The organism is Actinoplanes subglobosus (assembly GCF_042650585.1).
Classification (GTDB): domain Bacteria; phylum Actinomycetota; class Actinomycetes; order Mycobacteriales; family Micromonosporaceae; genus Actinoplanes; species Actinoplanes subglobosus.
In genome coordinates, this window is sequence record NZ_JBHSBL010000006.1 from 414,655 (window position 1) to 529,564 (window position 114,910).

General features: G+C 71.6%; 101 protein-coding genes and 1 riboswitch (2 of these 102 running past the window's edge). Of the genes, 72 read left to right on the forward strand and 29 right to left on the reverse strand.

Annotated features, from left to right (window positions below; translation table 11 throughout):
* From ACFO0C_RS08100 to ACFO0C_RS08125, 6 genes are all read left to right on the forward strand, one after another.
* Positions 1-227, forward strand: partial view of an acyl-ACP desaturase gene (locus ACFO0C_RS08100; RefSeq protein WP_378065920.1) — the 3' end only. The gene continues 703 nt to the left of window position 1, outside the view; only the last 227 of its 930 coding nucleotides appear in the window; its start codon lies off the left edge, out of view; its stop codon occupies positions 225-227.
* 54 nt (positions 228-281) lie between these two features.
* The gene (locus ACFO0C_RS08105; RefSeq protein ID WP_378065921.1) at positions 282-1,085 is read left to right on the forward strand and encodes a cyanophycinase; all 804 of its coding nucleotides are present in this window, start codon (positions 282-284) and stop codon (positions 1,083-1,085) included.
* Positions 1,082-3,811 (forward strand): cyanophycin synthetase, encoded by a 2,730-nt coding sequence (cphA, locus tag ACFO0C_RS08110; RefSeq protein ID WP_378065922.1) that lies wholly within the window; start codon positions 1,082-1,084, stop codon positions 3,809-3,811. Before ACFO0C_RS08105 ends, cphA begins: the two co-directional genes overlap by 4 nt.
* A gap of 362 nt (positions 3,812-4,173) precedes the next feature.
* Complete coding sequence (locus ACFO0C_RS08115) at positions 4,174-6,150, forward strand: serine/threonine-protein kinase (protein ID WP_378065923.1); 1,977 nt, start codon at positions 4,174-4,176, stop codon at positions 6,148-6,150.
* Between the two features lie 270 nt (positions 6,151-6,420).
* Positions 6,421-6,675, forward strand: a complete 255-nt coding sequence (locus tag ACFO0C_RS08120; protein WP_378065924.1) for a hypothetical protein — start codon at positions 6,421-6,423, stop codon at positions 6,673-6,675.
* Positions 6,676-6,885: 210 nt separating this feature from the next.
* A complete protein-coding gene (locus tag ACFO0C_RS08125) occupies positions 6,886-7,788 on the forward strand; it encodes a sigma-70 family RNA polymerase sigma factor (RefSeq protein WP_378065925.1) in 903 nt (300 codons plus the stop codon).
* 46 nt (positions 7,789-7,834) lie between these two features.
* Here the strand turns inward: ACFO0C_RS08125 and ACFO0C_RS08130 are convergent, their stop codons facing one another.
* The 7 genes from ACFO0C_RS08130 to ACFO0C_RS08160 all read right to left on the reverse strand — a co-directional run bounded on the left by ACFO0C_RS08130 (position 7,835) and on the right by ACFO0C_RS08160 (position 13,085).
* Positions 7,835-8,584: an urease accessory protein UreD gene (locus tag ACFO0C_RS08130; protein WP_378065926.1), complete on the reverse strand. Its 750-nt coding sequence runs from the start codon at positions 8,582-8,584 to the stop codon at positions 7,835-7,837.
* A 1-nt stretch (position 8,585) separates the two neighbouring features.
* Positions 8,586-9,284 (reverse strand): urease accessory protein UreG, encoded by a 699-nt coding sequence (ureG, locus tag ACFO0C_RS08135; RefSeq protein WP_378065927.1) that lies wholly within the window; start codon positions 9,282-9,284, stop codon positions 8,586-8,588.
* 39 nt (positions 9,285-9,323) lie between these two features.
* A complete protein-coding gene (locus tag ACFO0C_RS08140) occupies positions 9,324-9,968 on the reverse strand; it encodes an urease accessory protein UreF (protein ID WP_378065928.1) in 645 nt (214 codons plus the stop codon).
* A gap of 11 nt (positions 9,969-9,979) precedes the next feature.
* Positions 9,980-11,698: an urease subunit alpha gene (locus ACFO0C_RS08145; protein ID WP_378065929.1), complete on the reverse strand. Its 1,719-nt coding sequence runs from the start codon at positions 11,696-11,698 to the stop codon at positions 9,980-9,982.
* Positions 11,695-12,102 (reverse strand): urease subunit beta, encoded by a 408-nt coding sequence (locus ACFO0C_RS08150; RefSeq protein ID WP_449190914.1) that lies wholly within the window; start codon positions 12,100-12,102, stop codon positions 11,695-11,697. Before ACFO0C_RS08150 ends, ACFO0C_RS08145 begins: the two co-directional genes overlap by 4 nt.
* Positions 12,099-12,401, reverse strand: coding sequence for an urease subunit gamma (locus ACFO0C_RS08155; RefSeq protein WP_378065930.1), 303 nt, complete (start codon positions 12,399-12,401; stop codon positions 12,099-12,101). Before ACFO0C_RS08155 ends, ACFO0C_RS08150 begins: the two co-directional genes overlap by 4 nt.
* A gap of 114 nt (positions 12,402-12,515) precedes the next feature.
* A complete protein-coding gene (locus ACFO0C_RS08160; protein WP_378065931.1) occupies positions 12,516-13,085 on the reverse strand; it encodes a TetR family transcriptional regulator in 570 nt (189 codons plus the stop codon).
* Positions 13,086-13,133: 48 nt separating this feature from the next.
* Here ACFO0C_RS08160 and ACFO0C_RS08165 point away from each other — a divergent pair, with 48 nt between their 5' ends.
* A complete protein-coding gene (locus tag ACFO0C_RS08165; RefSeq protein ID WP_378065932.1) occupies positions 13,134-16,277 on the forward strand; it encodes a bifunctional cytochrome P450/NADPH--P450 reductase in 3,144 nt (1,047 codons plus the stop codon).
* A 50-nt stretch (positions 16,278-16,327) separates the two neighbouring features.
* Here ACFO0C_RS08165 and ACFO0C_RS08170 read toward each other — a convergent pair whose 3' ends face one another.
* From ACFO0C_RS08170 to ACFO0C_RS08185, 4 genes are read right to left on the reverse strand one after another with little or no spacing between them, the layout of a single operon-like run.
* Complete coding sequence (locus ACFO0C_RS08170; RefSeq protein WP_378065933.1) at positions 16,328-17,902, reverse strand: serine/threonine-protein kinase; 1,575 nt, start codon at positions 17,900-17,902, stop codon at positions 16,328-16,330.
* 47 nt (positions 17,903-17,949) lie between these two features.
* Positions 17,950-18,330: a RidA family protein gene (locus tag ACFO0C_RS08175; RefSeq protein WP_378065934.1), complete on the reverse strand. Its 381-nt coding sequence runs from the start codon at positions 18,328-18,330 to the stop codon at positions 17,950-17,952.
* A 32-nt stretch (positions 18,331-18,362) separates the two neighbouring features.
* Positions 18,363-19,562, reverse strand: a complete 1,200-nt coding sequence (locus ACFO0C_RS08180; protein WP_378065935.1) for an amidohydrolase family protein — start codon at positions 19,560-19,562, stop codon at positions 18,363-18,365.
* Positions 19,559-20,836, reverse strand: a complete 1,278-nt coding sequence (locus ACFO0C_RS08185) for a MarR family transcriptional regulator (protein ID WP_378065936.1) — start codon at positions 20,834-20,836, stop codon at positions 19,559-19,561. The genes ACFO0C_RS08180 and ACFO0C_RS08185 overlap by 4 nt, the downstream gene beginning before the upstream one ends.
* Positions 20,837-20,931: 95 nt before the next feature.
* Here ACFO0C_RS08185 and ACFO0C_RS08190 point away from each other — a divergent pair, with 95 nt between their 5' ends.
* Positions 20,932-22,329 carry a beta-N-acetylhexosaminidase gene (locus ACFO0C_RS08190; RefSeq protein ID WP_378065937.1) on the forward strand — a complete coding sequence of 466 codons (1,398 nt, stop codon included), beginning with the start codon at positions 20,932-20,934 and terminating at the stop codon, positions 22,327-22,329.
* 14 nt (positions 22,330-22,343) lie between these two features.
* On the opposite strand, the gene ACFO0C_RS08195 is transcribed toward ACFO0C_RS08190, so the two are convergent.
* Positions 22,344-23,264, reverse strand: coding sequence for an aminoglycoside phosphotransferase family protein (locus ACFO0C_RS08195; RefSeq protein WP_378065938.1), 921 nt, complete (start codon positions 23,262-23,264; stop codon positions 22,344-22,346).
* Between the two features lie 29 nt (positions 23,265-23,293).
* Here ACFO0C_RS08195 and ACFO0C_RS08200 point away from each other — a divergent pair, with 29 nt between their 5' ends.
* The 17 genes from ACFO0C_RS08200 (at position 23,294) to ACFO0C_RS08280 (ending at position 45,607) form a co-directional block, all read left to right on the forward strand.
* On the forward strand, positions 23,294-24,469 hold the full coding sequence (locus ACFO0C_RS08200; RefSeq protein WP_378065939.1) for an alanine racemase: 1,176 nt from the start codon (positions 23,294-23,296) through the stop codon (positions 24,467-24,469).
* Positions 24,470-24,656: 187 nt separating this feature from the next.
* A complete protein-coding gene (locus ACFO0C_RS08205) occupies positions 24,657-25,475 on the forward strand; it encodes a hypothetical protein (protein WP_378065940.1) in 819 nt (272 codons plus the stop codon).
* 105 nt (positions 25,476-25,580) lie between these two features.
* A complete protein-coding gene (gene aspS, locus ACFO0C_RS08210) occupies positions 25,581-27,383 on the forward strand; it encodes an aspartate--tRNA ligase (RefSeq protein ID WP_378065941.1) in 1,803 nt (600 codons plus the stop codon).
* 98 nt (positions 27,384-27,481) lie between these two features.
* Positions 27,482-28,069 carry an ArsR/SmtB family transcription factor gene (locus tag ACFO0C_RS08215; RefSeq protein WP_378065942.1) on the forward strand — a complete coding sequence of 196 codons (588 nt, stop codon included), beginning with the start codon at positions 27,482-27,484 and terminating at the stop codon, positions 28,067-28,069.
* Positions 28,066-29,325, forward strand: coding sequence for an MFS transporter (locus tag ACFO0C_RS08220; protein ID WP_378065943.1), 1,260 nt, complete (start codon positions 28,066-28,068; stop codon positions 29,323-29,325). Before ACFO0C_RS08215 ends, ACFO0C_RS08220 begins: the two co-directional genes overlap by 4 nt.
* A gap of 20 nt (positions 29,326-29,345) precedes the next feature.
* A complete protein-coding gene (locus ACFO0C_RS08225) occupies positions 29,346-29,567 on the forward strand; it encodes a hypothetical protein (RefSeq protein ID WP_378065944.1) in 222 nt (73 codons plus the stop codon).
* 162 nt (positions 29,568-29,729) lie between these two features.
* Entirely contained in the window at positions 29,730-31,295 is a 1,566-nt protein-coding gene (locus ACFO0C_RS08230) for a replication-associated recombination protein A (RefSeq protein ID WP_378065945.1), read from the forward strand.
* 899 nt (positions 31,296-32,194) lie between these two features.
* Positions 32,195-36,148, forward strand: a complete 3,954-nt coding sequence (locus ACFO0C_RS08235) for a hypothetical protein (RefSeq protein ID WP_378065946.1) — start codon at positions 32,195-32,197, stop codon at positions 36,146-36,148.
* Positions 36,149-36,227: 79 nt separating this feature from the next.
* Positions 36,228-36,677 (forward strand): DUF948 domain-containing protein, encoded by a 450-nt coding sequence (locus tag ACFO0C_RS08240; protein WP_378065947.1) that lies wholly within the window; start codon positions 36,228-36,230, stop codon positions 36,675-36,677.
* A 31-nt stretch (positions 36,678-36,708) separates the two neighbouring features.
* Complete coding sequence (locus ACFO0C_RS08245) at positions 36,709-36,999, forward strand: hypothetical protein (RefSeq protein ID WP_378065948.1); 291 nt, start codon at positions 36,709-36,711, stop codon at positions 36,997-36,999.
* The gene (gene alaS, locus ACFO0C_RS08250; protein WP_378065949.1) at positions 36,996-39,677 is read left to right on the forward strand and encodes an alanine--tRNA ligase; all 2,682 of its coding nucleotides are present in this window, start codon (positions 36,996-36,998) and stop codon (positions 39,675-39,677) included. Before ACFO0C_RS08245 ends, alaS begins: the two co-directional genes overlap by 4 nt.
* 264 nt (positions 39,678-39,941) lie before the next feature.
* Positions 39,942-40,397 carry a Holliday junction resolvase RuvX gene (gene ruvX, locus ACFO0C_RS08255; RefSeq protein ID WP_378065950.1) on the forward strand — a complete coding sequence of 152 codons (456 nt, stop codon included), beginning with the start codon at positions 39,942-39,944 and terminating at the stop codon, positions 40,395-40,397.
* Between the two features lie 12 nt (positions 40,398-40,409).
* Positions 40,410-41,582: an endolytic transglycosylase MltG gene (mltG, locus tag ACFO0C_RS08260; RefSeq protein ID WP_378065951.1), complete on the forward strand. Its 1,173-nt coding sequence runs from the start codon at positions 40,410-40,412 to the stop codon at positions 41,580-41,582.
* A gap of 164 nt (positions 41,583-41,746) precedes the next feature.
* Positions 41,747-42,928 carry an endolytic transglycosylase MltG gene (gene mltG, locus ACFO0C_RS08265; RefSeq protein WP_378065952.1) on the forward strand — a complete coding sequence of 394 codons (1,182 nt, stop codon included), beginning with the start codon at positions 41,747-41,749 and terminating at the stop codon, positions 42,926-42,928.
* Between the two features lie 31 nt (positions 42,929-42,959).
* A complete protein-coding gene (locus tag ACFO0C_RS08270; RefSeq protein ID WP_378065953.1) occupies positions 42,960-43,844 on the forward strand; it encodes a shikimate dehydrogenase in 885 nt (294 codons plus the stop codon).
* A 78-nt stretch (positions 43,845-43,922) separates the two neighbouring features.
* Complete coding sequence (gene aroC / locus ACFO0C_RS08275; RefSeq protein ID WP_378065954.1) at positions 43,923-45,101, forward strand: chorismate synthase; 1,179 nt, start codon at positions 43,923-43,925, stop codon at positions 45,099-45,101.
* Complete coding sequence (locus ACFO0C_RS08280; RefSeq protein ID WP_378065955.1) at positions 45,101-45,607, forward strand: shikimate kinase; 507 nt, start codon at positions 45,101-45,103, stop codon at positions 45,605-45,607. Before aroC ends, ACFO0C_RS08280 begins: the two co-directional genes overlap by 1 nt.
* On the opposite strand, the gene ACFO0C_RS08285 is transcribed toward ACFO0C_RS08280, so the two are convergent.
* On the reverse strand, positions 45,604-46,413 hold the full coding sequence (locus tag ACFO0C_RS08285) for a polysaccharide deacetylase family protein (RefSeq protein ID WP_378065956.1): 810 nt from the start codon (positions 46,411-46,413) through the stop codon (positions 45,604-45,606). The genes ACFO0C_RS08280 and ACFO0C_RS08285 overlap by 4 nt on opposite strands.
* A 56-nt stretch (positions 46,414-46,469) precedes the next feature.
* Positions 46,470-47,192, reverse strand: coding sequence for a Clp protease N-terminal domain-containing protein (locus ACFO0C_RS08290; protein ID WP_378065957.1), 723 nt, complete (start codon positions 47,190-47,192; stop codon positions 46,470-46,472).
* Between the two features lie 78 nt (positions 47,193-47,270).
* Between ACFO0C_RS08290 and aroB the strand changes: the two genes are divergently transcribed.
* From aroB to nusB, 4 genes are all read left to right on the forward strand, one after another.
* Positions 47,271-48,335 (forward strand): 3-dehydroquinate synthase, encoded by a 1,065-nt coding sequence (gene aroB, locus ACFO0C_RS08295; RefSeq protein WP_378065958.1) that lies wholly within the window; start codon positions 47,271-47,273, stop codon positions 48,333-48,335.
* The gene (gene aroQ / locus ACFO0C_RS08300) at positions 48,332-48,751 is read left to right on the forward strand and encodes a type II 3-dehydroquinate dehydratase (RefSeq protein WP_378065959.1); all 420 of its coding nucleotides are present in this window, start codon (positions 48,332-48,334) and stop codon (positions 48,749-48,751) included. The genes aroB and aroQ overlap by 4 nt, the downstream gene beginning before the upstream one ends.
* A gap of 75 nt (positions 48,752-48,826) precedes the next feature.
* Positions 48,827-49,384, forward strand: a complete 558-nt coding sequence (efp, locus tag ACFO0C_RS08305) for an elongation factor P (RefSeq protein WP_378065960.1) — start codon at positions 48,827-48,829, stop codon at positions 49,382-49,384.
* Complete coding sequence (gene nusB / locus ACFO0C_RS08310) at positions 49,384-49,818, forward strand: transcription antitermination factor NusB (protein ID WP_378065961.1); 435 nt, start codon at positions 49,384-49,386, stop codon at positions 49,816-49,818. The genes efp and nusB overlap by 1 nt, the downstream gene beginning before the upstream one ends.
* A gap of 346 nt (positions 49,819-50,164) precedes the next feature.
* Here the strand turns inward: nusB and bldD are convergent, their stop codons facing one another.
* Positions 50,165-50,653, reverse strand: coding sequence for a transcriptional regulator BldD (gene bldD, locus ACFO0C_RS08315; protein WP_014446326.1), 489 nt, complete (start codon positions 50,651-50,653; stop codon positions 50,165-50,167).
* Positions 50,654-50,961: 308 nt separating this feature from the next.
* Between bldD and pyrR the strand changes: the two genes are divergently transcribed.
* The 18 genes from pyrR to ACFO0C_RS08405 all read left to right on the forward strand — a co-directional run bounded on the left by pyrR (position 50,962) and on the right by ACFO0C_RS08405 (position 71,908).
* On the forward strand, positions 50,962-51,522 hold the full coding sequence (gene pyrR, locus ACFO0C_RS08320) for a bifunctional pyr operon transcriptional regulator/uracil phosphoribosyltransferase PyrR (RefSeq protein WP_378065962.1): 561 nt from the start codon (positions 50,962-50,964) through the stop codon (positions 51,520-51,522).
* Positions 51,519-52,439, forward strand: coding sequence for an aspartate carbamoyltransferase catalytic subunit (locus ACFO0C_RS08325; RefSeq protein WP_378065963.1), 921 nt, complete (start codon positions 51,519-51,521; stop codon positions 52,437-52,439). The genes pyrR and ACFO0C_RS08325 overlap by 4 nt, the downstream gene beginning before the upstream one ends.
* A complete protein-coding gene (locus ACFO0C_RS08330; RefSeq protein WP_378065964.1) occupies positions 52,436-53,701 on the forward strand; it encodes a dihydroorotase in 1,266 nt (421 codons plus the stop codon). The genes ACFO0C_RS08325 and ACFO0C_RS08330 overlap by 4 nt, the downstream gene beginning before the upstream one ends.
* Positions 53,698-54,804: a glutamine-hydrolyzing carbamoyl-phosphate synthase small subunit gene (gene carA / locus ACFO0C_RS08335; RefSeq protein ID WP_378065965.1), complete on the forward strand. Its 1,107-nt coding sequence runs from the start codon at positions 53,698-53,700 to the stop codon at positions 54,802-54,804. Before ACFO0C_RS08330 ends, carA begins: the two co-directional genes overlap by 4 nt.
* Before the next feature lie 5 nt (positions 54,805-54,809).
* On the forward strand, positions 54,810-58,124 hold the full coding sequence (gene carB / locus ACFO0C_RS08340) for a carbamoyl-phosphate synthase large subunit (RefSeq protein WP_378065966.1): 3,315 nt from the start codon (positions 54,810-54,812) through the stop codon (positions 58,122-58,124).
* Positions 58,121-59,149, forward strand: coding sequence for a quinone-dependent dihydroorotate dehydrogenase (locus ACFO0C_RS08345; protein WP_378065967.1), 1,029 nt, complete (start codon positions 58,121-58,123; stop codon positions 59,147-59,149). Before carB ends, ACFO0C_RS08345 begins: the two co-directional genes overlap by 4 nt.
* Positions 59,146-60,480 carry an adenosylmethionine--8-amino-7-oxononanoate transaminase gene (locus ACFO0C_RS08350; protein ID WP_378065968.1) on the forward strand — a complete coding sequence of 445 codons (1,335 nt, stop codon included), beginning with the start codon at positions 59,146-59,148 and terminating at the stop codon, positions 60,478-60,480. Before ACFO0C_RS08345 ends, ACFO0C_RS08350 begins: the two co-directional genes overlap by 4 nt.
* 20 nt (positions 60,481-60,500) lie before the next feature.
* Positions 60,501-61,331: an orotidine-5'-phosphate decarboxylase gene (gene pyrF / locus ACFO0C_RS08355; RefSeq protein ID WP_378065969.1), complete on the forward strand. Its 831-nt coding sequence runs from the start codon at positions 60,501-60,503 to the stop codon at positions 61,329-61,331.
* Positions 61,332-61,514: 183 nt separating this feature from the next.
* Positions 61,515-61,832 carry an integration host factor, actinobacterial type gene (mihF, locus tag ACFO0C_RS08360; protein ID WP_360325203.1) on the forward strand — a complete coding sequence of 106 codons (318 nt, stop codon included), beginning with the start codon at positions 61,515-61,517 and terminating at the stop codon, positions 61,830-61,832.
* A 32-nt stretch (positions 61,833-61,864) separates the two neighbouring features.
* Entirely contained in the window at positions 61,865-62,452 is a 588-nt protein-coding gene (gmk, locus tag ACFO0C_RS08365; RefSeq protein WP_378066083.1) for a guanylate kinase, read from the forward strand.
* Positions 62,453-62,463: 11 nt separating this feature from the next.
* Positions 62,464-62,727, forward strand: a complete 264-nt coding sequence (gene rpoZ / locus ACFO0C_RS08370) for a DNA-directed RNA polymerase subunit omega (RefSeq protein WP_015623990.1) — start codon at positions 62,464-62,466, stop codon at positions 62,725-62,727.
* Positions 62,728-62,814: 87 nt separating this feature from the next.
* Positions 62,815-64,032: a bifunctional phosphopantothenoylcysteine decarboxylase/phosphopantothenate--cysteine ligase CoaBC gene (gene coaBC, locus ACFO0C_RS08375; protein WP_378065970.1), complete on the forward strand. Its 1,218-nt coding sequence runs from the start codon at positions 62,815-62,817 to the stop codon at positions 64,030-64,032.
* Positions 64,033-64,079: 47 nt separating this feature from the next.
* A complete protein-coding gene (metK, locus tag ACFO0C_RS08380) occupies positions 64,080-65,270 on the forward strand; it encodes a methionine adenosyltransferase (protein WP_378065971.1) in 1,191 nt (396 codons plus the stop codon).
* 192 nt (positions 65,271-65,462) lie between these two features.
* A complete protein-coding gene (locus ACFO0C_RS08385; protein WP_378065972.1) occupies positions 65,463-66,029 on the forward strand; it encodes a histidine phosphatase family protein in 567 nt (188 codons plus the stop codon).
* A gap of 267 nt (positions 66,030-66,296) precedes the next feature.
* Entirely contained in the window at positions 66,297-68,777 is a 2,481-nt protein-coding gene (locus ACFO0C_RS08390) for a primosomal protein N' (RefSeq protein WP_378066084.1), read from the forward strand.
* Positions 68,778-68,894: 117 nt separating this feature from the next.
* On the forward strand, positions 68,895-69,467 hold the full coding sequence (gene def, locus ACFO0C_RS08395; protein WP_378065973.1) for a peptide deformylase: 573 nt from the start codon (positions 68,895-68,897) through the stop codon (positions 69,465-69,467).
* A 4-nt stretch (positions 69,468-69,471) separates the two neighbouring features.
* Positions 69,472-70,401: a methionyl-tRNA formyltransferase gene (fmt, locus tag ACFO0C_RS08400; RefSeq protein WP_378065974.1), complete on the forward strand. Its 930-nt coding sequence runs from the start codon at positions 69,472-69,474 to the stop codon at positions 70,399-70,401.
* Positions 70,402-70,438: 37 nt separating this feature from the next.
* On the forward strand, positions 70,439-71,908 hold the full coding sequence (locus ACFO0C_RS08405; RefSeq protein ID WP_378065975.1) for an RsmB/NOP family class I SAM-dependent RNA methyltransferase: 1,470 nt from the start codon (positions 70,439-70,441) through the stop codon (positions 71,906-71,908).
* Positions 71,909-71,956: 48 nt separating this feature from the next.
* Here ACFO0C_RS08405 and ACFO0C_RS08410 read toward each other — a convergent pair whose 3' ends face one another.
* Positions 71,957-73,111 (reverse strand): acyltransferase family protein, encoded by a 1,155-nt coding sequence (locus tag ACFO0C_RS08410; protein WP_378065976.1) that lies wholly within the window; start codon positions 73,109-73,111, stop codon positions 71,957-71,959.
* A 93-nt stretch (positions 73,112-73,204) separates the two neighbouring features.
* Between ACFO0C_RS08410 and rpe the strand changes: the two genes are divergently transcribed.
* The 6 genes from rpe (at position 73,205) to ribH (ending at position 78,729) form a co-directional block, all read left to right on the forward strand.
* Entirely contained in the window at positions 73,205-73,882 is a 678-nt protein-coding gene (rpe, locus tag ACFO0C_RS08415; protein WP_378065977.1) for a ribulose-phosphate 3-epimerase, read from the forward strand.
* 56 nt (positions 73,883-73,938) lie between these two features.
* Complete coding sequence (locus ACFO0C_RS08420; protein WP_378065978.1) at positions 73,939-74,937, forward strand: GGDEF domain-containing response regulator; 999 nt, start codon at positions 73,939-73,941, stop codon at positions 74,935-74,937.
* Positions 74,938-75,040: 103 nt separating this feature from the next.
* Positions 75,041-75,214, forward strand: a riboswitch (FMN riboswitch).
* A 131-nt stretch (positions 75,215-75,345) separates the two neighbouring features.
* Entirely contained in the window at positions 75,346-76,401 is a 1,056-nt protein-coding gene (gene ribD / locus ACFO0C_RS08425; RefSeq protein ID WP_378065979.1) for a bifunctional diaminohydroxyphosphoribosylaminopyrimidine deaminase/5-amino-6-(5-phosphoribosylamino)uracil reductase RibD, read from the forward strand.
* Between the two features lie 6 nt (positions 76,402-76,407).
* Complete coding sequence (locus tag ACFO0C_RS08430; protein WP_378065980.1) at positions 76,408-77,007, forward strand: riboflavin synthase; 600 nt, start codon at positions 76,408-76,410, stop codon at positions 77,005-77,007.
* Positions 77,000-78,208, forward strand: coding sequence for a bifunctional 3,4-dihydroxy-2-butanone-4-phosphate synthase/GTP cyclohydrolase II (locus ACFO0C_RS08435; protein WP_378065981.1), 1,209 nt, complete (start codon positions 77,000-77,002; stop codon positions 78,206-78,208). Before ACFO0C_RS08430 ends, ACFO0C_RS08435 begins: the two co-directional genes overlap by 8 nt.
* 44 nt (positions 78,209-78,252) lie before the next feature.
* On the forward strand, positions 78,253-78,729 hold the full coding sequence (gene ribH, locus ACFO0C_RS08440) for a 6,7-dimethyl-8-ribityllumazine synthase (RefSeq protein ID WP_378065982.1): 477 nt from the start codon (positions 78,253-78,255) through the stop codon (positions 78,727-78,729).
* 4 nt (positions 78,730-78,733) lie between these two features.
* Here the strand turns inward: ribH and ACFO0C_RS08445 are convergent, their stop codons facing one another.
* The 3 genes from ACFO0C_RS08445 to ACFO0C_RS08455 are packed head-to-tail and all read right to left on the reverse strand — an operon-like array spanning position 78,734 to position 81,182.
* On the reverse strand, positions 78,734-79,474 hold the full coding sequence (locus ACFO0C_RS08445) for an amino acid ABC transporter ATP-binding protein (protein ID WP_378065983.1): 741 nt from the start codon (positions 79,472-79,474) through the stop codon (positions 78,734-78,736).
* On the reverse strand, positions 79,474-80,313 hold the full coding sequence (locus tag ACFO0C_RS08450; RefSeq protein WP_378065984.1) for an amino acid ABC transporter permease: 840 nt from the start codon (positions 80,311-80,313) through the stop codon (positions 79,474-79,476). Before ACFO0C_RS08450 ends, ACFO0C_RS08445 begins: the two co-directional genes overlap by 1 nt.
* On the reverse strand, positions 80,310-81,182 hold the full coding sequence (locus tag ACFO0C_RS08455) for an ABC transporter substrate-binding protein (protein ID WP_378065985.1): 873 nt from the start codon (positions 81,180-81,182) through the stop codon (positions 80,310-80,312). The genes ACFO0C_RS08450 and ACFO0C_RS08455 overlap by 4 nt, the downstream gene beginning before the upstream one ends.
* 78 nt (positions 81,183-81,260) lie before the next feature.
* Between ACFO0C_RS08455 and ACFO0C_RS08460 the strand changes: the two genes are divergently transcribed.
* The 9 genes from ACFO0C_RS08460 to pheT all read left to right on the forward strand — a co-directional run bounded on the left by ACFO0C_RS08460 (position 81,261) and on the right by pheT (position 89,147).
* The gene (locus tag ACFO0C_RS08460) at positions 81,261-81,524 is read left to right on the forward strand and encodes a phosphoribosyl-ATP diphosphatase (protein ID WP_043528313.1); all 264 of its coding nucleotides are present in this window, start codon (positions 81,261-81,263) and stop codon (positions 81,522-81,524) included.
* A 42-nt stretch (positions 81,525-81,566) separates the two neighbouring features.
* On the forward strand, positions 81,567-82,409 hold the full coding sequence (gene hisG / locus ACFO0C_RS08465; RefSeq protein WP_378065986.1) for an ATP phosphoribosyltransferase: 843 nt from the start codon (positions 81,567-81,569) through the stop codon (positions 82,407-82,409).
* Entirely contained in the window at positions 82,409-82,852 is a 444-nt protein-coding gene (locus tag ACFO0C_RS08470; protein ID WP_378065987.1) for a PH domain-containing protein, read from the forward strand. Before hisG ends, ACFO0C_RS08470 begins: the two co-directional genes overlap by 1 nt.
* Before the next feature lie 392 nt (positions 82,853-83,244).
* Positions 83,245-83,865: a translation initiation factor IF-3 gene (infC, locus tag ACFO0C_RS08475; RefSeq protein WP_378065988.1), complete on the forward strand. Its 621-nt coding sequence runs from the start codon at positions 83,245-83,247 to the stop codon at positions 83,863-83,865.
* 57 nt (positions 83,866-83,922) lie between these two features.
* Positions 83,923-84,117 carry a 50S ribosomal protein L35 gene (gene rpmI / locus ACFO0C_RS08480; protein WP_282764755.1) on the forward strand — a complete coding sequence of 65 codons (195 nt, stop codon included), beginning with the start codon at positions 83,923-83,925 and terminating at the stop codon, positions 84,115-84,117.
* Positions 84,118-84,157: 40 nt separating this feature from the next.
* The gene (gene rplT, locus ACFO0C_RS08485; RefSeq protein ID WP_378065989.1) at positions 84,158-84,553 is read left to right on the forward strand and encodes a 50S ribosomal protein L20; all 396 of its coding nucleotides are present in this window, start codon (positions 84,158-84,160) and stop codon (positions 84,551-84,553) included.
* A gap of 66 nt (positions 84,554-84,619) precedes the next feature.
* On the forward strand, positions 84,620-85,393 hold the full coding sequence (locus ACFO0C_RS08490) for a TrmH family RNA methyltransferase (protein ID WP_378065990.1): 774 nt from the start codon (positions 84,620-84,622) through the stop codon (positions 85,391-85,393).
* A gap of 207 nt (positions 85,394-85,600) precedes the next feature.
* Positions 85,601-86,662, forward strand: a complete 1,062-nt coding sequence (locus tag ACFO0C_RS08495) for a phenylalanine--tRNA ligase subunit alpha (RefSeq protein WP_378065991.1) — start codon at positions 85,601-85,603, stop codon at positions 86,660-86,662.
* A 4-nt stretch (positions 86,663-86,666) separates the two neighbouring features.
* Positions 86,667-89,147, forward strand: a complete 2,481-nt coding sequence (pheT, locus tag ACFO0C_RS08500; protein WP_378065992.1) for a phenylalanine--tRNA ligase subunit beta — start codon at positions 86,667-86,669, stop codon at positions 89,145-89,147.
* Between the two features lie 53 nt (positions 89,148-89,200).
* On the opposite strand, the gene ACFO0C_RS08505 is transcribed toward pheT, so the two are convergent.
* Complete coding sequence (locus ACFO0C_RS08505; RefSeq protein WP_378065993.1) at positions 89,201-89,494, reverse strand: helix-turn-helix transcriptional regulator; 294 nt, start codon at positions 89,492-89,494, stop codon at positions 89,201-89,203.
* Between the two features lie 67 nt (positions 89,495-89,561).
* Positions 89,562-90,119, reverse strand: coding sequence for a TetR/AcrR family transcriptional regulator (locus ACFO0C_RS08510; RefSeq protein WP_378065994.1), 558 nt, complete (start codon positions 90,117-90,119; stop codon positions 89,562-89,564).
* Positions 90,120-90,227: 108 nt separating this feature from the next.
* Between ACFO0C_RS08510 and ACFO0C_RS08515 the strand changes: the two genes are divergently transcribed.
* Complete coding sequence (locus tag ACFO0C_RS08515) at positions 90,228-91,625, forward strand: FAD-dependent monooxygenase (protein ID WP_378065995.1); 1,398 nt, start codon at positions 90,228-90,230, stop codon at positions 91,623-91,625.
* Here the strand turns inward: ACFO0C_RS08515 and ACFO0C_RS08520 are convergent.
* From ACFO0C_RS08520 to ACFO0C_RS08540, 5 genes are all read right to left on the reverse strand, one after another.
* Positions 91,582-93,003 carry an MFS transporter gene (locus ACFO0C_RS08520; RefSeq protein ID WP_378065996.1) on the reverse strand — a complete coding sequence of 474 codons (1,422 nt, stop codon included), beginning with the start codon at positions 93,001-93,003 and terminating at the stop codon, positions 91,582-91,584. The two genes, ACFO0C_RS08515 and ACFO0C_RS08520, sit on opposite strands and share 44 nt — an antisense overlap.
* Positions 93,000-93,437, reverse strand: a complete 438-nt coding sequence (locus tag ACFO0C_RS08525; protein ID WP_378065997.1) for a MarR family winged helix-turn-helix transcriptional regulator — start codon at positions 93,435-93,437, stop codon at positions 93,000-93,002. The genes ACFO0C_RS08520 and ACFO0C_RS08525 overlap by 4 nt, the downstream gene beginning before the upstream one ends.
* A gap of 136 nt (positions 93,438-93,573) precedes the next feature.
* Complete coding sequence (locus tag ACFO0C_RS08530) at positions 93,574-93,885, reverse strand: hypothetical protein (RefSeq protein WP_378065998.1); 312 nt, start codon at positions 93,883-93,885, stop codon at positions 93,574-93,576.
* On the reverse strand, positions 93,885-94,946 hold the full coding sequence (locus ACFO0C_RS08535; protein ID WP_378065999.1) for a DUF3616 domain-containing protein: 1,062 nt from the start codon (positions 94,944-94,946) through the stop codon (positions 93,885-93,887). The genes ACFO0C_RS08530 and ACFO0C_RS08535 overlap by 1 nt, the downstream gene beginning before the upstream one ends.
* 130 nt (positions 94,947-95,076) lie before the next feature.
* Complete coding sequence (locus ACFO0C_RS08540) at positions 95,077-95,835, reverse strand: GNAT family N-acetyltransferase (protein ID WP_378066000.1); 759 nt, start codon at positions 95,833-95,835, stop codon at positions 95,077-95,079.
* Between the two features lie 414 nt (positions 95,836-96,249).
* Here ACFO0C_RS08540 and ACFO0C_RS08545 point away from each other — a divergent pair, with 414 nt between their 5' ends.
* Genes ACFO0C_RS08545 through ACFO0C_RS08565 form a run of 5 tightly spaced genes read left to right on the forward strand, consistent with a single transcriptional unit; the run spans position 96,250 to position 106,450 of the window.
* Complete coding sequence (locus ACFO0C_RS08545; protein ID WP_378066001.1) at positions 96,250-99,606, forward strand: DUF4132 domain-containing protein; 3,357 nt, start codon at positions 96,250-96,252, stop codon at positions 99,604-99,606.
* Entirely contained in the window at positions 99,603-100,703 is a 1,101-nt protein-coding gene (locus tag ACFO0C_RS08550; protein ID WP_378066002.1) for an ATP-binding protein, read from the forward strand. Before ACFO0C_RS08545 ends, ACFO0C_RS08550 begins: the two co-directional genes overlap by 4 nt.
* Complete coding sequence (locus ACFO0C_RS08555; protein WP_378066003.1) at positions 100,700-103,000, forward strand: DUF5682 family protein; 2,301 nt, start codon at positions 100,700-100,702, stop codon at positions 102,998-103,000. Before ACFO0C_RS08550 ends, ACFO0C_RS08555 begins: the two co-directional genes overlap by 4 nt.
* Positions 102,993-104,108, forward strand: coding sequence for a VWA domain-containing protein (locus ACFO0C_RS08560; RefSeq protein ID WP_378066004.1), 1,116 nt, complete (start codon positions 102,993-102,995; stop codon positions 104,106-104,108). The genes ACFO0C_RS08555 and ACFO0C_RS08560 overlap by 8 nt, the downstream gene beginning before the upstream one ends.
* Positions 104,105-106,450: a hypothetical protein gene (locus ACFO0C_RS08565; protein WP_378066005.1), complete on the forward strand. Its 2,346-nt coding sequence runs from the start codon at positions 104,105-104,107 to the stop codon at positions 106,448-106,450. The genes ACFO0C_RS08560 and ACFO0C_RS08565 overlap by 4 nt, the downstream gene beginning before the upstream one ends.
* Before the next feature lie 264 nt (positions 106,451-106,714).
* Here the strand turns inward: ACFO0C_RS08565 and ACFO0C_RS08570 are convergent, their stop codons facing one another.
* Positions 106,715-107,584 carry a SanA/YdcF family protein gene (locus ACFO0C_RS08570; protein ID WP_378066006.1) on the reverse strand — a complete coding sequence of 290 codons (870 nt, stop codon included), beginning with the start codon at positions 107,582-107,584 and terminating at the stop codon, positions 106,715-106,717.
* A 61-nt stretch (positions 107,585-107,645) separates the two neighbouring features.
* Between ACFO0C_RS08570 and ACFO0C_RS08575 the strand changes: the two genes are divergently transcribed.
* Positions 107,646-108,356 carry a GNAT family N-acetyltransferase gene (locus tag ACFO0C_RS08575; RefSeq protein WP_378066007.1) on the forward strand — a complete coding sequence of 237 codons (711 nt, stop codon included), beginning with the start codon at positions 107,646-107,648 and terminating at the stop codon, positions 108,354-108,356.
* 47 nt (positions 108,357-108,403) lie between these two features.
* On the opposite strand, the gene ACFO0C_RS08580 is transcribed toward ACFO0C_RS08575, so the two are convergent.
* Positions 108,404-109,201 (reverse strand): class I SAM-dependent methyltransferase, encoded by a 798-nt coding sequence (locus ACFO0C_RS08580; RefSeq protein ID WP_378066008.1) that lies wholly within the window; start codon positions 109,199-109,201, stop codon positions 108,404-108,406.
* Between the two features lie 72 nt (positions 109,202-109,273).
* Between ACFO0C_RS08580 and ACFO0C_RS08585 the strand changes: the two genes are divergently transcribed.
* On the forward strand, positions 109,274-109,948 hold the full coding sequence (locus tag ACFO0C_RS08585; RefSeq protein WP_378066009.1) for a winged helix-turn-helix transcriptional regulator: 675 nt from the start codon (positions 109,274-109,276) through the stop codon (positions 109,946-109,948).
* 41 nt (positions 109,949-109,989) lie between these two features.
* Here ACFO0C_RS08585 and ACFO0C_RS08590 read toward each other — a convergent pair whose 3' ends face one another.
* The gene (locus tag ACFO0C_RS08590; protein WP_378066010.1) at positions 109,990-112,305 is read right to left on the reverse strand and encodes an exo-beta-d-1,3/1,6-glucosidase; all 2,316 of its coding nucleotides are present in this window, start codon (positions 112,303-112,305) and stop codon (positions 109,990-109,992) included.
* 203 nt (positions 112,306-112,508) lie between these two features.
* Here ACFO0C_RS08590 and ACFO0C_RS08595 point away from each other — a divergent pair, with 203 nt between their 5' ends.
* Together ACFO0C_RS08595 and egtB are read left to right on the forward strand one after the other, a co-directional pair.
* Complete coding sequence (locus tag ACFO0C_RS08595; RefSeq protein WP_378066011.1) at positions 112,509-113,798, forward strand: glutamate-cysteine ligase family protein; 1,290 nt, start codon at positions 112,509-112,511, stop codon at positions 113,796-113,798.
* On the forward strand, positions 113,795-114,910 hold the 5' portion of the coding sequence (egtB, locus tag ACFO0C_RS08600) for an ergothioneine biosynthesis protein EgtB (protein ID WP_378066012.1). The gene runs 177 nt beyond the window's last position; 1,116 of the gene's 1,293 nt are visible here — the first part of the coding sequence; its start codon is at positions 113,795-113,797; its stop codon lies beyond the right edge, outside the window. The genes ACFO0C_RS08595 and egtB overlap by 4 nt, the downstream gene beginning before the upstream one ends.

The following is a 114,910-nucleotide window of genomic DNA, read 5'->3' on the forward strand; positions in this document are numbered from 1 at the left end:
AGGCGGTGCTGATCGCGCTGGCCGGCATCTACGACCTGCGCCAGCACCGGGACGAGGTGCTCCAGCCGGTCCTGCGCCAGTGGAACGTCTGGGACCGTACCGATCTGCGGGGTGACGGCGAGCGGGCCCGGGAGGAGCTCGCCGCGCGGATGGCCGAGATGGAGACGCAGGCCTCGCGGTTCGAGGAGAAGCGTGCGGCCCGGCGGAGGCGGCACGGCGAAAGCTGAGCCCTATTCGGATTGACCGGATGTTTCGGTTTTGTTCCGATTAACCTCAGCAGTGTGGAGGGGAACAGCCGGCTGTTGATCATGGGCGGGGCTGCCGGTCCCGCCCTGCTGGGCCGGTTCGTCGAGCTGGCCGGGGCGGGCGACGCCCGGATCGTGGTCATCGCGACGGCCAGTGAGGACCCCGCGGCGACCGAGAGGTCGTACGTCGAGAGATTCGAGAGTCTCGGCGCCGGGACGGTCCGCGGCCTGCGCCTGGCCCACCGCGCCGACGCCAACACCCCGGAGGCCGGCGCCGTCCTGCGCGGCGCCACCGGTGTCTTCTTCACCGGCGGCGACCAGGAACGCATCATCACCGCCCTGGGCGGCACCGCCGTCGACACCCTCCTGCACGCGCTGGTCGGCGAGGGACGGGTGGTGCTGGCCGGCACCAGCGCGGGCGCGGCGATGATGTCCGCCACCATGATCACCGGAGGGGACCGCCCCGGGGTGACCGCCGACAGCGTGCGGACCGGCCCCGGGCTGGAGTTCCTGCCGTGCGTGCTGATCGACCAGCACTTCGCCGAGCGGGGCCGGCTCAACCGGCTGCTCAGCGCGGTCGCCCGCTACCCCCACGAACTGGGCGTGGGCATCGACGAGGACACCGCCATCCTGACCGGAGGCGACAGTTTCGAGGTCCTCGGCAGTGGGGCGGTGACGGTGGTCGACGCCGGCGCCGCGACCGACATCCGGGTCCCACCGTCCGGGCCGATCGTGCTCGCCGGGGCCAGGATCCACGTGCTGCCGGCCGGCTGCACCTTTCACCTCACGGGCCGCCGACCCGTCACCGGCCCGTCCCCAGAACGGGAACGAGCCGCATGAAGATCGAGAGCCTCCGCCGCCTGCGCGGTCCCAACGTCTATCTCTCCCGGCCCGCCGTGGTCGCCCGGCTGTGCCTGGGCGACCTGGCCGGCGTGGAGACCGCCGATGTCACCGGTTTCACCGAGCGCCTGCTCCGGGCCGTGCCCGGCCTGACCGAGCACCACTGTGCGGCCGGAACACCCGGGGGCTTCGTCAGCCGCCTGCGCGGCGGGACCTACTTCGGGCACGTCACCGAACACGTGGCCATCGAGCTCTCCCAGCTGATCGGCCGCGACGTCAGCTTCGGCCGGACCGTCGGCGCGGGTGGGACCGGCGAGTACGACGTGATCCTGGAGTGCCCGGTCGACGAGTCGCCAGAATCGCCGGTGCCCGGTGAGCTGTTCCGCGCCGCCATCGACCTGGTCCTCGAGGTGCACGGCGGTGCCGGCCCGTCCGCCGCCGTGCTGTCGCACCGGCTCGCCGGCCTCGCCGAGCTGGCCGAACGGGAGGCCACCGGTCCCAGCACCCGGTCGATCATCGCGGCCGCCCGGCGCCGTGGCATCCCGGTGGAACGGTTCGACGACCTCAGCCTGGTCCGGCTCGGCTGGGGCCACCGGCGCCGGCTCGCGTGGGCCGCGATGACCGACCGGACCAGCGCGGTCGGCGTGGACATCGCCGGGGACAAGCACGTCACCCGGCGGCTGCTCGACGAGGCCGGCGTACCGGTCGCCCCGGGTGGCGCCGCGGCCACCGTCGAGGACGCCCTGCGGCTGCTCGCCGAGCTGGAGGCGCCGGTCGTGGTGAAGCCCCGGCACGGCCGTCAGGGGCGCGACGTGGCCCTGCACCTGAGCACGCCGGACGAGGTGGCCGGGGCGTTCGCCGCGGTGGGTGGCGAGGCGGTGGTGGAACAGCAGCTCGACGGGCGTGACTACCGGGTGCTCGTGGTCTCCGGTGAGGTGGTGGCGGCCGCCGAGCGGGTCGCGGCGCACGTCACCGGTGACGGCGTCGCCACCGTCGCCGAGCTGGTCGAGCGGGTCAACGCCGATCCGCGGCGCGGGCCCGGGCACTCCCGGGTGCTGACCCGGATCGACCTGGACGACACCACCGACCGGGTGCTGCGCCGGGCCGGCCTGACCCGGGAGTCGGTCCCGGACGACGGCGTGCCGGTCCGGCTGCGCGACACCGCGAACCTGTCCACCGGCGGCACCAGCCGGGACGTCACCGACCAGGTGCATCCGGACGTGACCCGGCTGTGCCAGCGGATCGTCGCCCTGACCGGCCTGGACATCGCCGGCATCGACCTGCGGCTGCCGGACATCGGCGCGCCTCTCCAGCCCGGTGGCGAGCCGGTCACCGCCGGCGTGATCGAGGTCAACGCGGTGCCGGGGCTGCGCATGCACCTGGCTCCGGCGCACGGCCGGCCCCGGGACGTGGGCGACGCGATCGTCCGGGCGATGTTCCCCGGCGGCTCGGACGGGCGGATCCCGGCGGTCGCGGTCACCGGCACCAACGGCAAGACCACCGTCACCCGGCTGATCGCCCACCTGCTCACCGGCAGCGGCATGCGGGCCGGCGTGACCAGCAGCGACGGGGTGGTCATCGACGGGCGTACGGTCCAGGTGGCCGACGCGACCGGGCCGCGGTCGGCGCAGATGGTGCTGGGTGACCCGCACGTCGAGGTGGCGGTGCTGGAGACGGCCCGGGGCGGGCTGCTGCGGCGCGGGCTCGGCTACGACTGGTCGGACGTCGGGGTGGTCACCAACATCACCGCCGACCACCTGGGCCAGGACGGGCTGGACTCGATCGAGGACCTGGCGCACGTCAAGGCGGTGGTGGCCGAGCGGGTCCGGGACGGCGGGACGCTCGTGCTCAACGCCGACGACCCGTGGGTGCGCAGCCTGGCCGACCGGCCCCGGGTGCGGGCCGACCGCAAGCGGCTGGTGTGGTTCTCGCTGGACCCCGAGAACCCGGTGCTGACCGAGCACCTGTCCCGGGGCGGGGCGGCCTACGTGCTGCACGACGGCTGGCTGGTCCAGGCGACCGGGGCGCGGCGGATGCCTCTGCTGCGGCTGGCCGAGGTGCCGGGGGCGTACGGGGGAGCGGCCCTGCACGTGGCGGCCAACACCCTGGCCGCGATCGCCGCCGCCCGCGCGCTCGGTGCCCGCCCGGAGAACCTGGCCGACCGGCTGTCCGAGTTCGACCCGGGTGTGGCGAACCCGGGCCGGGGCACGCTGTTCCGTCTCGGCGACGTCGCGGTGTTCGTCGACTATGCGCACAACCCGGCCGCGCTGGCCGCCACCCTGCGCACGCTGCACCGCCTGTGGGGTCCCGAGCGTTGCGTGGCGGCGGTGACCCTGCCCGGTGACCGCCGGGACGATCTGCTCGCCGCGTCGGCGCAGGTGCTGGCCGACGGGCTGACCCGGGTGGTGCTCTACGAGGACACCGATCCGCGGGGCCGCGCGCCCGGCGAGGTGTCCGGCCTGGTCGAGCGCGAGATGCGGGCCCGCCGTCCGCAGCTGACCGCGGTACGGGCGGACGGCTACCGCGATGCCGTGACCGAGGCGCTGCGGCTGGCCGTACCCGGTGAGGTGGTTCTGGTGATCTATGAGAAGTGGGCGCCGATCCGGGCCTGGCTGACCGAGCTGGGCGCGGTGCCGGCCGGGGGTACACCGGTGCGGGCCGGAGTGGCGGCGCTGCCGTCCCGCCATGCGGCCCATCGGCCCACTCCGGCGCCGGTTCGCGGTTGACAGATCATGGACAGAATTGATCTCCCTGCGTAGCTGTCCGTTGACCTTGGGTGAGTGGCTCTGTCCGATGCTCACTCGATTGGTTGAGAATGAAAGTTCTGACGAACCGGGCATTCTGTACCTCGTCGGTCACGCAGCGCTCCCGGTATCACTCTTACGAGGGGATCAACCAGGCCGACGCTCGGTAATGACCCGCAGGTAGATCGCATGGTGGCCGCTCGTACTGACGGCCGATAGGTACTAACATCCACGCCGTCGATGGGGGATGCTCGGAGTCCGATGGTCGGGCCCGACTCGCCCGGCGTCGGACGGCATGGCGGTGCGGTCCGGCGTTTTCCTCAGTAGCGCGCATGTGGGGGCACATGAGCACGGCGGACCTGCCCGGTTCGGGATTGCTCGCCGGTCGGTACCGACTGGTCGAGCGCCTCGGCGCCGGCGGGATGTCAGTGGTTTGGCGTGGGTTCGACGAGGTGCTCGGGCGGCAGGTCGCGGTCAAGGTCCTGCCACCCTCGACGAGCGCCGATCCGTCGTTCCGGCGCAGGCTGCGTGCGGAGGCCCAGGCCGCGGCGCGGCTCACCCACCCGAACATCACGAATGTCTACGACTACGGCGAGGCCACCACGGTCGACGGTGAGCCGGTCCCCTACGTCGTGATGGAGCTGGTCGACGGCGAGTCCCTGGCGGCCGTCCTGGCCCGGGTGCGGACCCTGCCGTGGCCCACCGCGGCGCGGATCAGCGCCGAGGTCGCCGCGGCGCTGGCGTCGGCGCACTCCCGGGGCATCGTGCACCGCGACGTGACCCCGGCCAACGTGATGCTCACCCCGTCCGGCGCCAAGGTCGTCGACTTCGGGATCTCGGCCCTCATCGGGGAGAACGACACCGACCCCGACGGCAGCCTGATGGGCACACCGGCCTACCTGGCCCCCGAGCGGCTGGAGGGCGGCCAGGTCAGCCCGGCCACCGACGTCTACGCGGTCGGTCTGCTGATCTACCGGATGCTGATCGGCCAGCTCCCGTGGGACGTCGGCACCACCACCGCCCTGCTGCGTGCCCATCAGTACGTGGAGCCCGAGCCGCTGCCCCCGGTGGACGGCCTGCCCCAGGTGGTCGACGCGCTGATCGCCCGCTGCCTGGAGAAGCACCCCGGCGACCGGCCGTCCAGCGCCGAGCTGGCCGGTGCGCTGGCCACGATCGCGGCCGGCGCACCGCCGGTCACCTCGGGCTTCGACGCCGACTGGGAGGACGGCGAGGACACCTTCATCCTCCCGTCCGGGTATCCGTACTCCGGCTTCGGCCCGGCGGCCGCCGCGGCGAGTGTGGCGGCCGGTGAGCGGCCCACGGTGGGCGCGGAGCCGCCGACCGGCCCGGAGCCGGTGTACCCGGTGTCCAGCCCCGAGCCGTATGCCGCGCCGGTCTCCCCGCCGTCACCGCCGCTGCGGCACGGTTCGGGTGGCCCGTCGTCGGCGCCGCCGGACGGCCGCCCGCCGCGGCGCGGCACGGTGCGGGCCCGCCGTATCGTCGTGGTCGCCGGCACGGTCGCCCTGCTGAGTGCCCTCACCTACGGCTGGACGGAGCTCGGTCAGCCACGCACCACCTCGCAGGCCGGTGCCATCCCGGGCCCCGCGGTCGTCCCGGTCTCCGGCGAGTGCGTGGTCAGTTACGCGGTCTGGTCGGACACCGGCGGCAAGTTCAAGGCGCAGGTGACGCTGGCCAACCGCGCCGACGTCCCGGTGCCCGCGTGGAACCTGTGGTTCCTGATGAACGGGGACCAGACCCTCTCCGGCAACGGCAAGGTCGCCCTGGCACAGGAGGACCGCGAGATCCGGGTGACCTCGAAGGCCCCGATCAACCCGCAGCGCACCACCACCATGCAGATCACCGGGCGCTACACCGAGAGCAACCTGCCGCCGATGGTCTTCAAGCTCAACGGCAAGACCTGCGAGACGTACGTGTCGGCCGAACCCGGCCAGCCGTCCCTGCCGGTCGAGCACCTGGAGAACGGTGAGGTCCGCTTCGGTGACCCGGTCACGTCGCCGGGTATCTCGATCGGCCCCAGCGGCAGCGTGACCCTGGTGCCGACGCCGTCCACCACCGGCACCGTCAAGCCGAGCACCGGCCCGGGCACGAGCGCCTCGCCGTCGGCCAGTCCGACCGCGGCCCCGTCGTCGAGCCAGCCGTCGATCGCCCCGTCACCGCCACCGCCGCCGCCGTCGGACTCGCCGTCTCCGTCGCCGTCGGAGAACCCGGGTGTCGGCGAGTCGTCGCCGACACCGACCCCTCCGCCCACGGTGAACGACGACTGTGACGCGGATGTCGACGTGTGCCCGACCACGGGGTAGTAGGAACGGCGGTACATCCCGTCCGTTCGGCCCCGAAAAGCCAGCAGACCTCCGGCACGCGAAAACCAGAGGCCGGAGGTCCGGCGATCGCGTTACGGTGAACTCAGACCGACAGGCGCTTCTGCTCCGATCCGGACGTCCGGATTACGGCATTTTGGCACGGCGTGGCTGCCGGCCCGTTTGACACCCGAGCGGATGATGGGCGAGAGCCCGGGTCAGTGGTGTCAGCCGAGTTCAAGCAGGTCGTCGACATCGGGGAGTTCGACAGAAATGATCAGCACAGCAGTGAAGGATCTGGCCGCCGAGGCGTTGTTCGTCTCGTACCTCCAGCCGTCCCAGAGCCCCTCCCGGGTGGCCCTGGAGGAGGCGATCACCGCGATGATCCTCAGGTATGGCAGCGACGGCTGCGCCGCCGGTGTGGCGGAGGAGTTCGGCGATCACCCGGAGATCGCGGTCCGGCGGATGGCCTGGGTGCACGAGGAGCTGGCCGAGGTGGCGGCGCTGCGGACCCCGGTGCTCCGTTGACGTCCCCAGTTTTCTGAACCCGGCCGTGAACTACGGCCGGGTTCCGTGTTTAAACCCGGTTGGTCCGTGGTGGTCCTCCCTGGCCTGAGGTTTTTCATGAAAAAACTCCACAAAAGCAACCGAGTTCGGCCGCCGCTGCACCTTTAGGCGGCCACTGTTCTTCTCGTCAGCCGGTTTTCCCAGCCGGTTAGTACCAGCGAGGAGGACTACGTGACCACCACGACCGAACTCCCCGCCACCATCGGCACGATTCACGACGCGCCGTCCGCGCGCGACATCGAGGACCTGATCCGCGAGAACATGCCGATGGTTGGCCATCTGGTCCGGGAATTGCTCAACCGGGTACCCGGCCATGTCCACGCAGATGACCTTTCGTCAGCCGGTTTCGCGGCGCTGCTCGGCGCGGCCCGCTCGTTCGACGTGACCCGCGGCATCCCCTTCCATCGTTTCGCCGCGGTCCGGATCAGGGGAGCCCTTCTCGACGAACTGCGCGGACAGGACTGGGCCAGCCGATCGGTGCGGGCCCGGGCCCGGCGGGCCGCCGCCGCCCGGCAGGAGCTCACCGCCGCGCTCGGCCGGACACCCAGTGACGCCGAGGTGGCCGAGATACTCGGCATCGGCATCAACGAGCTGGCCAGTGTCGAGGACGACGTGCAGAAGGCCTCCCTGCTCAGCCTCCAGGGATTCCCCACCGGAGCCGCCGAGGAGATGGTGCCGGAGACTTCCGAAGGACCCGAGGACCTGCTGCTCAAGCGGGAACGCCTCGGCTACCTCCACCAGGCGATCCAGGCGCTGCCGGAACGCCTGCGGCAGGTGGTGCAGGAGTCCTTCCTGCAGGAACAGCCGCTCAGCGAGGTGGCGGCCCGGCTCGGCGTCACCGAGTCGCGGATCTCCCAGCTGCGCACCGAGGCCCTGCGGCTGCTGCGGGAGGGCCTGAACAGCTCGCTCGCGCCGGAACTGCTCACGGTCGCGGCCGGTGGCCCGCGGACCAGGAAGGGCTGCCTGCAACGGCGGCGTACCGAGTATTTCGCGAAGGTGGCGCAACAGGGCAGCCTGCACACCAGGCTGGCGCTGACCGACAGCCACGGCGTGCCGATCGCGGTCGCCGCCTGAGATCCGTCCGGAACCGGTGGGCGGCCGGATCACGGCCGTCCACCGTTCACACCATGACGGGCAGCGGGAACCTCGCCTCGCACCACGGGTCGAGCGCCGCCTTGACCCGCCGGATGTCCTCACCCACGGCGGTCGCCAGCACACCGGGCCCGGCCAGCCGCATCGCCGCGGCGTCCGGCCCCAGGACCGTCGCCTCCGGCAGATCCGGGCCGGCCACCACCACCGTGCCGACGGCACGGCCACCACCCAGCACCGCGGCGCCGTCCCAGCCCGGCGCGCCCGGCCCGACGGCCAGCTCATGACGGTATAGAGCGGCTCCGGCGTACCGGATGAGGGTGTCGGCTCTAACCGCTCCCGACGCCTCCCGATGCCGCCCGCAGACCAGATCGTCGCGCCACAGCAGCGTCCCGCCCTCGGCCACGTCCACCCGCGTCACCACGTCGTGGTCGCAGCCCGCCGCGGCGATCAGCGGTTCCGGCAGCCACCGCAGCGTCCCGCCGGCCGCCACCGACGCGGTCACGGTGAGCCGGGACGGCGGCGCCGGCCGGCCCGGCAGGGCCAGGGACGCCGCCACGCTGAGCATCTCCAGACGGGCACCCGGCCCCACCACGACGTCCAGGCGCAGCTCGTCGCCGCGCAGCGGACCGGCCGCGCCGCCGACCAGATGCACCGTCAGCCCGCCGCCGGCCGGCCGCCCGGTGCGGCGCAGCAGCAGCGGCGACTCGCCACGCAGCACGGCGAGCCGGGTCCCGCCGCGCCCGTCGCTCTCGGCGACGACCCTGGCTTCGGCCCGCACCTCAGACCCGGGCCGCGACCAGGCCGCGGATCCAGTCGGCGACCGGGGTGGCCTGCCTGTCCTCGGCCAGCGACAGGAACACCGTGGGCAGCTCGTGCCGCCGGGCCTTCGCGTCCCGGTCCATCACCGACAGATCCGCACCGACCATCGGGGCCAGGTCGGTCTTGTTGATCACGAGCAGGTCGGCGGTCGTCACACCGGGGCCACCCTTGCGGGGCACCTTGTCGCCACCGGACACGTCGACCACGAAGATCTGCTGGTCGATCAGCCCCTTGCTGAACGTGGCGGTCAGGTTGTCGCCGCCGCTCTCCACCAGCACCAGGTCCAGCGGGCCGAGCTTCTCCTCGAGATCCTCGACGGCGTCCAGATTGGCCGAGATGTCGTCGCGGATCGCGGTGTGCGGGCAGCAGCCGGTCTCCACGGCGCGGATCCGCTCGGCCGGCAGGACGCCGTTGCGCAGCAGGAAGTCGGCGTCCTCGGTGGTGTAGATGTCGTTGGTCACGACCGCGAGGCGGATCTCGTCGCCGAGCGCCCGGCACAGCGCCGCGACAAGTGCGGTCTTGCCGGAGCCGACCGGGCCGCCGATGCCGATGCGCAGCGCCCGGGGGCCGTCGCCGAGCGGCGTGTGCGGGTCGACGCCGGGGTCCGGGTGCGTGTGCGGGACCTCGTCGGGGCCGTGTTCGTGCAGTTCCGGATGCATGTGTCTCCTGCCCTTCAGGCTGCGGGTGGCCGGTCCTCCTCATGACGCGAAGAGGCGGACCTCCCAGGTGGCGTGGTGCTCGGCGCCGATGTCGAGCAGGGGGGCGCCCGCGGCCGGGAGTTCGTCGACCGGGTCGCCGGACCGGGCCGCCGCGGCCGCGGCGATGCGGTCACATTCGGGAGCGAGCCGCGCCAGCAGGGCGTGCACCGCGTACGGATCGAGGCCCAGCAGCCGGACCGCCGCACTCGCCGAGCCGGTGGTCGTGCCGTGCGCCGCGGCGACCGCCGCCTCGACCGGTGTCAGACCGGCGGCCGCCGCCAGAGCGCCCAGCGCGACCGGCTGATGGGGCTCCCGGCCGATCACCGGGACCGGCCACATGGCCCGGCCGGCCCGCAGCAGCGCCCGGCCCTGGCCCCGCGACGCCCGGCGCAGGGCCGGGGACGGGGTACGGGCGTCCAGGCCGGCGTCCAGTTCGGCGGCACGCCCGGTGTCGGCGCAGGCCGCGGCCGCGAACGCCGCCGAGACCAGGCCGCTGGTGGCCAGCTTGCCGCGCAGGAAACCGTCCAGGTCACCGACGTTGCGGACCCGCCCGGCGGCGATCTGCGGCTCCAGCCCCCCGGAGTGCGCGTGGCCTCCGGAGGGCAGCCGCCCGTCGGCGAGCAGGAGCAGGGTGGCGAGGCTCATTCAGGGCTCGATCAGAACAGGAAATAGCGCTGCGCCATCGGCAGGACGTCGACCGGCTCCGGCTCGATCACCTGGCCGTCGATGCGCACCTCGAAGGTGTCCGCCTTGACCTCGATGCGGGGCATGGCGTCGTTCAGCGGCATGTCCGCCTTGCCGACCGAGCGGGTGTCGCCGACCGGCACGAGCGCCCGCTTCACCCCGATCCGGTCGCTGAGCAGGGCATCGATGGCGGCCGGCGCGACGAACGCCACCGACGTCTGCGCCGGGACCACGCCGTAGGCGCCGAACATCGGCCGGGGCAGCATCGGCTGCGGCGTGGGGATCGAGGCGTTCGCGTCGCCCATCTGCGCGTAGGCGATCATGCCGCCCTTGAGGACGACCGCCGGCCGTACCCCGAAGAACGCCGGGTCCCACAGGACCAGGTCGGCGAGCTTGCCCGGCTCGACCGAGCCGACCTGGGCGTCCATGCCGTGCGCCCGCGCCGGGCAGATGGTGTACTTCGCGACGTACCGCTTGGCCCGGTTGTTGTCGGCGGCGCCGTCTCCGGCGAGGGCGCCGACCCGGGCCTTCATGACGTGCGCGGTCTGCCAGGTACGGGTGACGACCTCACCCACCCGCCCCATGGCCTGCGAGTCCGACCCGATCATCGAGATGGCGCCCAGGTCGTGCAGGTAGTCCTCGGCGGCCATGGTGGACGGCCGGATCCGGCTCTCGGCGAACGCCAGATCCTCCGGCACCGACGAGTTCAGGTGGTGGCAGACCATCAGCATGTCCAGGTGCTCGCTGAGGGTGTTGCGGGTGTACGGCCGGGTCGGGTTGGTCGACGACGGCAGGATGTTCGGGTGCGACGCGACGGTGATGATGTCCGGTGCGTGGCCGCCGCCCGCGCCCTCGGTGTGGTAGGCGTGGATCGACCGTCCGGCGATGGCCCGCAGCGTCTCCTCGACGAACCCGGCCTCGTTCAGGGTGTCGGTGTGGATCGCCACCTGCACGCCGGACGCGTCGCACACCTTCAGGCAGGCGTCGATCGCGGCGGGCGTGGTGCCCCAGTCCTCGTGCAGCTTGAAACCGCCGGCGCCGCCGCGCAGCTGCTCCCACATCGACTCGGCGGACATCGTGTTGCCCTTGCCGAGCAGCAGCACGTTGATCGGCCAGCTGTCCAGGGACTCCAGCATCCGGGCCAGGTGCCAGGAGTTCGGCGTCACGGTGGTGGCCTTGGTGCCCTCGTCCGGGCCGGTGCCGCCGCCGATGATGGTGGTGATGCCGGCGGCGAGCGCGGTGTCCAGGATGGTCGGGCTGATCAGGTGCACGTGGCTGTCGATCGCGCCGGCCGTGAGGATCTTGCCGTTGCCGGCGAGGATCTGCGTGCCCGGGCCGATGACCAGGTCGGGGTGCACACCGTCCATGGTGTCCGGGTTGCCGGCCTTGCCGATGGCGACGATCCGGCCGTCGCGGATGCCGACGTCGGCCTTGACGATGCCCCAGTGGTCGAGGACGACGACGCCGGTGATGACGGTGTCGGGGGCGCCCTCGGCGCGGGTGGCCCGGCCCTGCCCCATCGATTCGCGGATGACCTTGCCGCCGCCGAAGACGACCTCGTCCCCGGGGACCGGGCCGGAGCTGCGGTCCTCCTCGATCTCGATCAGCAGGTTGGTGTCGGCGAGCCGGATCCGGTCACCCCTGGTGGGCCCGAGGAGGGCCGCGTAGCGACTGCGTTCCAGCGATGTCATCGGGGGCTCCCGTTGTGCTCGCCCTCGCCGGTGTCCTCGTCGAGGGAGCCGGCCGGCTCGATGTCGGTGGGGTCGGGCTCGGGCGCCGCTGGGGGCTGGTCGAGCGGCCCCCCGGCCAGGCCGCGCAGGCCGGGCACGATGCGGTTGCCGGCGAGCGCCACGAGGGTGATGTCGCGGGGGATGCCGGGCTCGAAACGCACCGACGTGCCGGCCGGGATGGCGAGCCGGTGACCCCAGGCCGCGGTCCGGTCGAACTCCAGCGCCGCGTTGGACTCGGCGAAGTGGAAGTGCGAGCCCACCTGGACCGGGCGGTCACCGGTGTTGCGCACGGTCAGGGAGACGGTCGGGCGGCCGGCGTTGATCTCGATGTCGCCGTCGCCGAAGAGGATCTCACCAGGGATCATGAGATCGGCCCGTGCACGGTGACGAGCTTGGTGCCGTCCGGGAAGGTGGCCTCGACCTGCACCTCGGCCAGCATCTCGGGCACACCGTCCAGGACGTCCTCCCGGGTGAGCACCCGTCGCCCGGCGTCCATCAGCTCGGCGACGGTGCGCCCGTCGCGTGCCCCCTCCAACAGGAAGGCGGTGATGATGGCGGTGGCCTCCGGATAGTTGAGCCGCAGGCCGCGGTCCCGGCGTCGCTGGGCGACGTCGGCCGCGACGTGGATGAGCAGGCGTTCCTGCTCGTGCTGGCTGAGGAACAAAGGGAACCTCCTGCTGATCGCGCCCCGGAATGCTCGCAGGTGGAAGTTTCGGACGTGTAACCCCTGAGTGATCAAAACACGGAACGGCCCCGCCACCCCATGGTTCCGGAGCCTTCACACGCGGGCGGCCACGCCGGCGATCAGCAGGTCCACCGCGAGGGCGAAACCGGCGTCGTCGGCGTGGCCGGAACCGATCAGCCGGCGCATGGTGCCGTTGACCTCGGTGTGCAGCAGGCCGCCGACGAGGACGGCCAGGACCGCGCCGGTCCGCTCGACCTCGGGCTCGGGCAGACCGGCGGAGCGCAGCACGGTGCAGAGGGTCCGCCACATCGGGCCGTCGCGCTGGATGAAGTCGTCGCTGGCGAAGGCGTACCGGATCAGGTTGCGGTGGGCGAGGCTGAGCGACCGGAACTCGTACGCCAGGTTTCGCAATTGTTCCTGCCACGTTCCGTCCCCGACCGCGATGTGACGTGCGCCATCGGTGACCAGGCGGGTCAGACCGTCCAGAAGGGCCGCCTTGTTCTCCACGTGGTGGTAGATCGACATGGGATTGACCCCCAGCTGACCTGCGAGTTTCCGCATGCTCAGCGCGTCGACTCCGTCCGCGTCGACGATATTCAGGGCCGCTTGGAGGATTGCGCCCTTTGTTAAACGTTGATCACCCGACTTAACGCCTTCAGCCATACGCCGTATGGTAGTAGACATACACCGTATGGCTGAGGAGGATCCCCCGTGACCGCCGCGATTCCCACCCCCCGCGGACTGCCGATCGTCGGCAACGGCCTGCAGGTTCCGGTGGAGGGCACGCACCGGTTCTTCGCCGATCTGGCCGCGCAGCATCCCGGCGGCATCTACAAGCTCAACCTCGCCGGGCGGCACGTCGTCTTCGTCCACGACCCCGACCTGGTCGCCGAGGTCTGCGACGAGACCCGCTTCTACAAGCCGATCGACCCGCCGCTCGCGCACGTCCGCGACTTCGCCGGCGACGGCCTCTTCACCGCGCGTGAGGAGGAGGAGGTGTGGGGTCAGGCGCACCGTATCCTGCTGCCCGCCTTCAGTCAGCGGTCGATGAAGGCGTACTTCCCGCAGATGCTCGAGATCGCCGGCAACCTCGTCGGCGCGTGGGCCGGCCGGCCCGAGGTCGACGTCTCCGACGACATGACACGGCTCGCCCTCGACACCATCACGCTCGCCGGGTTCGGGCAGCAGTTCAGGTCGTTCGAGCAGGCCGAGCTGCACCCGTTCCTGCAGGCGATGGGCAGCGCGCTGACCGAGGCGATGAACCGGACACGGCAGCTGCCGATGGTCACCGGGCTGAAGAAGCGGGCCGATGCGGCGTACAAATCGGATATCGCGGTAATGCAGGAGACGGTCGACGAGGTGATCCGGGCGCGCCGGGCCTCCGGCGAGAAGGCGAACGACCTGCTCGGCCTCATGCTCGAGGCCTCCGACCCGCTGACCGGAGCCCGCCTGTCCGACGAGAACATCCGCAACCAGGTCCTCACCTTCCTGATCGCCGGTCACGAGACCACCAGCGGCACCCTCTCCTTCGCCCTGCACCACCTGATGCGCAACCCGCACGTGCTGGCCCAGGCCTACGCCGAGGTCGACCGGATCCTGCCCGGCGACACCGTGCCCACCTACGAGCTGATCATGAAGCTCGACGTGATCCCGCGGATCCTCGACGAGACGCTGCGCCTGCACTCGCCGATCACCGCGATCGGCCTGGCCTCCCGCGAGGCGACCACACTCGGCGGCCGCTACGAGATCCCCGCGCACCAGAAGATCGCGGTCGTCCTCAAGCCGCTGCACACCCACCCGTCGGCGTGGTCCGATCCGGAGACGTTCGACATCGACCGGTGGCTGCCCGAGGCCAAGGCGGGGCACCACCCGCACGCCTACAAGCCGTTCGGCAACGGCGAGCGGGCCTGCATCGGCCGCCAGTTCGCCCTCACCGAGGCCCGCCTCGCGCTCGCCATGCTGCTCCAGCGGTTCGCCGTCTCCGACCCGGCCGGGCACCAGCTGCACATCAAGCAGACCCTCACCATCAAGCCCGACGGTTTCCGGTTGCGGGTCCGTCCCCGTCTCGCGCACGAGCGTCTCTCCTTCGACGAGGCGGTCGAGGAGACGTCCGAGACGGCCGAGGTCCATGCTTCGGGGGTACGGCTACGCGTCGCCTACGGGTCCAACCTGGGCACCTCCGAGGACCTCGCGCAGCAGCTGGCCGACCGGGCCCGGCGGTCCGGTTTCGACGTGACCGTGCAGACCCTCGACGAACTGGCGTCCGGCCTGCCCTCCGACGGGCTGCTCGCCGTCGTCACGTCCAGCTACAACGGCAAGGCACCCGACAACGCACAGGCCTTCGACGACCTCGACATCCCGGCCGGTGCGCTGGACTCGGTGCGATTCGCGGTGCTGGGCAACGGCAACACCCAGTGGGCGACCTACCAGGCGTACCCCCGCAGGGTCTTCGGCAAGCTCGCCGCCGCGGGCGCGCAGCCCATCGTCGAGCGCGGTGAGACGGACGCCGCCGGTGACTTCGACGGCATGGCACAGAGCTGGCTGAACGGACTCTGGACCGCGCTGGCCGCCGAGTTCGGTGCCGCGTCACAGGCCGCCGGTGGCCCGCGGTACAGCGTCGAGGTGCTCGGCGAGGACCAGATCCGCCCGGCCGTCGTCTCCACCCAGGCGCACCCGGTCATGGTCATGTCGGTGGAGGAGCTGGTCGGAGACCCGGCCGGCCTGTGGGACTTCAGCCGCGAGGCGCCCCGGCCCGGCGTCAAGGCGATCACCGTCCAGCTGCCCGAGGGTGTCACCTACTCCGCCGGCGACCACCTGGCCGTCTACGCCAAGAACGATCCCGAGCTGGTCGACTGGGCACTGCACACCCTGCGCGTCTCCCGCGACCTGGTGATCCGCCTCGGACAGGACGGGGAGCGACCGACCGGACTGCCGATCGGTGTGCCGGTCACCGCGGGCCTGCTGCTGACCGAGTTCGTCGAGTTGCAGGACCCGGCCACCCGCGGGCAGATCGCCGTCCTCGCCGAGCACACGCAGTGCCCGTGGACGACCCGGCAGCTGACCGCGTGGACCACCGACGCCGACCTGTACGCCGACGAGATCCTGGCCAAGCGCGTCTCGGTGCTGTCCCTGCTGGAGCGGTTCCCGGCGGTCGAGCTGCCGTTCGCGGTCTTCCTCGAACTGGTCGGCACGATCAAGCCGCGGTTCTACTCGATCTCGTCGTCGCCGGCCGTCGACCCGTCCCTCGTGACGATCACCGTCGGCCTGGTCGACGGGCCGTCCCGGACCGGCAACGGTCGCTACCGGGGCATGTGCTCGCAGTACCTGGCCCGGCTGTCACCCGGCGACGTCTTCTACGGGCACGTCCGCGTTCCCTCGCCGCCGTTCCGGCTCCCCGCCGACCCGGCCACCCCGATGATCCTGATCGGACCGGGCACCGGTTTCGCGCCGCTGCGCGGATTCCTTCAGGAGCGCGCCGGTACGCCCGGGAGCGGCCCCGCCAAGCTCTTCTACGGCTGCCGGCACCCCGAGCACGACTGGCTCTACCGGGCCGAGATGGAACAGTGGGCCGCCGACGGCGTGACCGACCTGCACCTGGCGTTCTCGGCCGTCGACGGTCACCCGCACCGGTTCGTGCAGGAGGCCCTCGCCGCCCACGGCGACGCCGTGTGGGAGCTGCTCGAGCAGGGCGGGCACATCTACCTGTGCGGTGACGGGGCCCGGATGGCGCCGGCGGTCCGCGACGAGCTGTACGCGATCTTCCGCCGCCACACCGGTGCCACCACCGTCGAGGCGGAGGCGTGGCTGCGTTCCCTGGAAGCCGCGGGCCGCTACCAGCAGGACGTCTTCGCCTGACCCGCGTGGCGGTCCACGGTCCGGACCGGACCGTGGACCGCCACGCCTTCCTAGTTCTCGGTGGTGTCGCCCGGGTCGGTCTCGTCGTCGCCCGGCTCGCCGGTCTCGGCCGGGGTCGTCGCCGTCGCGGTCGGGGTGGCGGTCTCGCCGGTCGTCTCGGTGGCGGTCGGCGCGGTGGTCGTCGTCGGCTCGGCGGGCCGGGTGGTCGTCGCCGTGGTCGTCGGCCGCTCGTCGTTCTCGGTCTGCCCGGTCCGTTCCGGCCGGGTCGTCTCCCGCCCGCCGTCGCCGCCACCCGCCGGAGCCTCGGCGGATCGCGGCGCCGAACTCACCGGCGCGGCCGGGGCGTTCGTCGTCGGCTTCGGCGCGTCGGCGAACCAGCCCAGCGGATCGGCCGCGAAAAGCACCCCGATGCCGCCCAGCAGGACGACCGCGGCCAGCACGAACAGCGGCAGAAGACGCCGGCGCCCCGTCGGGGGCAGGGTCTCCGGCCCGGTCCCGGGCGGGGCAGCCGGTCGCTGCGGGGGAACGACTGCCGGGGCAGCCAGGCCGGTCCGGTCCTGGGTCGCCGGTCGCCGCGGTGGGACGACTGCCGGGACGACGCCGGGGGCGGTGTCGTCGAGCACGGCGCCGATCGAGGTGTCGTCGAGCGGTTGCATCCCGAGGGCGCCGATCCACGGCGATCCGGCCCGGGTGGCGGTGAGGCCCTCGTCCGATCCGGTCGCTGGTGCGGGAACCCCGGCCGTGGGAGAGCCGGCAATCCCGGCCGTAGGAGAGCCGGCAACCTCGGCTGCGGGGGAGCCTGCTTCGAGGCCGGCGGCCGCCACGCGTGCGGCCTCGGCCATCACACCTGCCGAGGAGAAACGGTCCTCGGGCTTCTTCGACAGGGCGATCCGGACGATCTCCCGAACCTCCGGAGGCACGTCACCCGGGAGTTCCGGCGGCTCGTCCTCCAGATGCTGGAGCGCGATCGCGATCGGGTTCCGGCCCTCGAACGGCGGATGCCCGGCCAGGCAGTGGTAGGCGAGGGCGCCCAGTGCGTACACGTCGGCCGGAGGACCGGCCTGATGCTGGGCGACCTGTTCGGGTGCGATGTAGAGGGCGGTGCCGACGACCTCGCCCGCACCGGTGACCGTCCCGGAGTGCGCCGACCGTGCCACCCCGAAATCGACGAGCACGACGGTGCCGTCCGGTTCGATGAGCAGGTTGCCGGGTTTGACGTCCCGGTGGACGATCCCCGCCTCGTGTGCCGCTTCGAGGGCCTGGGCCGCCTGCGCCACCACCGACATGGTCTCGGCGGGGGAGAGGCGCCCGCGGTCGGCGAGCATCCGGTTCAGCGGTTGCCCCTCGACCCGGGCCATCACCAGATAGGCGTCCTCGACGGCGGTGTTCCCGAAGTCGTAGACGGCGACCACACCCGGATGCCGCAGCGCCGCGAGGGCCTGCGCCTCATGCCGGAAACGCCGCTGGAACCCCGGATCGGTGGCCCGGTCGGCGAGCAGCGTCTTGACCGCGACCGCCCGCCCGAGGACGGTGTCGGTGGCCTGCCAGACCTCACCCATGCCACCGGCGGCGATCCGATCGTCGAGCCGGTAACGTCCGCCGAGCAACTCTCCGGTGTGAGGCATGGATGTCCCTCTACCCAGGAGAGCGCCCGGCTACCCGTGGACGGTGACTACTCGCCGGTGTAGAGGATGGCGTCGATTTCGATGTCGAAGCCGACCAGGGGGACCGGCAGGGTGGTGCGGACCGGTAGGTGGTCGCCCTTGATGTACTCGCGGTAGATCTCGTTCATCTCCGGGAAGTCGGCGAAATCGCGCAGGTAGACGCCGACCCGGACGGCGTCGTCCAGGCTGGCGCCGGCCTCCTCGGCGACGATGGCCAGGTTGCGGAAGGCGGCGTGTGCCTGTTCGGCGAAGGTGCCGGTGACCCGGGTGCCGTCGGGCAGCGCCGGGATCGCGCCGGCCAGGTAGATGGTGTCGCCGGCGATCACGGCATGTGAGTACGGGCCGCCGGCCGGCGCCGCCTTGTCGGTGATCACAGCGCGTTTGGGCATCAGGGACTCCTCGGTTCGGTTCTGGGAAGGCTTCAGGAGGTTCTGGGGAACTGTTCGGCCAGGCCGTCCACGCCGACCAGTGGTGTGGCGAGCAGGGCGCGGATGTCGTGTTCGCGGCGGGCCAGTGCGGCCCGTTGCGTGTCGGTGAGCGGGATCCACGGCGCGGGTGCGGCGGGCAGCCGGGGTGGCAGGGGGCGGCCGGCCACGTACGTCGCCCGGTTGAGCAGCCGCACAGGTGAGACACGGGTCTGCCGGTGTGCGTCGACGACGGTGAGCGGCTCCGGCCGTACCTCGAAGATCGCGAAGTCGGCGGGGTCGCCGGCCGTGAGGGAACCGCCGGGCAGGGCCAGCGCCCGCGCCGGGTGTTCGGTGACCGCCGCGATGACCTCGGGCAGGGTGACGCCGCAGGCCAGCAGTTTGGCCATGGTGGTCGGCAGGTCGAAGACCGGGCCGTGAAGTGACCTGGCGTGCAGGTCGGTGGAGATCGTGTACGGGCGCAGGCCCGCATCCAGCTGCGCTTCCAGGATGTCGAAGGCGAAGCCGCCGGATCCGTGCCCGAGGTCGAGGAGTACGCCCCGGGCGGCGGCGTCGCGGACCGCCGGGCCGAGCGGTGCCGCGATCCCGCTGGCGCAGTGGGTCACCAGGTCGCCGGGGCGCAGCAGGTCGAGGACCTCGTCGAGGGCTGGTGGCGCGGTGCCGATGTGGACCATGACGGGGACGCCGCACGCCTCGGCGGCGGCCAGCCCGCGGCGCAGCGGTTCGACGCCGTTGTCGCCGACGGTCTCCCGGTCGATGCGGACCTTGACGCCGTGGAACAGTTCGCGGTCGGCCTGGATGGTGTCGATCGCCAGCGGCACGTCGCAGTTGGTCAGGTCGCGGCTCTCCCCGGTGCGCCCGGCCAGGCCGACGGCGGAGATGTTGAGCAGGGCGTGCACCCGGACCGTGGAGGCGCGGGCGACGGCGCGCAGCCCGGCGGCCGTGTAGGCGCCCGCCGACCCGGCGTCGACCCAGGTGGTGACGCCGGTGCGCCAGGCGATCGGGTCCGGGTCGATGCCCCAGTAGCCGGGCCCGACGTGGGTGTGCACGTCGATCAGGCCGGGGGTGACCAGGCAGCCGGTCACGTCGACGACCGACCGGGCGGTACGGGGCAGGTCGCCGATCGCGGCGATCCGGCCGTCCCGGACGGCCACGTCACCGGGGGAGCCGCCGGTGAGCAGCAGGTCCCAGATCATCGGGTGGCGTCCAGTGCCGGTGTGATGGCGAGCCGGTACAGCCGGGTCGGGCGGCCCTTGCGGCTCTCCTGCGCGCTGCCCGTCTCGACCACCAGATCGGCGCTGGTCAGCTTGCGGATGAGCCGCCGGCCGCTGGGGTCGGTGATGCCGAGTGTCCGGGCCAGTTCGGCGGGGGACAGCGGGTGGCCGTCCAGGGTGCGCTCGATCGCGGCGAGACGGGACAGGGTGGCCGGGCTGAGTCCGGCCCGCCCGGCGAGGAGTTCGATCTCACCGTGTTCGCGGTAGGTGTAGGTGAGCGGGGTGGCCGGCGCACCCATCGGGCCGATCGTCATCCCGTCGCCGGTGAACAGGTAGGCGCCCGGGTCGGTGTCCTGTTCGGCGCGGGCCGCGGCACGTTCGGCGAGGGTGACGCTGAGCCGCGCGGACGTGCCGATGCCGAACCCGGCGACGGCCCGGATGCCGAGTGTCTCGCGGGCCTCGGCCAGGACGGGCAGACCGACCCAGTGCTGGGTGACGCTCTCGAACAGCGACGCGGGAGCGAACACCAGCACGCCGCGCGTGCCGCGACGGTCGATCCAGGCGTCGGCGAACTCGGGCGTGTCGATCAGCAGGTGCTGCAACCGGTCCAGGTCACCGCTCTCTCCGGGCACCAGGAACAGCCCGGCTGCGAATCGCTGCGCGTCGGCCCGCCGGGTGTGCACGCGCAGGGCGAGTTCGTGCAGGTCGGCACGGATCGTGCCGGGGGTGGCCAGGGCGTGCAGGACGGTGGTCTGCCCGTCGAGCGCCGCGGCGACATCCATCCGGACACTGATCACGTACGGCGCGCCGGTCCGCGCCAGGTGCTCCCGGTGGAAGGCGACGACCTCGGCGACCGGCTGCTCCGGGTCGAACGGGAGTGACGAGATCGCCGTCCGGTCCAGGTCGAGGGCGGCGGCCACCTCGTCGATCGTCTCGGTGGTGAACGTGTCGACGCTGACCGGGGTGGCCGGCCAGCCGTTGCCCCGGGCGCGGGCCCAGGCCAGGGCCAGGTCGAGCGCGGCTGAGCGGGTCACGGTGACGGGCAGGCCGGCGGGCAGCAGGTCGCGGGCCTTCGCATACGGCGCCAGGCCCAGGAGCAGGCCGTCGAGCCGGTGATCCCGCAGGAGCCCGGCGACCCGGTCGCGGATCTCGTCCTCGCGCTCGTAGACCGCCCAGGCGAACTCGACGCCGGTGAGCGTGCTCGCCGCGTCGGCGAAGCGTGCCCGGTGGCCGGCGTGCACCACCAATCCGATCATGTCGGCCTCGCCTTGTTCTGAAGTAGTTCGTTAATGTGAGGCGCATCGTATACGCACCACTAACGAACCTGTCGGCCTGGAGGGGCGGTCAAAGATTGATTCCCAAACCTTCCTCGGTACGGGTGACACCCGGCCCGGCCCGCGCCGGCGACTCCGTCCGGACCCGGATCGACCCCGGTCTCCACCCGGAGGGGTACGTCCTCTCCTGCACCCCCGACGGCATCGACCTGGTGGGCGGCTCCGAGGCCGGCGTCTTCTACGGCCGGCAGACACTGCTCCAGCTGGGACCGGACGTGCCGTGCGTACGCGTCGAGGACGCGCCCCGGTTCGCGTGGCGGGGTGTGCTGCTCGACGTGGCTCGGCACTTCATGCCCGTACCCGATGTGCTCAGGTTCGTCGATCTGATCGCCTTTCACCGGCTCAACGTGTTGCACCTGCATCTCACCGACGACCAGGGCTGGCGGATCGAGGTGCCGGGATGGCCACGGCTCACCTCGGTCGGCGCGTGGCGCTCGTCGACGATGCTCGGCTCCCGGATCCACGACCGCTACGACGATCGGCCGCACGGTGGCTTCTACACCACCGCAGACCTGCGGCGGATCGTCGCGTACGCGGCGGAGCGGCACGTCACCGTGGTGCCCGAGGTGGACATGCCCGGGCACATGCAGGCGGCCGTCGCGGCGTACCCGGAGCTCGGCAACGGGTTCGACGGCCCGGTCCGGACCGCCTGGGGCATCTCCCGCCACGTCCTCAACCTCTCCGAGGCGACTCTCGGCTTCTGCCGCCGGGTCCTCGACCACCTCTGTGACGTCTTCCCGTCCGAGGTGATCGGCATCGGCGGCGACGAGTGCCCCACCGACGAGTGGCCCGGCGGTCGTGAACTGCAGGCCGATTTCACCACGCGGATGGCGGCCCACCTGGCCGGCCGGGGCCGTCGCGTCCTCGGCTGGGACGAGATCCTCGCCGGTGGGGCCCCGGACGGGTCGGTGATCGCCGCGTGGCGTGGCACCGACCCGGCCACCGTGGCGATCCGGGCCGGTCACCAGGTGGTCTGCTGCCCGGACGTGCACCTCTACCTCGACTACCGGCAGTCCGACGACCCCGGCGAGCCCACCCCGGTCGGCACGCTCCTCACGCTGGAGGACGTCCACGCCTACGAGCCGCCCGCCTCAGCACTCGTCCTCGGCGCCCAGGCGAACATCTGGACCGAGCACATGGAGTCGCTGCGCCGGGTCGAGTACATGGCGTTCCCCCGGCTGTGCGCCTTCGCCGAGGTGGTCTGGGGACCGGCCGAACGGGACTTCGCGGACTTCGCCGCCCGCCTGCCCCGGCACCTGGAACTCCTCGACGCGCTCGGCGTCAACTACCGCCCGCTCACCGGGCCCCGGCCGGAGGACGCCCGCCCGGACGCCCCCGGCCACCCCCGCGACCTGGCCGACCGTCTCGCCGAACTGCACGAGATGACCGCCGACCTGCGCGGCGGGCCGGCGTGACCGGGCCCGGACGATCAGGGCAGCAACGGCAGCAGGCGCTCGGCCAGCATCAGTGGCCGGGTGCTCACCTTGCCGTCGCCCTCGAAGGTCCACACCTCGGCGAGCACCGCCTGCACGAACCCCCACGCCACCACCCGGTCGACAGGCATGCCGAGACCGTCGGCGAGCTGCTCGATCCGGGCCTCGGCGGCGTTCAGCACCGGCTCGTGCGGCGCGTACGGATCCGGGTTGTAGAGCAGCGCCCCGATCTCGTAACCCGGATCGCCGATCACGCCGTGCGGGTCGATCGCCAGCCACGGCTCCCGCTCGGCGGCCAGCACGTTGTCGTGGTGCAGGTCGCCGTGCAGCACCACCCGCCCGGTCGCGCTCGCGCACAGCTCGGTGAACAGGCCGGCGGCCCGTTCCACCAGGTGCCGCGGCAACGGGTCGTCGCCGGGGAAACGCGCCAGATGCCCGCGGAACGACCTGATCCGGCCGGACAGCTCGGGCAGCGCCACCCCGTCCGGGGCCGGCCGGTGCAGCCGCTTGATCACGTCGATCAGCACCGCCGTGGCGGCCGGGTCGTCGTGGGCGGTGAGCGACGACGCGGGGGTGCCCGGCCGGGCCTCCTCCAGCAGCAGCGCGCCCCGGGCGTCGTCGCGGGCCAGCACGGTGATCGCCGCCCGCCCGCCGAAACACTCCAGCGCGGTGGCCTCGTCGGCGAGGTGCCCGGCCGACGGCACGGCCAGTTTCAGCACGGCCCCCGTCCCGTCCGCCCGGCGGACCCGGCCGACCCAGTTCATGCTCAGCGGCAGCGGCCCGGCCGGCGACAGCTCCCACTCGGCCATCAGCCGGGCGGTCAGCCCCGGCAGCCCGGCGAGCCACGCCCGCCCGCTGTCACCCCACGTCTGCTCCACGTTGCGGCGGAAAATGGCGGAATTCGTGCTGTCGACCATGACGAGCAGTCTGACGAGCGGAGGGCGAAATGACGATCGACTGGCGGGCCAAGGGCTTCTGGGCGCCGGACGAGCCGGTCGACCCGCGGGGGCTCGGCCTCTTCGACGGCGGCTTCACCTGGCCACTGCTCGTGGTGCGCCGTGACGCGATCGAGGCGAACATCGCGACCATGGCCACGTACTCCGGGCGGCACGGGTTCGGCCTCGCGCCGCACGCCAAGACCACGATGGCGCCGGGACTGCTGGCGGCCCAGATGAAGGCCGGCGCGTGGGGGCTGACCGTGGCCACCCCGAACCAGGCGCTCGTGCTCCGGCGGCTCGGGATCGACCGGGTGCTGATCGCCAACGAGGTCCTGGACCCGGTGGCGCTGCGCTGGCTGGCCGACGAGAGCACCGCCGGCTGGGAGGTGTACTTCCAGGTCGACTCGCTCGCCGGGGTGGCCGCCGCGGCCGGGGCCGGGGGACCGCTGCGGGTGCTCGTCGAGCTCGGGCACGACGGCGGGCGCACCGGGGTCAGGGGCCTCGACGAGCTGGAGACGGTCGCCCGGGCGGTGGCCGCGGCTCCCGGGCTGGAGCTGGCCGGGGTGGCCGGCTACGAGGGCCAGCTGCGTGATCAGAACAGTGTGGACGCGTATCTGGACCAGCTCGCCGAGGGCGTGCACCGGCTGGCCGCGGCCGGTCTGCTGCCCGCCCGGCCGATCGTCACGGCCGGCGGCAGTGCCTGGTTCGACCGGGTCGTGGCGCGGCTCGGCGGCCTCCGCGAGACGGCCCGGCTGATCCTGCGCAGCGGCGCCACGATCAGCCACGACGACGGGTTCTACCGGGAGCGGACCCCGTTCGCCCGGGTGCCCGGCGAGGGGTCGCTCGCGGCGGCGCTGGAGATCTGGGCCCAGGTGATCTCGGCTCCCGAGCCGGGCCTGGCGATCGCCGGGATGGGCAAACGGGACGCGCCGTTCGACGAGGGGCTGCCGGAGCCGCAGGAGGTACGCCGGGCCGGCGGACGGATCGAACCGGCCATCGGGGTACGGGTGACGAAGCTCAACGACCACCACACGTACCTGGCAGTCGAGGGCCCGGCCCTGGTCCCCGGAGACCTGATCCGGTTCGGGATCTCGCACCCGTGCACGGCCTTCGACAAGTGGCGGGACATCCCTGTCGTCGACGAGGATCGGCGGGTCGTGGACGTGCTGCACACCTACTTCTAGGAGGCGCACGCCGAAATGAGACCACATCGTCGGGACGATCGAGGTGGTCCGCGAGTTCACCGATGCGGCGCAGGGGTGAATCACCGGGTGACGACCCCTCGCGGGGGATGGCCCGTCGGATCGATGGTGTTTACGGTGGTTGAGCGCTGAACGCGCGCTTTCACCACCTGCGCCGTTGGAGTCCGCCATGTCCGTATTCCGCGCAGCCACCAACGACCCTGCCCGCCGACCGGCTCCGGCGGGACATCGGGTGCCGCAGCAGCGCACCCACGATCACGACTATCCGGACGGGCCCACCGAGCCGCTCGGCGCGGCGCCGCCCGCCCAGCGGGAAGCCGCCGTGTTGCGCGACGCGGTTCCGCGCCCGGCCGCGGTGCGGGCCGAACCCGCCGCCCCGGCCGCCTCCCCCCGCCGGGGCGGTGTGGCCGCGGCGGTGCTGTTCAGCCTGGTCGCGCTGCTGGTGTCCGGGGCCGCCGCCTACTTCTCCTGGCGCACCCTCGTGGTGGTCCGGGCGCTGGAGCCGGCGCACCGGCTCCCGGTGGTGATCACCCCGGAGAAGCCGGTCCCGGTGGCGGAGTCGGTCGCGGTTCCGGTGAGGGGGCCGGAGCGATATCCGGTGGCGTACGCCAAGGAGCCGATCCGCCTGCAGCCGGCGTGCTCCGCGGTGATGCACGTGGACCTGGACGAACCGCGGGCCGCGGCGGCCGAGGCCCTCGCCGATCTCCGGTACGAGAGCGGCTGCGGCGACCGGCCGCCCCAGCTCAGCCTCGGGCCGGGAGCGGCCGGCGGCAGCCGGGAGGCGAGCGCCGACACCGACGCGGCCGGCTGCGACCGGGCGATCCGCACCAGCCCGCTCGGACGCGGGCTGCCGGTGGAGATCAAGAAGGGTACGGCCGTGTGCGTCCTCACCGCGGCGACACCGGCCGAGCTCGTACTCGTGGAGATCATCGACGTCGGCGGCTCCGGCACCGCCGGCCTGCGTGCCACATCCTGGCAGGTTCCGTGAGGCCGGTGACCGGCCCGTGGCACGCGGCGCGGGGCGCTCCTGACAGAATGTCGGGTGCGCCCCGCGAACTCTGTAAGGTCGCGAATTCTGTTAGGAGACGTTTCCGTGATCCGTACCCATGACGCCGGCACTCTGCGCGCGAGTGACGCCGGCACGACGGTGACGCTCGCCGGGTGGGTCGCGCGCCGGCGCGACCACGGCGGTGTCATCTTCGTCGACCTCCGTGACGCTTCCGGCGTGGTGCAGGTGGTGTTCCGCGAGGAGGACGCGCACGCGCTGCGCAACGAGTTCTGTGTGAAGGTCGTCGGCGAGGTCAACGCCCGCCCGGCCGGTAACGAGAACCCGGACCTCGCGACCGGCGAGATCGAGGTGGTCGCCAGCGAGCTGATCGTCCTGTCCGAGGCGGCCCCGCTGCCGCTGCCGGTCGACGACACGATCACCGCGTCCGACGACCTCCGGCTGAAGTACCGCTACCTGGACCTGCGCCGTTCCGGTCCGGCGAAGGCGCTGCGCCTGCGCAGCCGCGCCAACCAGATCGCCCGCGAGGTGCTGCACGCCCGCGACTTCAACGAGATCGAGACGCCGACGCTGACCCGCTCGACGCCGGAGGGTGCCCGCGACTTCCTGGTCCCGGTCCGTCTCCAGCCGGGTACGTGGTATGCGCTGCCGCAGTCCCCGCAGCTGTTCAAACAGCTCCTGATGGTCGCCGGCATGGAGCGCTACTACCAGATCGCCCGCTGCTACCGGGACGAGGACTTCCGCGCCGACCGGCAGCCGGAGTTCACCCAGCTCGACATCGAGATGTCGTTCGTCACGCAAGAGGACATCATCGAGCTCGGTGAGGAGATCGTCTCCCGGCTGTGGAGCGAGCTCGCCGACTACCAGGTGCAGCTGCCGATCCCGCGGATCACCTGGACCGACGCGATGAACCGCTACGGTTCCGACAAGCCCGACCTGCGCTACGGCGTCGAGCTGGTCGAGCTGACCGACTACCTGCGCGGCACCGCGTTCCGGGTGTTCGCCGGTGCGATCGACGCCGGTGGCTACGTCGGTGCCGTCGTGATGCCGGGCGGTGCCGGGCAGACCCGCAAGGAGCTGGACGGCTGGCAGGACTGGGCGAAGGCCCGCGGTGCCCGCGGCCTGGCCTACGTGGTGCTCGACGCCGAGACCGGCGAGCCGAAGGGCCCGGTCGCGAAGAACCTGTCGCCCGAGCACCTGTCCGGCCTGGCCGACCAGGTCGGTGCGAAACCGGGTGACGCGGTGTTCTTCGCCGCGGCCACCGAGCGCCGCGAGGCCCAGGAGCTGCTCGGCGCGGCCCGGATCGAGATCGCCAAGCGGGCGGGCCTGATCGACGAGTCGGCGTGGGCGTTCTGCTGGGTCGTCGACGCGCCGATGTTCGAGAAGACGGACGACGGCGGCTGGACGGCCGTGCACCACCCGTTCACCTCGCCGAACGAGGAGTGGATCGACTCCTTCGAGTCGGCTCCGGACAAGGCGCTGGCGTACGCGTACGACATCGTCGTGAACGGCAACGAGATCGGTGGCGGCTCGGTCCGTATTCACCGCGCCGACGTGCAGAGCCGGGTGTTCGACCTGCTGGGCATCACGCCGGAGGAGGCCGCGGACAAGTTCGGCTTCCTGCTGGAGGCGTTCAAGTACGGCCCGCCCCCGCACGCCGGCATCGCGCTCGGCTGGGACCGGACGTGCATGCTGCTCAGCGGTAACGAGTCGATCCGTGAGGTGATCGCCTTCCCGAAGACGCGGGGCGGTTTCGACCCGCTGACCACCGCGCCGACCCCGATCACGGCGCAGCAGCGCCTGGAGGCCGGCATCGACGCGAAGCCGAAGGCCGCGGCGGGCGCGCCCGGTACCGACGGCCAGGCGGCGCCGGTCCAGCACTCCCACTGAGCTCCACCGGAAGGCCGGCGACCCGGGTCGCCGGCCTTTTTCGTGAGTTGTATGCAAAGTAATTGTGCATAGCTTCTGTGCACAGTTATTGTGGATCCATGACGAGCGATGAGCGCATGACCGAGGTGCACCTGAGCTCCCGGCAGATCCGGGTGCTCGCCCACCCCCTGCGGATCCGCCTGCTCGGGGAGCTGCGGCTGGCCGGCCCGGCGACCGCCACCCGCCTCGCCGAGGCCCTCCAGACCAACACCGGCGCCACCAGCTACCACCTGCGCCAGCTCGCCGACGCCGGCCTCGTCGTCGAGGAGGACCGCCCCGGCAGCGGCCGGCAGCGCTGGTGGCGGGCCCTGCACGAGCTGTCCAGCTGGCAGCGCAGCGACTATCCGGACGATCCCGACGCGGCCGCCGCCGTCGACTGGCTGGAGTCCTATCAGCTCAACCAGCTGGTCCGCCGGGTCGAGGCGTGGCGGCTGGTCGCCCCGTCCGAGTCGCCGGAGTGGCGTGACGTCGCCGGCATGGGTGACTACGCGTTCACCATGGCCCCGCAACAGCTGCGGGAGATGCAGGGCGAGCTGGAGGAGCTGGTCGAGAGGCACCGGCTCCGGGCGCTGGCCGATCCTCCGGCGGAGGCGCGCCAGGTGCTGTTCTTCTACGGCGCGATGCCCTATGTGGAGGACGAGCGATGACCGCGGCCCAGGTCCGTTCGCGTTTCCTGATCCTGACCGCGCTGCGCTGGCTGCCGGTCGGCCTGCTCGTCCCGGTCCTGGTGCTGCTACCACTGGAGCGCGGGCTCACCATCGTCCAGGTCGGCTCGGCCGTCGCCATCCAGGGCATCGTCGTGCTGCTGCTGGAGCTGCCCACCGGCGGGCTCGCCGACGCGCTCGGGCGACGGCCGGTGCTGCTGGTCGCCGGGCTGGTCAACCTGGCCTCGCTGGCGCTGCTCGCGGTCGCCGACTCGGTGCTGCTGCTCAGCGTGGTCTACCTGCTCCAGGGCGTCTACCGGGCGCTGGACAGCGGGCCGCTGGAGTCCTGGTTCGTCGACAGTGCGTTGGCCGCCGACCCGGATGCCGACATCGAGACCGGTCTGAGCCGGGGTGGCATCGCGTCCAGTCTGGTGATCGCGGGGGCGGCCCTGGCCGGTGGTGGTGTGGTCTGGCTCGGGCCGGCCGGCCTCGGACCGCTCGGACGGGTGAGCGCGTTGACCGTACCCGTGCTGATCGCTCTTGCCCTGAGCCTGATCGCGACGGCGGCCGTGGCGCTGCTGATGGCCGAGGATCGCCCCGCTCGCGGCAGGGTCCCGCTGCGCGGAGCGCCGGCGGCGATCGGTGCCGCGCTGGGTCTGGTCCGGCGCTCCCGTGTGGTTCTCGCGTTGATCGGCGTGGAGTTCCTGTGGAGTTTCGGCATGGTCACCTTCGAGCAGCTGATGCCGGTGCGGCTCAGCGAGGTGACCACGGCCGCCGGGCCGCTGATGGGGCCGGTCAGCGCGGTCGCCTGGGCCGGCGCGGGAGCCGGCGCCGCCCTGGTGCCGCTGCTCAGCCGGCGGATCGGCGCCCGGTGGACCGGGTTCGCCCTGCGCATCGGTCAGGGCCTGACCATCGCGGGGATGGCGGTGCTGGCCGGTCCGGCCGGGGTGATCGGCGCGTTCCTGCTCTGCTACGCGGTGCACGGCGCGGCCAACCCGGTGCATTCCGGGCTGCTGCACCGGCAGGCCGAGGGGGAGTTCCGGACGAGTCTGCTCTCGCTCAACTCGATGGTCGCCGCGCCGGGCTTCGCGATCGGGGCGGTCGTCCTGACCGCGGTGGCCGCCGGAGCCGGCACGCCGGTGGCGATCCTCACCGGAGCACTGGTGCTGGCCGCCGCGGCCCCGCTCTATCTGGTGAAATCGGCGACCGTGTTTCGGGAACCCGCCCCTTCGGGTACCAGCGAGTCACTGGCTCTCTGACACCCCCCCCGGAGGATCCGATGCTCGCCATCGCCGCCGCCGTAGTCTTCGGCATCTACCTGCTCGCCGACCTGCTCGACACCAACTTCGGCGCCCCTGACCTGTTCAACTTCTCGACCATGGCGTCGCTCGGTCTGCTGCTGCTCGCCCTCTACCTGGCGGGCATCGGCAGCGGGCCGCGCGCCGGTGCCGGCACGGGTTCCGGTCGCCGTTTCTACGGCCGCCGCCCGGGCCGCGGCTGATCCGTCAGCCCTCCGGCAACTCCGGCCCGCCCTTCCCCCGGGGGCGGGCCGGAGGTGTTTTCCGCCACTCTCGGTGAGAGCGTCGTCGCTGCTCGAAGGTTATCCACAGGACGGAAGGCGGCGTTTCTGATCGGCTCCGGATGGCCGGTACTGTCGGTTGTGATGGAAACGGACGGGCTCTTCTCCCTCGCCTCGCCGGACGCGCCGACAGCGGCTCCGGCCGGTGCCGCGACCGCCGGGTTCGGGCGGCCCGCGGGCGACGCGCCGCTGCCCGTGCGGATGCGGCCCACCACGCTGGACGAGTTGATCGGCCAGGAGCATCTGCTCGCGCCCGGCGCCCCGCTGCGGCAGCTCGTCACCGGCGCCAGCCCGATGTCGGTGATCCTCTGGGGACCGCCCGGCACCGGCAAGACCACCATCGCCCACCTCGTCGCCAACGCGACCGACCGCAAGTTCGTCGCCATGTCCGCCCTGACCGCCGGGGTCAAGGATGTGCGCGCGGTGATCGACACGGCCCGGCGCGAGCGACGTTACGGTGGTCCGCCCACGGTGCTGTTCATCGACGAGGTGCACCGTTTCAGCAAGACCCAGCAGGACTCACTGCTCGCCGCCGTCGAGGACCGCACGGTCACGCTGCTCGCCGCGACCACGGAGAATCCCTACTTCTCGGTCATCTCACCCCTGCTCTCCCGCTGCGTCCTGCTCACCCTGCAGTCCCTCGGCGAGGATCACGTCCGCGACCTCCTCCGGCGCGCGACCACCGACGAGCGCGGCCTGGGCGGGGCGGTCACTCTCACCGCAGAGGCCGAGGACCATTTGGTACGGCTGGCGAGCGGCGACGTCCGCAAAGCCCTGACCGCCCTCGAAGCCGCGGCCGGATCCGCGCTCGCCCAGTCCGTCACCGAGATCGATCTCGCCACCGCGGAGAAAGCGGTCGACGTCGCCGCGGTCCGCTACGACCGTGACGGTGACGCCCACTACGACGTGATCAGCGCGTTCATCAAGAGCATGCGCGGCAGCGATCCCGACGCGGCCCTGCACTACCTGGCCCGGATGCTCGTGGCCGGCGAGGACCCACGGTTCATCGCCCGCCGCATCGTCATCTTCGCCAGCGAGGACGTCGGCATGGCCGACCCGCAGGCGCTGCTCGTGGCCACCGCCGCCGCCCAGGCCGTGCAAAACGTCGGGCTGCCCGAGGCCGGGCTCAACCTCGCCCACGCCGTGGTGCACCTGGCCACCGCGCCCAAGTCCAACAGCGTCACCGTCGCGCTCGGCGAGGCGATGGCCGACGTCCGCGCCGGCCGGGGCGGCCCGGTGCCGCCCCACCTGCGTGACGCGCACTACCCGGGTTCGCGGGGGCTCGGCCACGGCCGGGGCTACCGCTACCCGCACGACGATCCACGCGGCGTCGTCCGCCAGCAGTATGTGCCCGACGATCTCGTCGGGACCGACTACTATCGGCCGACCGATCATGGCGCCGAACGCGCCGTCGGTGAGCGTGTGCCGCGACTCCGCCGGATCGTGCGAGGTCACGGCCCGGTCACCGCTTCGGCGAGGACGGCGGACCGCGCGGCGGGTGGTGCTCAGGGCGTGAATGAGTCACAGTCTTCGGCGGACTCGGAGACGGCCGGCCCGGTCACGTCCGCGACGGCCGGGCCCGATCCGGCCGGCGGTGGCATCGAGAGCAGTGACGACAGCGGCGACAGTGCCGGGGAGGAACAGCGGTGACAGGGCGGGGTGCCGAACGACCCGACGACGAAGCCGGCCAGGGCGGTAAGAACCGCCGGCGCTTCGGGCGTGGCGGCGGCCGTGCCGAGCAGCCGGCCGTCCCGCAGGAGGTCCCGCGCGAGGAGACCGGCTGGCTCGACGATCTGCGCACGGCCAAGGAGGAGGCCGCGGCGATCGGGCCCGGCGTCCGTCCCGGTGAGGCGCGGACCAGCAAGTCCGGTCGCCGGGCCCCGGGGCCTGACGAGGCGCCCGACGACGACTTCGCGTTCCCCGGTGAGGACGGGTTCGCCGACCCGGGTAACGGGTTCACCGGGCCCGGTGACGGTGAGGGCACCGGGTCGTGGCAGGCGGCGCCGGGGCAGCGGTCCGGGCCGGTGTCGCGGGCCGCTCAGGTTTCGCCTGTTCCTCCTGGCTCCGTTTCTCCCGGTGTTGTTCCTCCGGGTGCTGTTCCGCCCGGTGCTGTTTCTCCCGGTGCTGTTCCCCCCGGCGCCGTTTCTCCCGGCGTTGTTTCTCCTGGTCAGATGCCGCCTGGGCAGATGCCGCGGTCTGGGCAGGTGCAGCGGCCCGGTCCGGTGCCTCGGCCCGGGCAGGTGTCTCCCGGTCAGATGTCCGCCGGGCCGGTCAGTCCGGGGCAGATGCCGCCCGATGGCCGGCGTGGGCCCGGGCCCGGTGGCCAGATGCCGGCCGGTCCTGGGGGGCCCGGTTCTGTGTCCGGTCCTCCCGGGGGCGGTCCTGGTGGGCCTGGTCATCCTGGTGGCGGTCCTGGTGGGCCTGGTCATCCTGCGGCCGGTCCTTCTGTGCCCGGTCAGATGCCGCCTGGCGCCCGCCGGGGTGGGCCGCCGCCTCAGGGTGGGCGTGCCGCCGTCGGCCCGGAGACGGGTGGTGGCCGTCGGCCGATCATGCCGGATCCGTCCGGCCAGGGTTTTCCCGGGCGGCAGCCCGCTGGGCCGCCGATCGTCCCGCCGTCCGGCAACGCGCCGGAGATCCCGATGGGCCGGACCACGCCGCCCGGCGTCCGGCCGGTCTCGCCCGGCGCACGGTCCGCCGGCCCCGGTGTGCGGCCGGTGTCGCCGGGGGCTCCCGCACGGGACCGTTTCCGTCCGGCGGATCAGGTGTCACCGGGCCGCCCCGACGGCGTGCACCAGACGGGCCCGATTCCCACTGGGTACGACGCCGTGCACCAGTCCGGGCCGATTCCCACTGGGTACGACGCCGTGCACCAGTCCGGGCCGATTCCCACTGGGTACGACGCCGTGCACCAGTCCGGGCCGATTCCCACCGGGCATGACGCGGTGCACCAGTCCGGGCCGATTCCCACCGGGCATGACGCGGTGCACCAGTCCGGGCCGATTCCGCGCGGCTACGACCCCGTTCACCAGTCCGGGCCGATTCCTTCCGGATACGACACCGGTCATCAGTCCGGTCAGGTCCCCTCCGGGCGCGACGCCGTGCATCAGTCCGGCCCGATTCCGAACGTCTACGACCCGGTCCACCAGTCGGGGCCGATCCCGGGTGGCCTGCATCAGTCCGGGCCGGTCGGCCCGCACCAGTCGGGGGCCATTCCGAACGGATACGAGCAGGGCGGGCGGGGCGCCGGCGGAACGTATGGCGCCGCGGTTCCCGGACGTCCCGGCTCTGGCGGTCCAGGTGGTCCAAGTGGTCCTGGTGGTCCTGGCGGTGGCCCCGGCGGTGAGCGTCCCGGAAGGGCGCGTGCCCGGCGGGCTCCGGCCGAGGAGGGTACCGCCGAGGGCCCGACCGGCCGGCACTCCGGCCGTGGCGGGCAGCCCGGCCACACCGCCGACGGGGATTCCGGCCACCGGCCCGGCCACGCCGCGGCCCCGGGTGACGAGCGCCCCGGCCGGCACGGCTCGCCGGACGGGGCACTCCGCTCCGGTACCGGCTCACACGCTTTCGTCCAGACCGGCAGCGACACCGGCTCGCACAGCTTCGTGCAGACCGGCACGGACACCGGGGCGCACGGGTTCGTGCAGCCCGGAGGCGACACCGGCAGCCACAACATCGTTCGCCGCGGGTCCGAGGGCCTGACCCGGAGCGAGGAGCGCCGCCGCCGCAACGCGAATCAGGGCGCCGACCCCGACGAGCCCGAAGCCGGTGGCTTCACCGGCACCCCGGACGTTCCCGGCCCGCGCCGCATCGGACCCGGCGACGGCCGCCCGGTGCGTGGCGCCGCGGTCGTCCCACCGGTCGTCCCCGGCCGTCAGGGCGCCCGCACCCCGGTCGTACCGGGACGTGCCGGCGCGATGGCCGACAGCACCTCCGGCGTGATCCAGCGCCCCGGCCGTGGCCAGCGTGGACCGCGGCAAGGCGAGGACCGTGGCACCGGCCCCGTGGCCGTGCCCGAACAGTCCCGCGGTACCGGTCCCATCAACGTGCCCGAGCAGGCCGGACCGGGCCGGCGAGCCGCCCGTGCCGACGCTGCCGGGGGTTTCCCCGCCGAGCCCGAGGAACACACGGGCCGGCACAGCGGCCTCAACGCTCCCGGACGGGCGGGTGCTCCCGCGCTCCCGGCCGGTCCCGGCGCTGTTCAGGCGATGGGCGCTGCCGCACCCGGCCGTGCCGTGGTCGGCCCGCCCGGCGGCGGAGGCCCGGACGGCCCGCCGCGCGGCGGAGCGCGTGTCCCCGGCCAGGGCCAGAGTCGTGGCCAGGGCCCGGCGAGAGGCGGCGCGGCTGTTCCCGGACGTCCCCCGACCGGCCCGGACGGCATGGCCGCGGCCGCGATGGGTGCCGCCGGCGTCGCGGGACCCGGCCGTGGACGTCCCGGCCCTGCCGGAGCCCCGGGCCGGGGCCCGGGCGATCAGGACGGTGGCCCGGGAATGATCGGCCCGGACGGCGGGCCGACCGGGCCGACCGGTCTGCGCCGTCGTGGGAGCGGTCCCGGTGGCGGCCCCTCGGGTCTGCCCGGCCGTGGCCCGGATGGTGGGCCCGGCCGTGGCCCGGATGGTGGGCCTGGTCGTGGCCCGGATGGTGGGCCTGGTCGTGGCCCGGACGGCGGGCCCTCACGCGCACTCGGAGCCTCGGGCCGCGGCGGTCCTGACGGTGACCAGAACACGGCGATGGCCACCGGGCCCGGCGGCATGGACGGCGAACCTTCGGGTCTGCCCGGCCGCGGCCCGCAGCGTGCCCTGGGCGGCGCCGGAGTACCCGGGCAGGGACCGGGCCCGGACGGCCCGTCCCGGGCGATGGGTGGCGCCGCTGTTCCCGGCCGCGGGCCGGACGGCCCACAGCGTGCCGGCGGCCCCCGCCGCGGGCCGGACGGCCTCGACGGGCCTTCTCGCGCGATGGGCGGCGCGGCTGTCCCCGGCTCCGGGCCTGACGGTCCGTCCCGGGCGATGGGCGGCGCTGCCGTTCCCGGTCGTGGCCCGGATGGTTTCGAGGGGCCTTCGCGGGCTGTGGAACCCGGTCGTGGTCCGGATGGTTCGTCCCGGGCGATCGGTGGGGCCGGTGTTGCTGGTCGTGGTCCGGATGGTCCGTCGCGGGCGATCGGTGGGGCCGGTGTTGCTGGTCGTGGTCCGGATGGTCCGTCGCGGGCGATCGGTGGGGCCGGTGTTCCCGGTCATGGTCCGGATGGTCCGTCCCGGGCGATCGGTGGGGCCGCTGTCCCCGGGCGTGGACCGGACGGCGCGGACGGTTCCTCGCGGCCCGGTGGACCCGGTCGCGGCCCGGACGGGCCCGAGGGGCGTGGCGGCCGTGGTGACGGGCCCGGTGGCCCGGGCGCCCGGGGTGGCGCGGCGGTTCCGGGCCGGGGTGGTCCCGGTCCCGACGGCGGACCGGCGGGTGCGGCCACAGGCGCCGCCTCGGTGGGTGCGGGCGCACCCGGACGGGCGCAGGCCGGCCGTGAGCCGGGTGGGGCGGCCAAGGCCGCGGCCGTAGCGGGCAAGGCGGGAGTGGGCAAGGCAGGAGTGGGCACGGCCGGCGCCGGCAAGGCCGGGATGGGCACGGCCGGCGTGGGCACCGCGGGTGTCGGGACCGCGGGTGTCGGTGCGGCGGGCACGGCGAGTGTCGGCGGGGGAGCGGCGACCGGTGGCGCGAGCGGCCGTGTGGTCGCCGGTGCACGGGTGGGCGCTCCGGGCGTACCGGATGAGGAGACCGGGGGAACGCGGACCGGGACCGTCGGGAGACCCGGTCCGGAGGATGCCTCCGCCCCGGAGGGCGGCGGGCGCTGGGCCAGTGCCGAGCTGCGGCACAAGCTGCGTACGCAGCGGCGCCTGCGTCTGGTCACGCTGATGTCGCTGGCCGCGCTCGTGCTGCTGATCCTGCCGGCGTTCTTCGGGGTGCGCGCGGCCACCAGTGACCCGGTGCTGGCGTCGCTGGATGCGCTGGAGGTGCCGGCGTGGGCGTCGAAGAACGACAAGGACTTCGAGACCGGCAACAGCCTGTGCCTGGGTGTCTGCGAGTTCCGGGAGCGGGTGTCCGACTCGGATCAGTCGTTCGCGGAGACGACGAAGGTCTACTCGAAGGCGCTGGAGAAGGCTGGCTGGTCGGAGCGCAAGGTCCAGGGCTGCCCGGAGATGCCGGTCAAGGCCGATGAGGGCACCTACACCTGCTGGCAGCGTGACGAGCTGACCCTGGACCTGGCGGTGGGCCTGCCGGGTTGCGCGGTGGACCAGGTGTCGGCGGAGGGCAATCCGCAGGCGGGTGCGGAGGCTCCGGTGCCGGTCGATCCGGCCTCGTGTGTGGGATCGACGGTGAGCATCAAGGTGTGGAACGCGATTGAGGACGAACGGGGCAAGACGGACCCGGCGCCGGGCCCGCAGGGTGTCCAGCCGGACGCGGTGCTGCCCACGGACGATTCCATCTTCCAGCAGACAGAGCCGACACCCGCGACGTCGTGACGCGTGCGGTGGTCACGGACGGTAGGGTCTGTTGGTCGACCCGCCGAACCGTGACCACCCGAAGAGGAGAAAGCGCCACATGGATGCCGGAGATATCGCAGGTTTGATCGCGGCGGGCGCCTTTCTGATGCTCGTTCTCGTGCTGGCCGTGCCGATCCTCAAACTGGGGCGCACGATCGACGCCACGACCCATGCGATCAACGACACGGTGGACCGGACCGGCCCGCTGTTGTCGAACGTGAACACCACGGTGGAGAACGTGAACGTCGCACTCGGACAGGTCCAGGTCTCTTTGGACGGTGTGAACGTGCAGCTCGCCAAGGTCGACACGATGACCGAGCACGCTCAGAACGTGTCCGCGAACATCGCGAACCTGGTCACCGTCGTCTCCGCGGCCGCCGCGAACCCGCTGGTCAAGGTCGCCTCGTTCGGCTACGGCCTGCGCAAGGCGGCGAACGCGCGCCGGTCCGCCGAGGAGGAGCGCGAGGTTCGCGCCGCGATCAAGCAGCGCCGCAAGGCCGCCCGCTGAGCCTGTTCCGCGAGAGAGGTATCACTTCGTCATGAAGCGCCTGCTGTGGCTCGGTGTCGGCTTGGCCGTCGGCGCCCTCGTCGTCCGCAAGCTGAACCAGAAGGCCAACGAGTTCACTCCGACCGGCATCGCCACCTCCCTGTCGGAATCCGCTGGCGGCCTCGTCGAGTCGCTGCGTAGCTTCGTGGAGGACGTCCGCGACGGCATGGCCGAGCGGGAGCAGCAGATCCACGAGGCGTTCGCCGCGGGTGAGCTGTATGAGGACAAGTTCGCCGATCTGCGTGACGACGCGCAGCCCGGCTCGCAGGAGGGAAATCGATGAAGACGGCAGAGGTCAAGCGGCGCTTCCTGGCGCATTTCGAGGCGAACGGGCACACGGTGGTCCCGAGTGCCCCGCTGCCGGCTATCGACGACCCGAACCTGCTGTTCATCAACGCCGGCATGGTGCAGTTCGTCCCGTTCTTCCTGGGGCAGCAGACCCCGGCGTACTCGCGTGCGGCGAGCGTGCAGAAGTGCATCCGGACGCCGGACATCGACGAGGTCGGCAAGACCAGCCGGCACGGCACGTTCTTCCAGATGAACGGCAACTTCTCGTTCGGTGACTACTTCAAGGCCGACGCGATCCGGCTGGCCTGGGAGCTGTCCACCAAGCCGGTCTCGGAGGGTGGTTTCGGTCTCGACCCGGAGAAGATCTGGGCGACCGTCTACCTCGACGACGACGAGGCGATGGAGATCTGGAAGCGGACCGGCCTGCCGGCGGAGCGGATCGTGCGCCGCGGCAAGAAGGACAACTTCTGGTCGATGGGCATCCCCGGCCCGGCGGGCCCGTGCTCGGAGCTGTACTACGACCGCGGTCCGGCGTACGGCAAGGAGGGCGGCCCGGAGGTCGACGAGGACCGGTACCTGGAGTACTGGAACCTGGTCTTCATGCAGAACGAGATCACCGACGTGCGCTCCAAGGAGGAGTTCACGATCGTCGGTGACCTGCCGAAGCAGAACATCGACACCGGCATGGGCCTGGAGCGGATCGCGTCGATCCTGCAGGGCGTCGACAACATGTACGAGATCGACGAGGTCCGGCCGATCCTGGCCAAGGCCGCGGAGATGACCGGCAAGGAGTACGGCAAGCGCTCCGGCCACGCGGCGTCCGAGAGCCACCCGGACGACGTGCGCCTGCGGGTGATCGCGGACCACGTGCGTACCGCGCTGATGCTGATCGGCGACGGCATCGTGCCGTCGAACGAGGGCCGTGGCTACGTGCTGCGCCGGATCATGCGCCGGGCGATCCGGTCGATCCGCCTGCTCGGCTGGCAGGAGCCGGCGCTGCCGATCCTGCTGCCGATCGCCCGGGACTGCATGTCCCCGTCGTACCCGGAGCTGGCGAAGGACTTCGGCCGGATCTCCACGTACGCCTACGCGGAGGAGGACGCGTTCCTCTCCACGCTGAAGGCGGGCACCACGATCCTGGACTCGGCGATCGCCGAGTCCAAGAACAAGGGCAGGTCGCAGCTGTCCGGCTCGCAGGCGTTCAAACTGCACGACACGTACGGCTTCCCGATCGACCTGACCCTGGAGATCGCGCAGGAGCAGGGCCTGGAGGTCGACCAGGACGGTTTCCGCCGCCTGATGGCGGAGCAGAAGAAGGCGGCGAAGGCGGACGCGGCGGCGCGCAAGACGGGCCACGCGGACATGTCGGCGTACCGGTCGGCGCTGGACGCGGGCGGTGCGGTGGAGTTCACCGGCTACCAGGAGATCACCCGGGAGTCGCGGGTCCGTGCGCTGATCGGCGACTCCGGTCGTGTCGAGGTGGCCGGCGAGGGCGAGTTCGTCGAGCTGGTCCTGGACACCACCCCGTTCTATGCGGAGGGCGGTGGCCAGCAGGCCGACTCGGGTGTGATCAACGTGGGCGGCGGCCGGCTGGAGATCGTCGACGTGCAGCAGCCGCTGCCGGGCCTGATCGTGCACAAGGCGCGGGTGGTCCAGGGCGAGGTGCGCGCGGGCGAGACGGCGCTGGCCGAGATCGACGTGAACCGGCGTAAGGCGATCTCCCGGTCGCACACGGCGACGCACCTGGTGCACCAGACGATGCGTAACTTCCTCGGCGAGTCGGCGACCCAGGCGGGTTCGCTGAACGCGCCGGGCCGGCTGCGGTTCGACTTCCACACGCCGGGCGCGGTGAACCCGTCGGTGCTGTTCGACGTCGAGCAGCAGATCAACGAGGTGCTGCTGCGCGACCTCGAGGTCAACGCGTTCGTCACCTCGCAGGAGGAGGCGCGGCGGCTCGGCGCGATGGCGCTGTTCGGCGAGAAGTACGGCGACGAGGTCCGGGTGGTCGAGGTCGGCGACTACGCCCGTGAGCTGTGCGGTGGCACGCACGTGGCGCGTTCCGGCCAGCTCGGTCTGGTGAAGATCCTCAACGAGTCGTCGATCGGCTCCGGGGTCCGCCGGGTGGAGGCGCTCGTCGGCCTGGACGCGTTCAGCTTCCTGGCGAAGGAGCACCTGCTGGTGTCCCGTCTCGCCGACCTGTTCCGGGTGCCCGGCGAGCAGGTCGCCGACCGGGTCGAGCAGACCGTCACGGCGCTGCGCGACGCGGAGAAGGAGTTGGAGAAGCTGCGGGCGCAGATGGTCCTCGGCGGGGCGGCCGCACTGGCCGGCCAGGCGAAGGACGTGCGTGGTGTGGCGTATGTGGGCACCGAGGCGCCGGAGGGCGCGGCCGGTAACGACGTGCGGACGCTGGCGCAGGAGATCCGCGGCAAGATCGACGCGGCGCGTCCCGCGGTGGTCGCGGTGACCTCCCGGTCCAACGGCAAGGCGTCGCTGATCGTCGCGATCAACGGCGCGGCGAAGAGCCGTGGCATCTCCGCGCAGGACCTGGTGAAGGCGGCGTTGTCCGGCCGGGGTGGCGGCAACGCCGACCTGGCGCAGGGTGGCGGCCTTCCGGCGGAGGAGGCGCCGCGCCTGATCGCGGCGATCGAGCAGGCGGTCGCCGACAAGGCGTGAGTCCCATCTGTCGAGAGCGCTCCGGAGTTTCTCCGGAGCGCTTTCGTGTGACGGTGGGTGAGCGGCGCCTGCCGTTTGGGTACTCCGTTTCTTAGCGGATCTTTAGGCCTTGCCCCGGGTAGCGGCGCTCCGGCCAGCGAGGGGGCTAAGCTCTTGGTCGCGATCGGTGACGATCATCGAAGAGATTGATCGCTGGTCTTCGCATCAATGCGTAATCGGGGACAGGAGATGCGGGTTGCTGCTGTGCAGGGTGGGAGCGTGATCATGCGCTTCGCTCGGGGCGTCCGCCTGGGTGTGGACGTGGGTCAGGTACGTGTCGGTGTCGCCAAGTGCGACCCGGACGGCATCCTGGCCAGCCCGGTGGTGACCGTGCCGCGGGACCGGGAGACCGGTGACGACGGCACTCCGAAGGACATGGTGGAACTGGCCCGTCTGGTGGCCGAGCACGAGGCGACCGAGGTCGTCGTCGGGCTCCCGGTGGCCCTCAACGGGCGCGAGGGCGTGGCGGCCGGTCACGTCCGGGCGTACGCGGAACGGCTCGGCGCGGTGCTCGCGCCGGTGCCGGTGCACCTGACCGACGAACGGATGTCGACGGTCGTGGCGAGCCGGCGGCTCTCGGAGCGCGGTGTGAAGGGCAAGCGCCAGCGGGCGGTGGTGGACCAGGCGGCGGCTGTGGAGATCCTGCAGCGTTGGCTGGACGCGCAGCGGAGGCAGACTTAATTGAGCGACCAGATGGAACTCAGGTTCGAGAGCAACCCGGACCCCGGGCGGTGGCGTCACCGCCGTAAGGAGGGGAAGGGCCGCTCCGTCGTCGCCTTCGTCATGGTCCTGCTGCTGTTCGGCGTCCTCGGCGGCGGCGCCTGGTATGGCTACGACCGCTTCTCCGGACGTTTCCTGGCCGCCGACTTCGACGGTCCCGGCAGCGGTGAGGTGATCGTCGAGGTGAAGAAGAACGACACCGCCTCCGCGATCGCCGACACGCTCTACGCCCAGGGTGTGGTCAAGAGCGCCCGGGCGTTCGTGAACGCCGCGAACGAGAACCCGGACAGCACCGACATCCAGGTCGGGCAGTACAAGCTCCGCAAGGAGATGAAGGCCAGCGACGCGGTGAGCATGCTGCTGGACCTGAAGAACAAGTACGTCGAGGGCGCGGTCACGATCCCCGAGGGCTGGACGAAGATGCAGGTCTTCGATGCCTTCGCGAAGGCCAGCGGCCTCAAGTACGAGGACTTCGAGAAGGCCGCCGCGGACATCTCGAAACTCGGCGTCTCGGCGGAGTGGCTCAAGCGGACCGACGGCAAGAAGGTCGACAAGTCCAACATCGAGGGCTTCCTCTATCCGGCGACCTACGAGATCCCGGACAAGAACCCGAACGCGACCGCGATCCTCAAGCAGGTCATCGTCAAGTTCAACGCGGAGATGACCAAGCTGAACTTCGTCGAGACGGCCAAGACCAAATTCAACATCTCGCCGTACGAGGCACTGGTCGCCGCCTCGATCACGCAGGTCGAGGCGCTGCTGCCGGAGGACATGGCCCCGGTGTCGCGGGTGCTGTACAACCGGGCGTACTCGGGTGATTTCCCCTGCGGCTGCCTCCAGCTGGACAGCACGGTCAACTACTGGCTGCGGCTGAACGGCAAGGAGGGCAAGTCCTCCGAGAAGCTCACGATCGACGAGCTGCACGGCGACGACAACCCGTACCGGTACAACGCGCCGGGCATGTCGATCGGCCCGATCAGCAACCCGGGTGAGCTGGCCCTGAAGGGTGCCATCGAGGCGCCGAAGAGTCCGTACTTCTTCTTCGTGACGATCGACGCGAAGGGGACCATGGCCTACGGCAAGACCTTCGACGAGCACAACGCCAACATTCAGATCGCCTGTAAGAACGGTATCCCGATCTGCTGACCCTCAGACGGGTGCTGTGGCCGGCCGGAGTTGCTCCGGTCGGCCACAGCGCGTTAGGCAGGGACGCAGGGGTGGGCGCGAAGGCATCGATGTGGGTATGGTGCGCGTCAGTGCTGGTCGTGTTCTGACCGGAGTCGGCCGGACGGGCAGCGGAGGCAGACGAGATGATCGACGAACTGGATGTGGCGTTCGAAGAGGACGCCGAGTCGCGTGGTTCGCGGCGGGGTACCAGGGCCGGTAAGGGCCGTGGCAAGTCGGCGGTGGCGCTGACCATGACACTGCTCCTGTTCGCGGCTCTGGGCGGTGGTGTCTACTTCGGTTACACCAAGGTCCGCAGTTTCTTCGTCGCGGCCGACTACGAGGGTTCCGGCAGCACTCCGGTCGAGGTCACGATCAGGAAGAACCAGTCGCTCACCGAGATCGGCAACGAGCTCGTCGAGGCTGATGTGGTGAAGAGCACAAAGGCGTTCACCGAGGCCGCCGACGCCGAGCCGCGCAGCAAGAACATTCAGGCCGGCACCTATGTGCTGCGCAAGCAGATGGCCGCCAAACAGGCGGTCGCCCAGTTGCTCGACCCGAACACGCGGCTCAGCAAAGGCGTGACGATCCCCGAGGGCAAGACCGCCAAGCAGACCTACCAGCTGCTCTCCAAGGCCACCGGCATCCCGGTGAAGGACTTCGAGGAGGCGGCGAAGGACCCGGTGGCGCTCGGCGTGCCGGACTGGTGGTTCAACCGCGGCGACGGCAAGCAGGTGTCCAAGACCGCCGAGGGTTTCCTCTTCCCCGACACCTACGAGTTCGACCCCAAGGTGACCGCCACGCAGGCGCTGCGCACGATGGTGGACCACTTCCTGACCGTCACCGGTGACATGAGCTTCGCCGACGAGGTGCAGAAGAACCGGAAGGTGTCGCCCTACGAGGCACTGATCGTGGCGTCGCTGTCGCAGGCCGAAGCCGGCATCGCCGCTGACCTGCCCAAGGTCTCGCGGGTGGCGTACAACCGGGCCTACGTCAAGGACATGCCCCTCCAGTTCGACGTCACCACCAACTACTGGCTCGAGCTGAACGGCAAGGACCCCAAGCATTCGGGCAACCTCCTGAAGAAGGAGATGGAGGACCCGAAGAACCCGTACAACACGGAGATCGTGAAGGGTCTGCCGATCGGTCCGATCAACAGCCCCGGCAAGGCGGCGCTGGTCGGCGCGATGAACCCGACGAACGGGCCGTGGCTGTTCTTCGTGGCGGTCGACAAGAGCGGCAAGTCCGCGTTCGCGGTCACCGACGCCGAGCACCAGAAGAACGTGCAGAAGGCCTGCGCCAACGGCATCAACCTCTGCGGCAAGTGAGCTGATTACCCGGCCCCGTAAAGTGGGCCGGGTGCAGAGCCAAGACGAGACCCCGTCCAGCGGCCGGAAGGCCGCCGTGTGCGGTAAGCCGATCGCACACTCGCTCTCCCCGGTGATCCACAATGCCGGGTTCGCCGCTGCCGGGCTGACCGGGTGGTCGTACGAGGCGATCGAATGCGCCGAGTCCGAGCTGCCGGACCTGGTGGCCGGCCTGGGCCCGGAGTGGGCCGGCCTGTCGCTGACCATGCCGCTCAAGGAGGCCGGGCTGCGCCTGGCCACCTCGGCGTCCCCGGTCGCCATCGCGGCCGGTGTGGCCAACACCCTCGTCCGCCAGCCGGACGGGTCCTGGCACGCCGACAACACCGACGTCCCCGGCATGGTGCACGTGCTGCGGGAGGCCGGCCTCGGTCTGAGCCGTGGCCGCCACGCGGTCAAGGAGGCGCCGCCGCGGATCACCGTGCTCGGCGGTGGCGGCACGGCCCGGGCGGCTCTGGCCGCCGCTGCCGAGCTGGGCGCCGAGGCGGTCACCGTGGTCACCCGCCGTCCGGAGGCCCGCGAGGAGCTGGGCCCGGTGGCGGTGGCGCTCGGCCTGACCCTCAACGGTGTCGCCTGGGCCGACGCGGAGGGCGCGTTCGACGCCGAGGCGATCCTGTCGACGGTGCCCAAGGGGGCCGCCGACGACCTGGCCGAGCGGGTCGTCTGGCGACCCGGCAGTGTGTATTTCGACGCCCTCTACGACCCGTGGCCGACGCCGCTGGCCGCCTCCGCCACGAAGCACGACATTCCCGTGGTCTCCGGGCTGGACCTGCTGCTGGCTCAGGCGCTCAGCCAGTTCGAGCAGTTCACCGGGGTGCCGGAGGCTCCCCAGGAGGCGATGCGGACGGCGCTCGGCGAGGCCGTCGCCGAGCGCGGGTGACCCGATAGCCGGTGTCCGTCAGGCGGGATGCGTCCGGCCTCGTGCCGCCGGGTGTGGGCGCCGTGCCAGACTGTTGCGGTGTTGCGCTGGCTTACTGCAGGTGAATCGCACGGACCGGCGCTCGTCGCGCTGCTCGAGGGTGTCCCCGCCGGGATCGAGGTGACGAGCGCTGACATCACCCGTGACCTGGTGCGGCGTCGTCTCGGCTACGGCCGTGGGGCGCGGATGAAGTTCGAGAAGGACGAGCTCGAGCTCATCGGTGGCATCCGTCACGGGGTGACGCAGGGGTCGCCGGTGGCGATCCGGATCGGCAACACCGAGTGGCCCAAGTGGGAGACCGTGATGGCGGCCGACCCGGTGGACCCGGAGGTGCTGGCCGCGCAGTCGCGCAACGCCGCTCTGACCCGCCCGCGCCCGGGCCACGCCGACCTGGCCGGCATGCAGAAATACGGGCACACCGACGCCCGCCCGATCCTGGAGCGCGCGAGCGCCCGGGAGACCGCGGCCCGTGTCGCCGTCGGTGTGGTCGCCAAGCAGCTGATCAGGCAGGCACTCGGCATCGAGATCGTCTCGCACGTGATCGAGCTGGGTTCGGTCGCCGCCAAGCCCGGCGTGCTGCCGACGCCCGACGACTTCGACCGGATCGACGAGGACCCGCTGCGCTGCCTCGACCCGGAGGCCAGCGCCCGCATGGTGGCCGAGGTCGACGCGGCGAAACAGGATGCCGACACCCTCGGCGGCATCGTCGAGGTGCTGGCCTACAACGTGCCGCCGGGCCTCGGCTCGCACGTGCAGTGGGACCGCAAGCTCGACGCCCGCCTGGCCACGGCGCTCATGTCGATCCAGTCGGTCAAGGGCGTGGAGATCGGCGACGGCTTCACCCAGGCCCGCTCGCGGGGTTCGGTGGCGCACGACGAGATCGTGCCGACGCCCGACGGGGTGAAGCGGGTGACCGACCGGGCCGGTGGCCTGGAGGGCGGCATCACCAACGGCGAGCCGCTGCGGGTGCGTGCCGCGCTGAAGCCGATCTCGTCGCTCAACCGGGCGCTGCAGACCGTCGACATCGTGACCGGTGAGCCGGCCACGGCGATCAACCAGCGGTCCGACGTCTGTGCGGTTCCAGCCGGTGCGATCGTGGCCGAGGCGATGGTCGCGCTGGTCCTGGCCGAGGCGGCGACGGAGAAGTTCGGCGGTGACTCGGTCGACGAGATCCGGCGCAACCTGCGGTCGTACCTCGACAATCTGATCATCCACTGATGGCTCCGGTCGCGGTCTTCGTCGGCGTCATGGGCGCCGGTAAGACCACCATCGGCAAGGCGGTCGCCGCGGAGCTCGGCGTCGCCTTCGCCGACACCGACGCGATCATCGAGGAGCGGGCCGGCAAGCCGATCCCGGAGATCTTCGTCGACGACGGCGAGGCCGCGTTCCGCGCCCTGGAGCGCGAGGTCGTGGCGTCGTCCCTGGAGACGTTCGGCGGGATCCTCGCCCTGGGCGGTGGAGCGATTCTCGACGAGGGTACGCGGAAGATCCTCACCGCCCACACGGTCGTCTTCCTGTCCGTCGAGCTGAGCGACGCGATCAAACGGGTCGGGCTGGGTGCCGGCCGTCCGCTGCTGGCGATGAACCCGCGGGCCACCCTGAAATATCTGCTCGACCAGCGTCGCCCGCTCTATCTCGAGGTGGCCACCCACACGCTGGCCACCGACGGCCGCGACGAGCAGGACGTGACGGCCGAGGTCGTCGCCCTGCTCCGCGGCGTCTAGACGGCCGAGGGCGTCGGCTTCTTCTTCTCCAGGGCGAGCAGCTCGGGGACGGTGACGAGGCGGAAGCCCCGCGCCTTGAGGCCGGCGAACATGGCGCCGAGCCCGCGCAGTGACACGAGCCGGTGGGGTTTGCCGGTGTCGTGTGCCAGGACGATCGAGCCCGGCCGGACGTTGTCGACGATGTCGCGCACCTGCCCGTCCGGGTCCTTCTCGAAATACAGCTCGCGCATCAGGTGCGACCACAGCACGATGTCGTAGCCCATGCAGTCGGCGGCCAGCACCGTCGAACCGCCGAGGTGCCCGTAGGGTGGTCGCATCAGTGTCGGCGTGCGCCCGAACACCTGCTTGATCATGTCGTGGGTCCTGGACAGCTCGCTCTGCACGCCGGCCCGGTCGAGGGTGGCGAGGTCGTCGTGCGACCAGGAATGGTTGCCGATCTCGTGCCGGCCCATCCGGTCGCGGACCAGGTCGGCGTGGGCCTCCAGGTTGCGCCCGACCATGAAGAACGTGGCCGGGACCGAGGCCTCGTCGAGGGCGTCGAGCACCATCGGCGTCCAGTCCGGTGCGGGACCGTCGTCGAAGGTGAACGCCACCACCGGCTCGTCGGTCTCCACGTAGTAGCGGACCGAGAGGCCCGGGTGCTGCAGGTCGCCCGGCGCGTCCGCGGCCGCCGCGTAGCCGCCGCTGAGCGGTGGCCGGTCCCACCCGAACAGGCGGGGCAGCCCGACCGCACCGAGCGCCCCCACCGCGACCCCGCCGGTGGCCAGAAGTGCCCGGCGCGTGACCGTACGTCGATCGATACCCATGTGAATGAACCCCCCGTTGCGGTCAGCGAGAGTATCGGGTGACCGCAACGGGAAGATCAGCGGTTTGCGGTGAGCTGTTGCTCCAGTTGTTCGATGCGCCGGACGAGGGGAGCGAGTTCGGCGCGGACAGCGTTCAGCAGGACCGGCGGGGCGGTCTGGTCGGCGGTGGTGGACCGCAGGTGGTGGGCGTATCCGGCGACGGCGGCGGCGACGGTCCGGCGGGCAGCCTTGCCGTCGACGCCGCGGGAGCGGAGCAGCTCTCCGGCGGCACCGTCGGGCTCGGCGGCCAGGCCGACGAGCAGGTGCTCGCAGCCCACGTAGTTGTGCCCGAATCCGATCGCCTCACCGACGCTGAGCTCCAGGGCCACGGCGGCGGCCGCGCTGAACCGCAGGGCACCGGGGGCGGCCGGCGGCTCGGGCGTGGACGGGGCGGTCAGCGAGGCCGGGGTGACGTCCATCGCGGTGAGGATCTGCAGGCCCAGGTTGTGCCCCTCGGCCAGCAAGCCGTGCAGCAGGTCACCGGTGGTGACCGAGTCGGCGCCGGTCTCGCGGGCCCGGGTGGCGGCCAGGTTGAGGGTGTTGATCAGGCGGGCGGTGAAGGTGGGCAGGCGCTCGGCGAGCCAGGCCGGGTCGACGTCGGTCAGGACGGCCTGGCGGATCGTGGTGATCCGGCGGACCGCCTGCTCCAGGGCGCGCTGGCAGATCGGCGAGACGGGCAGGCCTGTCTCGCGCACCGATTCGGCGAGGTCGTCCGGCAGGTACACGTTGATTTTCGGCATGCGTCATGTGTAACCCGACTGGGGTCATCTGTATATAACCCCATGGAGGCCCGCAGGGGTACGCATAGGGTGTAGCCCGTGGTGACGCGGATTCCGGTGACGGGCGACCGTCCATATGACGTGGTCGTGGGTCGAGGGCTGGCGGGCGAGCTGCCCGCGATGATCGAGGGCGCGGCCCGGGTGGCGGTGCTGCACCCGCCGACGCTCCGCGAGCGTGCCGAGGCCGTCGCGAAGTCGGCCGGTGACGTGACCGTGGTGCCGATCGAGGTTCCCGACGCCGAGCGGGGCAAGTCGATCGAGGTCGCCGCCCGGTGCTGGGACGCTCTCGGGGCCGCGGGCTTCACCCGTACCGACGTGGTCGTGGGTGTCGGTGGTGGAGCGACCACCGACCTCGCCGGCTATGTCGCGGCGGCCTGGCTCCGCGGTGTCCGATGGGTGCCGGTCTCCACGTCGGTGGCCGGCATGGTCGACGCCGCCGTCGGCGGCAAGACCGCCGTCAACATCGCCGCCGGCAAGAACCTGGTCGGTGCCTTCCACCCGCCCGCCGGGGTGCTCTGCGACCTGGACGCGCTCGACACGCTGCCCGCCGAGGACATCGCGGCCGGCCTGGCCGAGGTGGTCAAGGGCGGTTTCATCGCCGACCCGCGGATCCTGGAGCTGGTCGAGGCCGATCCGGCCGCCGCTCTCGACCCGCGCGGTGACGTGCTGCGCGAGCTGGTCGAGCGCAAGATCCAGGTGAAGGCCGACGTGGTCGGGGTCGACCTCAAGGAGTCCGGCCTGCGGGAGATCCTCAACTACGGGCACACGCTGGGTCACGCGATCGAGCGACGCGAGAAATACACCTGGAAGCATGGACACGCCATCGCGGTGGGCCTGATCTTCGCGGCCGAGCTGGGCCGGCTCACCGGGCGGCTGGACGCCGCGACCGCCGACCGGCACCGGACGATCCTGGAGTCGCTGGGGCTGCCCACGGCGTACCCCGAGGAGGCCTGGGCGGACCTGCTGCCCGCCATGCGCGTCGACAAGAAGGCGCGGGCCGCCACCCTGCGGTTCGTGGTTCTGGACGGCCTGGCGAAGCCGGGCATCCTGGCCGGGCCGGACGAGGATCTGCTGCGCGAGGCGTACGCGGCGGTGGCCCGATGATCTACGTGCTGAACGGGCCGAACCTGGGCCGGCTGGGCCTGCGCGAGCCGGGGATCTACGGCTCGTCGACCTATCAGGACCTGGTCGAGATGTGCCAGACCGTCGCCGACGACCTGGGCCTGTCCGTCGAGGTGCGGCAGACCAACGCCGAGCACGAGATGCTGGAGTGGCTCTACCAGGCCGCCGACGAGGGCGCCGACGTGGTGCTCAACCCCGGCGCCTGGACGCACTACAACTACGCGGTCCGGGACGCCTGCGCGATGCTGCGCGGCAAGCTGGTCGAGGTGCACATCTCCAACGTCCACACCCGTGAGGAGTTCCGGCACCGCTCGGTCATCTCCCCGGTCGCCACCGGAGTGATCGCCGGCCTGGGTTTCGACGGATATCGCCTGGCACTGGAGCACATCGCACGGTAGGCCCGATTCGCTCCGGCCAGGTTCGCGCCGGTAGAGTGGTTCGGTCACCGATTCGCGTCAAGATCAAGGCAGGACATGGCTTCCACCAACGACCTGAAGAACGGCCTGGTTCTCAACCTCGACAAGGAGCTGTGGTCCGTCGTTGAGTTCCAGCACGTCAAGCCAGGTAAGGGTCCGGCCTTCGTGCGGACCACGCTGAAGCACGTGCTGTCCGGCAAGGTCGTCGACAAGACCTTCAACGCGGGCACCAAGGTCGAAACCGCGACCGTGGACAAGCGCACGATGCAGTATCTGTACCAGGACGGTGAGGACTTCGTCTTCATGGACCTGGACACCTACGACCAGATCCACGTCTCCGGCGCCACGGTCGGTGACAACGCCAACTACCTGCTGGCCGAGGCCGAGGTCACGGTCGCGCTGCACGAGGGTGTGCCGCTCTACATCGAGCTGCCGACCAGCGTGTTCCTCGAGGTCACCTACACCGAGCCGGGCCTGCAGGGCGACCGTTCGACCGGCGGCACCAAGCCGGCGACCGTCGAGACCGGCGCCACGGTTCAGGTTCCGCTCTTCATCACCACCGGTGAGAAGATCAAGGTCGACACCCGCGACGGCCGCTACCTCGGCCGCAGCTGATGGCTGAAGGTCCCAAGAAGGAACGGCTCGCGCGTCGCAAGGCCCGCAAGCGAGCGCTGGACGTCCTCTTCGAGGCAGACCTGCGTGACCTACCGCCGAGCCAGGTGCTGCTGACGTACCTGGACCGGATCGCGAAGCCGCACCCCGAGCACCTCGAGTATTCGAAGACGCTCATCGAGGGTGTGGCCAAGCACCTCGACCGCATCGACGAGCTGATCGCCAGCTACGCCGAGGGGTGGACGATCGACCGCATGCCGACGGTCGACCGCAACCTCGCCCGGATCGCCGTCTACGAGCTGCTCTTCGAGCCGGACGTGGACGATCCGGTGGCGATCACCGAGGCGGTCGAGCTGGCGAGGGAGATGTCGACCGACGACAGCCCGCGCTTCCTCAACGGGTTGCTGGACCGGATCGCCGCTTTCGCCACTCGCTGAGCCCTGTCAGGTGGGCCCGGACCATCGGTCCGGGCCTTCTCTGTGTCCGCCGACGCCCACGTCTGCCTGTTCCGGCCCGAAGATGTGGGTTCCGCGGCTGCCGGCGCCCGTGTCGGCGACGGAGAGCGACGAGATCCGCGTGACCCTCCGGATCGGCCGGTCACCGGGCAGCGACCAGGGGTTCCGAGTTCCCGGAGATCAGCCATGTCGATGTCTACGGGAACGGCGCGTCCGGGGTTCACCGGGGTCGGAGAGCGCCGAGAATGGCGAAAGCCCGCGTCGGGGGGACGCGGGCTTTGCGGGGGGCGCTACTGGGTGTTGCTGATTTTGTTGAGCCGGCCGCAGGTCAGCTGGCGAAGAAGGCGCGCGGGTCGGCGACCAGGACGCCCTGCTCGGTCAGGCGCTCGATGAGGCCGGACGGCGAGATGTCGTAGACGATGGCGAGAGCCCGCAGGTCGTCGGCCCGAATGGAGAGGACACGACCGTTGTAGTCGCCACGCTGCTGCTGGATCGCCCGGGCGTACCGCGCCACGTAGGCGAGGTCTTCACCCGTGGTGTCGTACAGCTTCTCGAGGTCCAGGACGATCTTGTTGGTGGCCTCGAGCCGGATGCCACTGCCGTCGGGCAGGAGCTCGGAGACGGGCACACGGTAGAAGTCGGCCAGTTCGGCCAGACGCGACACGGTGACGGCGCGGTCGCCGCGCTCGTAGGAGCCCACGACGACCGCCTTCCAGCGGCCGTTGGACTTCTCTTCGACGCCCTGCAGGGACAGGCCCTGCTGCTGACGGATGGAGCGCAGGCGGGCGCCCAGCGACTTCGCGTACTCAGACGGCATACGGACACTCCCGGTACTGTGCTGGCCCGGAGGGTTCTTTTCCTCGCGGATCGCTACGCTGCGTGACGGTACGGAGTTTGCGACCGCCGGTCAAGTGTTGGTTACCGATGAGTCGTGCGAGGCGCACCAAAGTTACCGGCTGTATCCCTAGACGGTGGGATTTGTCCGCTTTGCTTCAGTCAGGCACGTCACCATGGCCAACGCCGCGTCCACTGATAACGTAGCGTCAGCCATCGGGTCTTCAGCCAACAGGACCCGACCGACATCCTTTAACGACCCGTCCCGTGAGGCGGGGAAGGAGGTCCGCCGTGGCACAACCACGTGCAGACACACCCAGCAAGATCATTCTGGCGGAGTCCGACCTGCACCGGGTCGTCGACCGGATCGCCCATCAGATTCTCGAGAAGACCTCCGGCGCCACCGGGACCGTGCTGCTCGGCATCCCGACCCGGGGCGTCCCGCTCGCGCACCGCCTCGCCGCCCGGATTCACGCCTTCGAGGGCGTCGAGGTCCCGGTCGGCTCCCTCGACATCACGCTCTACCGCGACGACCTGCGCCTCAAGGCCACCCGCGCGCTCGGCCGCACCGAGCTGCCGCCCGGTGGCATCGACGGCCTGCGGGTCATCCTCGTCGACGACGTGCTCTTCTCCGGCCGCTCGGTGCGTGCCGCGCTCGACGCGCTCAACGACGTCGGCCGGCCCAGCTCGGTGCAGCTCGCGGTGCTGGTCGATCGCGGTCACCGGCAGTTGCCGATCCGCGCCGACTACGTGGGCAAGAACATTCCGACCGCGCTCAGCGAGAGCGTCAAGGTGACCCTCACCGAGGCCGACGGCGCCGACGAGGTCAAGCTGCTCGGAGGCCTCTCGTGATCAAGCACCTGCGCTCCGCCGCCGACCTGGACGCCGCGACCGCCACGCTGATCCTGGACACCGCCGCCGAGATGGCCGCACTGTCCGGCCGCGAGGTGAAGAAGCTGCCCGCACTGCGTGGCCGCACCGTGGTCAACCTCTTCTACGAGGACTCGACGCGCACCCGGATCTCCTTCGAGGCGGCGGCCAAGCGCCTCTCCGCCGACGTCATCAACTTCTCCGCCAAGGGCTCCAGCGTGTCCAAGGGGGAGAGCCTCAAGGACACCGCGCTGACCCTCCAGGCGATGGGCGCCGACGCCGTGGTCATCCGGCACTCGGCCAGTGGCGCGCCGCACCAGCTGTCGAAATGGGTGGACGGTTCGGTGGTCAACGCCGGCGACGGCACCCATGAGCACCCGACGCAGGCGCTGCTCGACGCGTACACGATGAGGTCCCGTCTCGGCCGTCTCGACGGCCTGAAGGTCGCGATCGTCGGCGACGTGCTGCACAGCCGGGTCGCCCGGTCGAACGTGCTGCTCCTGACCACGCTCGGCGCGCAGGTCACCCTGGTCGGCCCGCCCACGCTCATCCCGCTCGACGTCGCCGCGGCGCTGTCGGAGAAGACGCAGGTGTCCTACGACCTGGACGCGGTGTTGCCGGACAGCGACGTGGTCATGATGCTGCGGGTGCAGACCGAGCGGATGCAGGATTCGTACTTTCCCTCGGCGCGCGAGTACAGCCGCCGTTACGGGCTCGACACGGTCCGGATGAAGAAGCTGCCGGAGCACGCGATCGTCATGCACCCCGGCCCGATGAACCGCGGCATGGAGATCGCGCCCGAGGTGGCCGACTCGCCCCGCTCCACGATCGTCGAACAGGTCGCCAACGGCGTCAGCGTCCGGATGGCCGTCCTCTACCTGCTCCTGGGAGGCAAGTGATGGCGTACCTGATCAAGGGCGTCTCGATTCTCGGCGGTGCGCCGACGGATCTTTTCCTTAAAGATGGCGTTATTTCCGACCAAGCGGACAAGAGCGCGGAAGTCATCGACGCCGCCGGTCTGGTCGCGCTGCCCGGACTCGTGGACGTGCACACCCACCTGCGTGAGCCCGGCCGGGAGGACGCCGAGACCGTCGAGACCGGCTCCCGCGCCGCCGCTCTGGGCGGCTACACCGCGGTCTGCGCGATGGCGAACACCTCGCCGGTCGCCGACACCGCCGGTGTGGTCGAGCAGGTCTGGCGCCTGGGCCGGGAGGCCGGGCTGGTCGACGTGCAGCCGATCGGCGCCGTCACGGTCGGCCTGGCCGGTAGGCAGATGGCCGAGCTCGGCGCGATGGCCACGTCGGCGGCCACCGTGCGGATCTTCTCCGACGACGGCTTCTGCGTCGCCGACCCCAAGATGATGCGCCGCGCCCTGGAGTACGTGAAGGCGTTCGACGGCGTCATCGCCCAGCACGCCGAGGAGCCCCGGCTCACCGAGGGCGCCCAGATGCACGAGGGCGAGGTCAGCACCCGGCTCGGCCTGACCGGCTGGCCGGCGGTCGCCGAGGAGGCGATCATCGCGCGCGACGTGCTGCTCGCCGAGCACGTCGGTAGCCGCCTGCACGTCTGCCACGTCTCCACCGCCGGTTCGGTCGAGGTGCTGCGCCAGGCCAAGGCCCGCGGTGTCCGGGTGACCGCCGAGGTCACCCCGCACCACCTGCTCCTCACCGACGAGCTGGCCTCCGGCTACGACCCGGTCTTCAAGGTCAACCCCCCGTTGCGTACGCGCAGCGACGTCGAGGCCCTGCGCCAGGCGCTGCTGGACGGGGTGATCGACGTGGTGGCCACCGACCACGCGCCGCACGCCGTGCAGGACAAGGAATGCGAGTGGGCGCACGCCCGCCCCGGCATGCTCGGCCTGGAGACGGCGCTGCCGATCGTGCTGAGCATCTACGGCCCGCAGTGGGAGCTGATCGCCGACCGGATGTCCCGGGCCCCGGCGCGCATCGCCGGCCTGGCCGGGCACGGCGGCGACCTGAGTGCCGGCTCCCCGGCGAACCTGACGCTGGTGGACCCGTCCGCACGCCGGGTCGTCGACCCGTCGGAGCTGGCGAGCCGCAGCCGCAACACGCCGTACGCGGGTATGACCCTGCCCGGTCGCATCGTGGCGACCTTCCTGCGGGGCGAGGCGACGGTTCTGGACGGGAAGGCAGTCAAATGAGCAAGGCGATCCTCGTACTCGAGGACGGTCGCACGTTCCACGGATTCGCGTACGGCGCGGTGGGCGAGACGTTCGGCGAGGCGGTGTTCACCACCGGCATGACCGGCTACCAGGAGACGCTGACCGACCCGTCGTTCCACAAGCAGGTCGTGGTGCAGACCGCACCGCAGATCGGCAACACCGGCGTCAACGACGAGGACGACGAGTCGGACCGCATCTGGGTGGCCGGCTACGTGGTCCGCGACCCGGCCCGCCGTCCCTCCAACTGGCGCTCCACCGGCGACCTCGGTGACCGGCTCAAGGCCGAGGGCGTCGTCGGCATCAGCGGCGTCGACACCCGGGCCCTCACCCGCCACCTGCGCGAGCGCGGTGCCATGCGGGTCGGCATCTCCTCGGTCGACCTCGACCCGCGCGCGCTCCAGCAGCGGGTCCTGGCCCAGCCGCAGATGCTCGGCGCCGACCTGTCCGCCCAGGTCACCACCCCGGAGCTGTACACGGTGAAGGCCGAGGGCGAGCACCGCTACACGGTCGCCGCGCTCGACCTGGGCATCAAGCGCAACGTCTCGCGCCGGCTGGCCGCTCGCGGCGTGACCACGCACGTCTTCCCGGCCTCCGCGTCGATCGAGGACCTGCTCGCGGTCGGCCCGGACGCGGTGTTCTTCTCACCCGGCCCCGGCGACCCGGCGACCGCCGACGGCCCGGTCGCGCTGGCGCGCGAGGTCATGCGCCGGCAGGTGCCGCTCTTCGGCATCTGCTTCGGCAGCCAGATCCTCGGCCGCGCGCTCGGCTTCGGGACCTACAAGCTGGGGTACGGCCACCGCGGCATCAACCAGCCGGTCCTCGACAAGACCACCGGCAAGGTCGAGGTGACCAGCCACAACCACGGTTTCGCCGTTGACGCCCCGCTCGGCGAGCGCATCGACACCGAGTTCGGTGGTGTCGAGGTCTCGCACGTCTGCCTGAACGACAACGTGGTCGAGGGCCTGCGGGGCCTGGAGGTCCCGGCCTTCACCGTCCAGTACCACCCCGAGGCCGCCGCCGGCCCGCACGACGCCGACTACCTGTTCGACCGGTTCGTCGAGCTCGTGGAAAAGAAGGGCTGATCCACATGCCGAAGCGTGAGGACATCAAACACGTCATGGTGATCGGGTCCGGCCCGATCGTCATCGGCCAGGCCTGCGAGTTCGACTACTCCGGCACCCAGGCCTGCCAGGTGCTGCGGGCCGAGGGCATCCGCGTCTCGCTGGTCAACTCCAACCCGGCCACGATCATGACCGACCCGGAGTTCGCCGACGCCACCTACGTCGAGCCGATCACCCCGGAGTTCGTCGAGCTGGTCATCGCCAAGGAGCGCCCCGACGCGATCCTGCCGACCCTGGGCGGCCAGACCGCCCTGAACACCGCGATCGCCCTGCACGAGGCCGGTGTCCTGGAGAAGTACGGCGTCGAGCTGATCGGCGCCAACGTCGAAGCCATCCGCAAGGGTGAGGACCGGCAGCTCTTCAAGGACATCGTGGCGCTTGCGGGGGGCGAGACACCGCGCTCGCGGGTCTGCCATTCGATGGACGAGGTGCGCGCCACGGTCGCCGACATCGGCCTGCCGGTCGTCATCCGCCCGTCGTTCACCATGGGCGGTCTCGGCTCCGGCATGGCGCACACCCCTGAGGACCTGGAGCAGATCGCGGGCGCCGGCCTGGCCGCCTCCCCGGTGCACGAGGTGCTCATCGAGGAGAGCGTGCTCGGCTGGAAGGAGTTCGAGCTCGAGCTGATGCGCGACAAGCACGACAACGTCGTGGTCGTGTGCTCGATCGAGAACGTCGACCCGATGGGCGTGCACACCGGTGACAGCGTGACCGTGGCGCCGGCCATGACGCTCACCGACCGGGAGTACCAGAAGCTGCGTGACCTGGGTATCGCCGTGCTCCGCGAGGTCGGCGTGGACACCGGCGGTTGCAACATCCAGTTCGCGATCAACCCGGACGACGGCCGGATGATCGTGATCGAGATGAACCCGCGGGTCTCCCGCTCGTCGGCGCTGGCGTCGAAGGCGACCGGCTTCCCGATCGCCAAGATCGCGGCGAAGCTGGCCGTCGGCTACACCCTCGACGAGATCCCCAACGACATCACGCTGAAGACGCCGGCCGCCTTCGAGCCGGCGCTCGACTACGTGGTCGTGAAGATCCCGCGGTTCGCGTTCGAGAAGTTCCCGGGCGCCGACAAGGAGCTCACCACCACGATGAAGTCGGTCGGCGAGGCGATGAGCCTGGGCCGCAACTTCGCCGAGGCACTCAACAAGGCCATGCGGTCGATGGAGACCAAGGCCGCCGGGTTCTGGACCGCGCCCACGTTCACCAGCGTGGACGAGGCGCTGCAGGCGTTGAAGGTCCCGCACGACGGCCGGCTCTACACGGTCGAGGCGGCGCTGCGGCTGGGTGCCACCGTCGAGCAGGTGCACGCCGCGTCCGGCCGGATCGACCCGTGGTTCCTGGACGAGATCCAGGCGCTGGTCGACCTGCGTGCCGAGATCCTGGCCGCCCCGTTCCTCGACGAGGAACTGCTGCGCCGGGCGAAGCGGTCCGGGCTCTCCGACAAGCAGCTGTCGGTGCTGCGCCCGGAGCTGGCCGGTGAGGACGGCGTCCGCTCGCTGCGGCACCGGCTCGGCATCCGCCCGGTCTACAAGACCGTCGACACGTGCGCGGCCGAGTTCCAGGCGAACACGCCCTACCACTACTCGTCGTACGACGAGGAGACCGAGGTCGTGCCGAGCGACCGGCCCAAGGTGATCATCCTGGGCTCCGGGCCGAACCGGATCGGGCAGGGCATCGAGTTCGACTACTCGTGCGTGCACGCCGTACAGGCGCTGCGGGGTGTCGATTTTGAAACGGTCATGGTCAACTGCAACCCGGAGACGGTGTCGACCGACTACGACACCGCCGACCGGCTCTACTTCGAGCCGCTCACCTTCGAGGACGTCCTCGAGGTGTTCCACGCCGAGGACAGCTCCGGCAAGGCGGCCGGCGGACCCGGTGTGATCGGCGTGATCGTGCAGCTCGGCGGCCAGACCCCGCTCGGCCTGGCGAACCGTCTGAAGGCGGCCGGCCTGCCGATCGTCGGTACCACGCCCGAGTCGATCGACCTGGCCGAGGACCGTGGCCTGTTCGGCGCGCTGCTCGCCGAGAACGGGCTGCGCTCGCCCGACCACGGCACCGCCACCAGCTTCTCCGAGGCCAAGGCGATCGCCGACACGATCGGTTACCCGGTCCTGGTCCGCCCGTCCTACGTGCTCGGCGGCCGGGGCATGGAGATCGTCTACGACGAGCCCACGTTGAAGGGCTACATCGAGCGGGCCACCGAGATCTCTCCGGACCACCCGGTGCTGGTCGACCGGTTCCTGGACGACGCCGTCGAGATCGACGTGGACGCCCTCTGCGACGCGACCGGCGAGGTCTACCTGGGCGGCGTCATGGAGCACATCGAGGAGGCCGGTATCCACTCCGGTGACTCGGCCTGCTCGCTGCCGCCGATCACGCTGGCCGCCTCGCACATCGCCGAGGTCCGGCGCTACACCGAGGCGCTGGCCCGGGGCATCGGCGTGCGCGGCCTGATGAACGTGCAGTACGCGCTGAAGGACGAGGCGCTCTACGTGCTGGAGGCGAACCCGCGGGCCTCGCGGACCGTCCCGTTCGTCTCCAAGGCGACGGCGGTGCCGCTGGCCAAGGCGGCCGCCCGGATCATGCTCGGCGCCACCATCGCCGACCTGCGCGCCGAGGGCATGCTGCTGCCCGAGGGCGACGGCGGGACCGTGCCGGCGAACGCGCCGATCGCGATCAAGGAGGCGGTGCTGCCCTTCAAGCGGTTCCGCACCCTCGCCGGGCAGAACGTGGACAGCCTGCTCAGCCCGGAGATGAAGTCGACCGGTGAGGTGATGGGCATCGACGCCGGCTTCGGCCAGGCGTTCGCCAAGTCGCAGGCCGCCGCCTACGGCTCGCTGCCGACCAGCGGCAAGGTCTTCGTCTCGGTCGCCAACCGGGACAAGCGGTCGATGATCTTCCCGGTCAAGCGGCTCGCCGACCTGGGCTTCACCATCGTGACCACAGCCGGGACCGGTGAGGTGCTGCGGCGGTACGGCATCGACTGCGAGATCGTCCCGAAGCACTACGAGAAGCCCGGTGAGCGCAACGCGGTCGAGTTGATCCTGGCCGGTGAGATCTCGCTGATCATCAACACCCCGCAGGGCTCCGGCGCGAGCGCCCGCCTCGACGGGTACGAGATCCGCAGCGCCGCCGTGACCGCCGACGTGCCGAGCATCACCACGGTGCCCGGTGCCGCGGCCGCCGTCATGGGCATCGAGGCGCTCCGGGCCGGCGACATGTCGGTCCGGCCGCTCCAGGAGCTGCACCAGCTGCTCAGAGGTGGCGAGTGAGCCTGTTCACGAACGTCGCCCGGCCGGCTCTGTTCCGGCTGGGCGGCGGGGACGCCGAGCACGCCCACGAGTGGACGCTGAACCGGCTCGCCAAGCTGCCCGCCCCGGCGCTGGCCGCGATGCGCCGCTGGTACGGCTTCTCCAACCCGGTCGAGGTCTTCGGCGTCCGCTTCCCGAACCGGGTCGGCCTGGCCGCCGGCGTCGACAAGAACGGGATCGCCCTGCCCGCGTGGCCGGCGCTGGGCTTCGGCTTCGTCGAGGTCGGCACCGTCACCGCGAAGCCACAGCCCGGCAACGACAAGCCGCGCCTGTTCCGGGCCAAGGCCAGCGAGGGCATCATCAACCGGATGGGCTTCAACAACGCCGGCGCGGCCGCCCTGGCCGACCGCCTGGCCGAGCTGGGGCCGCTCGACGTGCCGCTGGGCATCTCACTCGGCAAGTCCAAGGTGACGCCCCTGGAGGACGCGGTCGAGGACTACCTGACGTCCTACCGGCTGCTGCACCCGTACGCCGACTACATCGCGGTCAACGTCTCCTCGCCGAACACCCCGGGCCTGCGTAACCTCCAGGACCGGGACTCGATCGCGGCCCTGTTGAAGGCGCTCGCCGGTGACGTGCCGGTGCTCGTCAAGATCGCGCCCGACCTGACCGAGCCGGCCATCGCCGAGCTGCTCGGGGTCTGCCTGGACCACGGCGCGGCCGGGATCATCGCCACCAACACGACGCTGTCCCGGGACGGGCTCGACCCGGCCGACCGGCACCTGGCGAGCGAGGCGGGCGGCCTCTCCGGCGCGCCGCTGACCGCCCGGTCCCGCGAGGTGGTCCGGTTCGTGCACCGCGAGAGCGGCGGGAGACTGCCGATCATCGGGGTCGGCGGGATCATGTCGGCCGACGACGCGTCCCGCATGCTCGACGCCGGTGCGGCCCTGGTGCAGCTCTACTCCGGGTTCATCTACAAGGGCCCGGACCTGGTCCTGGAGGTCGCCCGGGGCGCCCGCCCGTCGCGGGCGGCAGCGGCCCGATGAGCGCGGCCGAGCGCGACCGCGTTGCGCTCGGCCCGTCGTCCGGTCCCCCTGGCCCGGACGGCGACGGTGCGGCGACGCTTCTGGCACTCGACCGGGCGCACGTCTGGCATCCGTATGGCCCGATGCCCGGCCGCAGTGAGCCCTACCTGGTGGAGAGCGCCGAGGGGGTACGGCTGAGGCTGTCCGGCGGCCGTGAGGTGGTCGACGGGATGTCGTCCTGGTGGGCGGCCGTCCACGGCTACCGGCATCCGGTTCTGGACGCGGCACTGGCCGAGCAGGCGGGCCGGATGAGCCATGTCATGTTCGGCGGGCTCACCCACGAGCCGGCGATCCGGCTGGCCACCGAGCTGGTGGAGATCACCCCGGCCGGGCTGGAGCACGTGTTCCTCTGCGACTCCGGCTCGGTCGGCGTCGAGGTGGCGATCAAGATGGCGCTCCAGGCCCAGCGGGCCCTCGGGCGCCCCGGCCGGAGCCGGCTCGCGACCTGGCGTGGCGGATATCACGGTGACACGTTTCACCCGATGAGCGTCTGCGACCCGGTCGGCGGCATGCACTCGCTCTGGACCGGGGTGCTGCCGGTCCAGGTCTTCGCGGAGGCACCGCCCACGGAGTGGGACGAAGGCTACGCCGCGCGGCTGACCGACACGATCGAGCGTCACGCCGGCGAGATCGCCGCGGTGATCGTCGAGCCGGTCGTCCAGGGCGCCGGGGGGATGCGGTTCCACCATCCGGGGTACCTGCGGGTGCTCCGTGAGGTGACGGCCGCCCACGGGATCTTCCTGATCTTCGACGAGATCGCGACCGGGTTCGGCCGGACCGGGCGGTTCTTCGGGGCCGGGCACGCCGGTGTGAGCCCGGACATCATGTGCCTGGGCAAGGCACTGACCGGGGGATATCTGACCCTGGCGGCCACCCTGTGCACCGCGGAGGTGGCCGCGGCGATCTCCGCGGGGGAGGGGGGCGGGCTGGCGCACGGGCCGACCTTCATGGGGAACCCGCTCGCCTGTTCCGTCGCACTGGCCTCGCTCGGCCTCTTGCGTGAGGGCGGGTGGGCGACGGCCGTACCGGGCATCGAATCCGGGCTGAAACACGGTCTGGAACCGCTCCGGGGCGCGCCGGGGGTCGCTGACGTGCGAGTTCTCGGCGCCATCGGCGTCGTTCAGATGAACCGTGCGGTCGACGTGCCGAAGGCGACCGCCGCCGCGGTGGCCGAGGGGGTCTGGCTGCGCCCGTTCCGGGATCTGATCTACACCATGCCGCCGTACGTCTCGGACGACGACGACGTGGCCCGCATTACCGCCGGAATCGCCGCCGCGGTGGCGGCTAGCTGACACGGGAGAGTGAGAAGTTCATGGAAACCTTCGGCGAACGACTGCACGCGGCGGTAGCGGAGCGTGGTCCGCTGTGTGTCGGCATCGACCCGCACGCCTCTCTCCTGGCTCGCTGGGGGCTCTCCGACGACATCGCCGGCCTCGAACACTTCGCCCGTACGGTCGTCGAAGCACTGGCCGATCGGGTGGCTGTTCTGAAGCCGCAGTCAGCTTTTTTTGAGAGATTTGGGTCACGCGGCGTCGCTGTTCTTGAGTCAACTATCCGACAGTCTCGCGAAGCCGGCGCGCTTGTCCTGCTGGATGTGAAACGTGGCGACATCGGCTCGACGATGGCCGCGTACGCCGACGCGTATCTGAGTCCCGCAAGCACTCTCTGTGCTGACGCGATTACTGTGAGTCCCTACCTTGGAGTCGGTTCTCTCCAGCCGGCGTTCGACTCGGCGGCCGCTCACGGGGGTGGAGTCTTCGTCCTGGCACTGACCTCGAACCCCGAGGGACCGGCCGTCCAGCACGCCGTCACTTCGTCCGGAAAATCCGTCGCGCAAACCGTGATCGATGAGATTTCCCAGGTCAACGCGGGTGCGCAGCCGCTCGGCAGCCTCGGCCTGGTGGTCGGCGCGACGATCGGCGAGACCGGCCACGACCTCTCCAAGGTCAACGGTCCGCTGCTCGCGCCGGGCCTCGGAGCGCAGGGCGGAACCCCCGATGACCTGCGAGCCGTCTTCGGTGAGAGCCTTCACAACGTGTTGCCGTCGTACTCACGCGAAGTTCTCGCCGCCGGCCCGGAGATCGGCGAATTGAGGGCCGCGACGGACCGCGTTCTGGCCGGCGTGCGCGCCGCGCTCGGGTGAAACGGCCTGCTTACCAGGCTCCCGATGAGCCGGACCGGGGGTACCCCCACGTTGCCGAAACCCGGTTTGACCGCTAGTTTTCCCGGCGCCGGGAACCATATGCCCCTTCGGTTCCATGGCACACCACGTTTCACAGAAGCGCCGGTATTGAACTACCGCCGCTCAGGGACCTGAGGAGAACTGGTGCCGCTCCCGTCATTGAGCCCCGAACAGCGTGCTGCTGCGCTGGAGAAGGCCGCGGAAGTTCGCAAGGCTCGGGCTGAGCTGAAGGAACAGCTCAAGTCCGGCAAGACCACCCTCGCCGCCGTGCTCGAGCGCGCGGAAGGCGACGAGGTCGTCGGCAAGCTGAAGGTCTCGGCCGTGCTTCAGGCGCTGCCGGGCATCGGCAAGATCCGCGCGACCCAGATCATGGAGAAGCTGAAGATCGCCGAGAGCCGCCGGCTCCGGGGCCTCGGCGACCAGCAGCGCAAGGCCCTCCTGGGGGAGTTCGCTGCGAACTGACTCATCGGCTCGTGTAGGAATGAGCCGTGAGCATGGATGACGACGCGCAGCCGGAGGCCCGCCTCACCGTTCTTTCCGGCCCCTCAGGGGTCGGAAAGGACAGTGTGATCGAGCTGATCCGGCTGCGCTCGCCGTGGATCAAACTCTCTGTGTCGGTGACAACACGCAAGAAACGCGACTACGAGACCGACGGCGAGCACTACCACTTCGTGACCAGGTCCGAGTTCCAGCGACTGATCGACGGAAATCAGCTGCTGGAGTGGGCGGAATTCGCGGGCAACCTCTACGGCACGCCCCGCGCGCAGGTCGAGGGCTGGCTCCATCAGGGCCGGCCCGTTTTGCTGAAGATCGACCTGCAGGGCGCGCGACAGGTGCGTGCGGCCATGGCGGACGCCCAGCTGGTCTTCCTGGCCCCACCGAGCGTCGAGGAGCTCCAGAGGCGCCTCATCGGCCGGGGGACCGACGACGAGGAGACGATCAAGCGCCGTCTCGCTCACGCCGACGAGGAGCTGGCCGCCGAGGCCGAGTTCGACGTCACCGTCGTGAACGACTTCGTCGAACGGGCAGCTGACGAGCTGGTAGGATTGCTCGGTTCGTTATACCTGGCACACGAGCATTAAGGATTCACCACGTGGGAACCATCGCGAACCCCGAAGGCATCACCAACCCGCCGATCGACGAGCTGCTCGACAAGACCTCGTCGAAGTACTCGCTGGTGATCTTCGCGGCCAAGCGCGCCCGCCAGGTCAACGCCTACTACAGCCAGCTGGGTGAGGGCCTCCTGGAGTATGTCGGCCCCCTGGTCGAGACCACTCCCCAGGAGAAGCCGCTCTCCATCGCGATGCGCGAGATCAACGCCGGGCTGCTGACCGCCGAGGCGACCGACAACCCGTGATCTAAATCAATCCTTTGATCCCGCGTCCCGCATCATGGGCGCGGGATCAATTGTTATCCGAGGTGATTCCGTGCCGATGGTGAAGCTGTGACCGAGATCGTGCTGGGCGTCGGCGGGGGGATCGCCGCCTACAAGGCGTGCGAGCTGCTGCGGCTGTTCACCGAGTCCGGACACGGCGTGCGGGTCGTCCCGACCGATGCGGCGCTCAAGTTCGTCGGCGAGCCCACGTGGGCGGCGCTGTCCGGGCGGCCGGTCGCCACCGGTGTCTGGGACGACGTGCACGAGGTGCCGCACGTGCGGATCGGGCGGGCCGCCGAGCTCGTCGTCGTCGCACCGGCCACCGCCGACCTGATGGCCAGGGCCGCCCACGGCATCGCCGACGACCTGCTCACCAACACCCTGCTCACGGCCACCTGCCCGGTCGTCTACGCGCCGGCCATGCACACCGAGATGTGGGAGAACCCGGCGACCCGGGCCAACGTGGCGACGCTGCGCGAGCGCGGGGCGATCGTGATCGAGCCCGCCGTCGGGCGCCTGACCGGTAAGGACACCGGCAAGGGGCGGCTGCCGGAGCCCTCCGCGATCTTCGAGACGGCGTTGCGCGTACTCCGCCGGGGTCTTGATCTCGATCTTGCCGGTCGGCACGTGGTGGTGACCGCCGGCGGCACCCGCGAGCCGCTCGACCCGGTCCGTTTCCTGGGAAACCGGTCCTCCGGCAAGCAGGGCTATGCGCTCGCCAAGGCGGCCGTCGCCCGCGGCGCCCGGGTGACCCTCGTCTCGGCGAACGTGTCGCTGCCGGACCCGGCCGGTGCCGACGTCGTCCGGGTCGGCACCACCGAGGAGCTGCGCAAAGCCACCGTGGAGGCGGCCGCGTCGGCGGACGTCGTCGTCATGGCGGCCGCTCCGGCCGACTTCCGCCCGGCGTCGGTCGCCGAGCAGAAGATCAAGAAGACCGACGACGGTACGCCCGGACCGATCACCCTCGTGACGAACCCGGACATCGCCGCCGAACTGGGTGCGAACAAGCTGCCCGGCCAGGTCCTCGTCGCCTTCGCGGCCGAGACCCACGACGCTCTGGAGAACGCGCGCGGCAAACTGGTCCGCAAGCGCGCCGACCTGATCGTCGTCAACGAGGTCGGCCCCGACCTGGTCTTCGGCCAGGATCGCAACACCGTCACCCTGCTGGGGGCGGACGGCTTCACCGCCACTCACGGGGAACTACCCAAAGACGATGTGGCCGATATGATTTTCGATCAAGTCGCCACTCGCCTGGAAGCCCAGGTCCGGGACGCCCGGCGGCCCTGACTACACTTCCGCGTTACGTTGGTATTCGACAAAATCTGAGGAGCACCGTGGCACGCCGCCTGTTCACCTCCGAGTCGGTCACGGAAGGCCACCCGGACAAGATCGCTGACCAGATCAGCGACGGGATTCTCGACGCCCTGCTCGCCCAGGACCCGCGTAGCCGTGTCGCGGTGGAGACCCTCATCACCACCGGCCAGGTGCACGTGGCGGGTGAGGTCACCACGCAGGCCTACGCCGACATCCCCAGCATCGTTCGCGACACCATCCTGCGGATCGGTTACGACTCGTCGAAGAAGGGCTTCGACGGCGCCTCCTGCGGCGTGAGTGTCTCCATCGGCTCCCAGTCGCCCGACATCGCCCAGGGTGTCGACAGTGCCATCGAGCTGCGTTCCGGCGACAGCGAGCACGTGCTCGACTCGCAGGGCGCCGGCGACCAGGGCATGATGTTCGGCTTCGCCTGCTCGGAGACCCCCGAGCTGATGCCGCTGCCGATCGCCCTCGCGCACCGCCTGGCCCGTCGCCTGTCGGCCGCCCGCAAGGACGGCACGATCCCCTACCTGCGTCCCGACGGCAAGACCCAGGTCACCATCGAGTACGACGGTCTCCGCCCGGTCCGTCTCGACACCGTCGTCGTCTCGTCGCAGCACGCCGCCGACATCTCGCTGGAGTCGCTGCTCACGCCGGACGTCCGCGAGCATGTCATCGCCCCCGAGCTGGAGGGCCTCGGCCTCGACACCGAGGGTTACCGGCTGCTGGTCAACCCGACCGGCCGCTTCGAGATCGGCGGCCCGATGGGCGACGCCGGCCTCACCGGCCGCAAGATCATCGTCGACACCTACGGCGGCTACGCCCGGCACGGTGGCGGCGCGTTCTCCGGCAAGGACCCGTCCAAGGTCGACCGCTCCGCCGCGTATGCGACGCGCTGGGTCGCCAAGAACGTCGTGGCCGCCGGGCTCGCCGAGCGCTGCGAGATCCAGGTCGCCTACGCCATCGGCAAGGCGCACCCGGTCAGCCTGTTCGTCGAGACGTTCGGCACCGAGAACGTGCCGGTCGAGCGGATCGAGAAGGCCATCGGCGAGGTCTTCGACCTGCGCCCGGCCGCGATCATCCGCGACCTCGACCTGCTGCGCCCGATCTACCAGCAGACCGCGGCGTACGGCCACTTCGGCCGCGAGCTGCCGGAGCTGAAGTGGGAGAGCACCGACCGCGCCCAGGACCTGAAGAACGCCGCTTCCTGACGGCCCGTTCACGCTGAAGCGCCTGCTCCCCCGGGGAGCAGGCGCTTCGCCGTCGGCACCGTCCTGCCGTGCCACGCCGTGTCCTTCCGCGGAAACCGGCAGGAACTGTCCCGGGAAGTGAACTGGCGGCGCCTGAAATGCGTGTTCGTTCGCATGAGAGTCAGGGGTGGTGAAGGCGCTTACGCTTCCGTGATGACGGGTGTTCAGGGCGATCGGGTGATCGTGGTACGGCATGCGATGCCGGCCGTCGATCCGGACGTGCCGTCGGAGCAGTGGCAGCTGGCACAGGAGAGCCGTGTCGCGGCCCGCCTGATGCGGCTGCACGTCTGCCATCCGGCCTACTACGTGGCCAGCACCGAGCCGAAGGCCGCACAGACCATGCAGGAGATCGCCGGCGCCCAGCGTGTCGTCCGTGACGCGGGTCTCGCCGAGGTCCATCGCCCCCATGTGTGGTTCACCGACGAGCAGGGTTACCACTCGGCCGCTCAGGCCTACGCGCGAGGCGAGTGCCCGGAGGGGTGGGAGCCGCGCGACCAGGTGATCGAGCGGTTCGACGCCGCGGTCGTACGCCACGCCGCCCTCGCCGCCGAACAGAACCGCACTCTCGTCATCGGCACCCACGGCCTGGCCCCGACGGTGTGGATGGCCAGTCGCTACCAGCTGGCTACCGACCCGGCCCGGTTCTGGGCCGACCTCCGCTTCCCGGACATCGTCGAGATCGATCTCCAGGCCCAGACAGTGACCTGCCTCACCCACTAACCCCCCCCCCGCCGCCGACCTTCCTGCGGCGATCTTGACCGATTTCCCACCGGAGCGGGTGGGAAATCGAACAAGATCTGCTCGCGGCGAGGCGCGGCGCGGCGCGCCACGGCGTTGCGCCGGGCGCCGGACGGGGGTGGCCGGCGGACGGCGGCCGGCGGCCGGCGGAAATGTCAGAGGGTGCGGGCAGAATGTTCGGCGATGGGGACCAAGGGGACGCGCAGCGAGCGGGAGCCGGCAGAGCGGCTGCCCGTCGCCAGGGTGTGTGTGGACATGCCGCTGGCGCATCTCGACCGGCCGTTCGACTATCTGGTCTCCGCGGCTGACGACGAGGCGGCGCAGCCGGGCGTCCGGGTCAAGGTGCGGTTCGCCGGCCAGCAGGTCAGTGGCTTCCTGCTGGCCCGGGTCGAGTCGTCCGAGCACGGCGGCAAGCTGGCCTTCCTGGAGAAGGTGGTGTCGCCCGAGCGGGTCCTCGACCCTGAGATCGTCCGGCTGGCCCGCGCGGTCGCCGATCGCTATGCGGGCAACCTCGCCGACGTCCTCCGGCTCGCGGTGCCACCCCGGCATGCCCGGGTGGAGTCCCAGACAGCGACACCCGCCCCTTCTCCGCCGGGCACCGACCCTGCCGTCCCCGACCCTGCCGTCCCCGGCCCGGCCGTCCCCGGCCCGGCCGTCCCCGACCCTGCCGTCCCCGGCCCGGCCGTCCCCGACCCTGCCGTCCCCGGCCCGGCCGTCCCCGGCCCGGCCGTCCCCGGCCCGGTCGTCCCCGGCCCGGTCGTCCCCGGCCCGGTCGTCCCCGGCCCTGCCGCCCCCGGCCCGGTCGTCCCCGGCCCTGCCGCCCCCGGCCCGGTCGTCCCCGACCCGGTCGTCCCCGGCCCGGTCGTCCCCGACCCGGTCGTCCCCGGCCCCGCCGCGGCCGACACCGCCCCCGACCCGGCCGCCCCGGATTCCGGCTCGGTGGCGGCGGACTCCGGCTCGGTCGCCCCGGCCGCCGCCCCGGTCGCAGGGGACGCCGGCTCGCCTCCGGCAGGCATCGGCGTCGCTCCGGTGGATGCCGGCCCGGCGCCGGTGGACAGGGACCTGACTTCGGCGGACATCGGTGACTCTCCGGCGGATGCCGGCCCGGCCCGGGTGAGGATGCCCTTCGCGGGGCGGCCGGGTGGGCGGGGCTGGGATCTCGGCGGGATCCGGGAGCCGGTGGCTGGTGGGTGGGATGCGTATGCGGCCGGGCCCGCCTATCTGCGGGCGCTGCGCGACGCTCGGCCGGCCCGGGCGGTGTGGTCGGCTCTTCCGGGGGAGGACTGGCCGGCGCGGATCGCGGAGGCGGCCGCGGCCACGGTTCGCGGTGGGCGCGGGGTGGTGATCGTCGTCGCCGACGCGCGGGATCTCGACCGGGTCGACCGGGCGCTTTCCGCAACCCTCGGCGACGGGCTGCACGTCGCGCTCAACGCGGCACTCGGGCCGTCCGAGCGCTACCGGCGGTTCCTGGCGGCCAGCCGGCACCGGGTGCCGGTGGTGGCGGGGACACGGGCGGCCATGTGGGCGCCGGTTCCCGATCTGGGGCTGGTGGTCGTCTGGGACGACGGTGACGATCTGCATGCCGAGCCACGGGCGCCCTATCCGCACACGCGTGACGTGTTGCTGACCCGGGCGCGCCTGGCCGACTGTGCGGCGCTGGTGGGCGGGTTCGCGCGTACCGGGGAGGGGCAGTTGCTGCTCGAGACCGGCTGGGCGCGGGAGATCGTCGCGGACCGTGCCGTGCTGCGGCACCGATCTCCGGCGATCGCGCCGACCGGCGACGACTTCCAGATGGGGCGTGACTCGGGCGCGGCGGTCGCCCGGCTGCCGAGTGTCGCCTGGCAGGCGGCCAAGCAGGCACTCGAGGCCGGGGCACCGGTGCTGGTGCAGGTTCCGCGGCGGGGTTATCTGCCGTCGGTGGCGTGCATCGAGTGCCGGACCCCGGCGCGGTGTCCGCACTGTTCGGGGCCGCTGGGTCTGCACGGGGCGCGGGATGTGCCGGTCTGTCACTGGTGCGGGCGGGCGGCGGCCGACTACCAGTGTCCGAACTGCCGGGAGCGGCGGCTGCGGGCCTCGGTGATCGGTGCCCGGCGGACCGCGGAGGAGCTGGGGCGGGCGTTTCCGGGGTTCCCGGTGCGCACGTCCGGGCGCGAGCAGGTGCTCGACAGTGTTCCGGCGGAGGCGGCCGTCGTGGTGTCCACGCCGGGGGCCGAGCCGCTGGCCGAGGGCGGGTTCGGGGCGGTGCTGCTGCTCGATACCTGGGCGCTGCTGAGCCGGGCTGATCTGCGGGCCGCGGAGGAGACGATGCGGCGCTGGCTGAACGCGGCGGCCCTGGCCCGTCCCGCGCGGGAGGGTGGGCGGGTGGTCGTCGTGGCGGACGGGTCGCTCGCGCCGGTGCAGGCGCTGCTGCGGTGGGATCCGGGCTGGTTCGCGGCGCGGGAGCTGGCCGAGCGGCGTGACCTGGGCTTCCCACCGGCGGCGCGGATGGCCAGTGTCACCGGGCAGGCGGCGGCGGTGGCCGAGTTGCTGTCGCTGGCCCGGCTGCCGGACGGTGCCGAGTTGCTGGGCCCGGTTCCGGCGGCCGACGAGCAGGAGCGGATGTTGCTGCGGGTCACCCGTTCCCGGGCCGCCGACCTGGCGCACGCGCTGCACGAGGCGGCGGGGGTCCGCAGCGCCCGCAAGGCAGCCCTGCCGGTCCGTATCCAGGTGGATCCGGCCGACCTGTTCTGACCTGTCCGCGGGAGAGCCGTGCCGAGGGTCTCGTCCGGCCGCTGTCACCCTCAGCGTTGCGCGGGTCACTCCGTAGACTGGTCAGGTGCTGCCCACCAGAGTCAGGAGTCTCACCGCGTGACCGTTCAGCCCATCCGTCTCTTCGGCGATCCGGTGCTGCGCACGCCGGCCGATTCCGTCGTGGATTTCGACAAGGAACTGCGCAATCTGGTGAAGGATCTGATCGAGACCATGCAGGACGAGGGCGGCGCCGGTCTGGCCGCCCCGCAGCTGGGTGTCGGTCTGCGCGTGTTCACCTTCGATGTGGACGACGTGGTCGGGCACATCGTCAACCCGGTGCTGTCGTTCCCCGACGAGGAGGAGCAGGACGGCCCGGAGGGCTGCCTCTCCATCCCGGGCATCTACATCGACACGAAACGCCGGCAGAACGTGGTGGCCAACGGGTTCAACGAGTTCGGTGACCCGATCCAGCTCGTCGGCACCGGTCTGATGGCCCGCTGCGTGCAGCACGAGACCGACCACCTCGACGGGGTGTTGTTCCTGGATCGGCTGGACACCGCTTCCCGCAAGGACGCGATGAAGCAGATCCGTTCCGCCGAGTGGTATGACGCGGCGAAGCCCCCGACGATCAAGGAGAGCCCGCACGGCCGGAGCGTCTTCGGGTCGGGCATCTTCAGTTCGGGCCGGTGATCGGATGCGCCTGATCTTCGCCGGCACCCCGGCTGTCGCCGTGCCGAGTCTGGACGCGATCGCGGCCTCCGGTCACGAGCTGGTGGCCGTGGTGACCCGCCCGGACGCTCCGGCCGGCCGGGGCCGGCGTCTGGTCCGCTCACCCGCGGGGGAGTGGGCCGACGCGCGCGGCATCGAGGTGCTGACCCCGGAGAGGCCGCGTGATCCGGAGTTCCAGGAGCGGCTGCGTCAGCTGGCACCCGACTGCATGCCGGTGGTGGCCTACGGTGCGCTGGTCCCGCCGTCGGCGCTGGAGATCCCGAAGCACGGCTGGGTGAACCTGCATTTCTCGCTGCTGCCAGCGTGGCGGGGTGCGGCGCCGGTGCAGCATGCGGTGCTGCACGGCGACGAGGTGACCGGCGCGAGCGTCTTCGAGCTGGAGGCGGGGCTGGACACCGGCCCGGTCTTCGGCACGCTGACCGAGCAGATCCGGTTCACCGACACGTCCGGGCATCTGCTGGATCGGCTGGCCGTCGACGGTGCGGGCCTGTTGGTGGCGGTGCTGGACGCGATCGAGGCGGGTACCGCCCGGGCGCATCCGCAGCCGCACGACGGGGTCACCTTCGCGCCGAAACTGACCGCCGACGACGCCCGGATCCGGTGGGATGATCCGGCGTTCGCGGTGGACCGGCGGATCCGTGCGTGCACCCCGGCACCGGGGGCGTGGACGACGCTGCGCGAGGAGCGGCTGAAGCTGGGCCCGGTGCGGCCGATCGCGAACGGTCCGGGCGGTTTGCGTCCGGGGGAGCTTCTGGTGGAGCGTAAGCAGGTGCTGGCCGGGACGGCAACGACGCCGGTGATCCTGGGCGAGGTGCGGGCGGCGGGCAAGAAGCCGATGTCCGCCACCGACTGGGCGCGGGGCATGCGGATCGAAGCAGGGGAGAAGCTGGCGTGATCACGGTTTTCGAGATTTCAGAGAGCGGGATTCAGGAGTGACGGAACACAGGGCGCCGCGCCCGCACGGCGGACGGCCGAGCCGGCCGAGCGGCCCGGGCCATCCGCGGGACGGGCGCAGCGGCCGGGCGCCGCGGGCCGGCCGGCCACCGGCGGACCCGGCACGGCAGGCGGCGTATGAGGCGGTCGCCGCGGTGTACCGCGACGACGCCTACGCGAACCTGGTGCTCGCCGACATCCTGAGCGGGATGGGCCTGCACGGGCGGGACGCGGCGTTCGCGACCGAGTTGACGTACGGGACGCTCCGTGCCGTCGGCACCCTGGACCTGATCATCGCGGCGGCCGCCGAGCGGGACGTGGCGCGGATCGACCCGCCGGCCCGTGACGCGCTGCGGCTCGGGGTCTACCAGCTGCTCTATACCCGGGTGCCGCCGCACGCCGCGGTCAACCAGACGGTCGACCTGGTCCGTTCGGTGGCGCCGGGGGCCTCCGGGTTCGCCAACGCGGTGATGCGCACGGTGTCGGAGACTCCGCTGGACGCGTGGCTGGAGCGGGTGGCCCCGGCCTACCAGGAGGACCCGATCGCCAACCTGTCGGTGGTGCACCACCACCCGCAGTGGGTGATCAGGTCGTTCGCGGAGGCGCTCGGCGGCGACCTGGACGAGACGGCCCGCCTGCTGATCGAGGACAACCAGCCGCCGGCGGTGCACCTGTGTGCCCGTCCGGGGCGGGCCGACGCGGTGGACCTGGCCGACGAGGTCGACGGGGTGCCGGGCGCGTTCTCGCCGTACGCGGTGTACCTGAACGGTGGCGCGCCCCGTGACCTGGCCGCCATCCGGGAGGGCCGGGCCCACGTCCAGGACGAGGGTTCGCAGCTGGTGGCGGCGGCGCTGCTGGCGGCACCGATCGAGGGCCGGGACACCCGCTGGCTCGACCTGTGCGCCGGCCCGGGTGGCAAGACCGGCCTGATCGGGGCGATCGCGGCCGGCCGGGGTGCCGAGGTGACGGCGGTCGAGGTGGCCGAGCACCGGGCCCGGCTGGTGGACATCGCCACCGAGGGCATGCCGGTGACGGTGCTGCCGATGGACGGCCGGTCGGTGGGCCGCGACCCGGATCTGCCGGAGGAGGCGTTCGACCGGGTGCTGGTGGACGCGCCGTGCACCGGCCTGGGCTCGTTGCGGCGCCGGCCGGAGTCGCGCTGGCGCCGGCAGCCGGCCGACCTGCCGCCGCTGACCCGTCTCCAGCGGGAGCTGCTGGTGGCGGCGCTGCGGGCGGTGCGCCCCGGCGGGGTGGTGGCGTATGTGACGTGTTCCCCGCACATGGTGGAGACGCAGGTGACGGTCAGCGAGGGGGCCCGGCGCAGTGGCGTCGAGGTCGACTTCGTGGACGCACGGCCGCTGCTGCCGCCGGGTATGCCGGGGCTGGGCGCCGGCCCGACGGTGCAGCTGTGGCCGCACCGCCACGGGACGGACGCGATGTTCCTGGCCGTTCTGCGCCGTACCAGCTGAGGTCCTGGAAGTGGTCGGGCCGCCAGGCGAACGCCTGGCGGCCCGATTTCATGAGGCCGGAGCCTCGGCGGTGTCTTTTCGCCGCATCCCGTCGGAGGCCTGTTCGAGCTTGACCTTCAGGATCCTGGCCAGTGGTTTCTCCACCAGGCGATGCAGCAGCCAGGCGAGGACCAGGAGGATGACGATCACCAGGCCGAGCACCAGGAGTCGTGGCCGCAGATCGTTCATGGCGTGGATGAGCGAGATGCCGACGAGCTGGTGGAGCAGGTAGAACGGGTACGTCAGCACGCCGGCCCAGGTGAGCCACCGCCACTGGATCCGTGCGGTCCAGCCCATGGCGATGATCGCCAGGAGGATGAAGAAGACCGTCACCAGGACCATGCCGATCCGTGCGTCCAGCTTGTCCTTGATGTCGTCCTCGATACCGGCCACACGGCCGATGATGTTGTGTACTCCCAGCGCCCACGACAGTGCGACCAGGCCCCACAGATAGAGGTCCGGACCGAACTTGTGGATCAGGAAGAACGCGATGCCGGCCACGAAGAACGGGGCGAAGGTCGGCTGGAAGATCAGGTTGAGGAGCGGCTCCTTGGAGGCCTTGGTGATCACGGCCGCCACCAGCCATCCGTAACCGAACAGCACGGTGCGCTTCAGGGTCAGACCGCGCCAGACCAGTACCACGCCGAAGAGCAGGTAGAACCGCATCTCCGCCCAGAGTGTCCAGTACGACCGGTCGACGTTCGGAACACCCATCGGCATGTTCAGCATGGTCAGGTTGACCAGGATCTGGTCCCACGCCAGCCGGTTGCGGACGACCGGCCAGAAGGTCACCACCGCCGTGGTGATCAGGACGGCCGGCCAGTACGCCGGGAAGAGGCGGACCACCCGTGACCGGAAGAACTGCCCGGGGCTCCGGCCCCAGCAGCTCATGCAGATCACGAAGCCACTGATCATGAAGAAGAGCTCGACTCCGAGCCAGCCCCACGACGCGAACGAGTAGAAGGTGGGAAAGACGGTCGCCGGGCGGGCCTCCCAGGCTTCCCGCACCACCAGGTCGCCACCGAGGTGGAAGGCCGCAACGGCGAGCGCGGCCAGCAGCCGGAGCCCGTCGATAACCGCGATCCGGTTGTTCCGGCGGGGCCGGGGCTCCGGGGCTGGCGGGGGAGATGCAGGCGGGTGGGCCCGCTCCAGCGTCGACGTCATGGGGGGACACCTTAGCCACGCCTTAGATTCACCACCACCTGGGACCTGGCAGCCGTGTCGTCGTCCGGGTGCCGGACGTCATAAAATGCTCACGTGACAGCCTCGCCCATCATCGCGCCGAGCATTCTCGCCTCCGACTTCTCCCGTCTGGCGGAGGAGGTGCAGGCGATCGAGGGCACGGCCGACTGGGTCCACGTGGACGTGATGGACAACCATTTCGTGCCCAACCTGACTATCGGCCTGCCGGTGGTGACGAGCCTGCGCAAGGCGACGAGCATCCCGTTCGACGTGCATCTGATGATCACCGACCCGCAGCGGTGGGCGCCGGCGTATGCCGAGGCGGGGGCCTACAACGTCACCTTCCACGCGGAGGCCTGTGACGATCCGGTGGCGCTGGCCAAGACGCTGCGGGCGGCCGGGTCCAAGGCCGGTCTGGCGATCGATCGGGACACGCCGGTGGAGCCCTATCTCGAGCTGCTGCCCTACCTCGACACCATCCTGATCATGACGATCAAGGCGGGGTTCGGCGGGCAGGCGTTCATGCCGGAGATGCTGGACAAGGTGCGTGACGTGCGCCGCCGGGCGCAGATCAACGACCTGGAGATCCGCATCGAGGTGGACGGCGGCATCGCGGCCGACACCATCGAGCGGGCCGCCGAGGCGGGCGCCGACGCGTTCGTGGCCGGCACCGCGGTCTACGGCGCGGCCGACCCGGCCGAGGCGATCCGCAAGCTGCGCGCCCTGGCCGCGGCCCGCATGGGGCTGGCGTGAGGGCCCGATAGGGACCATCATCGAGCCTACGTCCCGGTGCTGGCAGGAAAGGCGCGATGAGCACGGCTGAGTCGCAACCCGAGATCGATCCCGAACTGGACCCGGAGGAGGGACCGAGCCTGATCCTGGTGGTCGACGACGACCCGGACATCGCCGGTTTCGTCGAGTTCAACCTGAAGCTGCGCGGCTTCGAGGTGATCCGGGCGAAGGACGGCCAGGAGGCGCTCGACCTCATGGAGACGCACCGGCCCGACCTGGCGGTCGTGGACTGGATGATGCCGGGGATGGACGGTGTCGAGCTGATCCGTCAGCTGCGGGCCGAGCCGCTCACCTCGGCGCTGCCGGTGATCATGCTGACCGCGATGGGCCTGACCGGTGACAAGGTCCACGGCCTGCAGGCGGGCGCCGACGACTATCTGGTGAAGCCGTTCGACCTGGAGGAGCTGATCGCCCGGGTCACCAACACGCTGCGCCGCCACAAGGACGCGCGTGAGGTGTCGCCGCTGACCGGCCTGCCCGGCAACGCCCGGGTGCGGCGGGAGATCAGCGAGCGGATGCGCAGTGGCGGGGACTACTCGGTCGGTTACATCGACGTCGACCGGTTCAAGAGCGTCAACGACGTGTACGGGTTCGACCGTGGCGACGAGTTCATCATCGCCCTGGCCCGGAGTCTGCAGCGGGCGGCCTCGCAGACCGGGAAGCCGTCGATCTTCCTGGGGCACATCGGCGGCGACGACTTCGTCTTCATCTGCCATCCGGACCAGGTGCTGCCGCTGACCCAGCGGACGGTCACCGATTTCGAGTCGGCCGCCGACCGGCTGTACGAGCCGGGCGACGCACGCCAGGGCTACATCGAGGTGCCCGACCGGCGCGGCAACAAGCAGAAGGCAGCGCTGGTCACGCTCTCGATCGGGGTGGCCCAGGCGACCGAGGACGGGCGGCGTTTCACCGATCCGCGGGTGGTGATCGCCGTCGCCTCGGAGATGAAGAAGGTGGCGAAGTCGCAGCCCGGGTCGTATGTCGCGATCGACCGCCGGCGCAGCGAATCCGAGTGATAAATCCCAGTGTTTTAGTGGGAATAACGGCGGCGGATGTGAAGTAGGTCGCCAGGGAGGTGGCAAAATCCCGAAGTAGTGCAAGACTCAGGGGTGACCCACCACGCGCTGGCGGGACTCGGTGAAATTCCGAACCGGCGGTGATCCGACGCGAGAGCGACGGTAAGCCCGCGACCCGGTTGCCTACCAAGGCAAGCGGTGGACCTGGTGAGACTCCAGGGCCGACGGTTGACCGGCTGCAGAGCCGATCAGACAGTCCGGATGGGAGACAGCGCGCGGGATCGGAGCGGGTCGTGCCTTCTTTGGCGCGATCCGGCCGGGGTGCGCGAAGCGTACCCTTTGTGTCCGAATCCTGGCGATAACTCCCCTCTTCAGCGCGTGTCCGTGCCGCGTGGAGAGGACCGCTTGATGGTGACCGAGGACGAGGCGATGCGCCGCGCTGTCGCGCTGGCCGCCCGGGGCCTCGGCACGACCAGCCCCAACCCGGTCGTCGGCTGCATCCTGCTCGGGCCGGCCGGCGACGTGGTCGGCGAGGGCTTCCACGCCTATGCGGGCGGTCCGCACGCCGAGATCGTCGCCCTCGCCCAGGCCGGGGAGCGGGCCCGCGGCGGGACCTGCGTGGTGACTCTGGAGCCGTGCAACCACACCGGCCGGACCGGGCCGTGCTCGGAGGCGCTGATCAACGCCGGGGTGCGGCGGGTGGTGATCGCCGTGGACGACCCGACGCCGGTGGCGGCCGGTGGCGCCGCGACGCTGCGGGCGGCCGGCATCGACGTGGTCACCGGGGTGCGGCGTGCGGCGGCGGAGGCGGGCAACATCGCCTGGCTGACCGCGGTGCGGCGGGGGCGGCCCTACGTGACGTGGAAATTCGCGGCGACGCTGGACGGGCGGTCGGCCGCGGCCGACGGGACCAGCCAGTGGATCTCGGCGGCCGAGTCCCGGGCCGACGTGCACGTGTTGCGCAGCACCGTCGACGCGATCGTGGCCGGGGTCGGCACGGTGGTCGCCGACGACCCGCAGCTCACCGTTCGTGACCTGCGCGACGGCACGCTGGCGATCAAGCAGCCTCTGCGTGTGGTGGTGGACTCGTCCGGACGTACCCCGGTGAATGCCCGTGTCCGGGATGCGGCGGCACCCACCTGGATCGTGACGGCGGCCGACGCCGGTGCCGGTCCGGACGGCCGCGTCGACCTGGCCGCGATGCTGATCGCGCTGTTCGCCCGGGGTGTGCGCAACGTCCTGCTGGAGGGCGGCCCGACGCTGGCCGGCGGTTTCCTGGCGGCCGGGCTAATCGACCGGGTGGTCGGTTACGTCGCGCCGAAACTGCTCGGTGACGGCCGTGCCGCGCTGATGGGCGCCGGTATCGGCACCATCGCCGATGCCGTCGAACTGGATTTCACCGACATCACGCAGATCGGTGGCGATCTGCGGTTCACCGCGACCCTGCGGCCGAAAGAGAGCTGAGCTGAGATGTTCACCGGGATCGTAGAAGAGCTGGGCGAGGTCGTTCGCCTGACCGAGGGGGCCGAGGACTCCGCGGTGATCGCCGTGCGCGGTCCGCTGGTCACCTCGGACGCACGGCACGGCGACTCGATCTCGGTGAACGGCTGTTGTCTCACCGTCATCGACAACGTCGACGGCGTGTTCACCGCGGACGTGATGGGCGAGACACTGCGGCGCACCTCGCTGGCGGCGCTGCGCGAGGGCAGCAACGTCAACCTGGAGCGGGCCGCCGCGCTGGGCAGCCGTCTCGGCGGCCACCTGGTGCAGGGCCACGTGGACGGGGTGGCGCGGATCATCGCCCGCGAGCCCGCCGACCAGTGGGAGGTGGTGCGTTTCTCACTGCCGTCCGAGCTGGCGAGGTACGTGGTGGAGAAGGGGTCGATCACCGTCGACGGGGTGTCACTGACCGTCATGGAGGTCGGCGAGGACAGCTTCGCGATCGGGATGATCCCGGCCACCTCGAAGCTGACCGTGCTGGGCAGCAAGGCCGTCGGAGATCCGGTCAACCTCGAGGTCGACGTGATCGCCAAGTACGTGGAGAAGATGCTGGGGAGCCGCAATGTTTGAGACCATCGAGCGCGCCATCGCGGACATCGCAGCCGGCAAGGCGGTGATCGTGGTTGACGACGAGAGCCGGGAGAACGAGGGCGACCTCATCTTCGCCGCCGAGCACGCCACCCCTGAGCTGGTCGCCTTCATGGTGCGGTACACGTCCGGGTACATCTGCGTCCCGCTCCCGGAGAGCGAGGCGGACCGGCTGGACCTGCCGCCCATGTTCCACACCAACCAGGACGCGCGGGGGACGGCCTACGCGGTGACCGTCGACGCGAAGCACGGCGTCAGCACCGGCATCTCGGCCGCCGACCGGGCGCACACCATCCGCCTGCTCGCCTCGGCCGCCAGCGAGCCCACCGACTTCAACCGGCCGGGCCACGTCGTGCCGCTGCGGGCCAAGGCCGGCGGCGTCCTGCGCCGCCCGGGCCACACCGAGGCCTCCATCGACCTGGCGGTGCTGGCCGGCTGCCGTCCGGCCGGCGTGCTCTGCGAGATGGTCAACGACGACGGCACCATGCAGCGCCGTCCCGACCTGGAGAAATTCGCCGCCGAGCACGACCTGGCGCTGATCACCATCGAGGAGCTGATCGCCTACCTGCGGCACCGTGAGGGCAGCCAGGTCGAGCGGGTCGTCGAGACGGTCCTGCCGACCGAGCACGGCGTGTTCACCGCGGTCGGCTACCGCACCGCCGCCGACGACGGCGAGCACGTGGCGCTGGTCTTCGGCGACCTCAGCGACGGTGAGGACGTGCTGGTCCGGGTGCACTCCGAGTGCCTCACCGGGGACGTCTTCGGCTCCCGGCGCTGCGACTGCGGGCCGCAGCTCGACACCGCTCTGGAGCGGGTCGCCGCGGCCGGGCGCGGGGTGGTCCTCTACATGCGCGGCCACGAGGGCCGCGGTATCGGCCTGCTGCACAAGCTGCAGGCCTACCAGCTCCAGGACCGGGGCTTCGACACGGTCGACGCCAACCTCGAGCTCGGCCTGCCGGCCGACGCCCGCGACTACGGCACCGGGGCGCAGATCCTCGCCGACCTCGGCATCCGCTCGATGCGCCTGCTCACCAACAACCCGGCGAAAAGAGCGGGCCTCGAGGGGTACGGGCTACGCGTGACCGGCCGCGAGGAGCTGCCCGTCCGCCTGCACCCGGAGAACGTCCGGTACCTGCGTACCAAACGGGACCGGATGGGCCACCTGTTCGCCGAGTTGGCCTGACCGGTCCCCGATCGGGGCAACAATGACGATGAAGGGGGACACACATGGCCGGCTTCGGTGATCCGCACATGCAGACCGTCGACGCTGCCGGGCTCCGGCTCGGCATCGTCGGCTCGCGCTGGCACAACGACCTGGTGGAACACATGATCGCCAGGGCGGTGGCCGCTGCCGAGGCGTGTGGCGTGGCAGAGGTGATCACCGCCCGTGTGGCCGGCTCGGTGGAGCTGCCGGTGGTGGCGCAGGCGATGGCCCGGCGGGTCGACGCGGTCGTCGCCCTGGGCGTGGTGATCAAGGGGGAGACCCAGCACTTCGAGTACGTGTGCGACGCGGTCACCTCGGGCCTGACCCGGGTGTCGCTGGACGAGGGCACTCCCGTCGCGCACGGCGTGCTCACGGTGCACAGCCTGGGGCAGGCCCGCGACCGGGCCGGTCTGGAGGACTCGATCGAGGACAAGGGCTGGCAGAGCACCGTCGCCGTGCTGGACGCGGCGCTCGCCATCCGTGAGGTCTCCAAACACTGACCGTCTAGAGCCGGCCGGCCTCGATGATCCGCTTCAGGAACTGACGGGTCCGCGCCTCGACGGGGTCACCGAGCACCTGCTCCGGTGGCCCCTGCTCGAGGACCCGGCCGGCGTCGAGGAAGGCGACCCGGTCGGCGACCTGCTTGGCGAACCCCATCTCGTGCGTGGCCAGCACCATCGTCATGCCCTCGCCCTTGAGCTCCCGGATCATCGACAGCACCTCGCCGACCAGTTCCGGGTCGAGCGCCGAGGTGACCTCGTCGAGCAGCAGCAGGCGCGGGTTGTTGACCAGGGCGCGGACGATGGCGACCCGCTGCTGCTGCCCGCCGGAGAGCCGGTCCGGGTAGGCGCCCGACTTGTCGGCCAGGCCGACCCGGTCCAGCCACTGCAGCGCCTGCTCCTTCGCCTCCCGCACCGGCTTCCGGTGTACGCGTACCGGCGCCAGCATGATGTTGTCCAGCACCGTCATGTGCGGGAACAGGTTGTAGGACTGGAAGACCAGCCCGATCCGCTGGCGGACCCGGTCGGCGTCGGCACGCGGGTCGGTGATCTCCTCGCCGTCCAGGTGGATCGTCCCGTCGTCGATCTCGGCGAGCAGGTTGACGCACCGCAGCAGTGTCGACTTGCCCGAGCCGGAGGCGCCGATCAGCGCCACCACCTCGTGCTCGGCGACGTTCAGGGTGAGCCCGTCGAGGATGACGTTGTCACCGAAGACCTTCCGGACGTCCCGGCATTCGAGCAGCATCAGTTCCCCGCGTTCTGGCGGCGGGCCGCCCGCAGCGTCACCCAGTCGGTGACGGCGATCAGCGGCAGGGCGAGAAGGACGAACAACACCCCGGCGACGATGTACGGGGTGAAGTCGGCGTCCTGTGCGACCCCGATCTGGGCCGCCCGGATGGCGTCGATCGGCCCCGCCAGGGAGATCAGGCCGACGTCCTTCTGCAGCGCGACGGTGTCGTTGAGCAGTGGCGGGGCGACCCGCCGGACCGCCTGCGGCAGCACCACGTGGCGCATCGCCTGCCGGTAGCTGAGCCCCAGCGAACGGGCCGCCGCGATCTGGCTCGGATGCACCGACTCGATGCCGGCGCGGAACACCTCGGCCAGGTAGGCGCCGTACGTCACGATGATCGCGGCGGCGCCCAGCACCAGCACGTCCGGTGTGCCCTTGAGCCGCAGCCCGGGGATGCCGAACGCGAACAGATAGAGCACGATGATCAGCGGCAGGCCACGGAACGAGTATGTGTACCCGGTGGCCAGGGCGCGGACCGGGAAGAACACCGGGCCGCGCAGGGTCCGCAGCACCGCGACCAGCAGGCCGAGCGCCAGCGCCAGGGTCGCACAGACCACCAGCAGTTTCAGGTTGAGCCAGAGCCCTTCCAGGATCTGCGGCAGGTACTCGAGCGCGGTGTCGGGATCGAAGAAGGACTCCTTGACCCGTTCCCAGCCGGGCGCGCCGGTGATGCCGACGGCGAGCGCGACGCCGACGACGGCCGTCGATGCCGCGGCCAGCAGAACGGAACGGACCGCCCGTCCGCGACGGTAGGCGATCCGTTCCTGTTGCTTGATGCTCGGTTGGTACGTCACTGGAGTTCGGGGGCTCCGGCGGTGTCGGCGAGCCAGGTCTTCTCCAGCACGGCGAGGGTGCCGTCCTGACGGAGCTGGTCGACCGCCTTGCTGACGCAGCCGGTCAGCGGCGAGCCCTTGTCCAGCACGATGCCGAACTGCTCGGGCACGCCGACCTGGGCGACCTGGCCGATGATCACGCCGTTCTCCAGCTCCGCGCCGGTCATGTAGAACGCGGTCGGCAGGTCCACCACGATGCCGTCGACGGTGCCGTTCTCCAGCGCCTTCTTGGCGTCGTCGTTGTTGTTGAACACCTGCGGCTGGCCGGCCGGCTTGATCACGTCGGTGATGGCCTGGTAGCTGGTCGTCCCGACCTGGGCACCGAGCTTGGCGTCCTTCAGGTCGGCGAGCGACTTGGCGCCGGCGATCTTCGAGCCCTCGGTGGTGATCACCGTCTGGCGCACCAGGTAGTACGGCGACGAGAAGTCGACCGCCTGCTTGCGCTCGTCGGTGATGGAGAACTGGTTGATGTCGATGTCGAACGCCTTCGGGCCCGGAGCGATCGCGTTGTTGAACCCGACCTGAGCCCAGACCACGTCGGACTGCTGGTACCCGAGACGCTGCGCGACCTGGTAGGCCACGGCGGACTCGAAGCCCTTGCCGTTGTCCGGCTTGTTGTCGGCGAACCACGGCTCGTACGCCGGGGTGTCGGTGCCGACGGTGAGCTTTCCGGCGGTCAGGGTCTTCAACGAGGCCGGGTCACACGTCGCGGCTGGGGCGGCCGAGGGTGTGGTGGTCGTCTCGTCTTCGTCTGCGGGGGCACAGGCCGTCACGGCGGCGAGCAGCAGGGCTGCGCCTCCGAGGGCCACGGGGGTGAATCGGCTGACCATGCCCGGGAGCTTAGAAGACGTCCCAGTGGCTGGGGGCGTTCGTCGTCAAGACGTGATGAGCTGCCACAATCGCTTCTCGTGAAGACGTTCGAAGAACTGTTTGCCGAGTTGCAAAGCAAGGCGGCGGACAAGACACCCGGTTCGGGCACCGTCGAGGCGCTCGAACGTGGAGTCCACTTCATCGGCAAGAAGGTCGTCGAGGAGGCGGCCGAGTCGTGGATGGCCGCCGAGCACGAGGGGCCGGAACGCGCTGCCGAGGAGATCTCCCAACTGCTCTACCAGGCCCAGGTCCTGATGATCGCGACAGGTCTCGAGCTCAAGGACGTCTACCGACATCTGTGACACGTGTCCACAAGACCCGTTCACCGATCGAAGGAGCACGTCATGCTGCGCATCGCCATTCCGAACAAGGGCACCCTCTCCGCACCGGCGTCACAGATGTTGCGGGACGCCGGCTACCGCCAGCGCACCGATCCCAAAGATCTGATCTGCCGTGACGAAGCCAACAACGTCGAGTTCTTCTACCTCCGGCCGAAGGACATCGCCACCTACGTCGGCTCGGGTGATCTGGACCTCGGCATCACCGGCCGCGACCTGCTCGTCGACTCCGGCGTGCCGGCCACCGAACTTCTCGACCTGAACTTCGGCCGGGCCACCTTCCGCTGGGCCGCCCCGGCGGGGACGCTCACCAGCGTCAACGAGATCGGCGGCCGCCGCATCGCCACCGCGTACCCCGGCGTGGTCGGCCGCTACCTGGCCGAGCACGAGCTCAAGGCGGACGTGGTGCGCCTCGACGGTGCGGTGGAGAACGCGGTCCGTCTCGGCGTCGCCGACCTGATCGCCGACGTGGTGGAGACCGGGGCGACACTGCGCCAGGCGGGCCTGGTCACCATCGGTGACCCGATCATGCAGTCCTCGGCGATCCTGATCGGTCGCGAGGGGGAGACCCCGGCCGGTGCGTCCCAGCTGCTGCGGCGGCTGCACGGCGTGCTGGTCGCGAGAAACTTCGTGATGCTGGCGTACGACGTACGCGCCGATCTGCTGGACCAGGCGACCAGCCTGACCCCCGGGATCGAGTCGCCGACCGTCTCCCCGCTGCACCGGGAGGGCTGGGTCGCCGTCGAGGCGATGGTCCAGCGCAGCGACGTGCACCGGGTCATGGACGAGCTCTACGACCTGGGTGCCCGCGCCATCCTGGTCACCGACATCGCGAACTGCAGGCTGTGATGACCGCCGTCATGTACCGCCCCAAGCGGATCCGCTGGGTGGCCGGCCCGCTCGCCGCCGGTCTGGCGCTGCTGTTCACCGTGCTCAGCTTCGGCCTGACCGGCTCGGCCGGCTTCCAGAACTCGCAGGCCAGCTTCCAGCGCGGCGACCAGCTCGCGATGATCGGGCTGGGTGTCCTGCTCGGTCTCGGGGTGCTGCTGTTCTGCCGGCCACGGGTGATCGCCGACGACAAGGGGGTGCGGGTGCGCAACGTGATCGGCGGTTACGACCTGCCGTGGTCGGTGGTCCGTGCCGTCCGGTTCGACCGGAACTCGGCGTGGGCCCACCTGGAGCTGGAGAACGACGACCAGGTGCCGGTGCACGCCCTGCAGGCGGTCGACAAGGACTATGCGGTCGACGGTGTGCGGACCCTGAGGGCTCTTCATTCGGCTGCTACGACCTGACCGACTGCACCGCAGCGAAGCAAGGGCCAGGAGGGCAGGTCAAGGCGCACTCAGTCGCCTGATAGGATTGCGGGCAGTCGACCACGCCCACCTTTGATGAGTGGGCGCGAAAGAGGAGCCCGCTGGTTCCCACCCGAGTCACAGCATGTGGCCGGGTCCGGTCTCCCTGGCAGGGGAATATCTCCTGCCGGGTGCGCGTCCTCCTCTGGGCGCCGATGACCGGTCGAGCGGGCCCCGGCATGCCCTCCTTCGGGAGAGCGATCCGGGGCCTTCTACTTTCCCGGCGTCCCGCGGCCAGCGGGACACTCGGGGCCGACCGACATTGGCAGCGCCCGGCCCACCCGGCCGGGTGAGGTATCAACTGAGGAGGCCCCATCAGCGTCGAACCACGCGTGAACGAACAGATCCGGGCTCGTGAGGTCCGTCTGGTCGGTCCGGAGGGTGAGCAGGTCGGCATCGTGCCGCTCGAGCGCGCCCTTCAGCTGGCCGCGGATGTCGACCTGGACCTGGTCGAGGTTGCTCCGATGGCGCGGCCGCCGGTGTGCAAGCTCATGGACTTCGGCAAGTTCAAGTACGAGAGCGCACTCAAGGCCCGCGAAGCGCGGCGCAACCAGCAGCAGACCGTCATCAAGGAAATGAAGCTCCGGCCGAAGATCGACCCGCACGACTACGCGACCAAGAAGGGTCACGTGGTGCGGTTCCTCAAGGCGGGCGACAAGGTCAAGGTGACGATCATGTTCCGCGGCCGTGAGCAGAGCCGCCCCGAGCTGGGATTCCGGCTTCTCCGCCGGCTCAGCGAGGAAATCTCGGAGCTGGGCTTCGTGGAGGCCAGCCCCAAGCAGGACGGCCGAAACATGATCATGGTGCTTGCTCCGCACCGTGCCACGAAGGCCGCCGCCGTCGCTGCAGTCGCTGCCGGCGCCAAGCCCGCCCGTGAGCCGCGTGAGGGCGAAGGCGCCGACGAGGTGCCGACGGACGAGACGGTTCCGGCGGCCGAGACCACCGCAGAGTAAGACAAGCTTTTCCCCGCATCCCCCCGGCTGCGGGGAAAGACCAGAAAGAGGCGTCAAGTGCCGAAGATGAAGAGCCACACCGGCATGGGTAAGCGAGTGAAGGTGACCGGCAAGGGAAAGCTCGTGACCGAGCAGGCCGGTAAGCGTCACCTGCTGGAGCACAAGAGCTCCCGTGTCACCCGCCGGATGACCGGTACGGTCACCGTGGCCAAGGCCGACACCGCTCGTGTGAAGAAGCTTCTGGGCCGCTGACGCGCGCCTGACCCGGTTTTTCCTGAAGGAGTAACTAGAAATGGCACGCGTCAAGCGGGCGGTAAACGCCCAGAAGAAGCGCCGCACCCTGCTCGAGACCGCGAGCGGCTACCGCGGTCAGCGCTCCCGCCTGTACCGGAAGGCCAAGGAGCAGGTGCTGCACTCGATGCAGTACTCGTACCGTGACCGTCGTGACCGCAAGGGCGACTTCCGTCAGCTGTGGATCACCCGTATCAACGCGGCTGCCCGCGCGAACGGGATGACCTACAACCGCCTGATCCAGGGCCTGAAGCTGGCCGAGGTCGAGGTCGACCGCAAGATCCTGGCCGACCTCGCGGTCCACGACGAGGCTGCCTTCGCCGCCATCGTCGAGATCGCTCGTGCGGCGGTCGCGGCCGAGGGCACCGGCGGCGCCCCCAAGCAGGCTGCTGCCTGATATCGCGTAGCACGTTGTGAGCGCCTCCCGGTCCGCGTGATCGGGGGGCGCTTTCGTGAGGAGATCATGTTCACGCCCCGTACCCCCCGCATCGTCGCCGCGCGCCGCCTCCAGCGCCGCCGGGACCGGGACCAGACCGGCCGTTTCCTGGCCGAGGGCCCGCAGGCCGTCCGGGAGGCGCTCGCCGCCGACGCGGTGATCGAGTTGTTCGCGACCCCGGCCGCACTGGACCGGCATGCCGACCTGGCCGCGCTGGCGCCGGAACTGTCGCCGGTCACCGACGAGGCCCTGGCCGCGCTCGCCGAGACCGTCCAGCCGCAGGGCCTGGTCGCCGTCTGCGAGCAGAACGACGTGCCGATCGGGGAGGCCCTGGCGAAGAACCCGCGGCTGGTCGCGGTGGTCGCCGAGATCCGGGACCCCGGCAACGCCGGGACCGTGCTGCGCACGGCGGATGCCGCGGGGGCCGGGGCGGTCATCTTCGCCGGCGACGCCGTCGACCCCTACAACGGCAAGTGTGTACGGGCGTCCGCCGGCTCACTGTTCCACGTGGACGTCGTCCGTACCCCGTTGAGCGTGGTCGACCTGTTGCAGGACAACGGGCTGCAGGTGCTCGCGACCAGCGGCACCGGCGAGGACGACGTGGACTCACTGCTCGACGGTGGTCAGCTTGCCGCCCGTACCGCGTGGGTGTTCGGCTCTGAGGCCCATGGTCTGCCGACGGACCTGTTGAAGGCCGCCGACCGGCGGGTCCGCGTGCCGATCTACGGCGGAGCCGAAAGCCTCAACCTCGCCGCCGCGGCCGCCGTGTGTCTATATGCCTCGGCCCGCGCGCAGCGCTGAGGGTATGCTGAGCCGCATGTCAGGTCTTTCGTTTAGTCGGCCCGCTGGTCGCGGGCGCCGGATCTGACACTTCTGCGCGTACCTTCCCGACCGGCGGGCTGCGGCCCAGCCGCGCCTCCGTAGACTGTTCCAGCTCTGTCGCCCTCGTGGTTTCGCCGCGTCAGGGGCGACCGTTGGCAATCCGGTGTTGAGGGAGTTCGCCCAGCCATGTCCTACCGCAACGATCCGTACGATCCGAAGCAGGCCGTCCTGCTGGCGCCAGAGTCTCTGGAAAGCGCCGTGGCGGAGGCCGAGAAGGCGTTCGCCACCGCTGCCGACCTCGACGCGCTCCAGGCCCTGAAGCCGGCCCACCTCGGTGACCGTTCCCCGGTGTCGCTGGCCCGACGTGAGATCGGCTCGCTGCCGCCGGCCGCGAAATCCGACGCCGGCAAGCGTGTCAACATCGCCCGCCAGGCCGTGCAGTCCGCCTACGACGCCCGCCAGGCCGAGCTGGAGGCGGACCGTGCCGCCCGCGTCCTGGTCGAGGAGCGCGTCGACGTCACCCTGCCGTGGTCCCGCCGCCCGCGTGGCGCCCGGCATCCGCTCACCACGCTCATGGAGCACATGGGCGACATCTTCATGGGCATGGGCTACGAGATCGTCGACGGTCCCCAGCTGGAGCTGGAGTGGGCCAACTTCGACGCGCTCAACATCGGCCCGGACAACCCGGTCCGCGGCGCCTCCGACACGTTCTTCGTCGACCTGCCCGGCCTGGTCATGCGTACCCACACGTCACCCGGCCAGGTGCGCACCATGCTCGACCGCCAGCCGCCGATCTACGTGGTCAGCCCCGGTCGCGTCTACCGCACCGACGAGCTGGACGCCACACACAGCCCGGTGTTCCACCAGATCGAGGGCCTGGTCATCGACGAGGGCATCACCATGGCGCACCTGCGCGGCACCCTCGACCACCTCGCGAAGGCGCTGTTCGGCCCGGACGCGAGGACCCGCTGGCGGCCGCACTACTTCCCGTTCACCGAGCCGTCCGCCGAGTTCGACGTCTGGTTCGCCGAGCACCGCGACGGCCCGCGCTGGGTCGAGTGGGGCGGCTGCGGCATGGTCAACCCGCGGGTCCTCACCGCGTGCGGCATCGACCCCGCGCGCTACAGCGGGTTCGCGTTCGGCATGGGTGTCGAGCGGACCCTGATGTTCCGTAACGGCGTCTCCGACATGCGCGACATGGTCGAGGGCGACGTGCGGTTCACCACGAACTTCGGAATGGAGTCCTGAAGCCATGAAGACGTCACTGTCGTGGCTGCGCGAGTACGTCGAGCTGCCCGCGGGAATCACGGCTTCGGAGCTGGACGCGGCGCTCACCAACCTCGGCATGGAGGTCGAGGGCATCGTCGACCAGGCCGGGACGATCCTCGGTGACCTGGTCGTCGGCCGGGTGCTGACGATCGAGGAGCTGACCGGTTTCAAGAAGCCGATCCGGTTCTGCACCGTCGACGTCGGCAACCCGGCTCCGCAGGAGATCGTCTGCGGCGCGCGCAACTTCGCCGAGGGCGATCTCGTCGTCGTGATCCTGCCCGGTGGGGAGCTGCCGGGCGGGTTCAGGATCGGTGCGCGGAAGACCTACGGCCGCAACTCCAACGGCATGATCTGCTCGGCGGCCGAGCTCGGCCTGTCCGGGGACCACTCGGGCATCATCGTGCTGCCCGCCTCCGGCGACCTGGTGCCCGGCATCGACGCGCGCCCGATCGTCGGCCTGGACGACGTGCTGATCGAGGTCGAGATCACACCGGACCGGGGCTACGAGATGAGCGTCCGCGGGATCGCACGGGAGCTGGCGACCCACTTCGGTGTGGCGTTCACCGATCCCGCCGCCATCGCCGCTCCGGGCGGGACCGCCGACGTCCCGTACCCGATCACGATCGAGGACACCGTCGGCTGTGACCGGTTCGCGGCCCGCGTCGTCCGCGGCCTCGACCCGGACGCGCAGTCTCCGGAGTGGATGCAGCGGCGCCTGATCCAGGCCGGCATCCGGGCCATCTCGCTGCCCGTCGACATCACCAACTACCTGATGCTCGAGTTCGGTCAGCCGATGCACGTCTTCGACCTGGACCGTCTGAACGGCGGCCTGCTCGTCCGCCGGGCCCGGGCGGGGGAGAAGCTGACCACCCTGGACGGTGTCGCGCGGGTTCTCGACGCCGAGGACATGGTGATCTGCGACGAGACCGGTCCGATCTCGCTCGCCGCCGTCATGGGCGGCGAGACCAGCGAGTGGCAGGAGGGCACCGTCAACGTGCTCCTCGAGGCCGCCCACTGGGACCCGGTCATGGTCGGCCGGACCGCACGGCGTCACAAGCTGTTCAGCGAGGCCGCCAAACGCTGGGAGCGGGGCGTCGACCCGGCGCTGCCGCTCGCCGCGCTGCAGAAGGCCGTCGACATCCTGGTCGAGCACGCGGGCGGCACCGCCTCGCCGCTCGTGCTGGACATCGACAACGTGGTGGCGCCGGTCGCGCTCACGCTTCCGGCCGACGCGCCGTCCCGTCTCATCGGCCTGCCCTACACCGGCTCGCAGGCCGCTGACCTGCTGCGCAAGATCGGCTGCGAGGTCAGCGGCGACGAGGTGCTCAGCGTCGTGCCGCCGACCTGGCGTCCCGACCTGGTCGCCCCGATCGACCTGATCGAGGAGGTGGCGCGGCTCGGCGGTTACAACGACATCCCGAGCGTGCTGCCGCCGGCCGGGGCCAGCCGCGGTCTCACCCCGGCGCAGAAGCAGCGCCGGTCGGTGGGCCGGGCGCTCGCCGAGAACGGTTACGTCGAGGTGCTGTCGTACCCGTTCGTGTCGCCCGGCACCGCCGACGCCCTCGGCCTGCCGCCGGAGGACCCCCGTCGCAGCGCGGTCCGTCTGACGAACCCGCTGTCCGAGGAGGAGCCGCTGCTGCGGACGACGCTGCTCGGCCCGCTCCTCGGCACCCTCAAGCGGAACCTCGGCCGCGGCCGTCGTGACGTGGCGCTCTTCGAGGTGGGCACGGTCTTCCTGCCGCACCTGACGTCGACCGCTCCGCCGATGCTGGGGGTGGACCGTCGCCCCTCCAACGCCGAGTGGGCGGCGGCCAACGCGATCGTCCCCGAGCAGCCGTGGCACCTCGCCGTCGTGCTGGCCGGCGACATCGAGCCGGCCGGCTGGTGGGGTGCGGGCCGGGCCGCGACGTGGGCGGACGCCATCGAGGCGGCGCGCGTCGCGATCTCCGCGGCGGGCATCGCCGAGGACCGGATCACGGTACGGGCAGCCGAGCTCGCGCCGTGGCACCCGGGCCGGTGCGCTGCCGTCCTGGTCGACGGCACCGTCGTCGGTCACGCCGGTGAACTGCACCCCGCGGTGCTGGCCACCCTCGAGCTGCCCAAGCGGACCTCGGCCGCCGAGATCGACCTGAGCGCCCTGCCGGAGGCTCCGGTCGTCGACGCGCCGAGGATCTCCACCTTCCCGCCGGCGCTGCTCGACGTCGCCCTGGTCCTGGACCGCGCTGTCCCGGCGGCCGACGTCCAGGCGGCTTTGACCGAGGGCGCGGGCGACCTGCTGGAGTCGGTGGCACTCTTCGACGTCTACGAGTCGGAGCAACTGGGTGCGGACAAGCGATCCCTCGCCTACAAGCTGACCTTCCGGGCCGCCGACCGCACCCTCACCTCGGAGGAGACCATCGCCGCGCGTGACGCCGCGGTCGCCCTGACCTCCTCCCGTTTCGGCGCCACACTGCGCGGCGCCTGATTTTCAGCGGCACGTGAGCCGGGCCGGTGGATCCCCCACCGGCCCGGCTCTTTTCATGTGCCGGCCTCGTCACCTGCGGTTTCCTCGGCTGGGGCTGGGGCTGGGGCTGGGGAATCGGCCTCGCCGGCGGGCGGCCTGTTGCGGGGGCGGGGGCGGACCTCGGCCCGGTGCTCGACCTGCCAGGCGTCGACGTGATCGGCCAGCCAGACCTTGCCCTGGGCCAGCTCGGTGATCGGGCGGGGGAAATCCGGCCGGCTGACGAGCTGGTAGAGCCGCTGCCGGCTGATGCCGCCGAACCGTGTGCGGATCTCGTGCGCGCCGAGCAGGCGCAGTGACCAGATGTCCATGCGCTTGACTATAGTCCTCAGACTAGTTCGTAACAGTCAACCTGTCGTATGAAAAGGTCTCGCCGGGTCAGATGGCACTGCCCGTCAGGTAACGCTGGATCGTGGGGGCGAGCCAGGCGATCGTCTCCTCGCGGCCGAGCCCGACGACCGGTGGCAGTCTCAGCACGAAACGGCAGAGGGCGAAACCCAGCATCTGGGTGGCGATCAGGCCGGCCCGGGTCGCCGCCTGGGCCGGGTCGGGGGCCAGCCGACCGGCGACCGGCCCGAGCTGGGCGGCGAAGACCGTGCGCATCCGCTCGGCCGCGGCCTCCTGCGTGACCGCGGCCCGCAGCAGGGCCAGAAGTGTCTCGTCGCCCTCCCATCGGTGCAGGAAGTGGGCGACCAGGGCGGCGCCGACCTCGCCGGGCGGGGTGGAGCCGAGGTCGGGCAGTCGCAGGTCGAACTCGGCGGCCGCCGCGAACAGCCCCTCCTTGCTGCCGTAATAGCGCATCACCATGGACGGGTCGATGCGGGCGTCGGCGGCGATGGCGCGGATGGTGGCCCGCTCGAATCCGTCGCTGGCGAAGCGCTCCCGTGCGGCGCTCAGGATCGCGGCGCGGGTGGTGTCGGAGCGGCGTGTGGTCATGCCGCCCAGTTTATGCCAACAGGTGTTTGCCAACAAGTGTTGACCTGATCATGAAGTGGTGCCTATCGTTTGCCAACAGTTGTTGGCAAATGAGTCCGGAGGTAAGCCGTGCACACCACCGTCGCGATCATCGGGGCCGGGCCGACCGGTCTGCTCCTCGCCGGCGACCTGGCCCGGGCCGGGATCCCGGTGACCGTTTTCGAGCGCCGTTCCGGCGTCTCCAACCTGACCCGGGCGTTCGGCGTCCACGCCCGTACGCTCGAATTGCTCGACGCCCGCGACCTCGCCGACGGTCTCGTCGACGGTGGCGCCCGGGTCGAGCGTCTCCGCCTCTTCGACCGGATCCGTCTCGACCTCACCCGCCTGCCGTCGCGCTACCCGTTCCTGCTGATCACGCCGCAGTACCGGGTGGAGGACGCGCTGACCGGCCGGGCCGAGGCGGCCGGAGCCCGGATCGAGCGCGGCGCCACCCTCACCGGCCTGCGGCAGGACGCCGACCGGGTCGTTCTCGACTTCGGCGACCGCACCGTCACCGCCGACTGGGTGATCGGGGCCGACGGTGTCGACAGCACCGTCCGGCGGAGTCTGGGCCTGCCCTTTCCCGGCCGGGCCGTCCTCACCTCGATCATGCTGGCCGACGTCCGCCTGGCCACCCCGCCCGAGGACGTGCTCGCCGTCAACGCCGTCGGCGACGCGTTCGCCATGGTCGCGCCGTTCGGCGACGGGTGGTACCGGATCTTCGCCTGGGACCGCCGCCGCCAGGTCACCGACGACGTCCCGGTCACCCTCGACGAGATGCGGGACGTCACCCGCCGGGTCCACGGCACCGACTTCGGCATCACCGAGGCCCGCTGGCTGTCCCGTTTCCACAGCGACGAGCGGCAGGCTCCGCGCTACCGCACCGGCCGCGTGTTCCTCGCCGGTGACGCCGCCCACGTGCACTCGCCGGCCGGCGGCCAGGGCATGAACACCGGTCTCCAGGACGCCGCGAACCTCTCCTGGAAACTCGCCGCCACCATCCACGGCTGGGCGCCCGCCGGGCTCCTCGACACCTACGAGACCGAGCGCCACCCGGTCGGCCGGCTCGTGCTGCGCAGCAGTGGCGCCCTCATCCGGCTGGCGATGATCCGGTCGGCGCCCGCCCGGTGGCTGCGCAACGCGTTCGGGGCGGCGCTGCTCGCCCTCCCGCCGGTCGTCCGCCGGGCCACCGGCGTGATCTCCGGTGTGGGCATCGGATACCCTGGGGCGCCGCGGGCCGCGGACGTCACCCTGCGCGGCGGCGGTCGCCTCTACGAGGCGCTCCGATCGGGACGGCACGTGCTGCTCACCCCGCAACCCCTTCCCGGGTACGGCGAACGCCTTCTCGTGGCGGCCCCGGAGGCGGACACGACCGAGGCGGTGCTGGTCCGGCCGGACGGCTACGTGGCCTGGCGCGGTCCCGCAGCCCAGGCGGCCGCAGCCGTCACCCGTCTCCTCGGACAGGTCGCCCACCCCGCGCCCCGCTGAACCGCCGCCGCGCCTCATCGGCCTCCGGATCGGCGTGGCCGGGGCCGGACCGCAGCAGGGAGCGGTCGGCGACGACCAGGGCCAGCATCACGACGGCGACCGCCAGCAGGAACCAGGCGAAATTGTGCAGGCCACCGGCGCCCGGATCGCGGTGGAAGAACGCGCCGTAAGCGGCCGCCGACACCATCGCGCCCAGGTAGGTGAAGGTGCGCAGCAAGCCGGCCGACGCACCGATCCGTGCCGGGTCGGCCTGGTGGTAGACGGCGTTCTGGTTGGCCAGGTTGTTCAGGCCCTGTGGCAGCCCGCACGCCGCGGCGACCAGCACGAGCAGCCAGATCGGGCTGTCGTCGCCGAGTACCAGCAGCAGCGCGCACGCACCGATCTGGGTGATCGCCCCGGTGAGCAGCACCGCACGGAGCCGGGTCGTGCGGCCGGTCAGTGTCGACGCCGCGATCGCGACCAGCGACATCGGCAGCAGCACCAGGCCGGCCGCCGACGCGCTCAGGTGCCGGCCCGCCTCCAGCCACAGGGTGAAGCCGTAGAGAAACGCATACGTGATCGTCTGCGCGCACACCGTACGCAGAAAGGTGTTGATCAGTGGCCGGTTGCCGCCGAGAACCCGCAGGTCGATGAAGGGGCTGGTGGTGCGCAGCTCGCGGACGGCGAAGGCCGCGCCGGAGGCGAGGGCGAGCCCGGCCAGCCAGAGATCCGCGACCGACGGTGACATGAGGAAGAGCATCAGGGTGGTCAGCGCGCTCGCGAACAGCGCGATGCCCGGCAGGTCGAGCGGCTGGCGCGGGCCGGGCGGCGGCTCGGTGCGCGGCAGGCGCAGGCCGAGCAGCAGGCAGGCCAGTGCGAGGGGGATGTTGATCGCGAAGACGGTACGCCAGCCGCCGCCCGCGATCAGCAGCCCGCCGAGTGCCGGCCCGATCACCACGATCGTCTGCGCGGCCACGGTGAGCAGGGTCAGCACCGGTCCCGGCCGGTCGACGCCGGTGCGCCGGGACTCGCTGCGGATCAGGTACATGGCGGCCGGATAGCCGGCGCACGTGCCGAAACCGAGCAGTACCCGCGCGGTGACGAGCACACCGAGCGACGTGGCGAGCATCCCGATCAGTCCGGCGACGCCGACCAGCAGCGCGCCGGCCAGATAGAGGCGGCGTGGCCCGTGGCGGTCGACCAGGCGGCCGACCACCGGCTGGCCCGTCGCGGTCGCCAGGTAGAGCGCCGACACCAGCCAGGCGGTGTCCGACGGCACGGCGTCGAGCGCGGCCCCGATCGGCACCAGTGCCACCGCGATCATCGACGAGTTGACCGGGTTGAGCGCGGCCCCCAGCACCAGTGGGGCGATCAGCCGCCGGTCGAACCCCTCGGTCACAGCTCGCCCAGCCGGTCCAGCAGGGCGAGGCCGTCGAGGATCCGCTGGCGCTCGGCCTCGGTGTAGTGGTCGGTCAGTGCCCTGGCCAGCCATTCCTCCCGCTGGCGGCGCCAGCCGTGGATGGCCTCGGCGCCGGCCGGGGTGAGTGAGATCAGCTGCCGGCGGCCGTCGGCCGGGTCGGGGGTCCGGGCGACCAGCCCATGCCGCTCGACGGCGGCGAGGGTGGCGGCCATCGACTGCGGGCGGACCCGTTCGGCGGTGGCGAGGCTGGTCAGCGTCGCGGGGCCGGCCCGGTCGAGGCGGCTGAGCACCGAGGTCTGCGACGGCGTGAGGTCGCCGAACCCGGCGGCGTCACGGAGCCGTCGCCGCAACCGGCTGAACACCACCCGGATCTCGACGGCCGCACGTGCCGCCGTCGTCGGGATCTCGATCATGAGGCGACGCTAAGTTATTCAGTCCAGGCTGAACAGTTCTCGGCCGGAGAGTCGGTCACAGGTCACATCCCCGGTTAAGGGCTGATTTCGGTGCTGTAGCCGATCATGCCGGGGGCCGCCTGATCTCCTCACTGGGTTACTCCGTGTAATGGCCGCCTTCGCGCAGCAGGCGCCGGCCGTGCGGCCGGTCAGCCGGGTCCATGCGGGCGCAGCCGGACGTGAGCAGCCGCCAGTCGCCGGCCGCCAGCGCGGCGTCGATCCGGCCGCGGACGTCCTCGGCCCGGTCCGGTTCGGTGGCGAAGAGCACCCGCAGCCGCAACTCCTCCCCGTCCCGGTCCATGTGGGTCCGGGAGGGATGCAGGTCGCCGATCGCCGCGGTGATCGCCGCGCCCGGATCGGCCCCGGGCGCCGCCAGCAGTGTCGCGTGGTGGGCGTAGACCTGCCGCATCAGGGCAGTTTCAGCACGTCGGCGATGACCGAGCCGTCCGCCTCCAGCCGCACCGCCGCCGGGCTGTCGTAGACGACGAGCACCCGATCCGTACCCATCAGGCTCAGCCCCTCGGCGTGGTCGTCGCCCTCGCCGTAGGTCAGCTCCAGCTCGCGGGTGATCAGATCGTGCCGCACGATCGTCGGCACCTCCGCCACACACGCGTCGTGCCAGCGGTAGATCCGCACCGGCCCGTCCAGGTCCATCGTGGGCCCGGCCAGCACCAGCAGGTCGTTCCCAGCCGGGCAGAGATCACGGACACCCAGACCTTCGAGATCAAGGACATGTTTGCGGTACGGCAACCCGTCCTCGAACCTGTGCAGCCGCAGTCGTCCCGGCTCGTCGGCCAGCACGTACGGCCGCAGCTCCAGCACGAACGCCCACCCGCGCAGCACCGGGCCGCGCAGCCCGAGGAACACCCGGTCGTCACGGACCGCGATGCCCTCGATGTCCAGACCGTTGTCCTTGCCCGGGATCGGCAGGAACGGGGCCAGATGCTCGTCGTCACGGAGCAGTCGCCGCAGGTCGTCACGGGTGCTCAGAGCCGCGGCCCGGTGCTGCACGCCGTCGACCGTCAGCTCGCGGACGGGGGTGGGCACGCCGTCCACATCGGTGACCGGTAGCCGTACCAGAATCTGCCGGTTTCCCTGACCCTCGACCCGCGCCAGCCGGCGCAACGCCTTCGACCCCTCGTGCCGGTCCTTGATCTGTTTGCGCCGCAGGCTGTGCGAACCGATCGCCCACAGGAAGTGGCCGGTGCGCGCCAGCCCCTCCACGTCGGCCTCCTCGTCGGCGTCGGCCCCGGGCAGGTCGACGAAGTCGGCCAGCCGGAACCGGGCCTCCTCCCCGAACTCGCCGGGCCGCTCCGGATCGTCGGCGATCAGCCGCTCGATCGTCGCGGTCTCGTCACCGGCGATCCAGAGTGCCCGGCCGTCGAGCCGGACCGCGGAGAGGTTGGTGTGGGTGGCCGCGGCCTGCGACTCGTCGGAGAACCGCAGCCGCACCGTGTAGTCGACCGTCATGGCCCACATCGTCGCACCGGCACGCATGCCGGCAGGTCGAACATAGAGTTCTGTCGGGATGGACTTTCGGGCCTATCGTGCCGCTCACGGCCGGTCCGTGCCGGACCGGCCGTTTCGCGATCCGCCGCTCCTACACCTCCCGGGAGATGTACAGGCGGTGCCCGGCCGGGGCGAACCCGACCCGCTCGTAGACGCGCCACGAGTCGTCGCCGGAAGCCTCCAGCCAGGCGACCGTCACGCCGCGATCGAAGAGGCGGGAGGCGACGCCCGCGCTGATCGCCGCGCCCACGCCACGGCGGCGGAACGACTCGATCACCGCGATCCCGGCGACCTCGCTGACACCGTCGCTCGGTGGAGCGCCCTGACCGCCGCCGACCCACCGGCCGTCGGCGGTGCGGGCGCCGAGGACGACCCCGCCACGCTCCTGGTTGCGGCGCATCCGGGCGACGGCGGCCTCCGGCCTCTCGTCCGGCAGATCACCGAAGGCGGCATTCTGTGCGGCGACCACCGCGGCCCGGTCCGGGTCCGTCGATGGCTCCTCCAGGACCAGCCCATCCGGTACGGGGTGAGCGTTCAGCCTCTCCGGGAGGCAGATCAGGTACTGATTGCGCTCCTCGACGGTGAACCCGGCCGCGGTCAGCAGGTCCTCCAGCCCGGGGGAGCAACTCGTCACGTATTCCAGGCGGGGTTTGCGGCCCGCCCCGGTGAACGCGGCGACCAGGTCGGTGACGTCGGCCGCGGTGATCGGAACGCCCGGCTCCGGCGAGGCGTAGTTGATGAAGGGGCTCTCGGTGTCGGGATCGAGGCCGGCCACGAACGGGCCGATCTCGAGAACCTTCGGCCGGGTGCGGAGATGGGACACGACACAGCGCTGGATGCGCAGATCCATGGTGAGGTAAGCCTTTTCGAGAGAACGGTGAAGTAACACCTGCGAGGTGGGAACGAGATCACGCAGGGCCGCCGCTGGCGGTGAGAACGCTCAGCGACGGCCGATTGGCCGGGCGGCGATCACAGGCTTCACTTCTCTCGAAAGCGTCGGGTCTTGAAACGTGGGGACGGCGCTCTGTCGCGCTGTCGCCCAGCGAGGTTGCCACGAATCGGTTGCCGGGCGCAACCCGGGGCCATCGGGCGAGTACCGGCGCGGGCCGGCCGCCTGCGCGGCCCGCGCCGATGGCTTCACTCTGGTCCATCGCGGACAGGAAGTCCATCACTGTCGATGCGCTACGGAACCGGCCCGGATTTTGTCGGTGGGGGTCGCTAGGGTTCAGCGCGTCCGGTGGAACCAGACCTGGGGAGTGGCCCGGTGACCGATGTGGTGAGCTCCGACGCGTTCGTCGTGCCGGCGGCGTGGAAACGGTTCGTGCTGCCCCGGCGGGGCGCCGCGGCACCGGCCCAGAAGCCGAAGGCCGCGGCCGTCAAGACCGCCGAGAGCCTGCTGGCCGCCTACGAGGGCGACGTCCGCGGCGCTCTGCGGCACCGCCTCATCGCCGGTGACCTGGCCCAGGCCGGGCACGACTACCTCGCCGGTGGCCCGGCGGTCACGCCGCTCGGTGCGGCGGTGGTGGCTCGTGGCGTGGCCGGGGCACTGGCGTGGCACCGGCGCGACGAGGTGCTCGCGTTCACCGACCTCTGGCGTGCACGGCACGGCCTGGCGTTCGCCGCGGCCGCCACCGTCGAGCTGGCCGGCCTCTATCTGGGTTCCTCCGACGCCGCGATCACCCGGGCGGTGCCGTCGCTCGACGCCAACGGTTTCGCCGCGCAGACCGGTGGGCGGATGTCCTACCAGGTGCGCCGCGCCGTGGCGGCGGCCCCGCCGGGGGAGTATGCGGAGGTGATCACCGCGCTGGGCGCGGTGCGCGGGCCCTCCCTGGTCCAGCAGACGCTCGTGTCGGTGATCGCGCCGGACGAGACGGCCTGGGCCGAGGAGATCTGCACCGCCCTGGTCGCCATGGGCGACCGGGAGCGACTGAAGGCTCTCCTGCTCACCGTCGTGTCGGCCGAGCTCACCGCCATGCCGGCCGAGCCGCTCGTGTCGGCCGAGCCGCTCGTGTCGGCCGAGCTGCTCGCGTCCCGTCTCGCCGCGCAGCTGACGCCGTGGGCCGCGCTGTCCGAGAGCGAGCGGATCTACACGTTCACCGCAACCCTCGGCCCGGCCGCGGCCCCGTCGCTGGCCCGCTGGCTGGACACGGGCGAGGTCAACGCGCAGGGCCGGCGGCAACTGCTCGGCCTGCTCTCCGTGATCGGCGGCGACGCCGCGTTCACCGCTCTGGTCGAGCGGGCCGACCAGGCCGACGTGCGTGCCGCCCTCGGCGACGCGGCCGGCCGTGACCCGGCCCGTGCCCTGCGCGTGTTCGCCGAGACGCCGTCCGCCGACCGTCTGCTGCACCGTCATCTGACCAACCACCGGCCGCTGGCCGCCGAGGTCCGGCCGCTGCTGTCCGAGGCCGCCACCAACCGCATCGACGCCGCCCACGCCGTGCTGGCGGCTGCCGACGCCGACACGGCCGCCCCGGCGGACCTGCCGCCGATCCTGGTGACCCCGCCCTGGCTGGCCCCGGTGACCCGCGAGCCGCTCGTCGTCACCGGGCTGAGCAGCGACGAGCCGGTGCGTGTCGAGTGGGCGCCGGGCGAGCGCGAGGCCTGGGCCAGCGGCTCCTGGGCCGCGCGCCACGGTGGCGTCCACGACTGGGCCGCCGTCGTTCAGGGGCTGGGGACCAGTGGCTCCAGCGGGTGGGACGAGATCGACCTCTTCGTGTGGGGGCCGGAGGAGCTGGCCCGGCCCCGGGTGGCCGCCTGGCGGCCCAGTCACCACTACGACGTCGCCGAGTGGGGCGCTGAGCTGCTCGCCCGCTTCGGGGCCGAGGCCGTTCCGCCCCTGGTCGACGTGGCCCGCCGCTCCCCGTCCACGGCCGCCCGCCTGCTGGCCCCGGTCTCCGGGCCCGAGGTCGCACTGCTGATGTCCGCCTGGCTGGCCCGGGTCCGTTCGGCCCGGCCGGTCGCCGTCGCCTGGTTCGCCCGGCATCCGGCGGCCGCGGCCCGCGCCCTGGTGCCGGTCGCCGTGGGCAGGATCGGTCAGGCCCGCTCCGACGCCGAGGGCGCGCTGCGTGCCCTGACCGCCGCGGGGCACGGCGACGAGGTCGGTGCCGTCGGACGCGAGCTCGGTCCCGAGGCCGCCGCCTCGATCGCGGAGATCCTCGCCGTCGACCCGCTGACCGTCCTGCCCGTGCCCATGCCACCGCTGCCCGACTGGGCCAACCCGGCGGTGATGCCCCCGGTCCGGCTCACCGGAAGCCGCGGTGTGCTGCCCACGGAGGCGGTGCGCCACGTGCTCACCATGCTCGCCATCTCCCGGGCGGACAGCCCCTATCCCGGCCTCGCCCTGGTCACCGCCGCCTGCGAGCCGGCCGACCTGGCCGAGCTGGCCTGGGCCCTGTTCACCGAGTGGCGCGAGGCCGGCCACCCGGCGAAACAGAACTGGGCGCTCGACGCTCTCGCCCTGCTCGGCGACGACGGGACGGTCCGCCGGCTGGCCCCGATGATCCGTGCCTGGCCCGGCGAGGGCGGCCACACCCGCGCGGTGGCCGGCCTCGACGTGCTGGCCGCCATCGGCACCGACGTCGCCCTGATGTATCTGCACGGCATCGCACAGAAGGTCAAGTTCCGGGCCCTCAAGGAGCGGGCCGGGGAGAAGATCGCCGAGCTCGCCGCCGAGCTGGGGCTCACCGCCGAGGAGCTGGCCGACCGGCTGGTTCCGGACCTCGGGCTGGACGAGGCGGGCAGCCTGGTCCTCGACTACGGGCGGCGCAGCTTCACCGTGGGCTTCGACGAGCAGCTCAAACCGTTCGTCGCCGACGCCACGGGCAAGCGGCTCAAGGCCCTGCCCAAGCCGGGCGCCCAGGACGACCCGGTGCTCGCCCCGGAGGCGTACGCCCGGTTCACCGCCCTGAAGAAGGACGTCCGGGCGATCGCCACCGACCAGGTCCGCCGGCTCGAGCGGGCGATGGTCACGCAGCGCCGCTGGACCGGGGCCGCCTTCCGCCAGTTCTTCACCGGGCACCCGCTGATGCGGCACCTGGTCCGGCGGCTCGTCTGGGCCCGCTTCGACAGCGCCGGGCAGCCGGGCGACGGCCTGCGCCTGGCCGAGGACGGCAGCCTCGCCGGCGTCACCGACGAGACCGTCACCCTCGCCGACGACGCCCTCGTCGGGATCGCCCACCCGCTGCACCTCGGCGGCGATCTGGCCGCCTGGTCCGAGATCTTCGCCGACTACGAGATCCTCCAGCCGTTCCCGCAGCTCGGCCGGGGTGTCGACCCCCTCACGCCGGAGCGGGCGGCGGCGTTCGTGGGGCGTACGGCATCCAGCGCCACCCTGATGGGCCTGGAGCGGCGCAACTGGCGGCGTGGCGCGCCGCAGGACGCCGGGGTCCAGGGCTGGTTCGAGCGCGACGTGCCGGGCGGCCTGCACCTGGTGCTCGCCATCGACCCGGGTATCGCCGTCGGCGCGATCGACGTGCTCGGCGACCAGACCGTCCAGGCGCTCTACGTGGTCCCGGCCGGTACCTACCACTGGCACCGGCAGGGCCAGGACGACCGTATCCGTGAACTCGACCCCATCACCGCGGCCGAGGCGCTGCGCGAACTCACCGAGGTGCTCGCATGACCGCCCCCACCACCGACCACGTGCAGCGCCCGCCCGTCGAGGTGCGGTTTGCCGACGAGCTGGCCCGCCTCCGGGCCGCCGACGACGCGCCGACCCCGCCCGGCTGGGCTCTCAGCCTGCGGGCGGCCCGCGCGTTCATCGTCGGCGACGAGCGGCTCGGCGTCACCCGCAAGTTCGTCGGTGACCCGTCGCTCATCGACCGGGCCCTGGTCAGCCTCGCCACCAGCCGCGGCCTGCTGCTCGTCGGCGACCCCGGCACCGCGAAGTCCCTGCTCTCCGAGCTGCTCGCGGCCGCCGTCAGCGGCGACTCCACACTGACCATCCAGGGCGGTGCGGCCACCACCGAGGACCAGATCAAGTACTCGTGGAACTATGCGCTCCTCGTCGCCGAGGGTCCCACCGAGCGCTCCCTGGTCCCGGCGCCGCTGCTGCGCGGTATGGCCCACGGTCAGGTCGTCCGCTTCGAGGAGATCACCCGCTGCCCGCTCGAGGTGCAGGACTGCCTGCTCTCCCCGCTCTCCGACCGGGTGCTCGCCGTTCCCGAGCTGCCCGGTGACGGCGGCATGGTGTTCGCCAAGGAGGGCTTCAACATCATCGCCACGGCGAACACCCGGGACCGCGGGGTCAACGACATGAGCTCCGCGCTGAAACGGCGCTTCAACTTCGAGACGGTCTTCCCGATCGCAGACTTCGACACCGAGCTGTCCCTGGTCGAGGCCGAGGCGGGCACGCTGCTGCGCCGGTCCGGAGTCACCGCGCCACCCCGTCGTGACGTGCTAGAGGTGCTGGTCACCGCGTTCCGTGAGCTGCGGGCCGGTCGGACGGGGCGGGGCGACGAGATGGAGCGGCTGTCGTCGGTGATGAGCACCGCCGAGGCGGTGTCCGTCGCGCACGCCGTCGGCCTGCGGGGCTGGTTCTTGCGCGGTGACGCCGGCAGCGCCGCCGACCTGGTGTCCTGCCTGGCCGGCACGGCCGCCAAGGACAGCCCGGACGACCTGGCGAAACTGCGCCGCTACCTGGAGCAGCACACCTCGTGGCGCAACGGGGCGCAGTGGCGTGAGCTGCGGGACGCGCGCCGGGAACTGCCCGGCGGATGAGCCTCACCGTCATCGGGGTCCGGCACCACAGCCCCGCCTGCGCCCGCCTCGTCGGCTCGACGATCGCCGCTCTGCGGCCCGCCTACGTGCTGATCGAGGGCCCCGCCGACATGAACGAGCGGATCGGCGAGCTGCTGCTCGGGCACGACCTGCCGGTGGCGGTCTTCACCAGCTACCTCGACGAGCACCGGCGGCACGGGTCGTGGGCGCCGTTCTGCGACTACTCACCCGAGTGGGAGGCGCTGCGGGCCGGTCGTGAGTGCGGGGCCGAGCCGCGGTTCATCGACCTGCCGGCCTGGCACGAGGCGTTCGCCGACCGGGACAACCGGTATGCCGACGCCGAGCTGCGCTACGCCGAGGCGGTCGAGCGGCTGTGCGCCGAGTTCGGGGTCGACAACAGTGACGCCCTCTGGGATCACGTCGTCGAGATGGGGCCGGCCGAGGAGATCGGGCAGCGCCTCGAGAGCTACTTCGACCTGATCCGCGGCGACTCGGTGGCGGGGGCGTCGGACACGGCACGGGAGGCGTACATGGCGGGCTGGATCCGTGCCGCGTGCGCCGCCGCCGGGGACCGGCCGGTCGTCGCCGTGGTCGGCGGTTTCCACCGCCCCGCCCTGATCCGTCTCGCCACCGATCCCCTCCCGACGGAACGTGGCTGGCCGGAGGTGCCGGTGCCGCCCGACGGGGCCACCGCCGGAAGCTACCTGGTGCCCTACTCGTTCCGGCGGCTCGACGCGTTCGGCGGCTACCAGTCCGGGATGCCCTCGCCGGAGTACTACCAGCGGCTCTGGGAGAGCGGGCCGGAAGAGGCCGCCCGGTACCTGATCACCGCTGTCGCCGCGCGCCTGCGGCGGCGCGGTCAGCCGGTCTCCACAGCTGACCTGATCGCCGCCCGGGCCGGTGCCGAAGCCCTCGCCCGGCTGCGCGGCCACGACTGCCCGGCCCGCGTCGACGTGCTCGACGGACTGGCGTCCGCCCTGGTCAACGAGGCGCTCGACGTGCCGCTGCCGTGGGCGGTGCGGGGTGCCGTCGCCGCCGGGCAACATCCGGCGGTCGTCGAGATGACGGCGGCCCTCAGCGGCGACCGGGTGGGTCGCCTGCACCCGGACACGCCGCTGCCGCCCCTGGTCCACGCCGCCACCGCCGAGCTCGAGCGGTACGGTCTCGACCGGTCCGGCGAGCACACCGCCGACCTGACCGAGCCGTACGGCCGGACCGTCAGCCGGGTCCTGCACCGGCTGCGCGTCCTGGAGATCCCCGGGTTCCGGCGGGATTCCGGGCCCGCCACCGGCATCGACCCGGTGCTGCGCGAGCAGTGGACGGTCCAGCAGCACCAGCACCGGCTGGCCGCGCTCATCGAGGCCGGCGGCTACGGCCCGACGCTGGAGGCCGCGACCGCCACCCGGATCGCCCAGCGCATCGACGAGGCCGGCGGTGACCTCGGCGATCTGGCCGACGCGTTGTTCGACGCGGCCCTGTGCGGGGTCACCGACCTCGGCTCGGATGTGCCCGGCCGGCTCGAACGCGGTGTCGCGGCCGCCGGTGACCTGCCCGTCCTCGGCCGGGTGCTGGCCGTCACCCTGGCCCTGTGGCGGCACGACCGGTTGCTCGGCACGGCCGGCAGTGAGGCGCTCGGCGTCGTCGTGGCGGCCGCCGCCCGCCGGATCCTCTGGCTTGCCGAGGGGTGGCACGCGCCCGGAGCGGCGGCGGACCGGACCCGGATCGCGGCGGTCGTCGCGGTGCGGGACGCGGTGCTGCACGCGGCGGGGGTCGGCGTGGACCGTACCTCCGCGATCGAGGTCTCCGGCCGCATCGCGGCCGACCGTGCCGCACCGCCCGACCTGCGGGGCGCCTTCTTCGGCCTCGGCCGGTCCCTTCTCGGCGACGACGACCCGGCCGGGTTGTTCCCGGATCCGTCCGAGGCGGTGCGCGGCGCGTTCGCCGCCGGGACCGCCGGTGACTGGCTGGCCGGGCTGTTCGGTGTGGCCCGCGAGCCGGTCCTCGCGCCCGGCGGCATCCTCGGCCTCCTCGACGACCTGGTCGGCGGCTTCGGCGCCGACGACTTCCTGATCGCGCTGCCCGCACTGCGGCAGGCCTTCGAGTATTTCCCGCCACGCGAGCGGGAGATGATCGCCGAACAGTTGATGGACCGGCGCGGCCTGACCGGATCAGGCCGTGACCTGCTCCGGATGTCCGTCGCACCGCAGGTCGTGGCCGCCGGGATGGCCCTGGACGAGAACGTCGACGAACGCCTGGCCCGTGCCGGGCTGATCTCCGCGGGGAGGGCCGATGACTGACGTCAGCCTGGAACGATGGCGGCTCATCCTGGGCGCGCCGGCCGGTGGGTGCCTCGGCAGCCTCAGCGGCGCCGGCGCCCAGCGTGACGCGGCCCTCGACTGGCTCTACGGCCGCGACGACGAGCTGGCCCGGCGCGACATCCGGCGGGACGGTGGCAGCGGCCCGTCGCAGCTCACTACCGTGGACTGGCTCGACGACATCACCCGGCTCTTCCCGAAGGAGACCGTCGAGCGGCTGCAGCAGGATGCCGTCGAGCGCTACCAGATCGACGACATCGTCACCGATCCCGGCGTGCTCGAACGGATCGAACCCAACCCGGCACTGCTGCGTGCGGTGCTCCGTACCAAACATCTGATGAACCCGGAGGTGCTGCGGCTCGCCCGGCGCCTGGTCGAAGCCGTCGTCCGTGACCTGATGCGGCGGCTCGCCACCGAGGTGCGGCAGAGCTTCTCCGGCGCGCGGTCACGGCGGGCCAGCCGGTTCCGGCAGGCCCGTGACTTCGACGCGCGGCGGACCATCCGGGCCAACCTCGGCAACTACCGGCCCGACGAGCGGCGGATCTATGTCGAGACGCCGTACTTCGCCTCCCGTACCCAGCGGCAGATCAACCAGTGGCAGGTCATCCTGCTCGTCGACCAGTCCGGCTCGATGCTGTCGTCGGTCATCCACTCGGCGATCACGGCGGCCTGCCTGTGGGGGCTGCCCGGTGTGAAAACGCACCTGGTCGCCTTCGACACCGAGGTCGTCGACCTGACCTCGGACGTCAGCGACCCGGTCGAGCTGCTGATGAAGACCCAGCTCGGCGGCGGCACCGACATCGCCCGTGCCGTGCGCTATGCGGCCCAGCTCGTCGAGCAGCCACGGCGGACCATCGTCGCCGTGGTCAGCGACTTCTTCGAGGGCGGGTCGGAGGCCGGTCTGGTGCGGGCGGTCCGGGAACTCGTCGAGGAGGGCAGCATCGTGCTCGGGCTCGCGGCCCTCGACGAGAACGCCGACCCCGCCTACGACCGGGCGTGCGCGCAGAAACTGGCGAACGTGGGGGCCTGGGTCGGCGCCATGACCCCGGGCGAACTGGCCTCCTTCATCGCGGAGCGGGTGGGCCGATGAGCGCCGGGACCCTGCCCGTCCGGGCCGACCTGCTCGCGCTGGACGCCGACGCGCTGGCCGCACTCGCCAACCGCGGGCTGGTCAAACGGGCCGGGCGGGAGGTCGAGCGGGAACCACCGGTGCTGTCCGCGGACGGGCCGATGATCGTCGCCGGGTTCGGTGACGGAGTCCGGGCCTCGCTGCCGGAGGGCGGGCTCGACCAGGGGCGGTGCACGTGCGGCGCGACCGGGGTCTGCCGTCACCTGATCGGCCTGATCCTCGCCTATCAGACCGTCACGTCGGACCCTTCCGTACTTCCTGCCGGCCCGCCCCCTCCGGCCTCGTCTTCCGGGCCTTCCGAGGTTTCGCCCGGGACCCCGGATGCAGCGGTTCCGGCGACCTCGCCGGTTCGCGACGGCTGGTCGCCGGGTGGCTTCACCGATGACGAGCTGACCGCTCGGATCGGGGCGCGGCTCGTCACCGCGGCCCGGCGTGCGGAGCGTGCCGGATACACCGCCCGCGTCCGGCGCGGCCCGGTCCCGGTGGCCGAACTGCCGGCGGCGACAGTGCGGTTCCTGGTGCCGAACGACCTGGGCTACGTGCACACCGATGCCCGGGCCGGTGTCCGCGACGACGTGATCGCACTGGCCGTCTGGGCGTTCCGGGCCGCCGACGAGCAGCAACCGGACGCCACCGAGTGCGTGATCGACGTCGGCGGTTCAGGGACGGGTACCGCGGCCGGCTCCGGGCTGGAGTCGCTGATCGAGTTCGCCGCCGAGGTTCTGCGAGCGGGCGCCGTGCACTCCGGTGAGGGACTCGCCGCCACGGCCGCCGGTCACCTGACCGCCCTGGAACGAGCCGGGCTGCGCTGGCCGCTCGACGCCGCCACCGAACTGACCGGCCAGCTCACCGCCTACCGGGAGCGCAGCGCCCGCTATTCGCCGGAGGTGCTCGCCGACCTGCTCGCCGAGCTCTTCGCCCGGCACCGGGCGGCGACCGCCGACGGCGGGGCGGCGGCCCGGGCGCGGATCCTCGGCTCCGAGGAGGCGGCCGAGACACCATTGCGCAGGGTACGGCTGGACGGCCTCGGTGCCCGGGTCACCGCGATCGACGACGAACGGCGCATCGAGATCTTCCACGGTCAGCCCGCAAGCGGGGTCGTCCTCGTCTCCCACCGGCAGTGGACCACGCCGGACGACGGCCCGGCCCTGGCCCGGCGGCGGATCGCCGGTACGACGGTCGCCGCCGTCGCCGCCGGAACCCTGGTCACCGAGTCCGCGGTCCGCAGCGCCAGCCGGGCGGTGCGGCTGAGCGCGAGCCGTGTCGCGAAATCCACGGTCACCGTCTCGAACGGTGCCTGGGATGGCCTGCCCGACGGCCTGCTCATCCGTGACTACGCCCGGCTCGCCGCCGACCTCGACACGATGCCACCCCGCCCGGTGCGTGCCAGGGTCCGGGCCGAACTGGTTCGTGTCCTCGCGATCGCGCGGGTCGGCGCCGCGCACTACTCGCCCGGTGCCCAGCGGCTCACCGTCGAGATCCACGACGTCCACGGAAACGTGGCCACCGTCGTCGCCACCCATGCGGCGGTCGCTCCGGGCCGTCTCGACGCGGTGGCGGCCGCTCTGGACGGGCGGCGGGGCCGGCCGCGGTTCGTGGCGGGAAGCGTTCACCGCAGCGGCGGGCGGGTGGTGATCGACCCTTACGCGATCGCCGCCGACGGCCCGCCGGTCATCCCGGACCTGGCCGGCGCCGACGCCTTCACCAGCACCGCCGCCCCAAGACCAGACGATTCCGGCCAGCTCACCGATTCCGGCCAGCTCACCGATCCTGATCCGTTCACCGATCCCGTCGGCGCGGATCTCGCGTCTGCGAGCGTGGATTCCGCGTCTGCGAGCGTGGATTCCGCGTCTGCGAGCGTGGATTCCGCGTCTGCCAGCGCGGAGCCCGCTGCGTCGTTCGGCGAGGGCGGATCGGGTGGTGGGGGTTCCGGGCCGGCTGCTGGAGCGGTCGGGCCGGCGACGGGTGGGGGTGGATCGGGTTCGGATGGTGGGGGTGCTGTGGCGCCGGTCGGTGTCGAGGAATGGGACGACGACGATGGGACGGAGCTGCTTGCCGCCGCTGTCGCCTCGGCCCGGGACGTCCTCGCCGAGGCGGCCCACAGCGGTCTCGCCCACCTGCCGCCCGCGTATGCCGATCGGCTCGGTAACGCCCGCGCCGTGCTCGCCAGGGTCGGCCTGCACCGGGTGGCCTCGGCGCTCGACGAAGTCTCGGCCCGACTCAGTCCGGACCCAGGCATCGACGCGGCGAACGCCTGGGCTGACGCCTACCTGCGGGTGAGCCTCGCCGCTGACCTCCTCTGAATCCGGCCCGGCGCCGTCCCAGCGCCGGTATGCCGCCGGGAAACGGCCACCTCCGCCCTGATGGCCGTTCCTGGCTGTCGGCGTGGCCAGGAGCAGGGGTGACCGATCGTGGCCGATCGTGGCCGGTGCGGTGCGGTGCGGTGCGGTGCGGTGCGGTGCGGTGCGGTGCAGTGCAGTGCGGTGCAGTGCGGTGCACTGCAGTCCGCCGGCGGGGCGGCACCGGTATCGCCGGGGACAGCTGGGGTCAGCCGAGGCTCACTGGGATCAGCCGCGGCTGATCGCGTCCTCCACGCCGGTCTCGTGCGGGCCCAGGAAGATCGGGTCCCGGGCGGTCAGGACGTCGGCGGCTGCCTTGACGGCGGCGCCGTACTCGCGGATCTCACCCCGGGTCCACATGGCCTCGTAGATACGGACGCTGTCGTCGCCTACACCGGTGGCGTCGATGCCCTGTTCGCGGCAGAGGGTCACGGCACGGGGGAGGTGGAAGGCCTGGGTCACGACGATCGCCTGGTGCACGCCGAAGATCTTGTTGGCGCGGACGCAGGAGTCGTAGGTGTCGAAGCCGGCGTGGTCGAGGACCACGCGATCGGCGGGTACACCGCGGTCGACCAGCCAGGATTGCATCGCGCCCGGCTCGTCGTAGGTCCACCGGCCGTGGTCGCCGGAGACCAGGATCGCCTTCACCTTGCCGTCGGCCAGGAGCTGGCGGGCGATCTCCAGGCGCGCGGCCAGGAACGCCGACGGCTGGCCGTCCTCGCCGACCTGAGCGCCGAGGACCAGCGCGACCGGGGCCTCGGGTACCGAGTCCACGTCATAGATGTAACCGTCGGCGGCCGACCGTACCCAATGGGCGCAGGCCAGCGCGACGAGGACCGCGGCCACACCGCCCACCGTGCCCAACGCCATCAGACGGCGCAGCCGTCGCCAGGAGAGGAAGGATCGCAGCTGCTGCCAGGAGAGGAAGGGCCGCAGCCTCTTCCAGGAAAGGAAGGGCCGTAGCTGCTGCAAGGAGAGGAATGCTCGTAGCTGCCGCCAGGAGAGGAGGGACCGCAACTGCCGCCACGAGGGGAAGGGCCGCAGCCGACGCCGGGAGAGGGCCGTCAGCCAGGTGGGAAGTGCGGGACGCTTCGGCATCGGTCCGAGGATGGCAGACCGGGTCAACGGGTGAAGAGGGGCGCAATGGCAGCATGTGGCCATGATCGATATCGCGCCTGACCGGGATCCGCTGGTTCGATGGGCGTTGCCCGCTCCGGGTGCCCGGGTGTGGCGGCGGGCCGACGCGGTGGTCGTCGCCTGCGCGGATCTGTCGCACTGGGACCGGCTCGTGATCAACGGCGAGCCGGATGCGGTGGCCGGGCTGCTGCGGGAGGTCCTGGCGGAGACGGGGGAGACGTTCCGGCCGTTCGGTACCGAGGAACTGATCACCGAGGTGGTGGCGCGGGTCCCGGAGTTGGAGGTCAGTGCCAGGTTCGCGTGGATGGAGACAACCGACCCGGTCGGGCGGCAGAGTGTGGATGGTGCTGTGCGGCCGGTGTGGCTGGGGGCGGAGGCCTGGCCCGAGGTGACCGGGATGATCCGGGAGGCGTATCCGGAGTCCTACGCCTGGCCGGGCAACCCTGGCGTACACCGGTGGGCGGGTATTCGCGGAACCGGCGGCGAGCTCCTCACCGTGGCGGCGGAGGCCTGGTCGACGCCGGAGATCGGGTTCATGTCGGGGGTGGCCACCCGCCCGTCGGCGCGTGGGCGCGGCCTCGGGGCGACCATCTGCGCGTTCGTGGCCGACGAGTTGCTGGCCGGCCGGGAGCGGGTGGCGCTGCTGGTGGACTACTGGAACGAGGCGGCTCTGGCCACCTACACCGGGCTGGGGTTCACGACCCGGCGGGTCGCCGCCGCACGCCGTCGCTGAGGAGGCGGGAACGTCGGCGACCGGGGCCGTGACCCGGGGAGACGGCGTCAGCCCGTCCGACGGGCCGTGTAGATCAGGTACTCCCACTCCATGGCGCCGGCACCGATGTCGTGGCGTTCGGCCAGGGCGAGCAGGTCGGCGTCCAGGGCGGCGACCCGGGACGGATCGTCGGCGATGTTGCGGTAGACCGCGATCGTCGGACCGTAGTTGCTCTTGAAGTAGTCGCGGAATCCGGCGGCCGTACGGAAGTGGTCGACCCGCAGCCTGCGGCGTTCGACGGACACGTCGGTGACACCGTCGCCGAAGAGACCGGCGAGGTGGGCCGGGTCGCCCCACAGCGGCGGCGGCTGTGCTCCGGGCGGCGGCGGGGCCGCGTACGGCTTCATCGTCGCGAACATCTGCCCGATGAAGCCCTCGGGTGTCCAGTTGGCGAGCCCGATGGTCCCGCCGGGACGGCACACCCGGAGCAGTTCCGACGCGGCGGCGGTGTGGAACGGCGCGAACATGACACCGATGCACGAGATCACGGTGTCGAAGGCCGCGGTGTCGAACGGGAGGTCCTCGGCGTCGGCTTCGGCCCAGGTCAGGTCGACGGGGGAGTTCTTCGCGCCGACGGCCAGCAGCTCCGGGGTGAGGTCACTGGCGGTGACGGTGGCGCCCGCCTGGGCGGCGGCGATCGCGGCGTTGCCGGTGCCCGCGCCGACGTCGAGGACGGTCCGGCCGGGACCGATGCCGGCTGCCTGGACCAGTGCGGGCCCGAGCGGCGCGACGAGTTCGGAGGCGACCGCTGGATAGTCGCCGGAGGCCCACATGGCACGGTGCTTGGTCTTCACGGTTGTCGTCATGTCACCGACAGTAGGGATCCGCGGGCGGCCCGGCCTAGTACACGATGTGTACCGGGGGAAGGAGGCCATCCGATGGGAGCGTCCTACGGGCAGTTCTGCCCGGTTGCGAAGGCCATGGAGTTGCTCGACGAGCGCTGGACGATGCTGGTGATCCGGGAACTGATCGCGGGTGGCCGGCGGTTCAACGACCTGCGGCGGGGGCTGCCGCGGATGTCGCCGACACTGCTGTCCCGGCGGTTGCAGCAGCTCGCCGCGGCCGGGGTGGTCGAGCGGCGGGAGCAGGGCGCCGAGGTGGAGTACGACCTGACCGAGGCCGGCCGTGAGCTGCGGCCGATCGTGGTGGCGCTCGGCGAGTGGGGTACCCGCTGGATCCCCGAGCTGGGTGACCGTGACCTGGATCCGAAGCTGCTGCTGTGGGACATGCACCGGTCGGTCGATCACGGTGCGGTGCCGGCCCGGCGGACGGTTCTCCAGTTCCGGTTCCCGTCGGCCCCGGCGAGGGTACGGGACTGGTGGCTGGTGATCACGCCGGCCGAGGCGGACATCTGTGACGTCGACCCCGGCCACGACGTGGACGTGCTGGTCACCGCCGACCTGCGCTGCCTGATCGACGTGTGGCGCGGCGAGCGTACGTGGGCGTCCGGTCTGCGCTCCGGTGAGCTGGCGTTCCAGGGGCCGGAGGAGCTGCGCCGCGCCCTGCCCGCGTGGTTCCGGCAGTTCGCGTTCGCAGCCGTCCCCCGGCCGTAGGAGAGCCGTGGGAGAGCCGTGGGAGAGCCGTAGGAGAAGGGTCAGGAGATCCGGAACTTGGCGGCCAGCAGTGCCGACGGCCGCGAGTTCGGCCCGACCAGCAGCTCGAAGTCACCCGCTTCGACGACCCGCTTCCCGTCGGCGTCGACGAGCGTGATGTCGGCGGCCGGCACCTCGACGGCGACCGTGACGCTCTCCCCGGCCGGCACGGTGACCTGCCGGTACGCCTTCAGCTCCCGGCTCGCCCAGGTGACGCTGGTGACCAGGTCGCTGACATAGACCTGCACGGTCTCCAGCGCCGGCCGTGTCCCGGTGTTGCTGAGCCGTACCGTGGCCCGGACGATCCCGTCGGCCGCGACGTCGGGCTCCTCGATGCTGAGCCCGTCGTAGGTGACGGTGGTGTAGCTGAGCCCCTCACCGAAGGCGAACAGCGGGTCCTGGGTGAGGTCGGCGTACCGGGATCCGTGCTGTCCACGGGTCTGGTTGTAGAAGACCGGCTGCTGGCCGGCGTGCCGGGCCGCCGAGATCGGCATCCGGCCGGTCGGCTCGATCAGGCCGAGCAGGAGCTCGGCGATGGCCTGGCCACCGCGCATGCCCGGGTTGAAGGCCTGCACGATCGCGGCCGCGCCGAGCGCCGACTCGGGCAGTGCGTGCGGCTTGCCGTCGATCAGGACGACGATCATCGGGGTGCCGGTGGCGGCGACCGCGTCGAGCAGCGCGATCTGCCCGCCCTGCAGTTCGAGGGTGGCGGTCGACTTGTGCTCGCCGTTGAGGTTGACGGTGTCGCCGACGACGACGATCGCGTAGTCGGCGGCGGCCGCGGTGGCCGTCGCGGCGGCGATCCGGGCCGGGTCGGCGGGGACCCCGACGGAGATCGGTGGCCGGGGCTGCCCGTCCGGGAACGTCTCGCCCTCCGGGTCGGGGACGAGTTCCTCGATCTCGACGGCCGGGTCGTAGTCCAGCTGCCAGCCGTCCGGCAGCAGCTCACGCAGGCCGTCGAGGACCGTGGTGGTGAGCTCCCGCGGGTGGCCGTCCGGCAGCCAGTCGACCTGGCCGGAGTCGCCGGCCCAGTCGCCGAGCTGGGTGGAGACGTCGTCGGCGTTGGGCCCGAGCAGCGCGATGCGCTTCGACTGGCCGGAAGCCGAAGCCGAAGCCGAAGCCGGAGCCGGAGCCGGAGCCGAAGCCGGAGACGGAGACGGAGACGGAGACGGATAGGCGGGCAGAGGCAGCGTGCCGTCGTTGCTCAGCAGGACCAGGGAGCGGCGGGCGATCTCCAGGTTGAGCGCGGTGTGCGCCGGGCTGCCGATAACCTCCGCCTGGCGGGCCGCGTCCGGGGTGCGCGGGTTCTCGAACAGGCCCAGCTCGAATTTCAGGCGCAGGATCCGCCGTACCGCCGCATCGATGTCGTCCTCACCGAGAATGCCGCGCCGGATCGCCTCCTGCGCGCCTTCGAAGAAGGCCGGTGTCGTCATGATCAGGTCATTGCCGGCCTTGACGGCGACCGCCGCGGCCTCGGCGTAGTCGGCGCAGACCTTCTGCTCCCAGACCATCCGGCCGACGTTGTCCCAGTCGGTGACGAGGGTGCCGGTGAAGCCCCATTCCTCCTTGAGGACGTCGTTGAGCAGCCACTTGTTGGCGGTGATCGGCACGCCGTCCATCGATTGGTAGCCGAGCATGAAGACCCGGCAGCCCTCGGCGGCGGCCCGCTCGAACGGCGGCAGGAACCAGGAGCGCAGCTTGCGGCGGCTGATGTCGGCCTCGCTGGCGTCGCGGCCGCCCTGGGTCTCGGAGTAGCCGGCGAAGTGCTTGGCGGTGGCCAGGATCGCGGTCGGGTCGGTGAGGCCCGCGCCCTGGTAGCCGCGGATCATGGCGGCGCCGAGCTCGCTGATCAGGAACGGGTCCTCGCCGAACGTCTCGTCGACACGGCCCCAGCGCAGGTCGCGGGCGATGCACAGGACGGGCGAGAAGGTCCAGTGCACGCCGGTGGCGGCGGCCTCGACGGCGGTGGCCCGGGCGACCTGCTCGACGAGTGCGGAGTCCCAGGTGGCGGCCATCGCGAGCTGGGTGGGGAAGACCGTCGCGCCGGGCCAGAAGGCGTGTCCGTGGATGCAGTCCTCGGCGGTGATCAGCGGGATCCGCAGCCGGGTCCGGGAGACCAGCTCGGCGGCCTCGACGAGTTTGGCGGGGGAGGTGTGCAGGATCGATCCGGCCAGCTTGTCGAGGACGATCTCGCCGATGTCCTGCCGTGCGTCGAGCTGGAGCATCTGGCCGATCTTCTCGGGAAGAGTCATCCGGCCCAGCAGATCCTCGACACGCTCTCGCACCGGGAGCGAGGAGTCCTGATATGGCAAGGGCATGAGAATCTCCGAGGGGTCTGCCGAACGCGAACGGTTCGGAGTCTTCCATGTCCGGAACCGGTTCCGGCACCCCGCTACGGTTCCGGAACTTCATCCACTGGGAACGCTTACCGGGAGGCGAATGTCAGGGGGTGCCGGTAAGGTCCTAACGTAATCGAACGCAGTGAAATCTATTGATCACTCACAGTGAAAAATGGGGGACCATGGGTTCGACTGACCGGGTTCTGCGACGAACCGCTGAGGCGATCGAGCACATAACCGGCATCTGTTTCAAAACCGGCCCGCCGCGGCGGGTTGGTGTCGAGTTGGAGTGGACCACACATCTGACCGCCGACCCGTCCGCCTACGTGACGGCCGGCGATCTCGTCGAGGCCCTGGGCGTGCACACCCCCGCGGCCCTCGGCAATCCACATCCCGTTCCGCTGCCCGGTGGCGGCACGGTCACCGTCGAGCCGGGCCTTCAGGTCGAGATCTCGTCGGCCCCGGCCGGTTCACTCGCCGAGCTGCACACCGCCGTCACCGCCGACCGGGAGGCCCTCACCGGGCTGCTGGCGAGCCGCGGCATCGTGCTCGGCGACCGCGGCCTGGACCCGCACCGGGAGCCCCGCCGCGCTCTGGACACCCCTCGCTACGCGGCGATGGACCGTGCTTTCGACAGCGCCGGGCGCACCATGATGGGCTCCACCGCCGGGCTCCAGGTGTGCTTCGACGCCGGCGAGGCCGGCCAGATCGCGGCCCGCTGGGCGGCGCTGCACGAGGTCGGGCCGGCCTTGCTGGCCCTGTTCGCCAACTCGCCACGGCACGGCTGGGCCTCCGCGCGGACGGCGACGTGGCACGGCATCGACCCGCGTCGCTCCGGCCCCGTCCCGTCGTCCGCCGACCCGGCCGTGAGCTGGGCGCACTACGCGGTTCAGGCGCCGCTGCTGTGCGTGCGGCGCGACCAGGGCCGATGGGATGTGCCGGCCGGCGTGACCATGGCTGACTGGATCGAGGCGGGCGGCATCGAGGGCGGCCCGGTGGGCGCCGGGCGGATCGGCGGGCGCCGCATCGGCCCGCGACGGCAACACCCGCCGCAGCTCACCGACCCGGTCACCCGGCCGCCGACGGTGGAGGACCTCGACTACCACCTCAACACCCTCTTCCCGCCGGTACGGCCACGCGGCTACCTGGAGGTCCGCTACCTCGACACCCAGCCCGGCGACGAGTGGATCGCCCCGGCTGCGGTGCTGACCGCGCTGCTGTCCGACGACACGCTCACCGACCGGGCCCGGGAGCTGGCCGCCCCCGCCGCCGGGCGCTGGCACGCCGCCGCCCGGTCCGGTCTGGCCGACCAACCGGTGCGCCGGGCCGCCGCGGGCCTCGCCGACCTGGCCTGCCGCCATCTCGACCGGACCGGCCTGTCCGCGCCGGTCCGCGACACCGTCACCGACATCGTCTCCCGGCGCCTGCGCGACACCGTGCCGGGACGACAACGAGAGGACGTCTCCGTATGACCGACGACCTGCGGCTGTCCATCGCCGCCGAGCTGGAGCGCGCCCGAGCCCGGACGTCGCTGCTCACCGACGCCGTCGACGACGACGATCTGACCAGGCAACACTCGCCGCTGATGTCCCCGCTCGTCTGGGACCTGGCGCACGTCGGCAACCAGGAGGAGCTCTGGCTGGTCCGGGACGTGGGCGGCCGCGACCCGCTCCGGCAGGACATCGACGAGCTTTACGACGCGTTCAAGCACGCCCGGAGCGACCGGCCGGCATTGCCGCTGCTCAACCCGGCCGAGGCCCGCGCCTACACGGCGCAGGTGCGCGACAAGGTGTTCGACGTCCTGGACCGGGCCCGGTTCGGCCCGGACGACCGGCTGCTCGACGGCGGTTTCGCCTTCGGCATGATCGTGCAGCACGAGCAGCAGCACGACGAGACGATGCTGGCCACGCACCAGCTCCGGTCCGGCGCTGCGGTCCTGACCGCGCCCCCACCGCCGCGCGCCTCGCGTCCGGTCTCCGGCGAGGTCCTGATAAAACCAGGCAGATTCCTCATGGGTACGGACACCGAGCCCTGGGCCCTCGACAACGAACGGCCCGCGCACACTGTCGACGTGCCGGCGTTCTGGATCGACGCCGCCCTGGTCACCAACGGTGACTACCTGACGTTCATGGACGCCGGGGGCTACGACGACCCCCGCTGGTGGAGCGAGCGTGGCTGGGCGCATCGGCAGGCCGCCGGCCTGGAGGCACCACTGCACTGGATCCGTGACGCCGGGGGCTGGCTGCACCGGCGGTTCGGCCGTGTCACCCCGGTCGAGCCGGCCGACCCGGTCGTCCACGTCTGCTACTTCGAGGCCGAGGCCTACGCCGCCTGGGCCGGGAAACGCCTGCCCACCGAGGCCGAGTGGGAGAAGGCGGCCCGCTGGGACCCGGCGACCGGCCGCTCCCGCCGCTATCCGTGGGGCGACGACCCGCCTGAGGCCCGGCACGCCAACCTCGGCCAGCGGCACCTCGGCCCGGCCCCGGCCGGCGCCTATCCGGACGGCGCGTCACCACAGGGCGTCCACCAGTTGATCGGGGACACCTGGGAGTGGACGTCGTCCGGGTTCCACGGTTACCCCGGG

Coding starts and splice junctions, on each gene's coding strand:
- cphA (WP_378065922.1), top strand. CDS start 1,082: ATGAAGATCGAGAGCCTCCGCCGCCTGCGCGGTCCCAACGTCTATCTC.
- ACFO0C_RS08115 (WP_378065923.1), top strand. CDS start 4,174: ATGAGCACGGCGGACCTGCCCGGTTCGGGATTGCTCGCCGGTCGGTAC.
- ACFO0C_RS08120 (WP_378065924.1), top strand. CDS start 6,421: ATGATCAGCACAGCAGTGAAGGATCTGGCCGCCGAGGCGTTGTTCGTC.
- ureG (WP_378065927.1), bottom strand. CDS start 9,284: ATGCATCCGGAACTGCACGAACACGGCCCCGACGAGGTCCCGCACACG.
- ACFO0C_RS08140 (WP_378065928.1), bottom strand. CDS start 9,968: ATGAGCCTCGCCACCCTGCTCCTGCTCGCCGACGGGCGGCTGCCCTCC.
- ACFO0C_RS08145 (WP_378065929.1), bottom strand. CDS start 11,698: ATGACATCGCTGGAACGCAGTCGCTACGCGGCCCTCCTCGGGCCCACC.
- ACFO0C_RS08150 (WP_449190914.1), bottom strand. CDS start 12,102: ATGATCCCTGGTGAGATCCTCTTCGGCGACGGCGACATCGAGATCAAC.
- ACFO0C_RS08160 (WP_378065931.1), bottom strand. CDS start 13,085: ATGGCTGAAGGCGTTAAGTCGGGTGATCAACGTTTAACAAAGGGCGCA.
- ACFO0C_RS08170 (WP_378065933.1), bottom strand. CDS start 17,902: ATGCCTCACACCGGAGAGTTGCTCGGCGGACGTTACCGGCTCGACGAT.
- ACFO0C_RS08175 (WP_378065934.1), bottom strand. CDS start 18,330: ATGCCCAAACGCGCTGTGATCACCGACAAGGCGGCGCCGGCCGGCGGC.
- ACFO0C_RS08180 (WP_378065935.1), bottom strand. CDS start 19,562: ATGATCTGGGACCTGCTGCTCACCGGCGGCTCCCCCGGTGACGTGGCC.
- ACFO0C_RS08185 (WP_378065936.1), bottom strand. CDS start 20,836: ATGATCGGATTGGTGGTGCACGCCGGCCACCGGGCACGCTTCGCCGAC.
- ACFO0C_RS08195 (WP_378065938.1), bottom strand. CDS start 23,264: ATGGTCGACAGCACGAATTCCGCCATTTTCCGCCGCAACGTGGAGCAG.
- ACFO0C_RS08200 (WP_378065939.1), top strand. CDS start 23,294: ATGACGATCGACTGGCGGGCCAAGGGCTTCTGGGCGCCGGACGAGCCG.
- ACFO0C_RS08205 (WP_378065940.1), top strand. CDS start 24,657: ATGTCCGTATTCCGCGCAGCCACCAACGACCCTGCCCGCCGACCGGCT.
- ACFO0C_RS08215 (WP_378065942.1), top strand. CDS start 27,482: ATGACGAGCGATGAGCGCATGACCGAGGTGCACCTGAGCTCCCGGCAG.
- ACFO0C_RS08220 (WP_378065943.1), top strand. CDS start 28,066: ATGACCGCGGCCCAGGTCCGTTCGCGTTTCCTGATCCTGACCGCGCTG.
- ACFO0C_RS08225 (WP_378065944.1), top strand. CDS start 29,346: ATGCTCGCCATCGCCGCCGCCGTAGTCTTCGGCATCTACCTGCTCGCC.
- ACFO0C_RS08230 (WP_378065945.1), top strand. CDS start 29,730: ATGGAAACGGACGGGCTCTTCTCCCTCGCCTCGCCGGACGCGCCGACA.
- ACFO0C_RS08235 (WP_378065946.1), top strand. CDS start 32,195: ATGCCGGATCCGTCCGGCCAGGGTTTTCCCGGGCGGCAGCCCGCTGGG.
- ACFO0C_RS08240 (WP_378065947.1), top strand. CDS start 36,228: ATGGATGCCGGAGATATCGCAGGTTTGATCGCGGCGGGCGCCTTTCTG.
- ACFO0C_RS08245 (WP_378065948.1), top strand. CDS start 36,709: ATGAAGCGCCTGCTGTGGCTCGGTGTCGGCTTGGCCGTCGGCGCCCTC.
- alaS (WP_378065949.1), top strand. CDS start 36,996: ATGAAGACGGCAGAGGTCAAGCGGCGCTTCCTGGCGCATTTCGAGGCG.
- ruvX (WP_378065950.1), top strand. CDS start 39,942: ATGCGCTTCGCTCGGGGCGTCCGCCTGGGTGTGGACGTGGGTCAGGTA.
- mltG (WP_378065951.1), top strand. CDS start 40,410: ATGGAACTCAGGTTCGAGAGCAACCCGGACCCCGGGCGGTGGCGTCAC.
- mltG (WP_378065952.1), top strand. CDS start 41,747: ATGATCGACGAACTGGATGTGGCGTTCGAAGAGGACGCCGAGTCGCGT.
- ACFO0C_RS08280 (WP_378065955.1), top strand. CDS start 45,101: ATGGCTCCGGTCGCGGTCTTCGTCGGCGTCATGGGCGCCGGTAAGACC.
- ACFO0C_RS08285 (WP_378065956.1), bottom strand. CDS start 46,413: ATGGGTATCGATCGACGTACGGTCACGCGCCGGGCACTTCTGGCCACC.
- ACFO0C_RS08290 (WP_378065957.1), bottom strand. CDS start 47,192: ATGCCGAAAATCAACGTGTACCTGCCGGACGACCTCGCCGAATCGGTG.
- aroQ (WP_378065959.1), top strand. CDS start 48,332: ATGATCTACGTGCTGAACGGGCCGAACCTGGGCCGGCTGGGCCTGCGC.
- efp (WP_378065960.1), top strand. CDS start 48,827: ATGGCTTCCACCAACGACCTGAAGAACGGCCTGGTTCTCAACCTCGAC.
- nusB (WP_378065961.1), top strand. CDS start 49,384: ATGGCTGAAGGTCCCAAGAAGGAACGGCTCGCGCGTCGCAAGGCCCGC.
- bldD (WP_014446326.1), bottom strand. CDS start 50,653: ATGCCGTCTGAGTACGCGAAGTCGCTGGGCGCCCGCCTGCGCTCCATC.
- carA (WP_378065965.1), top strand. CDS start 53,698: ATGAGCAAGGCGATCCTCGTACTCGAGGACGGTCGCACGTTCCACGGA.
- carB (WP_378065966.1), top strand. CDS start 54,810: ATGCCGAAGCGTGAGGACATCAAACACGTCATGGTGATCGGGTCCGGC.
- ACFO0C_RS08350 (WP_378065968.1), top strand. CDS start 59,146: ATGAGCGCGGCCGAGCGCGACCGCGTTGCGCTCGGCCCGTCGTCCGGT.
- pyrF (WP_378065969.1), top strand. CDS start 60,501: ATGGAAACCTTCGGCGAACGACTGCACGCGGCGGTAGCGGAGCGTGGT.
- gmk (WP_378066083.1), top strand. CDS start 61,865: ATGGATGACGACGCGCAGCCGGAGGCCCGCCTCACCGTTCTTTCCGGC.
- ACFO0C_RS08385 (WP_378065972.1), top strand. CDS start 65,463: ATGACGGGTGTTCAGGGCGATCGGGTGATCGTGGTACGGCATGCGATG.
- fmt (WP_378065974.1), top strand. CDS start 69,472: ATGCGCCTGATCTTCGCCGGCACCCCGGCTGTCGCCGTGCCGAGTCTG.
- ACFO0C_RS08410 (WP_378065976.1), bottom strand. CDS start 73,111: ATGACGTCGACGCTGGAGCGGGCCCACCCGCCTGCATCTCCCCCGCCA.
- ACFO0C_RS08420 (WP_378065978.1), top strand. CDS start 73,939: ATGAGCACGGCTGAGTCGCAACCCGAGATCGATCCCGAACTGGACCCG.
- ribD (WP_378065979.1), top strand. CDS start 75,346: ATGGTGACCGAGGACGAGGCGATGCGCCGCGCTGTCGCGCTGGCCGCC.
- ACFO0C_RS08430 (WP_378065980.1), top strand. CDS start 76,408: ATGTTCACCGGGATCGTAGAAGAGCTGGGCGAGGTCGTTCGCCTGACC.
- ACFO0C_RS08435 (WP_378065981.1), top strand. CDS start 77,000: ATGTTTGAGACCATCGAGCGCGCCATCGCGGACATCGCAGCCGGCAAG.
- ribH (WP_378065982.1), top strand. CDS start 78,253: ATGGCCGGCTTCGGTGATCCGCACATGCAGACCGTCGACGCTGCCGGG.
- ACFO0C_RS08445 (WP_378065983.1), bottom strand. CDS start 79,474: ATGCTGCTCGAATGCCGGGACGTCCGGAAGGTCTTCGGTGACAACGTC.
- ACFO0C_RS08455 (WP_378065985.1), bottom strand. CDS start 81,182: ATGGTCAGCCGATTCACCCCCGTGGCCCTCGGAGGCGCAGCCCTGCTG.
- hisG (WP_378065986.1), top strand. CDS start 81,567: ATGCTGCGCATCGCCATTCCGAACAAGGGCACCCTCTCCGCACCGGCG.
- ACFO0C_RS08470 (WP_378065987.1), top strand. CDS start 82,409: ATGACCGCCGTCATGTACCGCCCCAAGCGGATCCGCTGGGTGGCCGGC.
- rplT (WP_378065989.1), top strand. CDS start 84,158: ATGGCACGCGTCAAGCGGGCGGTAAACGCCCAGAAGAAGCGCCGCACC.
- ACFO0C_RS08490 (WP_378065990.1), top strand. CDS start 84,620: ATGTTCACGCCCCGTACCCCCCGCATCGTCGCCGCGCGCCGCCTCCAG.
- ACFO0C_RS08495 (WP_378065991.1), top strand. CDS start 85,601: ATGTCCTACCGCAACGATCCGTACGATCCGAAGCAGGCCGTCCTGCTG.
- pheT (WP_378065992.1), top strand. CDS start 86,667: ATGAAGACGTCACTGTCGTGGCTGCGCGAGTACGTCGAGCTGCCCGCG.
- ACFO0C_RS08505 (WP_378065993.1), bottom strand. CDS start 89,494: ATGGACATCTGGTCACTGCGCCTGCTCGGCGCGCACGAGATCCGCACA.
- ACFO0C_RS08510 (WP_378065994.1), bottom strand. CDS start 90,119: ATGACCACACGCCGCTCCGACACCACCCGCGCCGCGATCCTGAGCGCC.
- ACFO0C_RS08525 (WP_378065997.1), bottom strand. CDS start 93,437: ATGATCGAGATCCCGACGACGGCGGCACGTGCGGCCGTCGAGATCCGG.
- ACFO0C_RS08530 (WP_378065998.1), bottom strand. CDS start 93,885: ATGCGGCAGGTCTACGCCCACCACGCGACACTGCTGGCGGCGCCCGGG.
- ACFO0C_RS08535 (WP_378065999.1), bottom strand. CDS start 94,946: ATGACGGTCGACTACACGGTGCGGCTGCGGTTCTCCGACGAGTCGCAG.
- ACFO0C_RS08540 (WP_378066000.1), bottom strand. CDS start 95,835: ATGGATCTGCGCATCCAGCGCTGTGTCGTGTCCCATCTCCGCACCCGG.
- ACFO0C_RS08550 (WP_378066002.1), top strand. CDS start 99,603: ATGACCGCCCCCACCACCGACCACGTGCAGCGCCCGCCCGTCGAGGTG.
- ACFO0C_RS08555 (WP_378066003.1), top strand. CDS start 100,700: ATGAGCCTCACCGTCATCGGGGTCCGGCACCACAGCCCCGCCTGCGCC.
- ACFO0C_RS08560 (WP_378066004.1), top strand. CDS start 102,993: ATGACTGACGTCAGCCTGGAACGATGGCGGCTCATCCTGGGCGCGCCG.
- ACFO0C_RS08565 (WP_378066005.1), top strand. CDS start 104,105: ATGAGCGCCGGGACCCTGCCCGTCCGGGCCGACCTGCTCGCGCTGGAC.
- ACFO0C_RS08570 (WP_378066006.1), bottom strand. CDS start 107,584: ATGCCGAAGCGTCCCGCACTTCCCACCTGGCTGACGGCCCTCTCCCGG.
- ACFO0C_RS08575 (WP_378066007.1), top strand. CDS start 107,646: ATGATCGATATCGCGCCTGACCGGGATCCGCTGGTTCGATGGGCGTTG.
- ACFO0C_RS08580 (WP_378066008.1), bottom strand. CDS start 109,201: ATGACGACAACCGTGAAGACCAAGCACCGTGCCATGTGGGCCTCCGGC.
- ACFO0C_RS08585 (WP_378066009.1), top strand. CDS start 109,274: ATGGGAGCGTCCTACGGGCAGTTCTGCCCGGTTGCGAAGGCCATGGAG.
- ACFO0C_RS08590 (WP_378066010.1), bottom strand. CDS start 112,305: ATGCCCTTGCCATATCAGGACTCCTCGCTCCCGGTGCGAGAGCGTGTC.
- ACFO0C_RS08595 (WP_378066011.1), top strand. CDS start 112,509: ATGGGTTCGACTGACCGGGTTCTGCGACGAACCGCTGAGGCGATCGAG.